Origin of the sequence: Corynebacterium sp. CNCTC7651, assembly GCF_021496665.1 — a bacterium.
Lineage (GTDB): Bacteria > Actinomycetota > Actinomycetes > Mycobacteriales > Mycobacteriaceae > Corynebacterium.
In genome coordinates this window covers 171,711-282,444 of record NZ_CP071246.1, presented here as the reverse complement: position 1 = coordinate 282,444, position 110,734 = coordinate 171,711, and the positions used below count along the sequence as shown (strand labels likewise).

Sequence of the window (110,734 nt, the reverse complement as noted above, 5' to 3'; positions counted from 1 at the left end):
CCGGGCAAAACCGCCTGCGCGATATTGAGTGCCGGGATGGGGTCCAACCCAGCTGCCTCTCCGAAAAGCGCAATGCCTGCGTGGTACGCGGACGGGTACAACAACTGCGTGTGGGTCTCAATGTTCTGCAGCTCGCCCATCCGTGTTGGGGATGCGACACCAGTATCCATGATGAAGCGCACCAGGTTCGCATGCCACTGCACATCCCAGCCTTGGACGATGTTGTATGTGCCGTGCGGGGCACGCACAAGCCAGCCAAGCCTGTCCGCAACGAGCATCCACGAACCCGCCACCACTCCCAGTGCCGGCAGGATCCAAGAAAGCTCTGGAGTGAAGCCACGACGCCACCAAGGCTTCGCGACGTACTCCTCTAGCTCCGCCCCACTAACCTTCGGCGGCGCGGTCCACGCTGGTCGTTTTACCAGCAGGTAGCGCCAAAGAACCGCCGCGCCGATCGCAAGCGCCACGCTCACCCCGTATGTCCACAGGTTGAACGGCGCGGACGTGAGACCCCACATCCACGCGCTCATGCCGATGACACCAAACGTCACCGGCAGCGCCGCCGCAGCAGCAGCCGGCACTCTCAACCCAGACACCAAGGCGACAAGGAATCCGGGGATGAGGAAGAACGCGACCGCGAAGCAGGCAGCTGCCGCTGTTGTCATCCGTTCCTCCTTTTGCAACCCGGCTGGGTCATCCATCGCATTCTATTCCCCCGCCGCGCCACCTCGCGGTTGGCACTGCGTGCCGACGCCATTTTTCCGCCGCGCGGAAAGTTCTGCCGCGCGGAAACTCCGGCGCACCCTCCATCGAACACATGTTCCCATGCCGAAATTTTGAGGTGGGCCGCCTGTCCTAATGTTCCATCCAAGCGCCGACTACCGAGAGGAAAGCCCATGTACACAACCGAATTGGAACAATTTGGCCGGCTACCAGCTGATGTCCCAGCCGCGTTTTTTCGCGCCGCGATGGTGTCCAACGCCAACGAGATCGTGTACTCGATTCGCCTCCATCACGAATCCACCAATAGCGCGAAGGCGATGCTGCTACTGGACATCGCGCGTTTCGACGAGTTGGAGCTCGCCGGCCATTTCGGCGCCCGCAGTACCGCGCGCTGGCTTGAGCGCGAGCTGGGCTACCCCACTTCCACTGCATACGAGTACGTTTCCGTCGCACGCAGGCTGAAGAACTTTCCCCTGCTTATCGACATTTTCCGCGAGGGTGCTATCGAATACACCGTTGTCCGCTTCCTAGTGCGGTTCATGACGCCCGAGAACGAACGTGAGCTGGTGGACCTCGCCCGCCGCCTTCCCTTCCCTGAACTTCAGAAGGCCCTGGCGGGACTAGAGGACCAGGATCAAAAGGATAAGGACCCGGACGAACCGTATTTCAAACTCAATGAGCGCCGCGACGGCATGCTGCACGGGGAGTTTCTCTTGCCTGCTGTTTCCGGCGAGTTTCTGCGGGCAGCCTTGAAGATTGCGGAACTGATCGGCAACGGCCAAGGGGGCCTTAGCGCCGACAACATGGCCAAGCTGCTCAAACAGATGGGCGGGGACGAGGAAGATGAGGAGTCCAGCGACGAAAACGTCACGGATCCAGTGGAGCCAATCGCCCCTGACCTGGGAGAAGAACTCACCTTAGAGGAGCTCGAGGCTACCGACGATTGGGGCAGCTTTGGCGACGAGGCCGATTTCGCGCTGCTGGAACCGTTCGGTGACCCGGTGGAGGAGGTCTATCCCGCTGAGCAGACCCGCGAGCCGCGGAAGGACACCAAGCTCACCGCAGACAAGGTTCTGCGGGTGCCCAGCCGCTTCGGCCCGCCGGTAAAAGAGAACCTCTACCCCGCATTTCTCACCATGATTAGCATGGTCCGGTCTCTGCCCATCAGCGCCGTACGCGCCCCGGGGGCTCAGGTGACCTTCATGATTACGGAGGACGGCCGGTCCTGGATGCCCGAGAATCCCCAAATCCCGTCCCGCGCTCTGGCAACCTACGTCAACGACGCGATTGCGCGCTGCCACTTGCTGAGCAAGTCGGGTTTGACCATGCACTACGGAAGGGAGCGTCGATTAGCATCAGACGCCCAGGTCAACGCATTGCTGGACGTGTGGGGGCGGCAGTGCGCGATGCCGGGGTGCACGCACTCCCGCTATATCGAGATTCACCACCTGCGCGAATGGGCCGACGGCGGTGCGACCGACATCGAAAATCTCATCCCGCTCTGCTCGAGCTGCCACTCACTGGTCAGTCACGGGAGCGCGACGATCGATGTCAACGGCCCGATGCTTGAATTCAGTTTCTCCAACGGATCCCGCTTCCGCTCGCTGAACCGCAGCCTCCCGGAGGTGGTGTTCACGCCCCAGGTATGACACCAGATTTTCCGCCGCGCAGCACTTTCCGCCGCGCAGAACTTTCCACCCGCCTACAGAGTGCGCCGGTCGCGAGTGATATCCACTCGGGCGGCAAGGTCTTCGTCGCGGGGGTAGGAAACGTCGGTAAGCGTCAAGCCCTTCGCGGGAGCGAGCCGGACCTCAGGGTCCCGCGCGTCCTTCCCCAGCAGGCCCGTGACCCAATCCAGGTCGCGGCTGCCCTCCCCCACTGTCAAACAGGCGGCGGTCAGGGCGCGGACCATGTTCCAGCAGAAGGCGTCGGCGGTAATGCGCGCCTCGTACAGCGACAGCTCATGCGCGGTGGAGACATCGTGCCAGGTAAACGCTTGCACGTCCCGGATCGTGGTCGCGTGCTCCCGCGGTTTGCAGAAGGCTGCGAAGTCCTTCAATCCGACAAGGATGTCCGCCGCCGCCTGCGCTCGGTCCAACTCGATCGGCTTGCCCCACACTGCGGTGTCCCGCGAGCGCGTCGGCAGTGCGCCAGCCGGGTTGGTGGTCACCCGATAGGTGTAGGAGCGAGTGAGGGCGGCAAAGCGGGCGTCGAAAAGCGGGTGTGCCTCCCGCACGGCGAAGACCCGCACGTCTTCGGGGAGGAGCTTTGCTAATCGACGCTCAAGTTGCGCCGGATCGCCGCCGAGCGAGCGCTGATCCAGGCTCTCAGCTGGGATGTCGGCGTGGGCTACTTGGCGGGAGGCGTGAACACCGGCGTCGGTACGCCCGGCGACGGTGAGCGTGATGGGCGTGCGTAACACGAGGGTGAGCGCGTCCTCGATCGTGGCCTGGACGGTACGCACGTCGCCTTTTTGGCGGGCCCAGCCGTGGAAGTCGGTGCCGTCGTAGGCGATGTCCAGGCGGATGCGCATGGGTTCACGCTAGCACCGCAAACGCGAAAACCGGCACCCGGATTGCTCCGGGTGCCGGCCTAGCGTCAAGGCAAGCAGTGAACTACTTCTGCTGCTCCTGCTCCGGGGTCTCCGGCTCAGCAGCCTGAGCCTCGACAGCGGCCTCGTCGGAAGCCTGGGCAGCCTCGGCCTCAGCGGACTGCTTGGCCTCAGCGACCTCCTCCGCTACAGCCTCGTTCTGCTCCACAGCCGGCTCGTCGGTTGCCGGCTCCTCAGCAGCCGGTGCCTCAGCAGCCGGGGCAGCCTGAGCTGCCTGAGCCTCGCGGGATGCGGCAGCGCGTGCGGTGCGGGTAGCGGCCGTGGAGACGAGCTCCTCGGTCACCAGGGAAATGTGCACCATCGGTGCGTTGTCGCCGGCGCGGTTCTCCAGCTTGATGGAGCGGGTGTAGCCACCCTCGCGGCCCTCGAACTTCGGAGCAAGTTCGTTGAACAGGTATGCAACAACGTCCTTGTTCGGCAGCTCAGCGGCGACAGCGCGACGGTCAGCCAGCGTGCCGCGCTTTGCCTTGGTGATCAGCTTCTCGGCGTACGGGCGAAGCATCTTCGCCTTAGCCTCGGTGGTCTTGATAGCGCCGTGCTCGAAGAGGGACTGCGCCTGGTTAGCCAGGATGTGCTCCTGGTGCTTGGCGGACCCTCCGAGACGGGCACCCTTCTTAGGGGTAGGCATTTAAGTACTCCTCGTGTGCAATTAGTGAGCGCGAGCTCGAAGATGAAATTTCTACTCGGTGTCTTCCGCGCTGGTGTCGAGGTAGTCGCCGGTCTCGGCATCGTAGCCCTCGATCTGGGTCGGGTCGAAATCTTCCGGTGCGTCCTTCAGCGTCAGTCCGAGGCTGGCAAGCTTGATCTTGACCTCGTTGATGGACTTCTGGCCGAAGTTGCGGATGTCCAGCAGGTCAGACTCGGTGTACTCAGCGAGCTCACCGACAGTGCTGATCTCCTGGCGCTTCAGGCAGTTGTAGGAGCGCACAGAGAAGTTCAGGTCCTCGATGGGCAGGTTGTAGGCAGCGATGTACTCCGTCTCCTGCGGGGACGGGCCAATCTCAATGCCCTCGGCTGCGGTGTTGAGCTCGCGTGCCAGTCCGAACAGCTCCACCAGGGTGGAACCTGCGGAAGCCAGTGCATCGCGGGCGCTCATGGAGTTCTTGGTCTCCACGTCGATGATCAGCTTGTCAAAGTCGGTGCGCTGCTCAACACGAGTTGCCTCAACCTTGTAGGCAACACGGGTTACCGGGGAGTAAATCTGGTCGACCGGGATGCGGCCAACCTCGCCACCGGAGTTGGGCATGGCCGGGACGTAGCCGCGGCCGCGCTCGACAACAAGCTCCATCTCGAGGCGAGCCTGCTCGTTCAGAGACGCGATGTGCAGATCCGGGTTGTGAATCTCCACACCAGCCGGCGGCTCAATGTCGCCAGCGGTCACGTCGCCCGGGCCCTCAACGGACAGGTACATGACAACCGGCTCGTCAGAGTCGGAGGACAGCACCAGGTCCTTCACGTTGAGCACGATCTCAGAGACGTTCTCCTTGATGCCGTTGATCGTAGTGAACTCGTGGAGCACACCGTCGATCTTGATGGAGGTCACAGCTGCGCCCGGAATGGAGGACAGCAGCGTGCGGCGCAGGGAGTTGCCGAGGGTGTAGCCGAAACCAGGCTCGAGCGGCTCGATGACGAACTTCGAACGGTTGGTATCGATGTATTCCTCAGTCAGTTGCGGACGCTGAGAGATGAGCATGGAACTTCTCCTTCATCGGCACCCACTATTTGATGCCGGTAGGAACGGGTATGTGGAAGATAACGCGCAGAGACCCACGCGCGGGTGAAGTAAGGGAAAAGCTTACTTCGAGTAGAGCTCGACGATGAGCTGCTCCTGCAGCGGAACGTCGATCTGAGCGCGCTCGGGCAGCTGGTGCACGAGGATGCGCAGGGTGTCCGGGACGACCTGGAGCCAAGCCGGCACGACAGCGTCGAGCAGGTTGTCCTGAGCCTCTTCGAACCACAGCATCGAGCGGGACTTGTCGCGCACGTCGATGATGTCGTACTGGGAGACCTTGAAGGACGGCACGTCGATCGCCTTGCCGTTCACGGTGAAGTGGCCGTGGGAAACCAGCTGGCGTGCCTGGCGGCGGGTGCGAGCCAGACCAGCGCGGTACACCACGTTGTCCAGGCGGGACTCAAGCAGCACGAGCAGGTTGTCGCCGGTCTTGCCCGGGAGGCGGTTAGCCTCCTCGTAGTAGCGGCGGAACTGCTTCTCCATCACGCCGTAGGTGAAGCGAGCCTTCTGCTTCTCCTGCAGCTGGAGCAGGTACTCAGACTCCTTGATGCGAGCGCGGCCAGCCTGCCCCGGGGGGTACGGGCGGCGCTCGAAGGACATGTCGCCGCCGACAAGGTCGACGCGGAGGCGACGGGACTTACGGGTAGCAGGGCCGGTGTAACGAGCCATGTGAAGTTACCTCTTTTCCTTTCTGCCTTAAACGCGACGACGCTTCGGCGGACGGCAACCGTTGAACGGCTGCGGCGTCACGTCGGAGATCGAGGACACCTCCAGGCCAGCAGCCTGGAGAGAACGGATAGCGGTCTCGCGGCCGGAGCCCGGACCCTTGACAAAAACGTCAACCTTCTTCATGCCGTGCTCCATTGCCTTGCGGGCAGCGTTCTCAGCAGCCATCTGCGCAGCGAACGGAGTGGACTTGCGGGAGCCCTTGAAGCCGACGTGGCCGGAGGACGCCCAGGAGATCACAGCACCGGACGGGTCCGTGATGGACACGATGGTGTTGTTGAAGGTGGACTTGATGTATGCGTGGCCGGCGGCCACATTCTTCTTTACGACGCGACGTCCACGACGCGCGCCAGCACGAGTCTTAGGAGGCATGTGTTACTTCTTCTTTCCTGCGATGGTCTTCTTCGGGCCCTTGCGGGTACGCGCGTTGGTCTTCGTGCGCTGGCCGCGAACCGGCAGGCCGCGGCGGTGGCGCAGACCCTGGTAGGAGCCGATCTCAATCTTGCGGCGGATGTCAGCCTGAACCTCGCGGCGCAGGTCGCCCTCCACGGTGTAGGAGGACTCGATGGCATCACGCAGTGCGGCGAGCTGGTCGTCGCTCAAGTTGTCCGTGCGCAGGTCAGGAGAAATGCCCGTCTTCTCGAGCAGTTCCTTGGCTCGGGTCGGGCCGATGCCGTAGATGTAGGTCAGTGCGATCTCCATGCGCTTGTTGCGCGGCAGATCAACACCAGCAAGACGTGCCATGTGGCTACGTTCCTTTCGGGTTGTTACGGTGGTTTTCTCCCCACCCGTCCACGCCAAGCAACACTTTGTCCGGGCCGTGCCGGAGGATGGGTTGTGGTTTCGCGCGGCTCTGGCCACCGTGGCCGGAGGTAAACGACGTTTGCCGGTGCCATGCACGGCGCACGTCTGGGTAAGGAGGCGAAAAACTCTTACTTGTAGCGGTAAGTAATACGCCCGCGGTCCAGGTCATACGGGGAAAGCTCCACGATGACGCGGTCCTCCGGGAGGATGCGGATGTAGTGCTGGCGCATCTTGCCACTGATGTGGGCCAGAACCTCGTGCCCGTTGTCCAACTCGACACGGAACATCGCGTTCTTCAAGGGCTCGACGATTCGGCCCTCAACCTCGATTGCGCCTTCTTTTGCCATACACTCCACTTCCTACAGCACCCACACGTTTGCGCAGGTACTTTCGTGATTTCCTTGCTTGCTACCAGGTGTTTTCGCGGCACCAAGCGGTACCGGTTTCACACCAAAGAGCGACTATAGCCATCCACCTGCGAAAAAACAACCCAGCACATGTTCTGTGCTGGGCTGATGGGGCTTGACGCTTATCGACGTTAGTAGACAACCACCTTGTCGCCGATCTGCAGATCCGCAAAGTACTTCTGTGCGTCCGCGCGGTACATGCGGATGCAACCGTGGGACTTGTACGCTGGGTCGCCCTGGTGGAACGCGATGCCGTTGTTGGTGAAGTACACCGCGTACGGCATCGGTGCGTTGTTGAACTCCCAGGAGATCTCGTCCTTCACCTTGCGGTTGACGTAGTACGTGCCACGCGGGGTCTCATACCCCGGCATGCCGGTGGAGATGCGCACCGAGCCGTAGTAGACTTGGCCGTCCTTCTGCAGCCAGGAACGCTGCCCGGCGATGTCCACGCAAGCCTTTGCGCTCTTCGGGCAGGCGCCGTAGTCGAAGGCGGGAGCCGGTGCCGGAGCAGGCACAGCTTCCGGCGCGGGGGCCGGAGCCGGCGCAGGTGCCGGAGCCGGCGGCGCGGTGCGCTCCGCGATCAGGCCAGGGAAGAAGGTCTCCACAGCCTGATCGATCGAGCCCTTGACCTGAGCCGGCAGGTTCGGGTCAAGGCGGCCCAGGCCGTCCGCCTGCGCGTGCAGGGAGTTTCGGGTGTTCCACGCGGAATCACGCGCAGCCTGGGAGGTGTTGGAGCTCAGTGCGGCGAACTGGGAGTTGGCCTGCGACAGCAGCGGGTTGGCGCTGCTCAGCGAGGAGAGCGAGGACGTATCCGCAATCGACTGTGCCGAGGCGGTTACCGGGCTAGCAGCAAGCGTGGCCGCGAGCGTGGTGCCGGCAGCAATCGCTGCGGCGCGGCGCTTGAACGCGGACGGCTTGGCGTGGCGGGGTGTGTACGACATGCGGTGAAGTATAGACCAGCTCCCCAACCTCCAGGAGAACTTATCCCTCGCGCGGAGTGAGAATGCGCGGCCCCTTTGCCGTCGCGGCGACTGTGTGCTCCCAGTGCGCCGCTGGTGAGCCATCCGCCGTGACAACCGTCCATTCGTCCGCAAGTACCTCGGAATCTGTCTCCCCGCCGAGGATCAGCATGGGCTCGATCGCCAGCACAGACCCCTCCTGGATCAGCGGGCCGCGGTTTGGACGGCCCTCGTTGGCCAGGTACGGCTCCTCGTGCATCGTCCGGCCGATACCGTGGCCGCCGTAGCCGTCCAAGATGCCCAGCTGCACGCCAAAGCGCTCCTCCGCCGCGCGGGTAGCCACCTCGAGCGCGTGGGACACATCGGTGAGCTTGTTGCCCGGCACCATCGCCTTGAGCCCCTCAGCGAGCACCCACTCGGTCGCGCGGTTCAGCTTTTCCACGTCGGGCGCGAGCTCCCCCACGCCAAAAGACCACGCGGAGTCGCCCACCCATCCATCCAGGGTGGCACCGCAATCCACCGACACTAGGTCGCCCTCCTTGAGCACAATGCTTGCCGACGGTATCCCGTGCACCACCACCTCGTTTACCGACGCGCAGATGGAGCCGGGAAACCCGTTGTAGCCCAGGAACGTGGGCACGGCCCCGTGGTCGCGGATCACGGTTTCTGCGACGTTGTCCAGGTCCAGCGTGGTAGCACCTGGGCGAGCTGCGGCGCGGACCTCCTGGAGGGCGAGGCCTACCACGCGGCCGGCAGCCTCCATGGCGTCGAGCTCCGCGGGTGTTTTGGCAGCGATTTTGCGTTTCCGGAACGCCATTGGTGTGCTCCAATCGTCGATAAGCGAATGCGAAAGGCCGGTGCAAGCACCGGCCTAGCAGGAACGCGGAGGGCTACTTGCCCAGCTGCTCCATGGTGCGGGCGTTGATCTCGTCCACGTCGCCGACAGCGTCGATGGAGATGATCTCGTCGCCGTAGTGGTCGATCAGCGGGGCGGTCTCGTCGCGGTAGACGGCGAGGCGGGTGCGGATGGTGTCCTCGTTGTCGTCTGCGCGGCCGCGGGCGAGCATGCGCTCCACCACCACGTCCTCGTCCACCACAAAGTTCAGCACGCCGTCGAGGGAGTGGCCGGACTTGCTCAGCAGATCGGTGAGGATCTCCGCCTGCTCCACGGTGCGCGGGAAGCCGTCGAGGAGGAAGCCGTCTGCGGCATCCGGCTCGTTCAGGCGGGCCTCAACCATGCGGGCGGTGACGTCGGTGGGAACCAGCTTGCCGGCATCGATGTAGCTCTTCGCCTCAACGCCCAGCGGGGTGCCCTCACCGATGTTGGCGCGGAAGAGGTCGCCGGTGGAGATGTGGGGGATGCCCAGCTTTTCGGAGAGGATGGCTGCCTGGGTGCCCTTGCCGGCGCCGGGAGGGCCAAGGAGAACGAGACGCATTATCGCAAAAGTCCTTCGTAGTTGGATTGGAGAAGTTGGGATTCAATTTGCTTCACCGTGGTCAGGGCCACGGAGACCATAATCAGGATGGCGGTACCACCGAACGCGCTCATGCCACCGCCGCCGGAGCCGGAGATACCGGCATCCATGGCCAGGTTCGGCAGCACCGCGATTGCGGCGAGGTAGATGGAGCCTACGAACAGGAGCCTGTTCATAACAAAGGCGAGGTACTCAGCCGTTGCGCGGCCCGGGCGGATACCCGGAATGAAGCCGCCGTACTTCTTCATGTTGTCCGCCTGCTCAACCGGGTCGTACTGGATGGAGACGTAGAAGTAGGAGAAGAAGATGATCAGGACAACGTAGGTCAGGATGTACTGCCAGGAGCCCGGGTTCTGCAGCCACGCCATGACGTGGTTCATCCACCAGTTATCCGGCGGGGCGGGCTGGTTCATGGTGACAATCTGGGTGATCAGCACCGGGACGTACATCAGGGAGGAAGCGAAGATCACCGGAATCACGCCGGCCTGGTTGACCTTGAGCGGCAGGTAGGTGGAGGAACCGCCGTACTGGCGGCGGCCCACCATGCGCTTCGCGTACTGCACCGGAATGCGGCGCTGGCCCTGCTCGATGAAGATGATGCCGACCACAAGGAGGATCACCGCGCCAAGCACCAGGAAGAAGGTGACCGGGCCGGAGTTGTTCCAAATGAACACGCCCTCTTGCGGGATGCGAGTGGCAATACCGGCGAAGATGAGCAGGGACATACCGTTGCCCACGCCCTTCTCGGTGATGATCTCGCCCAGCCACATGATCAGCACCGCGCCCGATGTCATCACAATGATCATCATCAGCAGCGTCCACACATTGCGGTCTTCCACCAGCACCGGCATGCCGCGGCCCAAGAGCTGCTCGCGGTCCGCCAACGCGACAATGCCTGCGGACTGCAAGAGCGCCAGTGCGACGGTGAGGTAACGCGTGTACTGCGTCATCTTCGTCTGGCCGGCTTGGCCTTCCTTCTTCAGTTCTTCGAATTTAGGAATGACCACCGTGAGCAGCTGCACGATGATGGACGCCGTGATGTACGGCATGATGCCGATGGCGAAGATTGAGAGCTGCAGCAGCGCGCCGCCGGAGAAGAGGCTGATGACCGAGAACATCGTGGCCTGCTCGCCCTGCGAGATGTCTTGCAGACGCTGGTTGATCAGCGCGTAATCCACGCCAGGCGTGGGGATCTGCGCGCCAATGCGGTACAGAATCATGAGTGCAAGGGTGATCAGAACCTTCTTGCGGAGATCAGGATCCTTAAACACCTGAGCAATTGCGGACACAAAGCCTCCTGGCCCCCGACGCGGTACCGCGCGGGAGATAGCGGACAGTTCGACGCCATAGACGCGGCACGCTACCTGGGGATAGGCATGCGGAAGCCGGCCGAGCCGTCTTTGACCCCACTACCCTAGCAGTCGCGGCCTGCGAAACGTTATTTGCTCGCGCTGAAACGTCGAAACCCCCGCCTCCTGCGCCAGTTTGAACTGGCCGGAGCGGGGGTTTGACGGTGTACGCGATTTTCGCGAAAGCGAGGCTTAAGCCTCAGTGGTCTCCTCGGTGTTCACCACGGTGGATCCGCCCTGCAGCGGGTCGGACTCCAGCACGCCGCGTGCACCCTCTGCGGCCTCTGCAGCCGGGGTTGCCTCGCCTGCAGCGGAAGCGACCGGGCCATCAACGTTCTTCGCAGCGCGTGCGGAGAATGCCTCGGTGGTCACGGAGCCGCCAGCAGCCTCGATCTTCTCAACTGCGGACTTGGAGAACTTGGTGGCGGTGACGTCGATCTTCACATCGATGTCGCCGTTTGCCCAGCACCTTCACCGGCTCCTTAGCGCGGACCAGGCCCGCGGAGACGATGTCGGCGATGGCGATGGTGCCACCCTCCGGGAACGCCTTTGCCAGGTCGGACACGTTGACCACCTGGTACTCGACGCGGTTCGGGTTCTTGAAGCCCTTGAGCTTCGGCAGACGCATGTGCAGCGGCATCTGGCCACCCTCGAAAGCAGCGGAAACCTGCTTACGAGCCTTGGTGCCCTTGGTACCGCGACCAGCGGTCTTACCCTTGGAGGCCTCACCGCGACCAACGCGGGTCTTGGCCTTGTTTGCGCCCGGTGCCGGGCGCAGGTCGTGGAGCTTGATGATGTCAGCCATGTGCTATCTACTCCCCTGCAACTTCTTCAACGGTGACCAGGTGGCGCACCTTGAGGATCTGGCCGCGGGTAGCGGCGTTGTCCTTCTTGATAACGGACTGGCCAATCTTGCGCAGGCCCAGAGCTTCCAGGTTTGCGCGGGTGACCGGCTTCTCGCCCACCTTGCCGTGGTGCAGCGTAATCTTCAGTGCCATTGTGCTTACGCCTCCTGACCTGCGCGGGCGCGCAGCATACGAGCCGGAGCGACGTCCTCGATAGCCTTGCCGCGCTTTGCAGCCACCTCTTCGGGGCGCACAAGCTGCTTCAGGCCGGCGACGGTCGCCTGGACCACGTTGAGGGCGTTGTCGGAACCCAGGGACTTCGCAAGGATGTCCTGGACACCGGCGCACTCCAGCACCGGACGGACAGCGCCGCCGGCGATGACACCGGTACCCGGTGCAGCCGGGCGCAGCATCACGATGCCGGCAGCGGCCTCAGCCTGGACCGGGTGCGGGATGGTGCCGCCGATCATCGGGACGCGGAAGAAGTTCTTGCGAGCCTCCTCAGCACCCTTCTGGATTGCGGCCGGGACTTCCTTCGCCTTGCCGTAGCCGACGCCGACCATGCCCTGGCCGTCGCCCACAACCACGAGCGCGGTGAAGGACATGTTGCGGCCACCCTTGACGGTCTTGGCAACGCGGTTGATGGTGACAACGCGCTCGATGTACTTATCGCGCTCGTCGTTCTGGTTGCGGCGGTCGTCGCGGTCGCGGCGGTTACCGCCGCGGCCACCGCGCTCGCCGCGGTTGTTGTTGTTCTCGTTGTCGGCGGAGCGTCCGCCGTCACGCCGTTCACGTTCGGCCATTACGCGATCCTTCCGTTAGTGGTGTTGATTGCGGTGATCATTAGAACTTCAGACCACCTTCACGAGCTGCATCGGCCAGAGCCGCAACGCGGCCGTGGTACTTGTAGCCGCCGCGGTCGAAGACGATGGCGTCGATGCCAGCCTCCTTGGCGCGCTCTGCAACGAGGGCGCCAACCTTTGCGGCCTTGTCCTTCTTGTCGCCTTCCATGTTGCGGATCTCCGGCTCCATGGAGGAAGCGGAAACCAGCGTGTGGCCTGCAAGGTCGTCGATGACCTGCACGTGGATGTGGCGAGAAGAGCGGTGCACAACGAGACGCGGGGTCTCCGGAGTACCGCGCAGGGTCTTGCGGATGCGGTAGTGGCGGCGTGCGCGAGCCTCGCGGCGGCGGGACGAGATGTCCTTGCCCACCGGGGTGCGCTTGGTGTTCTCTGCGGTGTTGCTCATGATTACTTACCCGTCTTTCCGACCTTGCGGCGGACCTGCTCACCCTCGTAGCGGATGCCCTTACCCTTGTACGGGTCATCCTTGCGAAGGCGGCGGATGTTCGCTGCGATCTGGCCAACCTGCTGCTTGTCAATGCCCTCGATCGAGAACTTGGTGTTGCCGTCCACGGCAAACGTGATGCCCTCCGGGGCCTCAATCAGGATCGGGTGGGAGTAGCCAAGGGCGAACTCGAGGTCCTTGCCCTTCTGCTGCACACGGTAACCAACACCAAAGATTTCCATCTTGATCTTGTAGCCCTCGGTCACGCCAACAACCAGGTTGTTGACCAGCGAGCGGGACAGGCCGTGCAGAGCGCGGTTCTGGCGGTGGTCGTCCGGACGGGACACCACAATCTGGTTGTCCTCAACGGAAGCGGTGATCGGCGTCGGCAGGTCGAGGGACAGGGTGCCCTTCGGGCCCTTTACCTCGACGTGCTGGCCGTCGATCTTGGTCTCCACGTTGTTCGGGATTGCGATGGGTGCTTTACCTACACGCGACATGTTCTAACAACCTCCCTTTACCAGACGTAAGCGAGGACTTCCCCGCCTACGCCCTTCTCCTGAGCCTGACGGTCCGTCAGCAGGCCGTGGGACGTGGAGATGATAGCCACGCCCAGGCCACCGAGAACCTGAGGCAGGTCGTTGGACTTCGCGTACACGCGCAGGCCCGGCTTGGACACGCGGCGCAGACCAGCGATGGAAGCCTCGCGGGTCGGGCCGTACTTGAGGTCCAGGGTCAGCTTCTTGCCAACCTTGTCATCCTCAACCTTGTAGTCGTTGATGTAGCCCTCCTGCTTCAAGATCTCGGCGATGTTCGCCTTGATCTTGGAGGACGGCATGGTCACGCTGTCGTGCTGTGCGTTACTTGCGTTACGCACGCGGGACAGCATGTCCGCGATCGGATCAGTCATGGTCATAGCGAGTGACCGTTTCCCTTTCTCGTTGCGGTTCCCTAAACCCACCTGACCCATCAGTGATGCTTCACAGCAAGGTCGCGTTCTCCGTGTGATCTGTCGGGGGCTACTTCACGCTCCCCACGCTCAGTAACGTGGGGCGCTCGCCGCCTCCCTTGCACGCGGTCCGCATTTCGGCGGGGGGCCTGCAACAAAGTTGGTGTTCTTACGTACTCATCGGAACGGGCGTGCCAAAACACCGGCACGCAAGTCCGACGGTCTAAGCTACCTCCCCCGCCTGCTCAGAAGCAAATTGCTTGCCGACGGATGCAAGGAGCAACGTCCAGGCTAAAACGGCAGCGCCGGCCGCGCCTGCACTCGGGTTTGCCCTAAATCCGTCATGTCGCCGGCGCGCTGCCCGTCGTGGTAGGCATCCATATCGAACATCCGCTGGCTGCGCTTGCCCGCGCCGAAGACCAAGCCCCACTCCGCTGCAAGGATGTCGCGGAGCTCTTCGGCTGCTAAGCGATCGTCGATAAGCGCGAGTGCGTAACCGCCGTCACCTGCGGCGACGGTCTCTTCAGCGGAAGCGAGGCGGGCGCCGACGGTGCTGGCAAACCCCATCATGAAGGAGCGGCGCGTGACCACCACGGAGTCCACCCAGGACTCCGCGCGGAGGGTCTGCGCCCCCGCGGCCATGACTGGGGAGAGTAAGGAGTAAAGCATCTCCACGCGCTCCATGTGCCGGCGCAGACCGAAGATGGTTGCGCTTTCCGCGCGGGTGGAGTTGTACACGCGTTGGTAATAGCCGGTGCAGTGCAGCGCCTCGGCGATGGAAAGCAGGAGGCGCGCCTGCATGTCGGTGTAAGCGCCGCTAAAACGGTAGGTCTTGTAGGTGACGTCGTCCCCGTCGTCGGGGTGTTCGAGGTCGCGCTCGTCGAACCCGTAGGTGGCCATGAGAGAAAATGCCTTGGTGTAAAACGAGTCCCCCTCCGGGGTGCCCTCGCGGTCCGCGGCCTGGTTCAGGAGCTTCTGCACCTTGCCTTTGATCTTGTCGATGTCGCGCACGGCGGCACCTTCCTTTCGATTGTTTCATTTTGGTCGGTGCCCTAGTTATAACCCGCTGTGCGCAGTCTGCCGAGCCGGTAGCGCCCCAACCTGTGGAATTCGCGCAACCGCCGCTGTGGAGAACGTGCGTTTACGCACATCGCGGCGCTAATGTTGGCCGCATGGCTGAAACCCTGCATTCCACCCACGAATGGCTTGATGCCGTGGCACAGCACCTCGACGCGGACCCCGCGTTGGTCCGCGAGCTGGTCGGGGACATCCTCGACCTCACCGCGGCGGTGGCGCACAACGGCCCGTCCCGCCCCGCCGCCCCCACCACGGCGTTCGTTGTCGGCCTCGCGGCCGGGCAGCGTTTCGGCGCGCTCGGCGGCAGCGCAGACGAGGTCCGCGAGATGATCACGCAGGTGGAGCACCTGTTGGACACGTACGAGCCGGAAAGCGGGACCGAGGCGTAGTGAGCCGCATCAACCGCCGCTTTGCCGTCACCAAAGTCACCCGCGGCCAGGGGGCGAACGAGGGGAGATTCCTCACTGACACCCGCGCGGACACGGTCACGGTGGAGGAGCCGCTGGAGATCCGCACCGGCGGCGAGACGCTGACGACCACCATGCGTACTCCGGGCCACGACATCGAGCTTGCGCACGGCTGGCTCTACGCCGAGGGGCTGATCACGTCGGTGGAAGACGTGACTACCGCGCGCTACTGCGCCGGCTCCCAAAACCCCGAGGGGACCAACACCTACAACTTGCTGGACATCGAGCTCGCGGCGAGTGCGAAGCCGATCGCGCCTGAATTCATCCGCCTCACCCCCACCACCAGCGCCTGCGGCGTGTGCGGCAGCCAATCTATCAGCGAGCTGCTGCACCGAACCCACGCGCCGATTACCCCGATCGCGCTGGATCCGGAGCTCGTGATGTCTTTGCCGGAGCGGCTCGCAGCGGAGCAGCAGCAGTTCCGCAAAACCGGGGGCATCCACGCGGCAGGCGCGTTCGACCTCGAGGGCAACCCCATCGTGGTGCGCGAGGACATTGGCCGCCACAACGCCGCGGACAAGGTCATTGGGCACTTGCTTCTCGACGGACGCTTACCAGCCGCCGACATGATCCTGGTCATGAGCTCGCGCGCGTCCTTCGAGCTGGTGCAAAAGGCGGCCATGGCAGGCTTCCCTGCGCTGGTGGCGGTATCCGCCGCGTCCTCCCTTGCGGTCGAACTTGCCCGCGAAGCTGGGATGGCGCTTGCCGGGTTTACCAGGGCCGACAGGTTCAACCTCTACGCGGGCGAGCTGAAGTAGCTACCGTGGGGACTATGACTACTCGAGAGTTGAACAATGATTTCCAAGCCCCGTTCTTCCCGGCGGTCAAGTACCTGTCCCAGAACGTGGACCCAGAGACCTCTGAGCTCGTGTGCCTGCGCGCTTCCGCGCTGAACGGCTGCAAAATCTGCACCGCCACCCACCGCCGCAACTCCCGCCAGATCGGCTTCTCCGAGGAGAAGATCTTGGCAGTAGAGAGCTGGCCGGAGCACAAGGACCAGTTCACCGACAAGGAGCTGGCTGTGCTCGAGCTGACCGACGCGGTGACTAAGCTGCCGGAGCGCGAGAACTCCGTCTCGGACGAGCTGTGGAACCGCGTGGTGGAGCACTACGGCGAGGACGGCACCCGCAACATCCTGGTTGGCATCAACACCATCAACGTGTTCAACCGTTTCGGCATTGCAGCGCAGTTGGACCCGACCACCGTTGAGGGCGCAACCGACTTCGACCTCGGCCGCGCCTAAGCGGACTATGCCCCTAGAGCGGGCTTAGTCCTTGTACACCGTCTGCGTCTTGTTCAACCAGGCGTAAACGGCACCGATCCCAAGACCGCCGCCGACGAAGTTGCCCAGCAGCACCATCGCCCAGTTGAGAGCGACTGCGCCGGCGGTGAAGTTATCCGGCAGCGGGTCAGCGAACATCGTGATGGTCATCAGCGAGAAGTTCGCGATGATGTGTTCCAGGCCCAGGCCCACGAAGATCGCGATGATGGGCACGATGGCGACGAACTTGGACACTACTTCCTTCGCCTGCAGGCCCATCAAAATGGCCATGTTGACCACGAAGTTCGCCAGCACGGCCTCGATGAACGCGCCCCATGCGCTCTTGTCCAGCTTGCCCTCGCTGAGGGTGGCAATGAGGTGGGTGTTGTCCATCGACCCCAGCTTCGCGGACTGGCTCAGAATCGCCGCGACGATGAATGCGCCGACGAGGTTGAAGATGGTGGCGGCTACCACAAACCAGATGGTCTTGCCCCAGCTCAGGTTGCCTTTGGTGGATGCCCAGGAGCCGAACATCATGTTGCCGGTAGCCAGCTCGGTGTTCAGCACCACGATGGCAAAAAGGCCGAAGCCGAAGAGTAGCGCGAAGACCACCGCGCCCAACCCGGGAGCCAGCTTCTCCACCGCATTGCCGGCTACGCCCGCAAAGGCGGTGGCCACGGTGAGGTAGACACCGGCGAGGACGGCGCGGACGGCGAAGCGCCCGAAATCGTTGTCAAGGAGGTCGACCTTTTTGGCGGCGGCCTTATCTAGGGTTTCTGCGAGAGACATGTGGGTGACATTACACCTGCCGTCGAAAAGCGAAAAGCCCCTCCGAAGAGGGGCTGAAAGCTTGGCGGCAAATCGCCGTGCAGAGGCTTATGCCTGCTGCATCTTGCCGTCCTTGTCCGCGAACGGGAAGCCGAGGTGGCGCAGGAGTGCGCGGCCCTCGTCGTCGTTCGTGGCGGTGGTGACAAGGGTGATGTCCATGCCGCGGACACGATCGATCTTGTCGATGTCGATCTCGTAGAACATGGTCTGCTCGGACAGGCCGAAGGTGTAGTTGCCGTTGCCGTCGAACTGCTTGTCGTTCAGGCCGCGGAAGTCACGAATACGCGGCAGCGCGACGGTGAGCAGGCGGTCAAGGAACTCCCACATGCGGTCGCCGCGCAGGGTCACCTTTGCGCCGATCGGCATGCCCTCGCGCAGCTTGAAGTTCGCGATGGACTTCTTGGCGCGGCGCAGCTGCGGCTTCTGGCCGGTGATGGCGGTCAGGTCCTCGAGCGCACCGTTGATCACCTTGGAGTCGCGGGCGGCGTCGCCCACACCCATGTTCACAACGATCTTGGTCAGGCCCGGGATCTGCATGACGTTGTCGTACTTGAACTCGTCGTTGAGCTTGGTACGGATCTCGTCCTGGTAGCGGGTCTTCAGACGCGGGGTGTAGTTGGTCGAAGCGGTCGTCTCAGTCATGGTTAGATGTCCTTCCCGTTCGACTTGGCCACGCGGACCTTCTTGCCGTCCTCATCGAAGCGGTAGCCCACGCGGGTCGGCTTGCCGTCGGAGTCCAGGATCATCACGTTGGACACGTGGATCGGAGCCTCCTGGGTCACAATGCCGCCGGACTCGGCGCCGCGCTCGTTGTAAGAGTTTGCAACGTGCTTCTTGATGCGGTTCACGCCCTCGACCAGGACCTTCTCACGCTTCGGGTAGGCCTCGATGACCTTGCCCTGCGCGCCCTTGTCCTTGCCGGCGATGACCTGAACCATGTCGCCCTTCTTGATCTTCATGGGTTAGATCACCTCCGGTGCGAGAGAAACAATCTTCATGAACTTCTTGTCGCGCAGCTCACGCGCAACCGGACCGAAGATACGGGTACCGCGCGGCTCGGTGTCGTTCTTGATCAGAACAGCTGCGTTCTCATCGAACGCGATGTAGGAACCGTCCGGACGACGGGTCTCCTTCTTGGCGCGCACGACAACAGCGCGCACAACCTCGCCCTCCTTGACGTTGCCGCCCGGGGCAGCTTCCTTCACGGTGGCGACAATCGTGTCGCCGATACCGGCGAAGCGTCGAACAGAACCGCCGAGAACGCGGATGCACAGCAGCTCGCGTGCACCAGTGTTGTCGGCGACCTTCAGACGCGATTCTTGCTGAATCACAGTTGGTCTCCTGACCTGGATCGATGTGCGCCAGATTCCCGTCCTGCACGCACGTGGTCAATGTTTGCTCGGAGCCTTGTGCTTATCGACGAACGGTTGAGAACTCTCTAGGTTCGTTCCCGTCGAAGGGTCTCGGGTGTTTCACTCGGAAACGCGCGTCGCACCCGACCAGCGCAAGACAACTCCGGTATTGAACCACGACCAGCGCCGATTCCCCAAATCCGGCGGCGCGCGAGGGGCCAGCGGGCGGCGGCTATGCACTTCCACTAGTTTCACTTCTGTGATCTTCCAGGAGTCTGCCGACAGGGCCATCAGGAACAAACTCGACCTTTTCACCCAGGAGCCGGCGCGTTTCGCGGTGAGGGCGATGCTTGCGGGCCTGTTCCTGGGCATCATGACGGCGTTCGCGGCCAACACTGCCACGACGGTGGAGGCTGTTGCCCCCGGCATGGGCAGGTACGCGTTCGCCTCGCTCTTTGCCGCCACCCTCTACATCATCGTGGTGCTGCAAGGTGAGCTGGCCACGGGCGACATGATGTTTATGACGTACGGGGCCATCCACCGGAAGAACACCGTGAGCAAGGGCTTCGCCATCGTGTGCTTCGTTACCCTGTTCAACCTCATCGGCGGCGTGCTGGTGACGGCGCTGATCGCCAACACCACGATTGGGGAGGCGGTGACGACGGACAGCTTCATCTACAACTTGATGGTTGCCAAGCTCGAAAAACCCAGCGGCACGCTGTTCATCGAAGCCGTGTTGGCCAACATCGTGGTCAACATCGCGTTCATGCTTTCCACCCAAGCAGGAAAGGACTTCACTGCAAAACTGCTGGGCGTGATCATCATTATCCCGGCCTTCGCCGCGATGAGCTACGAGCACTCGATTGCCAACTTCGTCCTTACGGCGTTGACCGGTTTCGAGTTCGGGCCGGACGCTATCCCCGGCTACACAGTCGGCAACATCGCGCGCCACTGGACCATCGTGTGGGTGGGCAACTTCGTCGGCGGCGGCTTGATCATGGGCGGCATCTACGGCTGGCTGAACCTCACCAAGACCAACTACAGGGACTAACCATCTGCCACAATGGGCAGGGTGAACACCCCCGTGCCCGATGCCGCCCGCGAGTCCCACGAGGACCCGACCCTCGCCGTCAAGGACCTGCGCGACGCGCTTGCCACCACCACGCTGCCGGCTGATGCCCAAGCGGAAGCGCAGGCCGTGGTCAACCAGTTCGACGATTACATCATCCCCCGCCTGGCCAACCTGGATGCGCCGCTGCTCGCCGTCATCGGCGGCTCCACTGGTTCAGGCAAGTCCACCCTGGTCAACGCCATGCTGCGGGAGCGCGTGTCCAATCCCGGCGTCATCCGCCCCACCACCCGCCAGCCGGTCCTAGTGGCCAACCCGGCGGACGCCGACTGGTTCAACTCACCGCAGGTGCTGCCCGGACTCGCACGCTCCCACGGCGCGGGCAACGAGCAATCCACCACGCTGCGCATTGTGGAGACCACCAGCATTCCCGCCGGGCTTTCGCTTCTCGACGCCCCGGATTTCGACTCCATCGACGACCGCAACCGCGCTCTCGCCTCCCAGCTGCTGGCTGCCGCCGACCTGTGGATTTTTGTCACCACCCCGGCCCGCTACGCGGACCAGCTGGTGTGGAACTTCCTGCATGACGCGGCCTCGCGCGGCATTGAGGTTGTGGTCGTGCTCAACCGCCTGGACGAGGTGTCCGCGCAGACCGTGCCTTCTGATCTGCGCCGCATGATGGGTGAGGCGGGCCTCGGGGGCGCAACGGTGTTCACGGTGCCGTTCGTGCCGGGGCTGGGCAAAGACGGACAGGGCAAAGACGCGCAGGATGAATTCCTCGCGGCTGAATTGGTGCAGCCGCTGCGTGATTACCTGGGCCAACTCGCGGATGATTCCGCCGCCCGGCGCGCCGTGGCCGGCAAGACGGTCGCGGGTGCGGTGGAAGGCGCGCTGGAGCGTGTGGACGGTCTGATTGAGACCCGCCAGCGCCGCGAGGACTTCGCCAACCAGCTCGACGCCTCGATCTTCGAGCAGTACAAGACGGCGCACGCCAGCATCATCGACGCCACCTCGGACGGCAAGATGCTGCGCACCGAGGTGATGGACCGCTGGCAGGACGTGGTGGGCACCTCGGACGTGTTCCGCGGCTTCGAGCGCTGGTTCTCCCAGGCCGTGGACAAGGTGGGCAGCTTCTTCAGCGGTGAGCCGGCACCGCTGCGCGAGGTGGAGACGGAGCTGGAATCCGGCCTTCACGCAGTGATTGTGGATGCCGCGGATACCGCGGCGGCCAGGTCCTGGTCCCACGTCGGTGCCGTTGCACCGCAGCTGCGCGAGGGTGCAGATCCGTCGCTCGCACGCGCGAGCGCGGACATTGACGCGCGGGCCGCTCAGCTGGTGCGCGAGTGGCAGGGCTCCATCCTCGATCGCATCCAAGACACCGCAGGCGAGAAGCGTCAGCGCGCACGCATCATGTCGCTCGGCCTCAACGTGGTCACCGTCGCGCTGATGCTCATGGTCTTCTCCACCACCGCCGGTATCACGGGCGGCGAGGTTGCCATTGCGGGTGGTTCCGCTGTGGTTGGCCAGAAGCTTTTGGAGACCATCTTCGGCGAGGACACCGTGCGCCGCATGGCCACGGATGCACGAAATGACTTGAACCAGCGCCTGGATGGGCTGCTGCGCGAGGAGCGCGAGAGGTACTACGCGCTCACCGACCCGCTGCTCTCTGGCACTTCGGCCGAGAACCTGCGCACGGCGGCGAAGGAGGCGCGCACGAGTGTGGACGAGCGCTTCCCCGGTATCCTCTCCCCCGCACAACCGGCCGCTGCGCTGCCGGCTGTGCGCGAAGACGTGCAGGAGAGCTTCGACCACGGTACGCTGCGCGGCCTCTTCGACCAACTGCGCGGCACGTTTGGCGCCCAGGGGGGCAAGTAGATGGCGATGTTCAAACGCACCGCGCCTTTGGGCGACCGTCTCACTGCGCTCGATGAGGCCGCTCAGCTCGCCCAGCCGTACCTCCCGCAGGGTCAGCTCGCCCGCATTCAGCAAGTGGCTACAGCCGGCGCTGAGCGCCGCGCGCTATCCGGCGACCACACCGTTGTCGGCTTCTTCGGCGCCACCGGTTCCGGCAAGACGAGCCTGTTCAACGCCGTCGTAGGCGAGGACCTGGGCAAGGCCGCGGCGCGCCGCCCCACCACGTCCTCCCCGCTCGCCGCGATCTGGCAACCGGAAGGCTCAGAGCAGCTGCTGGACTGGCTGGGCGTGGAGGACCGCCGCACCCGCCCCGGCGAATTCGCGCCCGGCGCGGGACCGCTGATTCTCTTGGACCTGCCGGACTTCGACTCAGTTGAGGCATCGAACCGCGCCATCGCCGAGCGCCTCGCCGGCCAAGTGGATGTCCTGGTGTGGGTATCCGATCCGGAGAAGTACGCGGATAGCGTGATCCACGACGAGTTCATCCGCCCCCACGCCTCCCACTCCGCCGTCACCCTCGCGGTGCTGAACAAGGCGGACCTGCTCCACGCGAGCGACGTGCCCACCGTCGCGCGCTCCTTCGAGGAGCTTTTGCGTAACGACGGTCTCTCGAAAGTGCGCGTCATCCCCACCTCCACCGTCACCGGGTACGGCATCGAGGACATCCGCGCGGCGATTGCGAAGGTGGCGAAGGCCCACACGGCGCAGTCCGCGCGCATCGAGGCCGATATTCACGCCGTGACGCGGGATTTCTCGGCTTTGGGCAAGGCAGGGAGCGTCGATAAGCAAGCCAAGCGCTCCATGGACGCGACGCTTGCGCAGGCGGCTGGCGCGGAGCGCATCGCCGAGACGACGGCGGCGGCGTACCGCAAGCGCCTGCACGAGCGGACGGGGTGGTTGCTCACCTCCTGGATCACGCGGTTCAGGCCAGACCCGCTCAAGCGCCTGGGGCTGCGGGAAGAGGCCGACACGGTCGGTGTGCACCGCACGTCCATGCCCGAACTGGACGCTGCTTCGAAGGCCGTGGCGAACCGAGGCCTGCGTGAGTACTCCGCCGCGGCGGCCGCGGGACTGCCGCACGCGTGGGGCACGGCGGTGGCAGATAGGACGGAGCAGATTTCGCAGGCGCTGCCAGCCGAATTGGACCGCGCTGTAGCCCGCACTCGTCTGCCGGCGGAGCCGTCGAAGGGCTGGAGCGTGCTCACTGTGCTGCAGTGGCTGGCGCTGCTCGCCGCGCTGGTGGGCGTGATCTGGTACCTGCTGGTTGCGATGGTGCCCGGGGTGCTCACCCCGCTGCTCGGCGCGGATCTCGTGCCCGAGGTGGAAGGGTGGCCCATCCCGACGCTGCTGATCATGGCCGGGTTGCTCACTGGCCTAGTCATCGGGTTGATCACAGCGATATTCGGCGGGGCCATCGGCTCCGGGGTGAAACGGCGCACGCGCCAGGCCGTGCAGAGAGAAGTGGCCGCGATTTCGCAGACGGCGGTAGTGGAGCCGCTGGAGGCGATCCGCGCGGATTATGACCGCTTCGCGGAGAAAATCGCCGTCGCGGCCCGGTAGCTGCCTTTCGGTACGCTTGGGCAAATGGCACACGTCGCTGTAACAATCCCCAACGTCCTCTCCATTGCCGGCACTGACCCAACGGGTGGCGCCGGCATCCAGGCAGACCTGAAATCCATCGCCGCCGCCGGCGGGTACGGCATGTGCGTGGTTACCTCGCTGGTCGCACAGAACACACAGGGCGTGCGTGAGATCCACACCCCGCCGCAGGCCTTCCTCCGGGCGCAGCTCGCGGCGGTGTTCGACGATGTTGCGGTGGACGCAGTGAAGATCGGCATGCTCGGCGACGCTGAAACGACCGCGACCGTGTCCGAATTCCTTGCCGGGCAGGACGTGCCCGTGGTGGTTGTGGACCCGGTCATGGTTGCCACCTCGGGCGACCGGCTGCTCACCGCGGACGCTGAGGAAGCGCTTCGCCAGTTCGTGCGCGACCACGCGACGGTGGTCACTCCGAACATCCCTGAGCTAGCGGTGCTGACGGGAAACGCGGAAGCGGCGGACTTCGATGCCGCGATTGAGCAGGGCCGCGCATTCGCCGCCGAATCCGGCGTGGCCGTTGTGGTCAAGGGCGGCCACCTCGACTCCGGCATGGCCTCAAACGCGCTGGTCGGGCCCGACGGCTCGGTCGAGATCGCGGAGGTTCCCCGCGTGGACACGAAGAACACCCACGGCACCGGCTGCTCGCTATCGTCCGCACTCGCGGCGCGCCTGGCGGTTGACGGCGATGCCGGCGCCGCCCTGCGCTGGACCTCCGCCTGGCTGCACGAGGCAATTGCCCACGCCGACGAGCTCAACGTGGGCAAAGGCCACGGCCCGGTGCACCACTTCCACCGCCTGTACCGCCTGGCGGGCGAAGGGGCCTAAATCCCGTTCCCGCCCTTGAGCAGGTAAAATTCATTTCATGACTGACCCGCGCAACGAAGACCAGAAAGTCGCCGCCGTGAACGCTTCCATGGTCATGGCGGGCCAAGCCATGTCTGCTGAGGACGAGGCTCTTCTCCGCCAGCAGCTTCGGGGCGAGATCTCCGTAGATGAGGCCATCCTCTCGGTGCTCGAGAGCGAGGGCCTCGGTGACTCGTCGCAGGCGATGGAGCTCCGCCGCCGTATCGCAGGAGCGGTCTCTGCTTAATGGCCCGGCAGGATAAGAGGCCACCGGAAAACTTTTTCGGCCTCGCTAATTCCCACGATCTCGAAAGAGTCGCCGGCCGTCTGGCCCTCCAACGTCTGGGCGAACTCGAAAACTCTACGCCATTGACGGAGTTCACCCGCGAGACACTGCTCGACGTCCATCGCTACCTCATGCAGGACATCTATCCCTGGGCCGGGGAGGTGCGCACGACTGAGGTCGGCGCGATGGGTATGGCAATGTGCCGCGCGCAGTACGTGGAGGCGGAACTGGACCGGGTGATGAAACGCATCGCAAAAATGCCTGTCTCTGCTACTGACAAGGAGGCCGCCGTGCGCACGGTGGCGGACCATTGGAGCGAGCTCACCATCGTCCACCCGTTCCGCGACGGAAACTCCCGCACCCAGCGCTTCTACTTTGACCAGATGCTGCGCGCTGCCGGCTGGTCTGTCGACTGGACCCGGATCGACGCATCCCAGGCGCATGCGGCGCGCTACGTCGGCGCCGCCACAGCAGACCCGTCGTTCCTCGCCCAGGTGCTCATACCAGGTGTGTTCGCTCCCGATGAGCTTCCCGCGGACGCGGCAAACTCACTTGCGGCTACCCAGGGCAACCGCAACAACGCCAGCTCCGCGGAGATTTTCCACCGCATAATGGCGTTTAGGCGTGAGCACCCGGCTCAACCGTGGGACCCGTCTATTGCAGAGGAACCCGCCCGATAACTTTGCCCTCCGGCCCCTCCACATCTGCCCACGCGGTGCCCTCGCGCACTGCCAGATACGGGTCGAGGAAGCGCAGCTCTTCCCGGAGCCCCTCGGGCACCCCTCCGTCAGGGGCCACCTCGTCAGATTCGGCGCGAACGCTGTGCACGCCGTCGCGCCAGAGAATCTCGGTCACCGATGAATCCACAGTCTCGCTGTACAACGCGGCTAGGCGGTCCGGGTCGTATCCCGACTCGACCCGAATGGACGGCCGCGGCCCGATGGCAACTTCTTCGAACTGCTCTGCTGCCTCCGCAGCTTCATGCAAGACCTCGGCGGTGATCGCGCCCTCGATCAGCAGTGACCTGCCGGCGGCCCAAACGTCGGTTTCTGGCAGCCGGGCATCGAGCTCGGGGAGGTGGAATGCCGGGCGGAGGTACTCGCGGCGGACGTTGCTGGCGGTTCGACCGTTCGGTTGGGTGACGTTGATGAACATGAGTCTTTGACCGTCGAGAAGCGTAAGGAGCCCCTCGATATCCTCCACCCCGGTGAGGTCCACATAAGCCCGCACCTCGTTGTTCGGCAGGCCCGCGGAAAACGCCTCGTAGGTAACGACGTCAGCGAAACCGGCCGCCTCCGCATCGCGCGCGTACTGCTCGCTTTCCGACGACCCCGGGGACACCAGCCCGCACGCCACCAGCGTCGCAGCGGCGACCCCTCCAGCAAGTGCCCTGAATAGTCCGCGCATCATCTTCTCCCCTACTCGTACCGGAGCGCCTCGATCGGGTTCATTCTCGCCGCGCGGTTCGCGGGATACCAGCCGAAAAACAGGCCGATCGCCAGCGAAAACACCAGGGCAATGACCACCGCGCTAAGTGGCGGGAAAACCATCATCCCCATCGCGGAGGTGCCGGCGATGCCGACTGCGGTGCCCAGCAGCACGCCGATCACGCCGCCGAGCAGGCAAATCATCATCGCCTCGGTGACAAACTGCATTCGCACCGCTTTCCGCGTCGCCCCCAGCGCCATGCGCACGCCGATTTCGCGCGTGCGCTCGGTGACGGAAACGAGCATGATGTTCATCACGCCGATGCCGCCCACCAGCAAGGAGATGCCGCCGATGGCGGAAATCACCAGGCTCATCATCGCCATCGTCTGGTTGACCTGGTCGATCTCGGATTTCGTGTCCAGGACCTGGGCCACGAAGTCCGGGTCGTCCGCGTAGGCGCGCTCTGCCCATGCTCTGACATCGGACGCCAGCTGGTCGGTCCCGTCCTGGGACGCGGCCCGCACCTGCAGGTAGCTGAACCCCTGCACCGGATCCGCGCTCAAACGCTCCTGCAGGGTGTACGGCACGTACACCAGCGCCTCTTCGGGCGAGTACACCAGAGGCGACGCGCTTTCCCGCTCAAAGGTGCCGACAACCTGCACGGTGGCAAAACGCCCGCCTACCTCCATGTCGATGCTCGCGCCCACGGCAGAAGCGGGGTCCCCGTTGAAAAACTTGTCCACAACCTCCGGAGAGAGGACTCCAACAGCCCGGTTCTCCGCCACCTCGTCTTCGGTGAAGATGCGCCCCGCAGCCATGTTCAGCCGCTGCATCTCTAAAAAGTCGCCGTTGACGTAGCTCAGGGCGGCGCGACCCTGGTTCAGGCCGCGGGTGAGCTGCGCGGTGTCGCGGGAGGCGTCGATGGCGACGCCGGATGCGCTGGGGCCGACGAAAGCCCGCAAGTCATCCACCATCGCGGGCGTAATCAGAGACGCGTCCGGCACTTCCTCGTAAGCGAACGTCTCGTTTCCGCCTTCCACCTGCTCCCGCGATTTCACCTGGACGTTGACATCCTTCAGCCCGAACTGCTCCAAGTCGCTGAGTAACTGCTGCTGCATGCCCTTGCCCAGGGACATGATGGCGACCACCGCGGAGATACCGATGATCACGCCGAGCAGTGTCAGGATGGAGCGCAGCTTGTTCGCCCGCAGACTCGTGCCCGCGAGCCGGATGGCGTCTCTACGGTCCACTACTGGCTTCCGACCGTGGTGCTTGCGCTCGGGCTTGGGCTCGCGCTTGCCGACGGTTCCTCCGACGACGTGCCTGCAACCGGAGCTTGCCCATCCTGTCCGAGCCGGACGACTTGGCCCACCTTCTCGCGGTAATCACCCGGGCTGCGGAGCACACGCGCGCCCTGCTCCACGCCGTGCACCTCGGCCTCAAGGTCCGTCACCAACCCCAGCGACACCGGAACTTCAGCAACTTCAAACTGGTCCCCCGCCTCGCCGGTCGGTCGCAGGACCAGCACCGAGTACTTCCCGTTGCTGTCAATCACCGCTTCGCGCGGCACTGTCAGCGCATCCTTGGACGTGCTGGTGGTGATTTGCACCTTCGCCGAGCTGCCGATTCGCAAGCCCTCCTTGTCCCCGACCACCTCAATCGTCACCGGGAACTCCGGCCGCGGCGGGGCCTGGCCAGCCCCAGCCGCCCCAGCCGGGATGGGAACCGCTACCGGGGAAACCTCGGACACGCGGCCCCGGAACTGCTTGGTGCCGGTGCCCGGGGTGGTGAAGGTGACCTCGTTGCCCACCTGAACCCTGCCGGAATCCGTCTCGTTGACGTTGGCGGTGAGCTTCAGCTGCTCGGGGTTTGCCACCGTCAGCAGGTGGCCCGCGGCGGGCTGGCCACGCTGCGCCACAATATTCGTCACCACACCGTTGATCGGCGAGCGAACCTCACCGGACGCAATATCCACGATTAGTTGGCCCTGCCCCACCGACGCGGCGTTATCCGCTGCCTCGGCACTGCGCCGCGCCTGCTCTACGCCCGCCGCGCTGGACTGCACCTGGTGCTGCGCGGCGAGCCTGGCTACCTCGAGGGCAACGTCGGCATTGTTCTTTGCCTGGAATGCGGCCGCAACCTCGCGCTGCTTCGCCTCCAAATCCGCATCCACGCCGTGGAGCGCGATCTCGTACGCCCGCTGCGCCGAGTCGAGGTTGTGCTGCGCAGCCTTGTAGCTTTCGTCAGCCTCCAGGATTCCCAGCACCGGCGTGATTTGATCAATCTGCGCGGTCAGCGCACTGATGAAGTTCGTCGCATTCGCGCGCACCGAGGCGAAACCCGCAGCGGAGACGTTGCCGCGGGCCTGCTCAACCGCCGCCTCCTGCTGTGCGAGCTGCGGGTCAAGACCGGCATCGACCTCGCGGCGGCGTTGCTCGAAGGCGGCATTCGCCGCCTCAAGCTGCACGTTCGCATCCCGCTGCGCCGCTTCGGCCGCCGTCACCTGCGGGTTCAGCCCCAGCCCCAGCGCCTCTTGCTGCTGGTTCAGCTGTTGCTGGGCTCGCTCGATCTCGTTACTCGACGCCACCTGGGCTGACGCTTGCTGCGCGCGTTGCGACGCAAGTTCTCGCTCCGCCCCCGAAGTATCCAGCCGGGCCACAATTTGCCCTTCCTGGACGGGCTGGCCGAGCGTAACGTCCAGCTGGGTGACTGCACTGGTCAGGGTGGTAGTCAGGGCGACAACTTCCCTAGAATCAATGTTTGCGCTAGCGGCCACCTTGGAAACCACGTCCTTGGGCTGCAGCTCAACCGTGTCTGCCAGGGGCACCTGCTCCACCTTCGAGCCACAGGCGCCGAGACCGACGGCGCACGCCAATGCCACTACGGCGGCGGAAAACCTTCGCAATTTCACCGCCTTAGACTATCAAGTTCGCGCGCCGCGGCCCCGGCGTCGCGGACCCGGAGTACAGTGCGCCGGCGCCCCGAGCGTTATTCCACGGTGACGGACTTGGCCAGGTTGCGCGGCTGATCCACGTTCAGCCCGCGGGCCTCCGCCACGGAGCAGGCGAACAGCTGCAGCGGGATGGTGGACAACAGCGGCTGCATGAGACCAGCAGACTCCGGGATGCGGATGATGTGGTTTGCGTACGCTTCCACATCGTGGTCGCCCTCCTCCGCGATGACCACGGTCACCGCACCGCGGGCGCGCACCTCTTGGATGTTGGAGACAACCTTGGCGTGCAGGTTGTAGCGGGAGCGCTTGGACGGGACGATGACAAAGACGGGCTGGCCGTCCTCCACAAGCGCGATCGGACCGTGCTTGAGCTCGCCTGCCGCGAATCCCTCGGAGTGCAGGTACGCGACCTCCTTGAGCTTCAGCGCGCCCTCGAGCGCAACCGGAAAGCCCACGTGGCGGCCCAGGAAGAGCACCGACTTGGAATCCGCCAGCTCGCGGCCGAGGTCCTGGATCTGACCTGCGTTGTCCAGCAGTTGCTGGATCTTGTCCGGCATTTCCTGCAGCTCTTCGATGATGGTGCGGATCTCGTCCGCGTACTTGTTGCCACGCACCTGCGCCAGGTACAGCGCCAGCAGGTAGGCGGCGACAATCTGGGAGATGAAGGCCTTGGTGGACGCGACGGCGATCTCCGGGCCGGCGTAGGTGTACAGCACAGCATCTGCCTCACGCGGGATGGAGGCACCCACGGTGTTGCAGATGGCGATCACCTTGGCGCCCTGCTCGCGGGCGTGGCGCACCGCCATGAGGGTGTCCATCGTCTCGCCGGACTGGGACACCGCCACAACCAGGGTCTGCTCCGTGACAATCGGGTCGCGGTAGCGGAACTCGTGCGCCAGCTCCACTTCCGTAGGGATGCGGCACCAGTGCTCGATGGCGTAACGCGCAACCTGGCCCGCGTAGGCGGCGGTACCGCACGCCACGATGATGATCTTGTTAATGGAGCGCAAAAGCGACGGGTCGATGCGCAGCTCATCCAAAACCAACGCGCCATCCTCGTCGAAGCGGCCGTACAGCGTGTCGCGCACCGCGGCCGGCTGGTCGAAGATCTCCTTCTCCATGAAGGAGTTGAAGCCGCCCTTCTCCGCGGCGGTGATGTCCCACTCCACGCGGAACGGCTTGCCTTCCGCAGCTTCGCCGTCGAACGTGGTCACGTCGTACCCGTCCGCGGTGAGGGTGACCACCTGGCCGTTGTCCAGTTCAACCGCGTCGCGCGTGAACTCGATGAAGCCGCTCACGTCGGAGCTGAGGAAGTTCTCCCCCTCACCTGCGCCGATGACCAGCGGGGAGTTCCACCGCGCCGCGACAATCCGGTCCGGGTGATCCGCGTGGATGGCCAGCAGGGTAAATGCGCCCTCGAGGCGCTGGGCGGTGAGCTGCATTGCGCGAGTGAGATCGCCGCTGTCCGCTGAGCCGTCGAGCGACTTGTACGTGTCCAGCAGGAGGGCACCGGCCACCTCGGTGTCGGTGTCCGACTTGAAGGCGTAACCCTTCTCCGTCAGCTCTGCCTTCAGCTGCGCAAAGTTCTCGATGATGCCGTTGTGCACCACAGCAAGCTTGCCCACTACGTGCGGGTGCGCGTTCGCATCCGTCGGCCCGCCGTGCGTTGCCCAGCGGGTGTGCCCGATGCCCAGGTTGGAGGGGTCCAGCGGGTTGGCCGCGATTTCCGCCTCCAGGTCCGCGACCTTGCCCGCCTTCTTGCGGCACTCAATGCCGCCCCGGGCCACCACGGCCACACCGGCTGAGTCGTAGCCGCGGTACTCCAGCCGGCGAAGGCCCTCAATGATCACTGCCTTGGCGTCGCGTTCCCCCTGCTCAGGACCGACATATCCAACGATTCCGCACATGGGAAAAAATTTTACGCCGAGCACAGGCGCAGAAAAAGGCGAAACCCGCCGCCACCCAGGATTTTCCTGGATGGGGCGGGTTGCTTGCCAACGATCGTCGTAAAGCGAGAAGCTCCTAGCGGGCCTTCTCGATGATCTCGACGAGGCGGAAGTGCTTGTCCTTGGACAGCGGGCGGGTCTCCTCGATGCGGACGAGATCGCCGATGCCAGCGGAGTTCGTCTCATCGTGAGCCTTCACACGCTTGGTGGTGCGCACGATCTTGCCGTACAGCGGGTGGGACTTGCGGTCCTCCACCTCGACCACGATGGTCTTGTCCATCTTGTCGGACACGACGTAGCCGCGGCGGCGCTTCTGCAGGCCCTTTTCCTTCGGCTGCTTCGGGGTGTTCTTCGGACCCTTGCCAGCAGCAGTGGTCTCAGTCTGGTTCTCAGTCACGTTTGCCTCAGTCATGGTTATGCCTCAGCTCCCGGGACGACAGACAGGCCGAGCTCGCGCTCGCGCAGCACGGTGTAGATGCGAGCAATGTCGCGCTTCACGGTGGAGATGCGGCGGTTGTTGGTCAGCTGACCGGTGGCGAGCTGGAAGCGCAGGTTGAACAGCTCTTCCTTCGCCTCGGTCAGGCGGGTGCGCAGCTCATCGTCGGTGAGCTCGCGGAATTCAGATGCGGGGGTACCGGCAGCCATTAGAACTGGTCCTCCTTCTTGATCACGCGGGTCTTGCACGGCAGCTTCGCGCCAGCGCGGCGCAGAGCCTCCATAGCGGTCTCCTCGTTCGGGTAGGACATCTCGAAGAGGATGCGGCCAGGCTTCACGTTAGCCACCCACTTCTCAACCGGGCCCTTACCGGAACCCATACGCACACCGAGCGGCTTCTGGGTCAGCGGGCGGTCCGGGAAGATGTTGATCCAGACCTTGCGGCCACGCTTGACGTGGCGGTTGATCGCAATACGAGCGGACTCGATCTGGCGGTTGGTGATGTAGGCCGGCTCAAGAGCCTGCAGGCCGTAATCACCGAAGTTGATCTTGTTGCCACCCTTGGACACGCCGGAACGGGTCGGACGGTGCTGGCGGCGGTACTTCACGCGCTTAGGAATCAGCATGGATTAGCCCTCCTGCTTCTGCTCTGCACGCTGGCGGCGCTGGCCACCGCGGCGCGGGCGGCGGTCGCGGTCACCGCGGCCACGGCGGTCTGCAGCCGGAGCGTTGAGCTCGGACTCGCGGACACCGCCGACGACATCGCCCTTGTAGATCCACACCTTGACGCCGATGACGCCGAAGGTGGTGTGTGCTTCAGCCGTGCCGTAGTCGATCTCAGCGCGGAGCGTGTGCAGCGGCACACGGCCCTCGTGGTAACGCTCAACACGGGACATCTCAGCGCCACCCAGACGGCCAGAGCACATCACCTTGATGCCCTTGACCTGCGGGTTGCGCATCGCGGACTGGATAGCCTTACGCATCGCGCGGCGGAATGCCACACGGTTGACCAGCTGCTCAGCCACAGACTGTGCGACGAGTGCCGCGTTAGCGTCGACGTTCTTGACCTCGAGGATGTTGAGGGCGACCATCTTGCCGGTGAGCTTCTCCAGCTCGCGGCGGATACGGTCAGCCTCAGCACCGCGGCGGCCAATCACGATGCCCGGGCGGGCGGTGTGAATGTCAACGCGGACGCGATCGCGGGTGCGCTCGATGACAACGTCGGCGATGCCGGCGCGCTCGAGGTTCTTCGCCAGGTACTCGCGGATCTTGATGTCCTCGGCGACGTAGTCGGCGTAGTTCTTGTCGGCGTACCAGTGGGACTTCCAGTCAGCCGTAATACCCAGGCGAAGGCCGTGGGGGTGGATTTTCTGACCCATTACTTTGCCCCTTCCTTGGACTCGACAACAACAGTGATGTGGGAGGTGCGCTTCCGGATCTGGAAGGCACGGCCCTGAGCGCGCGGCTGGTAGCGGCGCATGGTCGGGCCCTCGTTTGCGTAGCACTCGGCGATGACGAGCGTGCGCGGGTCAAGGCCGAAGTTGTTCTCGGCGTTGGCCGCCGCGGAAGCGATGACCTTGGCAACCGGCTTAGCAGCTGCCTGCGGTGCGTACTTCAGAATGGCGAGGGCCTCAGCAACGGACTTGCCGCGGACGAGGGCCAGCACGCGGCGGGCCTTCATCGGGGAAGTGCGCACGAACTTGGCCGTCGCGGATGCAGTGGTGATCGTGTCAGCCATTGCTTATCGACGTCCCTTCGTTTCCTTAACGTGACCCTTAAAGGTCTTGGTTGGTGCAAACTCGCCGAGCTTGTGGCCGACCATGGACTCGTCGACGAACACCGGCACGTGCTTACGACCGTCGTGGACGGCGAAGGTGTGGCCGATGAAGTCGGGGAGAATGGTCGAGCGGCGAGACCAGGTCTTGATGACCTGCTTGGTGCCGGCCTCGTTCTGAGCGTCCACCTTGTTGAGGAGGTGCTCATCGACGAACGGGCCCTTCTTCAGGCTGCGTGGCATGTTGACTTACCTCCTCTTAGCGCTTCTTCGTGCGGCGGCGGCGCACAATCATGTTGTTGGAGTAACGGTTTGGGTTGCGGGTGCGGCCTTCCTTCTGGCCCCACGGCGACACTGGGTGGCGACCACCCGAGGTCTTACCCTCACCACCACCGTGCGGGTGGTCGACCGGGTTCATAACCACACCACGAACGGTCGGGCGCCAGCCCTTCCAACGCATGCGGCCGGCCTTACCCCAGCGGATGTTGATCTGGTCTGCGTTGCCCACCTCACCGACGGTCGCGCGGCAGCGGATGTCCACGCGGCGGATTTCGGAGGACGGCATACGCAGCACTGCGTAGGAACCTTCCTTACCCAGAAGCTGGATGGAGGTACCTGCGGAACGTGCCAGCTTTGCACCAGCGCCCGGCTTCAGCTCCACGCAGTGGATGGTGGTACCGGTCGGGATGTTGCGCAGCGGCAGGTTGTTGCCCACCTTGATGTCGGCGTTCGGGCCGGACTCAACGATCGTGCCCTGGGTCAGGCCCTTCGGCGCGATGATGTAGCGCTTCTCGCCATCGAAGTAGTGCAGCAGTGCAATGTTCGCGGTGCGGTTCGGGTCGTACTCAATGTGAGCGACCTTTGCCAGCACGCCGTCCTTGTCGGAACGACGGAAGTCAATCACGCGGTAGCGACGCTTGTGGCCGCCGCCGCGGTGGCGGGTGGTGATGTGACCGTGGGTGTTACGGCCACCCTTCTTCGGGAGCGGGCGCAGCAGGGTCTTCTCCGGCTCGGAGCGAGTGATCTCCTCGAACTGGGAAACAGAGCTGTTGCGGCGACCCGGGGTTGTCGGCTTGTACTTACGAATAGCCATAGTGTGTCCTTTTCTATCGGTATCTTCCGAGCGAATGGCCGTTAAGCCGTCGCGCCGCCGAAGATGTCGATGGAGTCGCTGCCCTCGCGGAGAGTGACGTAGGCGCGCTTGGTGTCCTTGCGCTTACCAAAGCCGGTGCGGGAACGCTTGCGCTTACCCTCGCGGTTGGTGGTGTTCACCGAAGCAACGTCGACGCCGAAGATCTCTTCCACGGCAATCTTGATCTGGGTCTTGTTAGCAGACGGGTCCACGAAGAACGTGTACGTGTTCTGCTCCATCAGCGCGTAGGTCTTCTCGGAGAGGACCGGAGCGATGATGATGTCACGCGGGTTGGCGATCTTAGCCATTTACTTCTCCTCCTCCGCGTTTGCAGCTGCAGCGACGGTGTCGCTGCCGCGGTTGATGAAGGTGTGCAGCGCCTCCACGGAGAACACAACATCGTCCGCGTTGAGCACGTCGTAGGTGTTCAGCTGGGTCGGCTCAAGAATGACGACACCCGGCAGGTTCCGTGCGGAAAGACGGGCGTTGTTATCCTCACGGCCAATCACCAGGAGGACGGACTTGCGGTCGGTCAGGCGCTCGATGAAGGCGCGAGCGGACTTGGTGGACGGGGTCTGGCCCGGCACCAGGTCCTCAACGACGTGGATGCGCTCGTTGCGTGCGCGGTCGGTGAGAGCACCGGCCAGCGCGGCCTTGATCATCTTCTTCGGGGTCCGCTGCGCGTAGGAACGCGGCTGCGGGCCGTGAACGGTGCCACCGCCGGTGAAGTGCGGCGCGCGGGTGGAACCCTGACGTGCGCGGCCGGTGCCCTTCTGGCGGAACGGCTTCTTACCACCGCCGCGGACCATGCCGCGGGTCTTGGTGGCGTGGGTGCCCTGACGTGCAGCAGCAAGCTGTGCGGTGACAACCTGGTGCATCAGGGGGATGGATGCCTCGCGGTCAAAAAATTCTGCCGGAAGCTCGACGGTACCGTTCGTCTTACCGTCTGCGGTGTGGACGTCAAGCGTCAGGTTCGTCATGCGTGAGCACCGCCCTTCACTGCGGTCTTGACGGTAACAAGGCTGCCCTTAGCGCCCGGGATGGCGCCCTTGATCAGGATCAGGTTGTTGTCGCCGTCGATGCGTTGGATCTTCAGGTTCTGGGTGGTAACGCGGTTGCCGCCCATACGGCCGGCCATGCGCTTGCCCTTGAACACACGGGCCGGGGTAGCGCAGGCACCGATGCCGCCGACGCGGCGGTGGGAAGCCTGGTTACCGTGGGCAGCGCCCTGGCCAGCGAAGCCGTGACGCTTCATGGCACCTGCGTAGCCCTTGCCCTTGGTGGTGCCCACGACGTCGACGAACACGTCGCCGTCGAAGATGGTGGCGTTGAACTCCTGGCCAACCTCGTACTCAGAGGTGTCCGCCATGCGGATCTCTGCAACGTGGCGACGCGGGTTCACACCGGCCTTCTTGAAGTGGCCAGCCTGCGGCTTCTTGGTCTTACGGGGATCGATATCGCCGTATGCGATCTGGATGGCGGAGTAGCCATCAGTCTCCGGGGTACGAATCTGGGTGACCACGCACGGACCAGCTTCGACGACGGTAACCGGGATAACACGGTTCTCCTCGTCGAAGATCTGCGTCATGCCGATCTTCTTGCCCAGAATGCCCTTGATCTGGTTCTCAGACATGGTGTAGTTCTCCACTAACGTTGGGGATCTCTGGTGCTTACTGGATGTTCACGTCAACGCTCGCCGGCAGGTCAATGCGCATAAGTGCATCGACGGTCTTCGGCGTCGGATCGAGAATATCGATGAGGCGCTTGTGCGTGCGCATCTCGAAGTGCTCGCGAGAATCCTTGTACTTGTGCGGAGAACGGATAACGGCGTACACGTTCTTTTCAGTGGGCAACGGCACCGGCCCGACGACACGGGCACCCGTGCGGGTGACCGTCTCAACGATCTTCTTCGCAGATGCGTCGATCGCTTCGTGGTCGTAGGCCTTGAGCCTGATGCGGATCTTCTGTCCCGCCACGCTTACCTCTTCCTCGCATCCCCACGTTCAATCGTCCACTCCGTTTTCCGATTGAACGGAAAGGAGCAAACCAATTCGAAGCGGTGGGGTTGTAGCTTCTAGTTTCTCTATAACGTTGTCCGGGCTGGGCCCTTGGCTCAACGCCAGTGTCGTTAAATTGACTGCCATGGCACTTGCGGAAAGGTGAGACGGGCGGCGCATAAACTGCGCGCAATCGTGTCAGTGCTTTCCCAGTCCGTATATATACGGACGAGTGCCAGACTCGGAAGGGTGCGTGACCCTTGCGTACTGCCGCTGTTTATTTGCCATGGCCCCCTCTCCGGGTGTCATGGTCGCCCCGCATCGGCCACACTGCGTGCAACCCATGTCAAGGCAACCCGGCTAGTTAAGCACAAAGGGTCATACGATTGCAAGCTGCTGCTTTTCGACGATTTGATTGCCAACCGATCGTCGTCAAGCATGAGCCCCAAAAACGGGTACGCTGGGGCGAGTCACATTGTGTAAAACTTGAAAGGATTGTCATGGCTGACAACACCACCAACACCCCGGCAACCGCCAACACCACCTCCTCCTCCACCACCTCCTCCGCTGTGGAGCCGGAGCAGCTGCGCCCGCGCAACGAGAACCTTGAGACCGAGCACGGCACCACCGTGATCGACGACAACGTAGTGGGCAAGATCGCCGGCATCGCTGCGCGCGAGGTTTCCGGTGTGCACAACCTGGGCGGCGGCGCTGCCCGCATGTGGGGCGCTGTGCGCGAGTCCTTCACCTCCTCCACCAACGTGCAGCAGGGCGTGAACGTTGCTGTGCAGGACGGCCACGTCAACGTTGCCGTTGCCATCATCGCCGAGTACGGCGTTGCCATCCACGAGCTGGCGAACGCTATCCGCGAGAACATCACCGTGGCCATCACCCGCATGACCGGTCTGATCGTCGACCGCGTTGACGTCACCGTGCACGACGTGAACCTGCCGGAGCAGGAGACCGAGATCCAGCAGACCCAGCAGTACGACGAGCCGGTGAACTACCAGGCCGCTAACCCGTCCCTGGGCCAGTAGTCATGGCGCAGACCTCCGTAACCCGTGAGGCTGGGGAGGCGGCCCGCGACGCGGCGCTTGCCGTCCCCGGTGTGGCGGGGCTGCACGGCGGTCGTGTTGGCGAAGTCGCGCTCCTCCTCCCCGGTGCCCGCATCGAGGGCCTGCGTCCCGCACGTCGGGGCGAGACCCTCGGGCTGGAAATCCACGTTGTCTATGACGTGGACTCTGACCGCGAGATCATGGCGGTCGCCGAGGATGTCCGCAGCGCAGTAGCCGCCGCGGGCGAGTTCGCGTTCGTCGACGTTGTCGTCGCGGATGCCGTGCGCTCCTCCGCAGCCTCCACCGAGCAGTAAGACCCGGACTTCCGGAAATTTGGTGTAAACATGAACATTTTTGCAAACAAGATGGTCGCCGGCGTGATCATCGGTGTCGTCGTGGCCTTCTTTGTCACGTTCGGCGGTGCCCTCGGCCTGCTGTGGCTGCTGCTTTTCAGCGTCATCGGCGGCGTGATCGGCGCCCAGCTGGATGGCCGCCTTGATCTGGCCCGCGTCATGAGCGCGTCCTCCGGCAGGGGCCGCGGCTAATGGATACGTCGTTCTACCACATCAGTGAAAAGGCGGTAGAGCGCGTCGCAACTGAGGCAGTGTTGACCGTCCCCGGCGTGCGCGCGCTTGACGCGAAGCTCGCCGGTCTTGCCGGGCGCAGCTTCCCGCGCATTGATGTCCACCTGGACCGCGGGTCCGCCATCGCCGCCATTGAGGCGGAGATTGCTACGTCCTACCCCTCCCCCATTGCTGCGATCACGGACGCAGTGCGCGCCACCATCATCGCCCACGTTCGCCAGCTCTGCGGTTTGGACGTGTCGCGCGTAAAGGTGACGGTATCCAACGTGGAGGCGGAGCCCGGTGCGCAGCGCGTGACGTGGGACGATGTGGCCAGCCACACCGCTACGGCGGAACCAACCCCGATCCGCGTGAAGCCCTCCGAGGTGACGCAGCCGGTGACCAAGAAGCGGAAGCCACTGGTGGCCATCACCGCACGCTCCCTCGTGGACGATTTGCGCGATGTTGCCGTCCCAGCGCCTCCACACGTCGAACACGTTGAGGTGCCCGCGCCGGCGGACGTGCAGGTTTCCGGTTTTGTGGGCGAACCGCGGCCGCTGGAAGACATCGCGGTCGCCGAGCCCGTCGAGGTCCGTGTGCCCATGGTGCCGGAAGCCCCGGTACTGACGGCGGTGCATGTGCACCCCACCGCGGTACGCGGCATCAGCGCCCCGGAACCGCGCCGTATTGCCCCGGTGACAGTAGCTCCGCGCCGAGCCCTCGCACCCATCGCGGTAGAGAACGTCACCAGGGTCGAACCGGTGTCGCTCCCACCCCGCAAGCCGCTCGCGCAGATCCTGGTGGACAGGCCGCCGCTCGTGCCCGTTGCCGTGCCGGCTCCGGAGCCTCTGCGACCAGTCGGCCCGCTGCGGCCGGTGCGCGTTGTCCGCCCCGTTGCCCCCCGCCCCGCTCCCCTGAAGCAGATCACGATTCGACCCGTGGAGAAGTACTATGACCGCACCCGTTAGCACCCAAGAGCAAGGCGCAGCTCCGCGCCCGCTCGGGCCGCACCCGGGCAGCGAACCGCGGGCCAACCCGTCAGTGCGTTGGAAGACCATTCTGATCGGCGCACTCCTGTTGGCGCTGTCCGCGGTCCTCGCCCGCGAGGTGTGGTACCTCCGCCAAGGCGAGGCCTACACATCGTGGGTTGAGCCGGTCCTGACGTCCCTGGGCACCGGCGCTGTGACGGCAACGGCCGTCACCATCGGGATCGTTATCTCGCTGGTGGGCCTCTGGCTGATCATTGCTTCCTTCATGCCGCGCCCCCACACCCACGTGCGCATCGAGTCCCCGGCGTCTATCTGGATCCGCCCGGTGGACATCGCGCGCAAGTCCACGGCGGCGACCCGCGCCGAGACCGGCGGCGAAAACATCCGCTCCAAGGCCAACCGCAAGTCCGTCACCGTCCAGCTGGACGACGACGGCACCGGTATGCAGCAGGAGCAGGTCACCACTGCGCTGAACCGTGAGTTCCGCCGCTTGGCGGCACCCCCGGCTGTGTCGGTGAAACTGACCCCGCAGGTCAATAATGCTGCGGCACCGCAGGCACAGCCGCAACCGCAGCCAGTGGCCGCAGCCGACACCCAGGAGGTGCAACGATGACCAAAGGACTGGCCGCGTTTGACCGCGTAATCGTCTTTATCTTGGGACTGCTGCTCCTGTTGGGCGGGCTTATCCCCGCCGCGCTGTACTGGGACATTCCGTACGTCAGCGAGTTTCTCAATGACAACTTCAACCGCGGCGAGATCGCGGAGTTCTCCGCCTACAGCGGGTATGAGACGGGCCTGATTATCACCGCGATCATCGCGTTCCTGCTTGGGCTTTGGTTCATTGTGGCCAACATCCGCAGCAGGGCGTTCTCCAACCGCGAGATCACGGCTGCAGATCCGGCTCACGGGGAGACGATCATCAACGTCCAGCGTGTTGCCGAGGCTGCGTGCGACGCCATGCGCGCCTACGGCCCGATCGCGCGCGCCGAGAGCAAGATCGCCATGGTTGGTGACCGGCCAACGGCCACCTTTACCGTGACCGCGGATCAGGCCTACACCCTCGACGAGGTGATTGAGGCCGTCGAAGCAGCGAACGAGGACTTCCGCATCGCCAACCACACCATGGAGATTGACACTGTGTGGAAGCTGCAGCTTGACAGGATTGCCGCCTAAAGCTCCAGCAGCAGCACTTCGCGCACCGACCCCAGCCTCAGCGGTTTCCCGCCGCCGGCTGGGGTTATTTGCATCTCCGCCCCGGGCTCGAGCTTATCGACGCTCACCCAAGCCAACGTGTCCACTTCTGTTTCCCTCCCCACCGTTGTCCAGATGCGGAGGCGGTGGCTAAGAATCGCGCGCCGGCCGTCCTCGAAAAGAATCAGCCACTGCGCGGACCCTACGTCGCCTGAGTGAAGCCCTTCTATCGCAGGGGCGGCATCGCTATCGAGCCGGGTGGCAAGCTCCACAACGCCCAGCCGGTGCTCCACTCCCTCGGCGTCGGTGACCACAAGGGGGCGGCCCGGCCCCGCCGGGCCAAGGCCTGAGTAACTCCACGCGCTCGGCGGCCGCTGTGGGTCGGCTGCGCTTCGTACCACCGCCGTGCCACCCGTCAGCGTGACGGCGAGCCGGGGATTGAGGGTGGTGATGTGGACGGGGTGGTTCAAAGTGCCGTCGATAAGCGAAGGGTGCTCCGAGCTGATCTGCGCGAGGAGCGCCAGGAGTTCTTCCTCGGACGATGCCCAGCTGATCCCACGCGCCTGCAACATGCCAAGGAACGCCGGCAGGGTGAGGTCGGGTTGGCCCTCCCATGCGTCCTGCAGCGCGGCCATGAGGCGGGGGATGCGGGTCGGGTCATGCACACACCTACGGTACATCCGGCCCGTTGGTCGGAGGCGCAGGGAACGCAAAAGCCGCACCCCGGCAAGCGGGATGCGGCTTCAAGCTAGATGGTGGAGCTAGCAGCTACCGACCAGCGACGAACTAGTCGATGATCTTGGTAACGCGGCCAGCGCCGACGGTGCGGGAGCCCTCGCGGATAGCGAAGCGCAGGCCCTCGTCCATAGCAACCGGCTGGATGAGCTCAACGGTCATCTCGACGTTGTCGCCCGGCATAACCATCTCGGTGCCCTCCGGCAGCTTCACAACACCGGTCACGTCGGTGGTGCGGAAGTAGAACTGCGGACGGTAGTTGTCGAAGAACGGGGTGTGGCGGCCGCCCTCGTCCTTGGACAGGACGTAGACGGAACCCTCGAACTTGGTGTGCGGGGTGTAAGCGCCCGGCTTGATGACGACCTGGCCGCGCTCGACGTCCTCGCGCTTCAGACCACGGAGCAGCAGAGCTGCGTTGTCGCCGGCCTCAGCGGTATCGAGAAGCTTGTTGAACATCTCGATGGAGGTAACGGTGGTCTTCTGAGCCTTGTCCTTGATACCAATGATCTCGACCTCGTCGTTGAGGTTCAGGACACCGCGCTCCACACGACCGGTAACCACGGTACCGCGGCCGGAAATGGTGAAGATGTCCTCGATCGGCATCAGGAAGTCACGGTCGGTCTCGCGGACCGGGTCCGGAATCGAGTCATCGCAAGCCTGCATGAGGTCGAGCACGGTCTGGACCCACTTCTCGTCGCCCTCAAGGGCCTTCAGAGCGGAGATGTGAACGATCGGAGCTTCCTCGTCGTAGTCCTGCTCAGCCAGCAGCTCGCGGACCTCCATCTCGACGAGCTCGATGATCTCCTCATCGTCAACCATGTCGCACTTGTTCAGCGCAACGAGGATGTACGGAACGCCCACCTGGCGAGCGAGCAGCACGTGCTCGCGGGTCTGCGGCATCGGGCCATCGGTAGCAGCAACCACGAGGATAGCGCCGTCCATCTGAGCCGCACCGGTGATCATGTTCTTGATGTAGTCGGCGTGGCCCGGAGCGTCAACGTGTGCGTAGTGGCGCTTCGGGGTGTTGTACTCCACGTGGGAGATGTTGATGGTAATGCCGCGCTCGCGCTCCTCCGGAGCCTTATCGATCGCGTCGAAGGCGAAAGCCTTGTTCTCCTCCGGGTACGCGTCAGCGAGCACCTTGGTGATGGCAGCCGTCGTGGTGGTCTTGCCGTGGTCGACGTGACCGATGGTGCCGATGTTGACGTGCGGCTTCGTACGCTCGAACTTTGCCTTTGCCACTTGTTGTCCTCCTGGACTTCATGGTGGCTACGACCTTCGCAGCCACGTGGTTTACATTTGCCTTGCCTCACGGCCCACTCGCGCGGGACATAAGGGCACGACCATTTCACAATGTGCCAGTTACATAATCCTAGATAGCCGATGACCGTTTTTCAAACCGGTCGATCCGAAGCAACCCGGATCCACCTAGTGGGTAACGGCCGGCTCAAACCGCACGTCACACGCAGTTTGTGCGAACGTTTCGGTCTCAGCGAGCCGGTACCCGCAAGGTGTATGTCTCTCCGTCCATCAGCCGGGCCCGCTGCGCTGGCTACCGCAGCGGGCACCGTCAGGCGCGGAGAGCTTTAGCGGCTTACTTGCCGGTGCGCTCGTCGATGATCTCCTGAGCGACGTTGGACGGAACCTCACCGTAGGAGTCGAACACCATGGTGTAGTTCGCGCGACCCTGAGTGCGGGAACGCAGGTCACCCACGTAGCCGAACATCTGGGACAGCGGCACGATTGCCTTGACAACCTTGGCGCCGGAACGGTCATCCATGGAGTTGACCTGGCCACGGCGGGAGTTCAGGTCGCCGATCACGTCACCCATGTACTCCTCCGGAGTCACAACCTCAACGGCCATGAGCGGCTCGAGCAGCACCGGCTTCGCCTTTGCCACTGCCTCCTTGAGCACCTGGGAACCAGCCATCTTGAAGGCCATTTCAGAGGAGTCAACCTCGTGGTACGCGCCGTCCTCAAGGGTGGCCTTGATGTTCACCAGCGGGAAGCCAGCAAGGTAGCCGTACTGCATTGCATCCTGGATACCAGCGTCCACGGACGGGATGTACTCCTTGGGCACGCGACCACCGGTGACGGCGTTCTCGAACGCGTAGGTTGCGGACTCGCCCTCCTCCAGGGTCTCCGGGTCCGGGTTGTACGGCTCGATGGTGACGATGACCTTCGCGAACTGACCGGAACCACCGGTCTGCTTCTTGTGGGTGTAGTCCAGGGACTCGACCTTCTTGCGGATGGTCTCGCGGTACGCAACCTGCGGGGAACCGATGTTCGCCTCAACCTTGAACTCGCGCTTCATGCGGTCCACCAGAACGTCGAGGTGCAGCTCGCCCATACCGCCGATGACGGTCTGGCCGGTCTCATCATCCAGCTTCACGGTGAAGGTCGGGTCCTCCTCGGCGAGCTTCTGAATAGCTACACCGAGCTTCTCCTGGTCAGCCTTGGTCTTCGGCTCAATTGCCACCTGGATAACCGGGTCCGGGAAGTCCATGGACTCGAGGATGATCGGGTTCGCCGGGTCACACAGGGTGTCACCTGTGGTGGTGTTCTTCAGGCCGATGAACGCGTAGATGTTGCCGGCGAGTGCTTCCTCGACCGGGTTCTCCTTGTTCGCGTGCATCTGGAAGAGCTTGCCCACGCGCTCCTTGGACTCCTTGGTGGAGTTGAGCATCTGCTCGCCCGGCTCGGTGCGGCCGGAGTAGACGCGGACGTAGGTGAGCTTGCCGAAGAACGGGTGCACAGCAATCTTGAACGCAAGCGCTGCGAACGGCTCGTCCACGGACGGCTTACGGCTCATGTCCTCTTCGCCGTTCACGGAGGTGCCGTGCACCTCGCCGATGTCCAGCGGGTTCGGCAGGTAATCCACAACAGCATCAAGGATCGGCTCAATGCCCTTGTTGCGGTATGCGGAACCACAGAAGACCGGGTAGATCTCGGAGTTCACGGTCATCTTGCGGATGGCAGCCTTGATCTCCTCGATGGAGAGCTCCTCGCCACCGAAGTACTTCTCCATGAGCTCCTCGTCGGACTCAGCGACGGTCTCGAGCAGCTTCTCGCGGTACTCCTCTGCCTTGTCCTGCAGGTCAGCCGGGATCTCCTGGATCTGCGGCGGGGTGCCGGTCTCAACCTTGCCCGGCCACAGGTATGCCTTCATCTCGATGAGGTCAACAACACCGTCGAAGTCATCCTCAGCGCCGATCGGGATCTGCATAACCAACGGCTTAGCGCCGAGGCGGTCCACGATGGTGCCAACGGTGAAGAAGAAGTCAGCGCCCAGCTTGTCCATCTTGTTGACAAAGCAGATACGCGGCACGTCGTACTTCGCAGCCTGACGCCACACCTGCTCAGACTGCGGCTCAACGCCTTCCTTACCGTCGAACACGGCGACAGCGCCGTCAAGAACACGCAGGGAGCGCTCCACCTCGACGGTGAAGTCCACGTGGCCCGGGGTATCAATGATGTTGATCTGGTTACCGTTCCAGAAACAGGTCACAGCAGCGGACGTAATGGTGATGCCGCGCTCCTTCTCCTGCTCCATCCAGTCGGTGGTTGCGCCACCATCGTGGGTCTCGCCGACCTTGCGGTTGATACCCGTGTAGAACAGGATGCGCTCGGTGGTGGTCGTCTTACCAGCATCGATGTGGGCCATGATGCCGATGTTGCGGACCTTGTTCAGATCCTTAAGCACTTCTTGTGCCACGTTTATTACCCCAACTTGTACGTTGTCGACGCGTTCCGGTTCAGAAAGTTCCCGAACCTTGGGCGCCTTATTCGGATATGTTCGTTTGTCAATTTTGCCACTACTTGGTCCAGGCAGCAGCGTGAAGCCCAGTTAACGGGGCCGAAGCGACAGCAATGGCCCGGCAACAATCAGCTGCTTCCCCTCGTGAGGAGCGGTATAACACCCACCCCACATGAGGCGGGCTGATTGTCGGCCGGGCCGCTTTCGCTGCATCGCGCGGAGGATTACCAGCGGTAGTGGGCGAAGGCGCGGTTAGCCTCAGCCATCTTGTGGGTGTCCTCGCGGCGCTTCACGGATGCGCCGAGACCGTTGGAAGCATCCAGGATCTCGTTGGCGAGACGCTCCATCATGGAGTTCTCGCGGCGCTGACGGGTGAAGGTGACCATCCAACGCAGAGCCAGCGTGTTGGAACGGCCCGGCTCAACCTTGACCGGGACCTGGTAGGTCGCGCCACCCACGCGGCGGGAACGAACCTCGAGGTCCGGGCGGATGTTGCCCAGAGCCTTCTCGAGGGTGCCAACCGGATCGGTGCCGGTCTTCTCGCGGCAGATCTCAAGCGCGCCGTACACGATGCGCTCTGCGGTGGACTTCTTGCCGTCCTGCAGGATCTTGTTCACCAGCTGGGTAACCAGCTCAGAGTTGTAAACCGGATCCTTAACTACGGGACGCTCGGGGGCCTTTTGCTTACGCATTGTTCTTTACTGTCCCTTCTTCGCACCGTAACGGGAGCGAGCCTGCTTGCGGTCCTTCACGCCCTGGGTATCCAGTGCGCCGCGGATGATCTTGTAACGCACACCCGGCAGGTCCTTCACACGACCACCGCGCACGAGCACCATGGAGTGCTCCTGCAGGTTGTGGCCCTCGCCCGGGATGTAGGCGGAAACCTCAATGCCGGAGGTCAGGCGAACACGTGCGACCTTGCGCAGTGCAGAGTTCGGCTTCTTCGGAGTGGTGGTGTACACGCGGGTGCACACACCACGGCGCTGCGGCGAGCCCTTCAGGGCGGCCGTAGCGACCTTGGTCTTCTTATCGTGGCGGCCCTTGCGGACCAGCTGCTGAATAGTAGGCATTCACGCTCTTTCTTGTCTTGCGGCCGAGACAAAACGTGGCCATACATGCAAAAATGGGGGCTCTTTTCCTTCCGGGGCCCTACCGTGCATGAACAACCGCGCGAGCCTTAAGGCCGCATGGGTTCGAAAACTTCGCACCGCGCGCTGGCACGCGGACGAAACCTCGGACAATGTACTACGGACGAACGTCGTAAAGCAAACTGCTCCTTTAGACTGCAGCCATGAGCTCTCCCGCGGGCACCCAGCCGACTCCCCTGCGCCTGCTCGCGTCGGAATCCCTGAGCATTCCGGGCCGCGCTGCGACGTTGCTGGTGCGCCATTTCCCCCAGCTTGTCACCGTAATCTGCCTCGGCCTCGCCGGCCGCCAGGCCGTGATCTGGCTGGCCGTCTGGCTCTCCAATTTCTCCGGCTTCGCAGCGAGCTTGGTCATGCCGCTCGCGCCGCTGAGCGTGATGGTGTCGCTCATCTTCTGCCTGTGGCTCCTGCGCCCGTCCCTACCCTTCCTGGCCGCGACATTCCCGGATCCGCGCGAGACATCCGCGCGGGTGCGGCTGCTATCCGCGGGCGGCATGCTGATCTCATTCCTCACCGTGTATTCCACGCACGGGATGCTGAAGGAGGATCTCGCCTCGTTCCGACACGCCGCGACGGTGGATGAACTGCAGAACCGGGGGTTCGACGCCGACTTCTCCCGCGCCTTCGTAGACAGCACTGCGGGGTTGATCGGGCTGATTGTGGGCACCGTAGTCCTGCGCAAAATCGTGGGCTACTTCGCGCTGGCGGAAAAGGGCCTCGGCTTTACGTATCTCTCCGCTTACCTCGAGGTGCTGTGGATGTCCACGGTGTCGGTGTTTCTAACGAACAAGCTTGCCGACGTTGAAGATTGGGCCTTGAGCCGCCAGAGCATCGCGCCCGCCTACCACCGCCTCGAAGAGACCAGAACCGGGCTGGAAGATTCTGCCGGCTTCCTGGCGGACGCGTGGGGCTGGCTGGCGGGAGCGCTGCCGCCGCTGAACCAGCTGATCACGATCCCGATCGCGTGGCTGACGCTCGGCGCGGTGGTGTTCGGTACGTCGCTCGCCGCGAAGCAAGCCGAGGAGGCGGTGCAGGAGGCGGCGCAGGATGAGGCGGCGGCGCCTGCGGCACCTGCGACCCTTGGAGCGCGCGCCCGGAAACGCGTGAGAACCGCAGCGGAACACGAGGCGAAACACGCGGTGGACGAGGCCCTCAAACCTGTGGCAGGGCCGATCAAGACCACACTGAACGGGCTGCGCACACTCGCGCGCGCCGGGCTTTTGCCCATGACCATCTTCTGCGTGATCTTCATGTTGGCCACCGGTGTTGAGCTTGGGGTGGTGCAGTTAGGCCGCGCCATCGCCGGGCCGCAGGACATCATCATGAGCGAAGTGGCCGCCCAATACATCTTGGTGGCGGCGCGCGCGGTCTACCTGCTCGCGGTGGTGTGCCTCATCGCCTCCGGGCTGGATTACTTCCTGCGCAACTCCTACAGCGCCGAGGAAGGCACGGCAGCCGCGGCCGGCACGGCCGCTCAGGAGGCCGCCGGCGCGTCTACGAAGTCGGCCGGCGCCGGGAGCACCAAGGTCACGTAGTGGGGCTCCTGCCAGCCGAACCGCAAATGCGTCGGCTGAATGCCCTCCGGCATCGCCACCGGGGTGATCTTCCGCCACTTCTCGGGGCGGGGATCTCCCGGCGCGACCGAGCCATCCGCGGGATCGATCCTCGGCCCGCCCTCCCGCGGCGGGGTGCACGCAGAGGCCTGGCTCAAATCCTCAACCAGCGCCGAATCGGCAAACACGCCGTCCGTCAGGTTGTAGGTGCGCCCGTCCGAACCGGTGGCCCACATGCGGCACCCCACCAAGACAGCGTCCGCAGGCGCGCTCCACTGCGTCATAACCAGCCACGCATCGAATCCGTCGGGTGCGTGGACGCCAATGCGCTGCTCCGTGGCGTCGTCAAGCAGCTGAAAGCCCACGACCTCAACGGAGGCGGCGTGCGCCGCACCCTCCCCCGCGTCCGGCAGCGGGAGGCTGAAGCTCCCGGCTGAGTCCGCGCGCACAACGTGCTCCTGGGTCCAAGCCCACGGCCGGTACAGGCTGAAGTAGGGCTGCGCCGACGCCGCCAGCATCGCCGCGACCGCGACGGGGGCTGCAACCCACCACGCTTTCCTCATAGCGAAACCCCCTCTAGGACTACGTCGCCCGCTTGCGCCGCATCCGGCAGCGGCACCGCAGCTTCAGGCGCCATCTGGGTGCTCGGCGGGCGGATGAGCAGCGTCGCACCCGCAAGCTTGTCCGCCGGCATCTCGAACACCAGGGTGCATTGGGTCTCCAAGCCGGGGTAGCGCGGCCCGCACGCCATCAGCATCTGGTTGCTCGACCCGTAGAGGGTGCCGTCCGCGGCCTCAACCTCGCCCTGCAGGGAAATCAGCTCATCCGGCTGGTACGCGAATTCCACCACCAGCCACGCCGCGTGGGTTGGAATCCCGTTGACGGTTTCCGCCACGGTGGCGCGCACGTCGCCGATCTTGCCGATCTTGGGCGCCTCGCCGCCGTAGCTGAACGGCGCGAACACTAGGTCGTTCGCTTTCGGGAGCTGGTCGCGCACGAACACGCCCAGGCTCAGCAACGCCAGGGATGCGGCAACCGCGGCCATCCGCCGATCAATCTTCACCGCAGCGTCACCTCCGCGACCGGGTCTGAGAGGAGCCATGATTTGGAGCCGTCCAGGATGGACGTGCGGTACTCCAGGGACCAGATGACCAGGGTGTCCGCCTCCGCCGCGCTACCTGCGCCACCGTCGAGCGGGTCGGTGAAAATCACCGCCAGATCCAGCGGCACCCCCGGGTTCGCGGCGACGAGGCCGGCGAACGGCACCTCCGTGAGCCGCTCCAGGCTGGTCAGCCTGTGGTTGATTTTGCCGAACTTGGGCTGCGCAGCCTCCGGCAGGCCGGAATCCTGCAGCTTGAAGGCCGTAAGTAGCCGGGGCGCGGAGATCGGGCGGTCCGCCGTATTCTCCAGCCGCATCTCCACCACCCGGGCACCGTCCACGACGTAGGAACGCCTCACCTCTATCTCCAGCGGCGTAGCCCCCACCGCAACCGGTTCCGCGGGGGCACGCCCGTCCGCCGGCAGGTCCGCGGTGACAAGCCCCTGCGGTTCAGCCTCGTTGAATCCCCCGGCCAGCCCTAGAAGCCCCACAACTGCAAGCAGCGCAGCAAGCGTCACATTTGTCCGGGTAGCCAGGTCCCCGGCGACCGACTGCACGAACCCTCGTGCCACCCCCTGCTCAGCGCCGTGCTCAGCGGCGTGCTTCGGCGATGTTGCGCTCACATGTGAATTCTAAGCAGAGTTTGCGTCCTGGCACGGGGAGCTTTTGCTTCTCGACGCTCGATTGAATTCCGTACGCTTAACGGTATGAGCGAGAGCCCCGCCCCCCGCAAGCGCGCCGGCAACGCCGATCGCGACAACACAGCCGCAATCCTCCATGCCGCGTTCACGGACGGCCAGCTGTCCGTCACCGAATTCGACGAGCGTACGCGCCAGCTTTGGGCGGCCACGTACGTCGACGAGCTCCCGCCGCTGACGGCGGACCTCTCCCCCAGCGCCGAGCTGCAGCGGGTGCAACCGGCCGCACCGGTGAACCGGATTGTGGACCAGCCGGGAGGCTCCACCTCCTCCTTCTCAATCATGGGCGGGACAGAGAAGGCCGGCTCTTGGCACATCGCCCCCAACCACACCTCAATTACGGTGATGGGCGGGAACTCGCTTGACCTGCGAAATGCCTACCTGTCGTCTCACGAAACCGTCATCAACGCGTTTGCAGTGATGGGCGGCATCGAGATCATCGTCCCGCCCGGGGTGCGGGTGATCGACGAAGGCGTTGGCATCATGGGCGGGTTCGGCTTCTCCAGCAAGGCGAACGAGGAACCGCTGCCGCCAAACGCCCCGGTGATCCGCGTTCGCGGGGTCGCGCTGATGGGCGGTGTGGAAATCCGCCGTGCTCCCGAACAGGAGTACCCGCAGTACCGCGGTTAGCTAATGCTTGGCTGGCCAAGCGAACGTCGGCAAGCAAAACGCCCGGCCCCACAGTGGTGTGGGAGCCGGGCGTTAGTGCAGACCAAGCGGTGCCAGAAGTGCCGGGGCTGCCTTAGAGGTCGAAACCGTACTCATCCAGCGGGACGGAGGCGCCGGTGAATTCGCCGTAGCCCTCGTCGCCGTAGATGGAGTCGCCGAAGCTCGGGATCGAGTAGGCCGCGGAGCGGGCCGCCTCAGTCGGCTTGACCTGGATGTTGCGGTAGCGGGAAATGCCGGTACCAGCCGGGATCAACTTACCGATGATCACGTTCTCCTTCAGGCCGATCAGCTTGTCGGAGCGCTTGTTAATTGCGCCATCGGTGAGCACGCGGGTGGTCTCCTGGAAGGAGGCCGCGGACAGCCAGGACTCCGTAGCCAGGGAGGCCTTGGTGATACCCATGATCTCGGAGCGCATCTCGGCCGGCTCGCCGCCGTCCGCGACAGCCGCCGCGTTGACCTGGCGGGCCTCCGCCAGATCCACCAGGGTGCCCGGCAGGAACTCGGTGGTGCCCGAGTCGATGACGGTACCGCGGCGCAGCATCTGGCGGATGATGATCTCGATGTGCTTGTCGTGGATGGACACACCCTGGGTGCGGTACACGGCCTGCACCTCGTTGATCAGGTGCTTCTCCACGCCGCGGCGGCCGAGGACCTCGAGCACGTCGTGCGGGTCAGCGGCGCCGCGCAGCAGGCGCTCGCCCACCTCGACGTGGTCGCCCTCGCGCAGGGAGCGCTCAATCATGGCGTCCGGGTTGGACTCCATCGGGCGGCGCACCTGGGCGACACCCTGGCGCTTGGACAGCTTCTCGTAAACAACAACGTCGGAGCCGTCATCCGGGTGGATGGTCAGCGTCCAGAAGTTGCCCTCGTCCTCGAGGGTGATGGTGCCGGCCACGGATGCGATTGGGGCGCGGTTCTTCGGCACACGGGCCTCGAACAGCTCCTGCACACGCGGCAGACCGCCGGTGATGTCGCCACCAACACCACCCTGGTGGAAGGTACGCATGGTCAGCTGGGTACCCGGCTCACCAATGGACTGCGCGGCGACAATGCCCACGGCCTCGCCGATGTCCACCAGCTGGCCGGAGGCCATGGACTTGCCGTAGCACTTTGCGCACACGCCGGTCGGGGTCTGGCAGGTGAGCACGGAGCGCACCTTGACCTCGGTCACGCCGGCGGCCACGAGAGCGTCGATACGCTCCTCGGAAAGCTCCGTGCCGGCCTCCAGCACAACCTCGCCGTCCGTGCCCTTGGCGTCGGATGCCAGGACGCGGCCGGACACGGAGGTCTCTACCAGGTCGTGGCGGCGGAAGGTGTCGCCGGAGCCAGCGACGGCAACCGGCACCTTGACGCCCTGGTGGGTGCCGCAGTCGTCCTCGCGGACGATGACATCCTGCGCCACGTCCACGAGACGACGGGTGAGGTAGCCCGAGTCCGCGGTACGCAGCGCGGTATCGGCCAGACCCTTACGGGAACCGTGGGAGTTGTTGAAGTACTCCATCACGGTCAGGCCCTCGCGGAAGGAGGTCTTGATCGGGCGGGTGATGTACTCACCGCGGGAGTTCACAACCATGCCCTTCATGCCGGCCAGGGTCCAGATCTGGCGCATGTTACCGGCAGCACCGGACTTCACGATCATCGGAATCGGGTTGTCGTCCGGGTAGAGGTCCTCCACAGCCTGACCCACCTTGTTGGTGGCGTCCTGCCACAGCTCGACCAGGCGGTCGTAGCGGTTCTCCTCCGTCAGCGCACCCTTCTCCCAGAACTTGCGCTCGATCTCCTCTGCCTCGCGCTCGTACTCCTCCAAAACCTCGGTCTTGTTCGGGAGCACCAGCACGTCAGACATGGAGATGGTCACGCCGGAGCGGGTTGCCCAGTAGAAGCCGGCATCCTTCATCTTGTCCAGCACCTGAGCCACGGTGATCATGGGGTACTTCTCCACCATCGACTGGATGATGTCGCCCAACAGCACCTTGCCGGAGCCGCCGCCCTTACGCACCATCGCGCCTTCCTGGTACGGGAAGTTGAACGGCAGCAGCTCATTGAACATGATGCGGCCGAGCGTGGTGGTGGTCAGCCACGGCTGACCCTTGGTCCAGCCGTCCGGGAACTGCTCCTGCTCAATCTCCGGGGTCGGGCGCAGGTGGTCAATGCGCACCTGGATCGGAGCCTGGAGGCCAAGCACACCGCGGTCGTACGCCATGATGGCCTCGCGGTAAGAGGAGTACACGCCGCGTGCCGGACCGTTCTCGTCGGCCGGAGCGTACGCGCCCTCGCCGCCGATCTCGTTCTCACCCTTCAGCATGGTGAGGAAGTACAGGCCGGTCACCATGTCCAGACGCGGCATAGCCAGCGGCTTGCCGGATGCCGGGGACAGGATGTTGTTGGAGGAGAGCATGAGGATGCGGGCCTCTGCCTGCGCCTCGGCGGACAGCGGCAGGTGGACTGCCATCTGGTCGCCGTCGAAGTCGGCGTTGAACGCTTCACATGCCAGCGGGTGCAGCTGGATAGCCTTACCCTCAACCAGCTTCGGCTCGAAGGCCTGGATGCCCAGGCGGTGCAGCGTCGGCGCACGGTTGAGCAGCACCGGGTGCTCCGAAATTGCCTCTTCCAGCACGTCCCACACCTCGGGGCGCTGGCGCTCCACCATGCGCTTCGCGCTCTTGATGTTCTGCGCATAGTCGTTGTCCACCAGGCGCTTCATCACGAACGGCTTGAACAGCTCGAGCGCCATCAGCTTCGGCAGACCGCACTCGTGCAGCTTGAGCTGCGGGCCGACGATAATCACGGAACGACCGGAGTAGTCCACGCGCTTACCCAGCAGGTTCTGGCGGAAGCGGCCCTGCTTACCCTTCAGCAGGTCAGAGAGGGACTTCAGCGGGCGGTTACCCGGGCCAGTGACCGGGCGGCCGCGGCGGCCGTTGTCGAACAGCGCGTCCACAGACTCCTGCAGCATGCGCTTCTCGTTGTTCACGATGATCTCGGGCGCGCCGAGGTCAATCATGCGCTTGAGGCGGTTGTTGCGGTTGATCACGCGACGGTACAGGTCGTTCAGGTCGGAGGTGGCAAAGCGGCCACCGTCCAGCTGCACCATCGGGCGCAGCTCCGGCGGGATCACCGGAATCGCGTCCAGGATCATGCCGGCCGGGTCGTTGCCGGAGCGCTGGAACGCGGCGACAACCTTCAGGCGCTTCAGTGCACGGACCTTCTTCTGGCCCTTGCCCTCGGCGATAATGCCGCGCAGTTCCTCGGCCTCAGCATCGAGGTCGAAGTTGCGGATCAGGGTCTGAATCGCCTCGGCGCCCATGCCGCCGGTGAAGTAGTCCTCGTAGCGGTCGACCAGTTCCTCGTAGAGGTTCTCGTCGATGATCATCTGCTTCGGGGCAAGCTTCTGGAAGGTGGTCCAGATCTCGTCCAGGCGCTCCACCTCGCGCTCGCCCGCCTCACGGATGTGGGTCATCTCCTTGTCCGCGGCCTGCTGCACCTTCTTGCGTGCAGCCGCAGTGGCGCCGGCGGCCTCGAGCTCAGCGAGGTCCTCCTCCAGCTTCTGCGCGCGCTCCGCGATCTCGGAGTTGGCGTCCGCCTCAACTTCCTTCTTCTCAAGGATCATCTCCGCCTCGAGGGTGGACATGTCGTTGTGGCGAGCCTCCTCATCAACCGAGGTGATGATGTTGGCGGCGAAGTAAATAATGCGCTCCAGGTCCTTCGGAGCGAGGTCCAGCAGGTAGCCCAGGCGGCTCGGCACACCCTTGAAGTACCAGATGTGGGTCACCGGAGCGGCCAGCTCGATGTGGCCCATGCGCTCGCGGCGCACCTTGGACTTGGTCACCTCGACACCGCAGCGCTCACAGATGATGCCCTTGTAGCGCACGCGCTTGTACTTGCCGCAGGCGCACTCCCAGTCACGGGTCGGGCCGAAGATGCGCTCGCAGAAGAGGCCGTCCTTCTCCGGCTTGAGGGTGCGGTAGTTAATGGTCTCCGGCTTCTTTACCTCGCCGTGGGACCAACGACGGATGTCGTCGGCGGTGGCCAGGCCGATGCGAAGCTCGTCGAAGAGGTTTACGTCAAACACGTAAAAATCCCTTTCAGGTTTGTTTTTGAGATCAAGTTCGTGTCAGGGCAAACGTCGAAAAGCATGATGCTTATCGACGCCCGCCTGTACCTGGCGCTAAGCCGTATCCGCCGCGGACCCCTCGTCGCGCGAGAGGTTGATACCCAGCGAGGAGCCGGCCTGGTCAAATTCGTCGTCGTCGCCGTCGAGCTCCATCGGCGTGCCGTCGGTGGAGAGCACCTCCACGTTCAGGCAGAGCGACTGCAGCTCCTTGAGCAACACCTTGAAGGACTCCGGAATGCCCGGATCCGGGATGTTGTCGCCCTTCACAATGGCCTCGTAGACCTTCACGCGGCCCACCACGTCATCCGACTTGATGGTGAGAAGTTCCTGCAGGGTGTAGGCGGCGCCGTATGCCTGCATCGCCCACACCTCCATCTCGCCGAAGCGCTGGCCGCCGAACTGGGCCTTACCACCCAGCGGCTGCTGCGTAATCATGGAGTACGGGCCGGTGGAGCGGGCGTGGATCTTCTCGTCCACCAGGTGGTGCAGCTTGAGCATGTACATGTAACCGATGGAGATCGGGTACTTGTACGGCTCGCCGGAACGGCCGTCGAACAGTGTGGTCTTGCCGTTCTCATCCACCATCACGTCGCCGTCGCGGTTCGGCTTGGAGTTTGCCAGCAGGCCAGCGATCTCGTCGTTGGTAGCGCCGTCGAACACCGGGGTTGCGGTGAGGGAATCCGCCGGCACGTCGTAGAGGTGCTCCGGCAGGGTCTCCAGCAGCTTGGCGTTCTTCGGGTCGTCCGGGTTCACGGTCCAGCCGGCCTTGGCCAGCCAGCCGAGGTGCACCTCGAGGACCTGGCCGATGTTCATACGACGCGGCACACCGTGGGTGTTCAGGATGATGTCCACCGGGGTACCGTCCGCCATGAACGGCATGTCCTCCTGCGGCAGGATCTTGCCCACGACACCCTTGTTGCCGTGGCGGCCGGCCATCTTGTCGCCGTCCTGGATCTTGCGCTTCTGGGCGACGTAGACGCGGATCATCTCGTTCACGCCCGGGCTCAGATCATCGTCGTCCTCGCGGGAGAAGCGGCGCACTGCAATCACCTTGCCGGTCTCGCCGTGCGGCACCTTCAGGGAGGTATCGCGCACCTCGCGGGCCTTCTCGCCGAAAATGGCGCGCAGCAGGCGCTCCTCCGGAGTCAGCTCGGTCTCACCCTTCGGGGTGACCTTGCCGACGAGGATGTCGCCGTCACGCACGTCCGCACCGATGCGGATAATGCCGCGCTCATCCAGGTCCTTCAGTACGTCCTCAGAGACGTTCGGGATCTCGCGGGTGATCTCCTCGGCACCGAGCTTGGTGTCGCGGGCGTCAATCTCGTGCTCCTCAATGTGCACGGAGGTGAGGATGTCCTCCTCCACCACGCGCTGGTTAAGGATGATCGCGTCCTCATAGTTGTGGCCTTCCCACGGCATGAACGCCACGAGCAGGTTGCGGCCAAGAGCCATCTCACCGTTCTTGGTGCCCGGGCCGTCCGCGATAACCTGGCCAGCCTCAACACGCTCGCCTGCGGAGACAATCGGGGTCTGGTTGTAGCAGGTGCCCTGGTTGGTGCGCTCGAAGGTGCGCAGCATGTAGGTGTCGCGAATGCCCTCATCATCCATGATGGTGATGAAGTCACCCGTCACGTTTTCCACCACACCGGACTTCGCGGTGATCACGGTATCGCCTGCGTCATACGCAGCGCGCTGCTCCATACCGGTGGCCACGTACGCAGCCTCGGAGCGCAGCAGCGGCACAGCCTGCTTCTGCATGTTCGCACCCATGAGGGCACGGTTTGCATCGTCGTGCTCCAGGAACGGAATCATTGCGGTAGCAACAGACACCATCTGGCGCGGGGAGATGTCGAGGTAGTCCACGCCCTTCGGGCCGACGACACCGATGTCGCCGTCCTTGAGGCGGACCTCGATGCGGTCACCGGTGAGCTTGCCGTCCTTGTCCATTGGGGTGGCCGCCTGCGCAATGGCGTAGCGGTCCTCCTCGTCGGCGGTGAGGTAATCAACCTGGTCGGAGAGGACACCGTCAACCACCTTCTGGTACGGCGTCTCAATAAAGCCGAACGGGTTCACGCGGGCGTAGGACGCCAGCGCACCGATCAGACCAATGCTCGGGCCTTCCGGCGTCTCAATCGGGCACATGCGGCCGTAGTGAGACGGGTGCACATCTCGCACCTCGATGCCGGCGCGCTCACGTGACAGACCACCCGGGCCGAGGGCGGACAGACGACGCTTGTGGGTCAGGCCGGACAGGGAGTTGTTCTGGTCCATGAACTGGGACAGCTGGGACGTACCGAAGAACTCGCGGATGGCCGCAGACACCGGACGCACGTTGATCAGGGACGTCGGCGTGATGGACTCCGCGTCCTGCGTGGTCATGCGCTCGCGCACAACGCGCTCCATGCGGGAAAGGCCGACGCGGACCTGGTTCTGGATCAGCTCGCCCACCGTGCGCAGGCGGCGGTTACCGAAGTGGTCAATGTCGTCGGTGTTGATCGGGATGATCTCACCCGTCGGGGAGGTCATCTCGGTCTCGCCGGCGTGCAGACGCACGAGGTACTCGAGGGTGGTGGCGATGTCTTCCTCGGTGAGGATCATCAGACCATCGTGGTCACCGCCCAGGCCCAGCTTGCGGTTGACCTTGTAACGGCCCACGCGAGCGAGGTCGTAGCGCTTCGGGCGGAAGAAGGAGTTCTCCAGCAGGGACTGCGCGAGGTCACGCGTCGGCTGCTCGCCCGGGCGCTGCTTACGGTAAATCTCCAGCAGTGCCTCATCCGTGTTAGCAACACCGTCGGATTCCAGGGTGGCCATCATGATCTCGGAGAAGCCGAAGCGCTCCGTGATCTGCTCCGTGGTCCAGCCGAGTGCCTTCAGCAGCACGGTGACCGGCTGGCGGCGCTTGCGGTCAATGCGCACACCAACGGTGTCGCGCTTATCCACGTCAAACTCCAGCCACGCACCGCGGGACGGGATCACCTTGACGGAGTGCAGCGGACGCTCGGTGGACTTATCGATGGTCTCATCGAAGTACACGCCCGGGGAGCGCACGAGCTGGGAGACGACGACACGCTCGGTGCCGTTGACAATGAAAGTGCCCTTATCCGTCATCAGCGGGAAATCGCCGATGAAGACGGTCTGGGACTTGATCTCCTGCGTGTCGTTATTAATGAACTCAGCCGTGACGTACAGCGGGGCCGAGTAGTTGATGTCCTTGTCTTTCGCCTCCTCGATGGAGTACTTCACGTCCTCGAAGCGCGGCTCAGACAACGTCAGGCTCATGTTGCCCGAGTAGTCCTGGATCGGGGAGATTTCCTCCAAGATATCCTCGAGGCCGCTGGTCACGCGGGCTGCGTCCCCGCGGAGCTGCTGTTCGCGCTCACGCCACTCCGACGTGCCAACAAGCCACGCGAAGGATTCAAGCTGCACATCGAGAAGCCCCGGGACGGTAATCGGCTCAGCGATTTTGGCGAACGAGTAACGCTCGGGCGCCCCGGGGATTTCAGCCATTGACATGGTCTGGTTTGAGACTGCCAAGTTTGGGTCCTTCCAGCACCTAGGGCGAAAACGTATGAAGAAGATCCGCTCTGGCATGCGAACCCGCGACGTTTCCGCTGGTAATTTAGCATTTGGTCTGCTTCAGAAGACCCGCCCCCAGAGACAACAAAATCACCTTGTCAAATCGGTTTTTACCAACCGTTTCGAGCAAGGTTTGCGCGCACACTGGAGACGGCTTCCAGCGCAAAGACTTAGCCTATATCAGACGGAAGCAAATGTAAAGGGCACGCCACGCCACCCCCGCGCTACACCCCGATCACCGAACCCGACCCGCTTTAGCCGTCACGCGGGCGCGGTGCTCGATGTAGCGGGAAGCCTACCACCAGACATTGCCCGCCGGACAAACTCTAGGGGCAAAACGCCGGGAACGGCCAGGAAAATACCTGCGCCGGTTAGCGATTCCGCCTCTGCAAAGCGCCGCGCTGCGACGTGCGCAGGGCCCCGATCAGGCCCGCGAGCGCCATGAGCGCCCCCAGCCCGATGACAATCCAAGTCACCTGCGCGGAGCGCTCCTGCGATGCCACACCAGCGAGGGCTTCGACGTTGGCTTCGATGTCTGCGGGCTGCATGGAGCCGTCGTAAAGCACAATGTTCCTTAGGCCCCGGCCAGTCGCGTCGGCGTAGTAGTCGTCGACCTGCTCGGCGATGCCCACCACAAGCCCCGTTACTTGGTCCACCTTGAGCTCGCGGGAAGCTTTGTGGGTGAGGAAGGTGCGGATGGGCTCGCCCTGCGGACCCTCCACCACCAGCGTGTTGCGCATGTCTGCGTAACGCTGTGCGACGTTCGTCGGCGCGATCTCCTGGCGGAACGTGTACACGGTGCGGCCGGCGATTTCCTCCTCGCCCACGAACTGGGCCGGGGCGGCGCCGCGGAGGACTGGGTCGAACACGTCGTAGGTGTCCTGCCGCACGTTCGCCGGGAATTTCAGCCAGTGGCCCTCGACGGGAACCTGCGTCGCCGGCATGGCCATCACCAGTTGCACATCCGCCGGCTCGGCCACCTCACCCGTGCGACGATCCATCTGGAACGCCCAGGTGGAGGCAGAGACCAGGTTCTCAAAATCCGTTTCCGCGGTGCCGGCGCGCACCGTGTCCCCCACGCGCACACTCGCCGTGTCCGCGTCCGAGGGATTCCGGATCTCCATGTGCAACTGGTGCACCACCGGGGCCGGCTGGCCGTCGCGCAAACCGTCCGGGTCCGAGATCGTCCAGGTTACATCGTTGATGGAGAGGGGCAGTCGGCCGTCGCCAAGCAAGAAGCGCGGAGCCACCAGCCCGCCGACCACCAGCGCAATGCCGAGGCCGAGCAGCAGAGTGGATAAGGCCCGCGACTTCTCAAGCATGGTGGAAAAGTTTACCGGAGGATATCGCGGCCAAATTTCAGCGCGGCGGCCATCGTGTCCGCGAACCTGTCGCGCGGCAGGCCGTTCGCCATGATGTTCATGCCCCTCGTCTGGGTCACATTGCGCGGCTCCGTGAACTTGGTAATGCCGTGCTCACCGTGGCGGCGGCCCGCGCCGGAGCGTTTCCAGCCACCCATCGGCGCGTCCAGCGCGCTCCACGCCGGGGCGTAGCCTTCGTTGATGTTCACGGTGCCGGCCTCGAGCTGCTTCGCCAGGTGGCGACCCGTGGCAGGCGCCGCCCACACGGAGGCGTTGAGGCCGTAGTCCGAATCGTTCGCCTTGCGGACCGCCTCCTCCAGCGAGTCCACCACCTCGATGTACACCACGGGGCCGAACACCTCCTCGCGGTACAGCTTGGCCGCCGCAGGGACGTTGGTGAGCACGGTGGGCTGGAACATCGCGGGGCCGAGCCGGTTGCCGCCGGTGAGCACGGTCGCGCCGTGCGCCTTTGCGTCCTCCACGAACGCCTCAATCTTGTCCGTGTGCTCCGGCGAGATCTGCGCGCCCATGTCCAGCTCCCACTCCCGGCCTGCGCCGACGTTCATCGCCTCGACGCTGTCCACGAAGCCGCGGATAAACTCCCCCGCCACGTCCGCGTGAACGTAAATCCGCTCAATCGAGATGCAGAGCTGGCCCGAATTGCCGAAGCACGCGGCCCACGCGCCGTCGATCGCGCGCTTCAGCGGCGCGTCCGGCGCGACGATCATCGCGTTCTTGCCGCCCAGCTCCATCGAGTAATCAATCAGGCGCGCCGCCGCTTGCTGCGCCAGCCTCTCCCCCGTCGCGGAACTACCCGTGAACATGAGGAAATCGCAGCGCTGGATGATCGCCTGCCCCACCTCCTCGCCGCTGCCGGTGACAATCTGAAACAGATCCGCCGGCAGTCCCGCCCGCACCAGCAGGTCACGGCCCTTGAACGCGGAAAACGGTGTCTGCGAATCCGGCTTCAGCACCACGGCGTTACCCGCCATCAGCGCGGGAATCGCATCCGACACCGCCAGCGACAGCGGATAATTGAACGGCGCAATCACACCCACCACCCCCTTCGGCGGCCGCTGCTCCCAGGTCGCGGTGATGAGGGGCATTGGCGCTTTACGACGCTTCCCTTTCACATACCCCGGCCCCCGATACGCGTAATAGCGGCTGGTCAGCGCCACGTCCAACACCTCTTCCAGCGCAGAGAGACGATTCTTGCCGTTCTCATCCTGGATCTGATCCATCAGATCTTCCCTGTGGTCCAGCACCAGGTTGTGGAACTTGAGCAAGATGCGGCGGCGGTGGCGCAAGCTCGTTGTGGCCCACTGCGTTTGGGCGCGGCGGGCTTTGGCGAACGCGGCCTCCACGTCATCTTCCGTGCCTTTGGGGACGTGGCCGATGACCTCGCCCGTGGCTGGGTTGGTCACGGCGATCTGGTCGCGGGTGGTGGTGTGGTTGATGCTGTTATCGCTCATAGCCCCGAGCCTAGGTGCCCCTGTTGCTACCGCGCGCGTCGGCGCTCCACGCCGGTTCTCCGCGCGATTACCCGTTGTGCGCGATTACCCGTTGTGCGCTATCACCCGTTGTGCGCTATCACGGTGAGTTAATAGCGCACAACAGGTGCCCACACCCCCGTATTGCGGCCATAGCGGAGCCGTTACGCGCTATTACGATGGGCTAATAGCGCATAACGCGTCAAACCAGCCAAGAATGTGTCCGGACATGGCCCACAAGCTGTGGATAACTCGGTCAAAAAGAGTCCGGGGCATGGGGTTATCCACAGCTCAGCCTTGTGCTCTTCTATCCGCCCGCCAACCCTGCAAGTATCGGGAGCATGGAAATGGGGAGGCAGAAAGAGCTCAGCAGGGCTCTGATCAAAATGAAGCGCGAGACTAAGTCATCGCGCCAAACACCGGCGGACGGAACGCAATCGGCCGAGACGCAATCAGGCGAGACGCAAGCGGACGGAACGCAATCGGCCGGGACGCAAAGCGCGAACATAGTGATGCTGTCGAAGCGGTACGCATACAGGAAGGACGCATTCGACCAATTGCAGCTCCACGAGCAGCACTGGCTGCGCGCGGTGGCGGTGGGGAAGACAATGCGCAAGGCTGCATTAGCCGGCAGGTCCGCAGCCAGAATCCACGGGATGTGGGTCATTGGCCCGCCGAAGCAACAGGTGGAATTGATGCCGGTTGGTTTGAGGGTGCCGTCGAAAAGCCAATGGCCCGAAGGCTGCGTGTATCTCAACCCCCGCTCTCGGCGGGCCGAGATTGTCGAGCATAAAACGCTGAGTGTGACCGATCCGCTGTCGGCGGCGTTTGAAATCGCGCTGCGGCACGGATTCCGCGAGGGGCTGGTCGCGATGGATTGGATTCTGCGCAACCACGCAGCGCGCGAAGTGGTAGCGGCTGAAGTGGAGAAACTCGGGCCGGTGCACGGCATTGCCACGCTGCGGAGTGTGCTCCAACATGCGGTGGGCAACTCGCTCTCGCCGTACGAGACATATGCGCGGGCGATCCTGATCGAGCAGGGTTACGACGATTGGATAGTCAACGGAGAGTTCGGCGGCTACCTGCTTGACCTGCGGCGCGGCAGGTTCGGGCTGGAGATCGACGGCGACGTGAAATACGACGGCATAACTTATCTGCCCGTCGACGAAACTATTCTGCGGGAGCGAAAGCGCGAGAAGAGGATCCAGCGGAAAGGCATGATTATCGGACGCGTGACCCCGTGGGAGCTTCTCCATGAAGAAAAAGAGTTTGTGGCGGAAGTTCTCGAGCTGATCGAGTTGGCGGAGCGGCTCGGACCATTGGAGGAACCGTCAGGGGGCGATAACTCGGCGTAGGTTCGGCGGGATTTGGGAGGCGTACGGGCGCCGGTCGGTTCGAGTTGTGCGCTATCGCGGCGTTGTGCGCCATCACGGCGTTGCGCGCTATCGCGGCGTTGCGCGCTATCACGGCGTTGCGCGCTATCACAGCGTTGCGCGCTATCACAGCGTTGCGCGCTATCACGGCGTTGCGCGCTATCGCGGCGTTGTGCGCTATCACGGATAGCTAATAGCGCGTAACTAGTCTCTCGGGCCCTCAAAACGACCCGTTTTCGATGTGTTGTGCGCTATCACGGTGAGTTGATAGCGCACAACGCCGGGCTGGTGGGCCGCGCCGATAGCCAGGCCGCCAGCCCGAGGAGCAGTGGGCCGCGCAACCGCGCAACCGCGCAACCGTACCACCGCACCACCGCAACCACGCCACCCCACCACCGCGCCCACCCTCCACCCACAAATGGCGAAACCCCGCCGGCGCACCACTCACGTGGTGCAGCGACGGGGTTGAAAGTAGTGGTGGCGCCAAACGCGCCGAGCGGCAGGCCGTAGCGCCGAGCGACAGGCCACAGGGCCGGTCGCCAGCGCCGAACGCGCCGACGGGACTACTTGAGGGTGACGGTAGCGCCAGCCTCTTCCAGCTTGGCCTTAGCAGCCTCAGCGTCGTCCTTGTTTGCGCCCTCGAGGATGGCCTTCGGTGCGCCCTCAACCATCTCCTTGGCGTCCTTCAGGCCGAGGCCCGGAACGAGCTCGCGGACAGCCTTAATAACGCCGATCTTCTTGTCGCCGGCAGCCTCGAGAACGACGTCGAACTCGTCCTTCTCCTCCTCAGCCGGAGCGTCGCCGCCAGCAGCGCCCGGAGCAGCAGCAACTGCAACCGGAGCAGCAGCGGTCACGTCGAAGACCTCCTCGAACTCCTTCAGGAACTCGGAGAGCTCGATGAGGGTCATTTCCTTGAACTGCTCGATGAGCTCGTCCTTGGTGAGCTTAGCCATGGTGGCTTCCTTTCTATGGTCCAACCGCATCTACGGCTGGCACGGGTTTGGGGTGTGTAGTTGTGGTTGGGCGTGAAGCGCTTTACGCAGCTTCGCCCTGCTTGTCCTGCAGCGCGGCAACGAGTCGTGCCGTCTTGGATGCCGGAGCCTGGAACAGGCCGGCAGCCTTCGCCAGAGAGCCCTGGAACGCGCCAGCGAGCTTTGCAAGGGTGGTCTCGCGGTTGTCCATCTCTGCGATCGCGGCCGCCTGGGCTGCGTCGAGAGCGTTACCGTCCATGTAGCCGCCCTTGACAATGAACTTGTCATTGTCCTTGGCGAACTTCTTCATCACCTTCGCGGCGTCCACGGTTGCGTCGCCCTTAACAAAGGCGACGGCGGTGGGGCCGACGAGGATGTCATCGAGACCCTCAATGCCCTGCTCGGAAGCAGCGATCTTGACGAGGGTGTTCTTGGCGACGTGCAGTTCAACGTCAAAACCGAGCTCACCGCGCAGCTGCTGCAGCTGGCTCACGGTCAGGCCGCGGTACTCGGTGAGGAACACAGCGCTGGAACCGGCGAACTTCTCCTTGAGTTCAGCCAGATCCGCAACGTTCTTCGGGTTTGCCATGACACACGCCTCCTTCCAATAACTTCATGTTCTTGTATCCGCCCGGAGCATTAAAAAATGCCCCGTGCAGAAGCACGAGGCATCCTGAAAGGCGTGCCACGTTTCTCCTGCGTGGGCCGATCCCTGGGATGGGATACCTTCGACTCCTTTAGGGGAGTGACCGACGGTCTTCGGTGAAACTTGAGCTCGGGGTATAACCCCGTTCAAACTTCGGTGAGCAACATTAGCCTGCGTCTACCCGCAGCTCCAAATCGCGTCGCATTGCTACCACACACGCTGTGGCCGAACCGCGCCAAGTCACGCATTGCAAACCCCCATAGGCGTACCCCCATAGTGCCGGGTTTCACGGCCACTATTGGGGCATCACTATGGGGGCATAGGTGAATGGGAGCACAGGACAGCGGGTACACGCACGTGGGCCGGCAAACGCATGAGAGACAACCACGCCCGCAAACACAAAACCCCGGCCGAACTCCGAAATGGAGACCGAACCGGGGCTAGCGGCATCACCGAAGCGATGCCTGCCTACAGGAACTTACGCCTCAGATGCGTAGTTCTTCTGCACAGTCGGGTCGACCGGGACGCCCGGGCCCTGGGTAGCGGACACGGTGATCTTCTTCAGGTAGATACCCTTAGCGGATGCCGGCTTCAGACGCAGCACCTCATCCAGCAGAGCGCCGTAGTTCTCAGCGAGCTGCTCCGGGGTGAAGGATGCCTTGCCGATCAGGGCGTGCAGGTTGGAAGCCTTGTCCACGCGGAAGGCGATCTTGCCGCCCTTGGACTCCTGCACAGCCTTCGCCACGTCCGGGGTCACGGTGCCGGTCTTCGGGTTCGGCATCAGACCACGCGGGCCGAGCACACGGGCAACGCGGCCGACCTTCGCCATCTGGTCCGGGGTAGCGATAGCCACGTCGAAGTTGATCTGGCCAGCGTTGATCTGCTCGATCAGCTCATCGGTACCGACGATGTCGGCGCCTGCCTCCTGCGCCTTGGTAGCGTTCTCGCCCTCAGCGAAGACAGCGACGCGGACGGTCTTACCGGTGCCGTGCGGCAGGTTCACGGTGCCGCGGACCAGCTGGTCAGCCTTGCGCGGGTCGACGGAGAGGCGCATTGCAACGTCGATGGTGGAGTCGTACTTCTCGGAGGAGGTCTCCTTGGCCAGCTTCACGGCCTCGAGCGGGTGGTACAGGTTGTCGCGGTCAACCTTTGCCAGCTGCTCTTTGTAGTGCTTGGATGGAGCGCGCGGTGCCGGCGATGATAGCGGCGCCTGCCTCGTCACGGGCGTTGAGGTCGTTCTTCTTGGTCTCCGCGATCTCCTTGCACTGATCCCAGGTCACGGAACCGACCTTCTGGGTGTGCGGCACGCCGGAACCCTTCTGCAGGCCAGCAGCCTTCAGCAACAGGGACGCAGCCGGCGGGGACTTCAGCACGAAGTCGAAGGAGCGGTCTTCGTAGACCGTGATCTCAACCGGGATGATGTTGCCGCGCATGGACTCGGTCGCAGCGTTGTATGCCTTGGTGAACTCAACGATGTTCACACCGTGCGCACCCAGAGCCGGGCCAACCGGCGGGGCCGGGTTCGCCATACCAGCTTCGATCTGCAGCTTGATCAGACCGGTGACTTTCTTCTTTGCCATGTGAAAACCTCCTGGGTGCGTCGAAGGGGTTCTTCTCCAGGTCTGCCTTGGCCATGGTGCGCAAGTCTACTTCGTCCCCCGCAAACGGGGGTCGTACGACAAGACAACACTTGAAAGTTCCGCCAGACGAACTTTATTATTCGCCGGTATGGGACCTGATGCGGCTGCTCGCCGTCTACCTGCGCGACGAATCCCGGCAGAAGCTCGACCGATTCATTGCCGCGTCCCACCGCGTCGGCCCGCCGCCGCTTCTCTAACCGCACGGAAAGTGCCCAGAAAGAACACAGAAAGAAAAGGACCAACATGTTGAAATCCAAGGTGCTCGCGCTCGCCGCCACGGCTGCGCTTGCTGCCGGCCTGGCAGGCTGTTCGCAGGACAGCGCAGACACCGCAGGCGGCAAAGACACCCCCGTCGTGCTCACCACGTTCACGGTGATCCAGGACATCGCCTCGAACGTCGCCGGCGACCACCTACGGGTGGAGTCCATCACCAAACCCGGCGCGGAGATCCACGGCTACGAGCCCACCCCGGGCGACATTTCCCGCGCCGCCGATGCGGACCTGATTTTGGATAACGGCATGAACCTGGAGAACTGGTTCGCCCAGTTCGTCGCCGACCTGGACGTGCCCCACGCCGTGGTCAGCGAAGGTGTCGACCCGATCGACATCGCCGAGGACGCCTACGCCGGCAAGCCCAACCCGCACGCCTGGATGAGTCCGGTGAACGTGCAGAAGTACGTGGACAACATCGTCGACGCGTTCAGCGAACTCGACCCGGAGCACGCCGATGATTTCAAGGCCAACGGCGAAACATACAAGCAGGAACTGCAGGCTGTGCAAGACGAGCTGGAAACCAAGCTCGCCGCTGTCCCCGACAAGCAGCGCGCCTTGGTCACCTGCGAGGGCGCGTTTTCCTATCTGGCTCGCGACGCGAAGTTGACCGAGCGCTACATCTGGCCGGTCAACGCTGAGCAGGAAGCCACCCCGCAGCAGATCGCCGGCGCGATCGAGTTTGTGAAGGAAAACAACGTCCCGTCTGTGTTCTGTGAATCCACGGTCTCTAACGCGCCGATGATGCAGGTCGTGAAGGCCACCGGCGCGGAGTACGGCGGCACCCTCTACGTCGATTCGCTTTCTGAGGAAAACGGCCCGGTGCCGACCTACCTGGATCTGATTCGCCACGACACGAAGGTGATCATCGACGGTTTGAACGGGGGCAAGCAGTGATCCCCGCAATCGCGGTTGACGATGTTGCGGTGCGCTACGGCGACGTCGTCGCGCTCGACGGCGCAACTTTGAGCGTCCAACCAGGCCGTATCTGTGGGCTGATCGGGATGAACGGCGCGGGCAAATCCACGCTACTCAAGGCGATCATGGGGTTGGTCAAGCCGGATCGCGGCACGGTTCGTATCAACGGCATCGACCCCACGCGCGCCCGCAAGACGCAGGTGCTGGGCTACGTCCCGCAGAGCGAGGACGTGGACTGGCAGTTCCCGGTCACAGTGCGTGATGTGGTCATGATGGGCCGCTACGGCCACATGGGCTTTACCCGCCACGCGCGTGCGGAGGACATTGCGGCTGTGGATCGCGCGCTTGAGCGCACCCACCTTGAGTCGTTCGCAGACCGCCAGATCGGTCAGCTTTCGGGTGGCCAGAAGAAGCGTGCCTTCATCGCCCGCGGTATCGCTCAGGGTGCGAGCATCATGCTTCTCGACGAACCCTTCGCCGGCGTGGACAAACATTCCGAGGCCACCATCACTGAGCTGCTGCGTGACCTCGCGGCAGAAGGCACCACTATTTTTGTGGTGACGCACGACCTGGTTGCCTTGCCCCAGCTCGCGCCGGAGACAGTGCTGTTGAACCGCCGGGTGTTGATGCACGCCCCGACTGAAGTGGTGTTAGAGCCGGACAATTTGGTACAGGGCTTCGGTATGGGGGTGTCAGCATGATTGCGCTGCTTACGGAGCCGTTTGGGTACGAGTTCATGATGCGTGCGCTTGCGACCTCGCTGGTGGCGTCGATTGTCTGCGCGCTGTTGTCGTGCTGGCTGGTGTTGGTTGGCTGGTCGCTGATGGGCGATGCGGTAAGCCACGCTGTCCTGCCCGGCGTGGTGCTGGCCTACATTCTGGGCGTGCCGTTTGCCGTCGGCGCGGTGGTGTTCGGGTTCCTTGCGGTGGCACTGATCGGGCTGGTGCGCGATACGTCCCGGGTGAAGGAGGATGCGGCCATTGGCATTGTGTTCACCACCATGTTCGCGCTGGGGCTCGTGCTCATTTCGGTAACCCCTTCGCACACGGATCTGAACCACATCATCTTCGGCAATCTGCTTGGTGTGTCCCGTGGGGACCTGCTGCAGGTGGCCATCCTGGGAGCGATCGTGTTGAGCGTGCTGGTGCTCAAGCGGCGCGACTTCACCCTCTACGCGTTCGATCCCACCCATGCACACGCGATTGGGTTGAATCCGCGCCTGCTCGGTGCGGCCCTGCTGGCACTGCTGGCGCTGACGTCAGTGGTGGCACTCCAGGCCGTTGGCGTGATCCTGGTGGTGGCGATGCTGATCATCCCGGGTGCGACCGCCTACCTGCTCACCAACAAGTTCGGCACGATGCTGGTCATCGCCCCGACCATGTCGGCAGCGTGTGCAATCGTGGGGTTGTACTGCTCCTACTACCTGGACACAGCCTCTGGCGGCATGATTGTGCTCGCCCAAGGTGTGGTGTTTGGTGTGGTGTACCTGTTCGGCCCGCATGGGGTGCTGCGGGGTCGTCGTTACGCATCCACGCGCACGAAGACGGAATCCGTGGCTTCCTCGCCGAGCGGCACCGCCTCCGCCGCGCCGGCAAGCCGGACCGCGACCGCGCCGGAGTAAGGGGCACCCTCTCCCACCTCGAGGGTTGCGCCGACGACGAGCCCATGGCTGTCAAGGAACTTCAGCAGCTTCGGGTCGTCGTCCGCGATGCGCTCGATCGTGGCCGTGTGCCCGGGTTGCACACCGGTCAGCGGCACCGCCGCGGGGGTGTCGACACGGCCGCTGGCTGAGGGGATGGGGTCGCCGTGGGGGTCGCGGCTGGGGTAGTCCAAAAACGCGTCGATACGGTCGACCATGAAGTCGCTCACCGAGTGTTCGAGGTTTTCGGCCTCGTCGTGCACCTGGTCCCAGGTGTAGCCCAACGCCTCCACCAAAAACGTTTCAATCAGGCGGTGGCGGCGGATCATCGCCACCGCGTACGTGCGGCCTGTGTCGGTCAGCTCGACGGCGCCGTAAGGCTTGTGCTCCACCAGGCCCTGCTCGCCGAGCTTGCGCACCCCGTCGGAGACGGTGGATTTCCGCAGTCCGAGGTGCTTGGCCACAGACGACGTTGTCACCGGCGTATCTGACCATTCCGAAAGCGCCCAGATGCCTTTGAGGTAGTTCTGGGTGCTGGTGGACAGGTCGCCGACAGACATGCTCGCCACTCTACTTGGCGGCGCGCATGCGCCTACGCGGTGCGAGACCGCAGTACCGAGCGCGGCTGCGAAATGCGCGCCGGCACCCAGTGCGGCACCGCTACTTCCCGGCCCATGAGCTGGTTGACGTTGCGCTGGTAGTTGCGCAGCACCTCTTCGTAGTAGCCCAACAGCTGGCCCCCCAGTGCTGCCCAGGTTTTATCGGCTACGGACTCGCGTGCGGTGAGTTGGAGTTGGGGGTGGCGGGCGGCGTCGAGAAGCCAGGCGGCCGCATCGGGTAGCTCGTCTTCGAAGGTGTCCACCTCGAGCAGTAGCCATTTTCGCCGTGTTCGATGAGGTCGATGGGGCCGCCGGCCTTCGGGCCGATGGTGGGCACGCCGGAGGCCTGCGCTTCTTGGATGGCCTGGCAGAATGTTTCGAACTCGCCGGTGTGCACGAACAGGTCCAGCGAGGCGTAGGCGCGGGCGAGTTCCTCGCCGGACAGGGCGCCGGTGAACACGGCGTCCGGCATGAGCGACTCAAGCGCATCGCGCTCCGGACCACCGCCAACAATCACGAGCTGGATCGACAGGTCCCCGTGCAGCGCGGCGAGTCGGTGCACTGACTTTTTCGCGGCGAGGCGGCCGACGAATCCGACGACCTTCTTCTCCCCTGTCGGATCCCAGGCGCGCCGCAGCACGTCGGAGCGCTTCGTGGGATTGAACAGCTCCGTGTCCACGCCGCGGCCCCAGTGCCGGACGTTTTTGATGCCGTGGGATTCCAGCTCGCGGATGTACACCGAGGAGGGTGCGAGCGTCATCTCGCACATGTTGTGCACCGTGCGCGTCCAGTCCCAGGCGATGTTGGCAATCATGGCGGCGTGGTACTTCGTGGCAAACCCAGCCACATCGGTCTGGTACAGCCCCACCGCCGGCACGCCCAGTTGGCGCGCCGCGAAGGCACCGGCGCCGCCGAGGACGAACGGGCAGGCCAGGTGGATGATGTCCGGGTTGAATTCCGCAAGCGCCGCCGCGACGGTGGTGGTGGGCACGCCGATCGGCAGCGAATCAATCAGCGGCACCATCACCGTTGGCACGCGCACGATGGGAAAACCGAGGTAGTCCGGAATTTCGTCCTGGAAGTCGCGGGCGCCGGGGGCGACGACCATGGCTTCGTGCCCCTCCCGCTTCAAATGCTCCAGCACGCGGAGCACCGAGTTTGTGACCCCGTTGACGTTTGGCAAAAACGACTCAGCAACGATTCCCACACGGATAATGGCCCTCACCTTGGCACCCCAATGCGAACTGCATGTCAACCCAAGTTAAACGTCGCGTGAATTTTTATGGCACCCATCGATTCACCGCGAACCATCCAGCCATCGCGATGGCGCTTGCAACCGCGAGCACCGAAAGCGCCGGGATGAGGGAGAGCGTCCAGGCGCGGCCCTCCACTTTGACGGCTCTTCGGGTTTTAGAGTGCGTTGATTTTGGGTTGGAGGCCTCCGGAGTGGATGAGGCAGCGCAAGATGTAGTGGTTGATGTTGCGGAAGCCTAGTGCGATGCCGCGGAGGTGTTCGAGGCGTCCGTTGATGGCTTCGACTGGCCCGTTGGAGGCGCCGATGTCGAAGAAGGCGAGGACGTCTGTGCGGCGTTTGTGGATTGTGCGTCCGAGTTGGGCGAGTTCGGCAAGGCCTGCGTTGCGCAGGCCCCGTAACCGGTCGATCAGGCGGCTCATTTTCTTTTTCGCCCGGGTCTTGTTGGCGTCTTCGTAGCTGTCGATGATTTCTTGGTAGACCAGCCAGGTCTCCTGTAGCACGGCGTAGTCGTCGTCGTAGTTGAATAAGTTGTCCAGCCGCTGTTGTTGCGACCCGCTGAGCAGCCCAATCCTGGTCAGCAGTGTTCTGCGGTTTTGGAACAGTGGGTCGCCTTTGCGGCCGCGTCTGCCGGTGGTTTCACGCTGCAGGCGTTGCCGGCACAAGGTCAGCTTGTCGCCAGCTAGGCGAACCACGTGGAAGGGGTCCATCACCCGTGTGGCGTGCGGGATCGCCTCGTCAGCGGCCGTGGCATAGCCTTGGAACCCGTCCATGGTGATCACCTCTAACCCTTCACGAAACGCCTTGGGGTGTTGGTTGAGCCACCTAGTGAGCACGTCAGCACTTCTGCCTGGGATGACGTCGAGGAGCCTGGCGGGCTTACCGGTGTGCTGATGTGTCATGTCCACGATCACTGTGACGAACCCGCCGCCGGCGGCGCGGAAGTTATGCGCCCATTTGTGCTCGTCCACACCGATGACGCGCACCCCGGCGAGGTGATCAGGATCGCTGATGAGCTCACGTGTCATCGACAAGGCCAGATCGCACGTGAGCTGCCAGCTGATACCGAGCGCATTCGCGGTTGCCTGGATACTCATCCGGTCAACGGCAAGGCGCTGCAGAATCCAGCGCACCACCCGGTGGGTGACCTTGGAGCGGTCATCGGCGCAGTCCAGCCCGGCCCGAAAGCTCTTCTGCCCGCACGCATGGTTGCCGCAGAGGTAGCGCGGCACCCGCACCCGAAGCTTGGTGGCAAACCCCACAATAGGAAGATCAACCAGCTCACGGTAGGTGTGATCCCGCAGCAGACCGGGCTGGGAACATGAGGGGCACTCGTTGATCGGGGCGAGCGCTTCGCATTCGATGAGTGTCATCGCAGCGTCGTGGGCGGCGTTAGTGATCGTCAAACCCAGCTCCGCGGTGCGGCAAATGGTATCGGCGACGACATTGGAAGTAGGCTGCACGGTAAGGGTCCTTCGTTGCGTATGGGTTGGCTTGAACACCTACATCCTTACGCAGCAAGGACCCCCTACATCTTGTGCCACACCCCAAACCCCACAAACCGACCCCGCAACCCCCTACGCACTCCCAAACACGAAGAGCCACTTTGACCAGGTCAGGATTGTCTTTGGCGTAGGTCACCCACACATGCTGCTCCGCCCCGAGACCAGAAGGATAGAGCAACCCGCCGCGCGGGGTGATCAGCTGGCCGTCTTCGTCAACGTATTTGACGGAGGTTTGCAGCCGTCCCGCTTCCGTCACGGTGCCCATGCCACGGCCGGGGTTGTTGGCAATCTGGGCGTCGTTGAGCCAGGGGCCCACGACCATTGCCACGCAGCCCAGCACCGCGCACGCGTAGAGCGCGAGCACGAACTGGTGCGCGCGGCGGCGCCACCTCACCGGTTGAGCCTTTGCGTAAGCTCCCGGCGCGTCGCGCGGGTGGTCACCGCCTCCACCGCGGTGATGCCGTCCGGTTCCGCCTCGCACGCCAACAGCGCTTCGTGCAGCTCTGCAAGTGTTTCCGCCCAGCGGTAGCGGGCGCCGTAGCCTACGACGATGTCCTCCAACTGCGCGCCGTGGGGAGTGCCGAAGGCGCGCTCGAATGCGCCGCGCACGGTCTCGGCGCCGGGCTCGAGGGATTCGAAGATGCCGCCACCGTCATCGTTGGCCACCACGATGGTGAGGTTGCCGGGGCGCGGCTCGTCGGGGCCGATGAGCAGGCCGTTGACATCGTGCAGGAACGTCAGATCACCCATGAGCGCGACGGTGCGCGGGGCGCGGATCTCGTCCGGGCGCAACGCTTGGACCGCCAAGGCGATGCCGACGGCTTGGGACACCGTCCCATCGATGCCAGCAGCGCCGCGGGCGGAATAGGTGTCAACCCCATCAAACGGCATGCCCGCAAAGCTGACGTCGCGCACAGGGTTGGAGCTGCCCACCACAAAGGTGTCGCCGACGGCCAAGGTGTCGCACACCGCGGCGGCGACGTGCAGGCCGGTGAACCCGAACTCGACGTCCGCGAGCGCTTGGCGCACAGTGTCCGCGCCGACCTCGCCTGCGGCCTCGCAGATCTTCAGCCACGTATCCGTGGGCTGGCCGGTGACATTCACGCGTGTTGCGCGCTCGTCCGGTTGGCCCGTGAAGGTGTCGGTGCGGCTTAGCCCAATCACATGGATGTCCGGGTCCACCAGCAACGCCATCACGTCGCGGTGCAGCGTGGGGTGTCCCACCACCACAACCTGCGCAGGCTTTGTGGTGGCAGCGAAGTCGCCCCCGTCGTGGGAAATGGCCACCTCGCGCTGGGCGAAAACCGGGCCGCCAACGGGTGCACCTGATGGAACGGCGTCGGCGCGGTCGGTTCCGCGATGGTGGGCACGTGCTCCAGCCCGGGCACCTCCCACGCCTCATCGCCCGCAATCACCAAGGTGTCGCGGGTGAGGTCGATGTCCACCACCCCGTGGTCCACAAACGCAGCCGAACCCGACAACACCCCAGGGCCCACTCGGCGTGGCGCGCCTGTGCGTCCCGGCAATGCCTGCGGCACGAGCGGGGTATCCAGGGCCACGTTGATGTGTATTTGGGGGGAGGTGAAGTGCAGCGACGTGGCGTCGATAAGCGAATGCACTTGCTGCGTGGTTGCGTAGCGCGCGAAGATGCCCTCTTGCCAGATGGTTTGGCTCGCGCCGGTGCCGATGAGGCGCGCGGGGCGGTCCGCGCTGATGACGGCGAGGGGGGTGTGCGTCATGTGCGCCTCGATGAGCGCCGGGTACGCGTTGGCCACGGCGGTGCCAGACGTCATCACCACCGCCACATGGCGCCGTTGAACGCGGGTGATGCCGAGGGCGGTGAAGGCGGCGGAGCGTTCATCAATACGCATGTGCACTGTGATGTCGTCCCGGGCGATAAGCGCGTAGGCCAGCGCTGAGTTGCGGCTGCCCGGGCTCATCACCACATCGGTGCAATGCCTGGCCGTGGCTTCGGCGACAGCCTGGGCGATCTCAAGCGACTCGATCACTGCTGCTCCTGGAAGAACTGGTCCGCGCCGTCGCGGAGCTGGTCCAAAATGTCGCGGGCGTCCTCGCGGAACTCGCGCGGCACCTCCGGTACCGGCATCGGCTCCTCCGGCGGGAGCGTCGCCGTCGGGTTATCGCGCTCACCGAAGATGGAGGGGAACTTCGTGGTGGTCTGAAAAGTGGTCTGCGTCTCCGTGGTGGTGACGGTCTGGGTCTCCGTCACCGGTGGCTTATCTGCCTCCGCGGCCGCGCCACGCCACAGAAAGAACAGGGACACCGCCGCGACAAAGTGTTGCGCGGGTTTATCTAGTAACACCGTGGTGGGTTTCGAGTAACGCGATGGTGAGTATCCAGTAACGCCTTGGGGGACGATGCTGGTGACCGCGCGACTACAGGGCGCGCGGCATTGCCAGAGGAGTCCAGTTGTGACTGACTACCGGGCGGTGATGGACCTTGTGCTCAAAGGTTGGTCCGTCCGCCAAATCCGTACCACCGTGGGGTGTTCGCACACCACAGTTCAAAAAGCCCGCGAGGCGCTCGAAGCTTCAGGGATCACTACCGAAGCCCAACTCGCGGGATTGAGCAGTGAATCATTAGCCGGGCTGTTTCATGATGGGCGCAGCACCGGCCAGGGCGATTTCGTCCCGATTGATTACGATGCCGTGGCCAAGGCCAGGACCGGCAGGCACAAAGTAACGCTGCAGGTTTTGTGGGGCCGCTACACTGCCACCCCGGCTGCTGATGGGCAGCGCTATTACAGCTACGAGCGTTTCCGCCAGCTCGTGGCGCAGCACGTTGATGCTACGGGGCTGGCAGCCAGGATCACGCACGCCCCGGGACACACGATGCAGGTCGATTGGGCGGGCACTAAGATGCGCCTGTTCGACCCCACCGCAGGTCAGGGCCCGAAAGTCAGCGTGTTCGTCGCCTCGCTGCCGTATTCGGGGATGATCTTCGCCTGCGCCTGCCCAGATGAGCGCCAACAGTCCTGGCTTTCAGCTCATGTGCAGGCGTTTTCCTACTTCGGCGGGGTGGCAGAGGTTATCGTGCCGGATAATGCGTCGACGGCGTCGAATTCGATCAGTGCTGCTGATCGCAACCGGCGGGTCAATTCCACCTATGAGGAGTTTCTGGAGCACTACAACACCGCCGCTTTGCCGGCGCGGGCGAAAAGACCCAAAGACAAAGCCAGTGTGGAAGCCGCGGTGAAGATCGTCACCCAGAAGGTCATTCACGCACTCGATGGTCACCAGTGCGTTGACATTGATGAGCTCAACACCCGGATCCGTGCACTGGTCGATGCGATCAACACCGCCACTCCGTTTCGCAACCAGGACACAAGTCGCCGTGAGGTGTTCAACGAGTTCGAACGCGACCAACTCGCCGCACTACCTGCAAGCACGTGGCAGCGCACGGTGTGGAAACGGGCCAAAGTCGCACCGAACTTCCACATCACCGTCAACACCGCCCGGTATTCGGTTCCGTACCAGCTGGTAGGTCGCACTGTGGATGTGCGCATCACCGGTGACGTCCTCACCGTCTTCGACGCCGGCGAGCATGTCGCAACCCACCAGGTCGCGCGTCAACGCGCAGTGTATGTCACCGACACCGACCACGTGCCCGCGAACATGGTTGACACCCGGGGGTTGTGGACGAGTGAGTACTTCCTGCGCGAAGCCTCACGCATAGGCCCTGCCACCAAAGAGGTCATCGCGGAGATGATCGCCCAGAAAGCGATCCCGGCACAGGCGTACCAGTCGTGCCGCAACGTGCTGACCATGGGCAAGCGCGACAAGCTCGTCCTGGAAGAAGCCTGTCGTCGCCTCATAGATGCGGGCGGTGCTCGCCGGGCAGTGAGCTACACCGCAGTGAAGAACATGATGGCCGCGGTCCGCAAAGACCACACCACCCGCCCCACCGGCACGACAACCCCCGCCAGGGACACCACACCAGTACAAAGCACTACTCCGGCGCCGGCTCGTGACACGCGCGGCGCCTACCTCGGCGGTGCCGCCCAGTTCAGCTTGGAAAACCTCACGAAGAAAGGCCCCACCCAATGATCCCGCCACAACCAGCATCAGCCAACGCACGCTTCCTGGATGAATCCGTCCTGCCGGTCTTCACCAGCCTGCGCATGACCGCATTCGGCCAAAGCGTCATCGACATCGCCGCCGACCCCGAATTCGACGACTGGTCATTTTCCGACAAAGTGCTCTACGCACTCGATAAAGAGGTCGCGGCCAAGCGCGAACGGCGAGTCAACAAACTGCTCAAAGCATCCCGATCGCCAAATCCCGATGCTTGTATTGAAGAAATCACCTACGCGCCCAGCCGCACCATCAACAAAGAGCAAATCACCCGACTCGCTCACTGCCAATGGTGCCAAAGCGCGCAAAACATTGTCATCTAAGGCCAAATCCTCCGTCGGCAAAACCTACCTCGCACTCGCACTGCTCAACGCCGCCTGCCGAAAGGACTACACAGCCAAGTTCTTCCGCACCGACACCCTGGCCAACCACCTAGCAGTGCTCAAACACGGTGACATTGAGCGGATGAAGTTCCTCGAGGAACTCCACACCGCGGATGTGCTCGTGCTTGATGATTTCCTCACCACTCCCATCGATGCCGCAACCGCCCACCAACTGCTGACCATCCTTGCCGAGCGAGAGCACCGAGGATCCACAATCGTGACATCCCAGTTCACACCAGATGAGTGGTACAAATCCATCCCCGACGCCGTCATCGCCGAATCCATCCTCAACCGCCTCGTCGCCGGCGCCGAAATCATCCCACTCGAAGGAGACAACATGCGACTGACAACCTAACCCCCAACCCCCACAGCACCCGGGTGTTACCCGAAACCCACCCGGGTGTTACCCGATACCCACCACACCGTTACTAAACACGTGGTCTAAACAACAAAGCTGACGGCGGCGAGAATGCCCAACAGAATCGTGCCGATGTTGCTGCGTTGCTCTGGCTCTTGGTAGCTCGGCTCGTAATACGGCTGCTCGTAGTGCGGCTGCTGGTACTGCGGCTGCTGGTACTGCGGCTGCTGATACTGAGCTTGCTGGTACTGGGCTTGCTGGTACTGGGCTTGCTGGTATTGGGGTTGGGACTGTTCCGGGAAGTACTGCTTGGGGCGCTGGCGCCCCTCATCGCGGGGCTCGCGCCGCGTACCGCTGCGCCACGTTCGTCGGCGGGATTTCCTGCCGGAAGCGGTACAGCTCGCGCCCATTGAGCTCTTTCTTATCGACGAAGTGTGCCGGCGCCGACACCCTGAGCACCGGGTCGAAGACTTCGTGCGCCTGCTCCGCCGCCACCCCCGCCGGAAACTTGAGCCAGAACCCCTCCACCGGCACCTGCACTGCCGGCATCCCCATCACCAGCTGCACGTCCGCCGGCTCCTCCACGCGGCCGGTCTTCCGGTTCATCTCGAACGACCACGTCGACGCCGTAACCAAGTTGTCGAAGTCGGTCGCCGCTTCCCCCGCGCGCAAGGTGTCCCCCACCCGCACCGCCGCCACCCCAGCGTTCGACGGCTCGCGGATCTCCATGTGCAACTGCCTTGTCACCGGCGCCGGCTGGCCGTCGCGCACCCCGTCCGGGTCGTGCATTGTCCACGTGGTCTGCTTCAGGGAGAGGGGCAGCCGCCCGTCATCAAGAATGAAGCTCGGAGCAACCCAACCCCCCACCAACAAGGCAACGCCGAGGCCGACGAGCAGCACAGAGAAAACGCGGGACTTCGGCATGGTTGGCACATTACCCCACCCAAAGCGAAACCCCCGCCGCCCGGTTGAAAAACCGGAGGCAGGGGGAACGTCGCTAAGAATGAAGTTCTTACTTCAGGGTGACGGTAGCGCCAGCCTCTTCCAGCTTGGCCTTAGCAGCCTCAGCGTCGTCCTTGTTAGCGCCCTCGAGGATGGCCTTCGGTGCGCCCTCAACCATCTCCTTGGCGTCCTTCAGGCCGAGGCCCGGAACGAGCTCGCGGACAGCCTTAATAACGCCGATCTTCTTGTCGCCGGCAGCCTCGAGAACGACGTCGAACTCGTCCTTCTCCTCCTCAGCCGGAGCGTCGCCGCCAGCAGCGCCCGGAGCAGCAGCAACTGCAACCGGAGCAGCAGCGGTCACGTCGAAGACCTCCTCGAACTCCTTCAGGAACTCGGAGAGCTCGATGAGGGTCATTTCCTTGAACTGCTCGATGAGCTCGTCCTTGGTGAGCTTAGCCATGGTGGCTTCCTTTCTATGGTCCAACCGCATCCCGCGGCCGGCACGTAATTGGGGTGTGTAGTTGGTGTTGGGCGTGAAGCGCTTTACGCAGCTTCGCCCTGCTTGTCCTGCAGCGCGGCAACGAGTCGTGCCGTCTTGGATGCCGGAGCCTGGAACAGGCCGGCAGCCTTCGCCAGAGAGCCCTGGAACGCGCCAGCGAGCTTTGCAAGGGTGGTCTCGCGGTTGTCCATCTCTGCGATCGCGGCCGCCTGGGCTGCGTCGAGAGCGTTACCGTCCATGTAGCCGCCCTTGACAATGAACTTGTCATTGTCCTTGGCGAACTTCTTCATCACCTTCGCGGCGTCCACGGTTGCGTCGCCCTTAACAAAGGCGACGGCGGTGGGGCCGACGAGGATGTCATCGAGACCCTCAATGCCCTGCTCGGAAGCAGCGATCTTGACGAGGGTGTTCTTGGCGACGTGCAGTTCAACGTCAAAACCGAGCTCACCGCGCAGCTGCTGCAGCTGGCTCACGGTCAGACCGCGGTACTCGGTGAGGAACACAGCGCTGGAGTCAGCGAACTTCTCCTTGAGTTCAGCCAGCTCCGCAACGTTCTTCGGGTTTGCCATGACACACGCCTCCTTCCAATAACTTCATGTTCTTGTATCCGCCCGGAGCATTAAAAAATGCCCCGTGCAGAAGCACGAGGCATCCTGAAAGGCGTGCCACGTTTCTCCTGCGTGGGCCGATCCCTGGGATGGGATACCTTCGACTCCGCGAGGGAGTAGCCGACGGTCTTCGGTGAAACTTGAGCCTGGGACTAAGTCCCGTTCAAACTTCGGGTAGCAACCTTAGGCCAGGGGCGCGGCAAACTCCAAATCGCGGCTTTGTCGCGGCCCCGGAGACGCAAAAGCCCCGGCCGGACGCGGGGTCCAGACCGGGGCTGAAAGCGCAGGGAAGCTTACGCCTGGGTTGCGTAGTTCTTCTGCACGGACGGGTCAACCGGGATGCCCGGGCCCTGGGTTGCGGAAACCGTGATCTTCTTCAGGTAGATACCCTTGGCGGAAGCCGGCTTCAGGCGGATGACCTCGTCCAGGAGCGCGCCGTAGTTCTCAGCGAGCTGCTCCGGGGTGAAGGATGCCTTGCCGATCAGGGCGTGCAGGTTGGAAGCCTTGTCCACACGGAAGGCGATCTTGCCGCCCTTGGACTCCTGGACAGCCTTCGCCACGTCCGGGGTCACGGTGCCGGTCTTCGGGTTCGGCATCAGACCACGCGGGCCGAGCACACGGGCAACGCGGCCGACCTTGGCCATCTGGTCCGGGGTAGCGATAGCCACGTCGAAGTTGATCTGGCCAGCGTTGATCTGCTCGATCAGCTCGTCGGTGCCAACGATGTCGGCGCCAGCCTCCTGGGCCTTGGTAGCGTTCTCGCCCTCGGCGAAGACGGCCACGCGGACGGTCTTACCGGTGCCGTGCGGCAGGTTCACGGTGCCACGAACCAGCTGGTCAGCCTTGCGCGGGTCCACGGAAAGGCGCATTGCAACGTCGATCGTGGAGTCGTACTTCTCGGAGGAGGTGTCCTTTGCAAGGGTGACTGCCTCGAGCGGGTGGTAGAGCTGCTCGCGGTTAACCTTCGCGGCCTGCTCCTCGTAGTGCTTGGACTTGTTTGCCATGTTGAATCCTTATGTGTCGTGCGGGCACCAGCACGGGTGTCCGCAAGGGTTGTGGTGGGTGCGGGCCTGGCTGGCCCTACCACTCGCGGTACCGGGCGGCACCGCGCGGGGCGCGCTATCGCGCTTGAAGTAAGCGGGAAGCCTGCTTACTTCTCAACCTCGATGCCCATGGAACGGGCGGTGCCAGCGATGATCGCTGCGCCAGCCTCGATGTCGCGGGCGTTGAGGTCGTTCTTCTTGGTCTCAGCGATCTCCTTGCACTGCTCCCAGGTGACCTTGCCAACCTTCTGGGTGTGCGGCACGCCGGAGCCCTTCTGCAGGCCAGCGGCCTTGAGCAGCAGGGACGCAGCCGGCGGGGACTTCAGCACGAAGTCGAAGGAGCGGTCTTCGTACACGGTGATCTCAACCGGGACGATGTCGCCGCGCATGGACTCAGTAGCAGCGTTGTACGCCTTGGTGAACTCAACAATGTTCACACCGTGCGCACCAAGCGCCGGACCAACCGGCGGAGCCGGGTTAGCCATACCTGCCTGGATCTGCAGCTTGATCAGGCCAGTGACCTTCTTCTTAGCCATCGAATTACCTCAATTCCTTGGTACGGCCACGCAGTCACGATGTTCACTGCGCAGCCTCCGGATGCCCGCTTCATGCGAGCCACCGGGGATGAACGAACAAAACCGTCGTCCTGCCCTGCGCGTAAAACGCATTGTGGGCAGGCGCGACGGTTGAGTGTACGCGGGGCAAACGTCGAAAAGCAAAATGCTTCTCGACGCCCGCTTAAATAATCCGCTCGATCTGATCCGCGGTGAGCTCCACCGGGGTCTCGCGGCCGAAGATGGACACGAGCGCCTGGATCTTGCCCGTCTCCGGGTCGATCGCGTTGATGGTGGCGGACACGGATGCGAGGGCACCGGAGAGGATGGTGACGGCCTCGCCCACCTGGTAGTCGTGCGCCAGCTTTGGCTTGACCTCTTCCTCCGGCATGGCGATGACGGTCTCGCCGTCCTCGTTCGCCTTCGCCTTCTCGCCGGCGACCGGCTCGGTCTTCGGCATGAGGAACTTGGCCACGTCGCGGTGCTTCACCGGGGTCGCGTTGCCCTCGTTGCCCACGAAGGAGGTCACGCCCGGGGTTTCGCGGACGACGGACCACGCGGCGTCATTCATCTCCATGCGGACCAGGACGTAGCCCGGCAGCAGCTTGCGCTTGACCAGCTTGCGCTTGCCGTCCTTCAGCTCGACGGCCTGCTCGATGGGCACCACGACGTCGAAGATGGAGTCCTCCACCTCGAGGGTCTGGATGCGCATGTCCAGGTTCGTCTTCACCTTGTTCTCGTAGCCCGAGTAGGATTGGATGATGTACCACTCGCCCGGCAGCTTCTTCAGCTCGCGGGTGTACTCGCGCAGGCGGCGCTTGTACTCGGAGTCCGCATCCTCGGCCGGCTCGCCGCCAAGCGCGGCCTCCGCCGCCGCGAGGTCGCCTTCCTGGATCGGCTCTTCCTCCACCTCGAGGCCGGTCTCCGGGTCGACCTCCGGCGCCGCGGCCTGGTTGTCCCCGGCCTGGTCGCCCGCGTCCTGGTCACCCGCGTCCGGCTCGTCCGCGAGCGGCTCCACCTCGGAGGCGCCCAGCAGCGGCTCGGTCTCGGGCTCCACCGGGGCGCCCTCATCGATCATGACCTGGTTGTCCTCGATCTCCTCGACGACCTCCGCAAGGTCTTCCACCTCGCCGGTCGCTTCCGCCCCGGCAGCCTCAGCGCCAGTCGCCTCAACGGCTTCAGCTTCCGTCGGGTCTACGTAGCCAGCCTCGGCGGCGGCCTGAAGTTCGGACGTGTTCTCGTTGTCCATAATCACTTCCTTCTAGTTGGAGGAAGTCTCCTCCTCGTCGCGCTCAGATTCCTTGGCCTCCGGATCGGTGCTCGGCTGCACCGGCGCGCCCTCGTCGATCATTTCCTGCTCGTTGTTCTCGACGGTGTTCTTCGCGTCCTTGTTTGCCTCAGTCATCGCTGCGGGTCTCCTTACACTTTCCGTTCCTTGACGTTTTCAGCCCAGCGTACCGACGAAGCAGCACATGCGGGCCAAAAATTATCCCGCCTCCTCTGCGTTGGCGAGGTGGCGGGAGAAACGTACTGTGCTGTGAGTATACCTACCGGATCAGGATCCACTGAATCAGCTTCGAGGCGAGGATGTCGGTGCCCCACACAAGCGCGGTGATCACGATCAGGAAGGCGAACACGATCAGCGTGTAGTTGAGCATCTGGCGGCCGGTGGGCCAGATGACTTTCTTCATCTCGGAGGCGACTTCACCCGGGAATGCGGCCACGCCGCCGCCGGTGCGGTCTTCCGGCTCACGATCCTGGGTGGCCGGTGTGCGCTTCTCAGCGTACGTAGCGCCGGAAACAGGAGAAGCTCCGTGCAGCTGACGCTTACCGGTCGGCTGCGCGGGGGTCTGACCGTTCGGATTAGTCAAAAGAACTCCTCCAACTTCATGTTCTGGCAGGGGCGACAGGACTCGAACCTGCAACCTACGGTTTTGGAGACCGTTGCGCTACCAATTGCGCCACGCCCCTAGGGCAGACGTGCCGTAGGCCGAATGCACCTAGACCCTATCACGGGAACGAATGTCCCCGATCGAGGTGAGTAGCGATGGAGAGAATTGAACTCTCGACACAGCGATTATGAGTCGCTTGCTCTACCACTGAGCTACACCGCCATGTGTTTGCCTAGGCAAACAACAGAGCCCCCTATCAGAATCGAACTGATGACCTTTTCCTTACCATGGAAACGCTCTGCCGACTGAGCTAAGGGGGCACAGCCTCTAAGTTGTGGATCTTGCTTTTCGTTTGACCCGCTCCGTTGAAGCCTTGGAAAGATTAACCCGCTTCCGTTTCTTTACACAAATCGCCTGCACACAACGCCTTTTCGGGCACTTTTGCTTTACGACGAAAGCTTCCCCGCAATCCCCACGCCACCCGCCACGACCCGTGACAACCGCGAAGTAATACACTAGCATTCTTGTTGATACGTCACCACCGGGAGGGTTTTCATGAAAGCGTTCGGATTTCTAAGCTTCGGGCACTACGCCTTCGGGGGCCAGCGCGGGCCGTCTGCGGAAAAGATCGCCAAGATCCACCTGGAGATCGCCCAGGCAGCTGACGAGATCGGCGTGAACAACGCCTCCTTCCGCGTCCACCACTTCGTGCCGCAGGCCTCCGCCCCGATGCCGCTGCTCGGTGCTGTCGCCGCCACCACCAAACACATCGAGGTGGGCACCGGCGTGATCGACATGCGCTACGAAAACCCGCTCTACCTCGCCGAAGAGGCTGCGTCCCTCTACCAGCTCTCCGGTGGCCGCGTGGCCTTGGGCGTCTCGCGCGGCGCCCCCGAGGTTGCTGACCGCGGCTGGGAAGCCTTCGGCTACAAGGGCGATGCCTCCAACGGGGCGGACGTGGCACGCCGCCACCTCGAGGCGTTCATGGCCGCCGTCGACGGCAACGGGTTTGCCACCGCCGCACCCCTGGACCGCCAGTACCCCAACATGTTCCAGCCCGGCTCAGCTCTCCCGGTCTTCCCGCTTGCGCGCGAACTGCGCAAGCACATTTTCTACGGCTCCGGCACCCACGCTTCTGCCGAACAGACCGCCAAGGACGGCCTCAACTTGATGTCCTCCACCCTGGTCTCCGAGACCACCTCGGAGACCCTGGGCGAGATCCAGGCGGACCAAATCAACCGCTACCGCGCCGCGTGGAAAGAAGCTGGCCACGATTGGACGCCACGCGTGTCCGTCTCCCGATCCATCTTCCCCATCGTGGACGGCGCGGACATGCAGCGCTTTGGCATGCAGGCCTCCGGCTCCGACCAGGTCGGGATACTTCCTGACGTGGGCGCTTCCACCTTCGGACGCACCTACGCCGCCGAGCCGGACAAGCTCATCGAGCAGCTCAAGGCAGACCCCGCCGTCATGGCAGCCGATACCCTGCTCCTCACCATCCCCACCGGCATGGGCGTGGACGTCAACGTGAAGATTCTGGAGAACTTCGCCACCCACGTCGCCCCCGCGCTGGGCTGGCAGCCCAACACCGAAGACCCCGTCACCGGCTACCCAATCGACAAGTGATGTAACGCGCGAAACCCCGCACCTTGGGGGGTACGGGGTTTAAGCGTTCTGGGTGCCAGGTAGAAGATTCGAACTTCTGAAGGCAATGCCGGCGGATTTACAGTCCGCTCCCTTTGGCCGCTCGGGCAACCTGGCGAGCACCTTTAAAGTGCGTGGATTACTCTACAACACCGCCCACATGCCAGCGCAAACCGGCAGGTGAAACGCGGTGTTTGGAAACTAGCCCACGCGGCTGACGGTGAGCTCGACGAGGGAACGCAGGGCGTGGTTCGCGGGACCGTCCTCAAGCAAATCAAGCTCCCGCTCAGCGGCGGCGAGGTACTCGCGCACGGTCTCCAGCGCCCGCTCGCGCCCGTTGGACTCGCGCAGGAGGGCAAGGGCGCGCTCCACGTCCGCGTCTTCGGTCAGCGGGCCGGTGAGCATGCGGCGAAGCTCCTCGCCGGCCGGCGAATCCTCCTCAAGCGCGTAGAGCACCGGGAGGGTGAACACGCCCTCGCGCAGGTCCGTGCCCGGGGTCTTGCCGGACTCTGCGGGGTCGGAGAAGATGTCGATGATGTCGTCCACAATCTGGAAGACCACGCCCACCGCGGCGCCCATGCGTTCGCAGCTGGCTACCGTCGCCGCGTCCGCTCCGGAGAGCTTCGCCCCAAGGTAGGAGGCACCGGCGATAAGCACGCCCGTCTTTTCCTCCACCACCTTGAGGTAGTGCTGCACCTCGTCAGCCCCGCGCGCGCCCTCAGTCTCGCGCATCTGGCCGGTGACTAGCGTCTGGAACGTGTCGGCGAAGTACGCCACCGTCCCCGTGTCAATCTCGGACATGAGGCGGGAGGTGTGCGCCAGGAGGATGTCGCCGGCCAGGATGGCCACCGAGTTGTTCCAGCGCGCGTTCGCGGAGGCCACGCCGCGGCGGCGGTCCGCCTCATCCATCACATCGTCGTGATAGAGCGTGGCTAGGTGCACCATCTCCGTGAGCACGGCGCCCTTGATCACGTTCTCCGCCCCCGGGTTCGGGCCGAACTCGCTGCACAGCAGCGCCATCACCGGGCGGAAGCGCTTCCCGCCGGCAAAAGCCAGATGGTTCACCTTCTCGGTGATGAAATCCTCGCCGTAGTTCAGCCGCTCGCGCAACAGCGTCTCCACCGCAGCCATCCCGTCGGTGACGCGCTGCGTCAACCCTGCATCACCAAGGTCGAGGGTGAACCCGTTGCGCGGTGACGGTTTGGGGCCGTTTGTCATCGTCAGACGTCCTTGCAGTCGAGGCTTGAAGTAAGGGCAGACAGTTCAAACTTAGTCGAACGCCCACGCCACACACAGCAGCAGGGCTAACGGGTGGGCTCTGGCACAATGAGGCCCGTGAATTCACAGGCGTTCGATTGCATCGTTGTGGGCGCAGGCCCGTCCGGCTCAACCGCCGCCATCGCGGCGCAGCGCGCGGGCTTGAGCACCCTGCTTATCGACGCCCAGTCCCCCAACCGCGACAAGACCTGCGGCGACGGCCTCACACCACGCGCCGTGCACACGCTGCACCGATTGGGTCTGACCCACATCCTGCCCGCCTACCGCAACCACGGCCTGAAGCTGCACGGGTTCGGGGGCGACGTCACCGCCGCGTGGCCCGACGGGTGCTACGGCACGGAGGGTTCCGCCAGCCCCCGCGCTACGTTCGATGCCGCGCTTGTCGACGAAGCCCGCCGCGCCGGCGCCGAAGTCTGGCAGAACTGCGCGGCGACGGGTGTGGATTTCAGCGGGGGGTTGATTTCTGCCGTCGATACGCAAAAGGGGCCTGTGCGGGCGCGGTGGGTGATCGTGGCGGACGGGGTGCGCTCCCCCTTCGGGAAGCTCCTGGGCCGCGAGTGGCACCGCGGCGAGGTGTACGGGATCGCCGCGCGCAGTTACTGCGAGTCGCCCTTCGCGGAGGAGCCGTGGATGCACTCGCACGTGGAGCTGCGCGACGGCGCGGGCGAGGTGCAGCCCGGGTACGGCTGGATCTTCCCGCTCGGCGACGGCACAGTGAACCTGGGCTGCGGCGCGCTGTCCACCGACGCCCGGCCGGCGAAAGTGAACACCAAGAAGCTGCTGGCCACCTACGCGGAGCAGCAGCGCGCTAACTGGCAGCTGGGGCCCGAGCGCTCGGTGATGTCCGCGCTGCTGCCGATGGGCGGCGCGGTGTCCGGCGTTGGGGGGCCGAACTGGGCGCTGATCGGGGACGCCGCCGCGTGCGTGAACCCGCTCAACGGCGAGGGCATCGACTACGGCATGGAGACCGCGCTGATGGCCGTGGAGCTGCTCGCGGAGGGCAAGGACCTGACGCTGACCTGGCCGCTCGCGCTGCGCGAGGCATACGGCGACGCGTTCGCCCTGGCCCGCACCGCCGCGCGCCTGCTCACCTACCCGCAGTTCCTCCCCGCGGCTGGGCCCGTGGCCATGCGCGGGGTGGGCGGGCGCTACCTCATGCCCGCCGCCGCGCGCCTGATGGGCAATCTGATCACGGAAGGAGACCGCGACCTCATCGCCCGCGCTTGGCGTGCGGCAGGCAGGCTCGCGCCGCGTTCCGCCCCGCTCTGGGGCTAGGGTGCTTTACGACGGTGGGCTTTACGACGGCTTTACCGCGCCATGAATCGCCACAACCCCACCCGTGAGGTCGAGCCAGCCGGCATCTTCCCAGCCGTTGCGGTTGATCGCGTTTGCCAGCTGCTCCTGGTCCGGCCACGCGCGGATTGATTCCGCCAGGTACTCGTAGGCCTCCGGGTTGGAGGAAAACACCTTGGCCACGCGCGGCAGCGCGATGGGCAGGTATTCCTTGTACAGCTTGCGGAACCCCGGGATGACGGGGGTGGAAAATTCGTTGACCGCCAGGCGCCCGCCGGGCTTGGTCACTCGGGCCATCTCGCGCAGGCCGGCTTCGAAGTCGTGGATGTTGCGCAGGCCGTAGGAGATGGTGACGGCGTCGAAGGTCTCATCCGCGAACGGCAGGTGCATTGCGTCGCCGGCCACCTTGGGCACGTCGCGGTGCGCGCCGGCGGCCAGCATGCCCTGCGAGAAGTCGCACGCCACCACCCACGCGCCGGACTTCGCCAGCTCCACGGTGGACACTGCGGTGCCGGCAGCGAGGTCCAGCACGCGCTCGCCCGGTTTCAGGTCCAGGTGCTTCCGGGTGCGGCGGCGCCACGTCTTATCCAGGCCGAAGGACAGGACGGTGTTGGTGATGTCGTACTTCGCCCCCACGTCGTCGAACATCCCCGCAACGTCGAAGGGCTTCTTCTCTAGGTCTGCCTTGGCCATGGTTGGCAAGTCTAGCGGGGGCTGTGGTGCTTACAGCCCTGCGCGCTTGGTTAGCACCAGAGCGACGGGGCCGGCGGGACGGGTGCCGCGGCTCGCGCAAGTGGCGCCGCTGGCTTTCGCGGCGATGCAGGAGTCGCAGCTGCCGCCGGCGCAGGCGGAGCCGAGCTCCTCCAGTGTGAGGCGGCCCGTGCGCTCAAGGTGGTGAATGATGGCGTCCACGGTGGAGCCGCTGAGGCCCGTGGTGTCGCGGATCTCCGCGCGGCTGCGTGCGCCGTCGCGGATCGCGGTGGTGACGGCTTCCATCGGCCGCATTAGAAGAACACCTTCAGCAGCTGGAACGCGCCGACTGCCAGGGCCCACGCCAGCGCGAGCTGCCCCACGAGGCCGATCATGGTCCACTTCCAGCCGATCTCCCTGCGCTGGGCAGCAAGCGTTGCGACGCACGGAGTGTACGCCATCAAGAAGATCATGTACGCCCACACCGCGGCGATGCCGTGGCCGCCGGAGGCCTGGTCGAAGTCCGCGCGCACCGCGGTTGCCAGGTCGGAGGAGCCCTGGGCCTCCGGGGTGTCTTCTAGCGGGTCCTCGACGGCGTAGGTCTGCGCCCAGGTTGAGATCAGGGCTTCCTTGGCCAAGAAGCCGGTGATCAGCGGGCCGGTGAGGGACCAGGAGCCGAAGCCGGCGGGTTCGAAGACGGGGGCGATGGTGTCGGAGACCACGCCGTAGACCGAGTCCTGCGGGGCGAGTTCCTCGTCGCCCCAGCTGTGGCCCGCGACGGCGGGGGTGGACAGCAGGAACCAGATGGCAACAACGGCGGCGACGATGATGCCGCCCGCCGTCTGCAGGAAACCCTTCAGGCGCGTCCACGTCACCGAGGCCGCGAGTCGCGCGGTGGGCCACTGGTACACAGGCAGGTCGATGACCAGCGGGTCCGCACCCATCGTGCGCCACACCAGGTTCTTCAGCAGCAGGCCGGAGAGCACCACGAGACCGATGGAGACCAGGTACATCACGAACACAACCAAGCCGGCGTGATCCGGGAAGAACGTGTGCGCCAGCATCACGTACACCGTCAGGCGCGCGGAACAGGAGGTGAACGGCACGAGCAGCGCCGTCATGCGGCGCTGCGCCGGGGAGCTGAGCACCCGCGTGGCGGAGATCGCCGGCACGTTGCAGCCGAAGCCCACAATCAGCGGGATGAACGCCTTGCCCGGCAGGCCGATGGCGCGCATCAGCCGGTCCGCCACCACGGCGGCGCGGGCCATGTAGCCGGAATCCTCCAGCACCGCCAAGCACAGGAACATCAGCGCCATGAGCGGCACGAAGGTGAGCACCATGCCGACGCCGTTGATCAGTCCATCGACAACCAGTCCGTGCACGAACGGGTAATCCAGACCGACCGCCGCCAGTCCAGCCGTCGCCCAGGCAGACAGCGGGCCAGTGAAAAAGCTCTCCAGCCAGCCCTGCAGCGGCGCGGCCACCGTGGTGGTGATTTGGAACACCAAGAACATCGCCGCGAGGAAGATGATCGGCCCCAGCACCGGGTGGAGCACGAAGCGGTCGATTTTCTCGGTGGTGGATGCCTGGTGTTCGTCGCGAAGCGTGGCGGCGGCAACGGCCTCGTCGATCCACTCGAAGCGGGCGTCGGCGGCGGCGAACTCGAGGTCGTTGCCCTCGAGGTGCGCGAACTCGGAGAGGTCCATCGGCCTGACGGTGCGCACCGGGGTGCGCAGCTCCGCGTGCACGGTCTCGGCAAGCGTGGCGACGTCGCGGCGGCGCGGATCAATCTCCACCACCGGAATGCCAAGCTTCGCGGCCAGGACATCCGCGTCCACCTCTAGGCCCTGGCGCCGGGCCACGTCCCCCTTGGTCAGCACGATAACCATGCGGTACGGGTGCTCCGCAACCTGCGCGGCGAGATAGAGCCCGCGGGAAATGTTGGAGGTATCCACCGCCACCATCACCAGGTCGGGGCGGTCCTTGCCCAGGCGGGCGGGGTTGTCCAGCAGCAGGTCGCGGGTCAGCGCCTCGTCCGGGCTCACCGGGTCCAGCGAGTACGCGCCCGGGAAGTCGATGACGTTGAAGCTGCGCGGCGCTGCCCCAGCCGGCACTGCCCCAACCGGCGCTGCCCGCCACACGCCGCGGGACACCTCGACGGTGGTGCCGGGGTAGTTGCCCATCGTGGCGCGCGCCCCCGTCAATGCGTTGAACAGGGTGGACTTGCCGGCGTTCGGCGCACCCACCAGCGCAATCGTCGGAGAGCCGACGGCAACCTCATCCGCCGCCGGGCCGCAGTGGGAACATGCGCCCGCAGGTGCGATTACCGCGAGCTGCTCAACCGCGTCCGCCGCCTCGGCGGAGAGCTGGCCGGTTCCGGGGGTGATGGGGGTGCTCATCGCGCGGGCTCCTTCACGTCCACAAGGATGTGCTTGAGCGCGTACTTGTCCAGCGCGTAGTGGGTGTCGCGCACCTTGACCACGCGCCCGCCGCCGGCGGTCTTCTGCATGACCGTGACTTCGGCTCCGCTGCGCAGGCCCAACTCACGCAGGCGACGGTCCAGCTTCGCGTCCACCATGGCGGCGGTGATGACGGCGTGGTCGCCGATGGGAACGTCGAAAAGCGTGCGCTCCGTCGCGGCGGCCATCCAGCACTCCTTGAAGTTAGGGTTACTTAATACAAGCAAGCCTACGGTAAGAAGTGCGCCAAAAGGAAGGCAATCCTATGTGATGTGCTGCACCCTAACGGCGGTGCGCTCTTCAAGCGCCGCGGAGGCGCGGCACGCGGGCCCAGCCGGGCAGAGCGACGTCGCGGCCGAAGAGGTTGACCACGTTGCGGTTGTAGTCGCGGATCACCTCGTCGTAGTAGCCCACCAGCTGCGTACACAGCGCGTCCCAGGTCTTGTCGGACACGGACTCGCGGGCAATGAGTTTCATGTCCTCCAGGCGGGCATCGTCCAAGATCCACGCCGCCGCGTCCGGCAGCTCCTCCTCGAAGGTGTCCACCTCCAGCAGCAGGCCGTTCACGCCGTGGTTGATCAGGTCGATCGGGCCGCCGGCGCGGGGCCCGATCGTGGGCACGCCGGAGGCCTGCGCCTCCTGGATGGCCTGACAGAACGTCTCGAACTCGCCGGTGTGCACGAACAGGTCCAGCGACGCGTACGCACGCGCCAGCTGCTCGCCGGACAGCGCGCCGGTGAACACCGCACCCGGCAGCGCCGCCTCGAGCGGCTGGCGCTCCGGGCCATCGCCGACGACGACAAGTTGGATCGAAGGATCGTCGTGAAGCGGGGCAAGGCGCTGGACGCTCTTCTCCGCGGCGAGGCGCCCCACAAAGCCCACAATCTTCTTCTCCCCCGACGGGTCCCACTGGCGGCGCAGCATGTCGGAGCGGCGGGTGGGGTGGAACAGCTCCGCGTCCACGCCGCGGCCCCAGTGGCGGACGTTCTTGATGCCGTGGCTCTCCAGCTCGCGGATCGCCTCCGAGGACGGCGCGAGCGTGATCTCGCACATGTTGTGGATGGTGCGGGTCCAATCCCACGCGATCGACGCCACCATCGCCGCGTGGTACTTGGTGGCAAAACCGGCGACGTCCGTCTGGTACAGGCCCACCGCCGGCACGTCCAGCTGGCGGGCGGAGAACGCACCCGCGCCGCCGAGCACAAACGGGCTGGCCAGGTGAATCACGTCCGGGCGGAACTCAGCCAGGGCCGCCGTCACGGTAGTGGTGGGGACACCGACGGGCAGGGAATCCACCAGCGGGATGCGCACCGTGGGCACGCGCACGATGGGAAAGCCGAGGTAATCCGCCACTTCCTCCTGGAACTCGCGCGCGCCCGGCGCGATCACAATCGCGTCGTGCCCCTCACGCTTCAGGTGCTCCAGCACGCGAAGCACGGAGTTGGTCACGCCGTTGATGTTGGGCAGAAAGGACTCAGCAACAATTCCCACACGCATAATGCGTCCCACCCTTGCAGCCGTGCGGAAACTCCGCCTCAACCGTTGGTGAATGTCGCGTGAATTTTTACTTCCGCAGCCGCTCCGCCAAGGCCCGGCGCGTCGCGCGCGTGGTGGGCACCTCCACCACCGTGATCGGCTCCGGTTCCGCCTCGAGCTCCACCAGGGTTTGCGTCAGCTCAGGCAGGGTTTCCGCCCTGCGGTACGCCGCGCCATGGGCTTCTGCAAGCTTTTCGACGCTCACCCCATGCGGCGTACCAAACACCCGCTCAAACTGCCCCCGCAGCGCCTCGGCTCCGGGTTCGAGTGCCTCGAAGATCCCGCCGCCGTTGTCGTTGGCCACCACGATGGTGAGGTTGCCGGGCCGCGGCTCGTCCGGGCCGATGATGAGGCCGTTCGCGTCGTGGAGGAAGGTGAGGTCCCCCATGAGGGCGATGGTGCGGGGTGCGCGGATTTCGTCGGCACGCAACGCCTGCGTGGCCAGCGCGATGCCGACGGCCTGGGAGACGGTGCCGTCGATGCCGGCGGCACCGCGCGGGCTGTAGGTGTCCACGCCGTCGAACGGCATGCCGACCAGGCTGGCGTCGCGCACCGGGTTCGAGGAGCCGAGCACCAGCGTGTCGCCGACGGCGAGGGTGTCGCACACCGCGGCGGCGACGTGCAGGCCGGTGAGGCCGAAGGCGTCGTCCTCCAGCGCGGTGCGCACCGTCTCGGCGCCGACGTCGCCGGCGGCCTCGCAGATTTTCAGCCACGTGTCGGTCGGCTGGCCGGTGGCTTTCACGCGCGAGCCCACGCGGTCCGGCTTGCCGGTGACGGTGGCGGTGCGGGTGATGCCGATGACCTCGATCTCCGGGTCCGCGAGCAGCGCCATCACGTCGCGGTGCAGCGTCGGGTGGCCCACCACAATCACCTGCTCCGGCTTCGTCGACGCCGCGAAATCTCCGCCGTCGTGCGAAATGCTTACCGACGATTGCGCGAAGAACCGCGCCGCCAGCGGGTGCACCTGGTGGAAGGGGGTCGGGGCGGTGGGTTCCGCGATCGTCGGCACGTGCTCGAGCCCGGGGACGTCCCAGGCCTCGTCCCCGGCGATGACCAGCGTATCCTGGCTCAGGTCCACCTCCACCTCGCCGTGGTCCACCCACGCCGGCGCAGAGTCCAGCCGGCCGGGGCCCACGCGCCTGTGCTTGCCGACGCTTCCCAGCAACCCCTCCGGCACCAGCGGCGTATCCAGCGCGACGTTGATGTGCACCTGGTCCGCGGCGAAGCTGATCGCGTCGGCCGCTTCGAGGTCCGCCACCTGCTGCGTTGCGGCGTAGCGGCCGAAGATGCCCTGCTGCCAGATGGTCTGGCTCGCGCCGGTGCCCACCAGACGCTCCGGGCGGTCCGCGCTGACCACCGCAAGCGGGGTGTGGGACATGTGCGCCTCAATCACCGCCGGGTAGGCGTTCGCCACCGCGGTCCCCGACGTCATCACCACCGCGACGTGGCGTTTTTGCACCCGGGCGAGGCCGAGGGCGGTGAAGGCGGCGGAGCGTTCGTCGATACGCACGTGCACCGCCAAGTCCTCGTGCGCGAGGAGTGCGTACGCGAGCGGCGAGTTGCGCGAACCCGGGCTGAGCACGACGTCGGTGACGTTGCGGGCGAGGACCTCCGCGACGCGGGCGGCCAGTGCGATCGAATCCATTCGCCCTACCCTACTGGGTCTGGAAAATGGACTCGGCTTCGTTGCGCAGGTCCTCCAGCGCGTCGCGCACCTCCTGCGGCAGCTCGAAAGACGGCATCTGCGGCGGGTCCTGCGGGGCGGGCTCGCGGCCGGGGGCGCTGGTGGAGTTGGGGGCGGTGCCGTCGCGGCCGAAGAGCGGCGGGCGCTTGGTGGTGGTCTCCGTGGTGGTGACAATCTGGGTTTGCGTCTGCGTGACGGTCACCGGGGGTTTGTTCGCCTCCGCGGCGGCGCCGCGCCAGAGGAAGTAGAGCACGATCGCCGCGACCGCCGCGATGGCGAACAGCACGCCGAACACAATCGCGGGGACGTTGTCCCGCTCCTCCGGCTCCTGCGCGGGCGGGGTGTAGGGCGCGTAGTAGGGCTCCTCGTACTGCGGTGCCTGGTACTGCGGCTGCTGGTACTGCGGCTGCGCGGGCTGCTGCTCGTACTGCTGCTCCGGGAAGACCTGCTTGGGGCGCGGCCGGTCCTGAGAACCGAACTGGCGCGTCTCGTTATCCATGCGGATAGCGTAACGCGCCAAGCGGGGTAGGTAGCAGTGCTACAGCACGAGGCCGAAGACCGGGACGGCGATGAAGTACGTCGCCAGGGAGATCAGGACGCTGCCGATGATGTTCAGCCAGATGCCGGCCTTGATCATCTCGTTCATCTTGACGTAGCCGGAGGAGTACGCGATCGCGTTCGGCGGGGTGGCCACCGGCAGCATGAACGCGCACGTTGCGGCGAGCGCGACCGGGATGCAGAGCAGCATCACGTTCATCTCGGTGGAGGCGGTCAGGCCGATACCCACGGCCACACCACCCATGATCGGGAGGAACGTCGCGGCGGTTGCGGTGTTGGAGGTCAGCTCGGTGAGGAAGATGATCAGCACGGCGACGGCGAAGATCAGGAGGAACATCGGCAGGACGGACAGGCCCTTTGCAGCCTCACCGATCCACAGGGACAGGCCGGTGGAGGTGAACATGGCGGACAGGGACAGGCCGCCGCCGAAGAGGAGCAGGACGTCCCACGGCATCTCGTTCGCGCTCTCCCAGTCCAGGAGGCGCTTGCCGTCCTTGGACGCCGGAATGATGAACATCAAAAGGCCGGCGATGATGCCCACGATGGCGTCGTCGTACGGGAACTTCAAGCCGAGGTTGGTGCGCAGCAGCGGAATGATGATCCAGGACAGCGCGGCCAGCAGGAAGATGATGCCGACCATGACCTGCGGGAAGGTCCAGGGGCCGAGCTTCTTGATCTCGTTGTCGATGAGCTCCTTGCCGCCCGGGATCTGGTCCACCTCAGGCTTGAAGATGGTGATCAGCAGCCACCACGCGATGAAGGTGAAGATGATGGCCACCGGCAAGCCGACCAGCATCCACTGGCCGAAGCCGATGGTGATGTCGTGCGCTTCCTTCATGTAGCCGGCCATCAGCGCGTTCGGCGGGGTACCGATCAGGGTGCCCAGGGAGCCGATGGAGGCGGAGTACGCAATCGCCAGCATCAGCGCGGTGGCGAAGCGCTTCTGGTTCTCCATGCCGCCCACGGACTCGGCGGTGAGCATGAGCACGGACATGCCGATCGGCAGCATCACCACGGCGGTCGCGGTGTTGGACACCCACATGGACATGAAGCCGGTGGCCAGCATGAAGCCCAGGATGATGCGCTTCGGGCTGGTGCCCACGATCTTCACCACAACCAGCGCCAGGCGGCGGTGCAGGTTCCAGCGCTGCAGACCGAGGGCGATCAGGAAGCCGCCCATGAACAGGAAGATGGTGGAGGCGGCGTACGGGGACGCGACCTCCTTGAACGGCGCCACGCCCATGACGGGGAAGATCGCGATCGGCAGCAGGGCGGTGGCGGCGAGCGGAATCGCCTCCGTCATCCACCACACGCCCATGAGCACGGTCGCGGCGGCGACGATGCGCATGGCCTGGGACGTGTACTCCACGCCCTCCTTGGCGCCCGGGGAGTTTGCGACGGTGTCGCCCGCGCCCGTCGGGAAGATGTAGTACACAAGAATGGCCAGCGCCACGCCAAGGATGAGGCCGATGAGTTGGCGGCGCCACTCGCCCGGTTCCGGGCTCTTAGCCAGGTCGCCGTCCGAGAGGGCGGACGACTGGTGGGTCACGGGAGTAGACACGTCAGTCCCCTTACGTCGTACAGGTTTTGCGGATCAAACCTTAACCCCGTTCTCTAACCGCACATAGCAAAATCACAGATTTGTGCGCGGGTTAATATCCACCTTCCCCCGAATCAGGGGGTAGCACGCCCGGACGCGCTCGAACCACCAGTCCCGCCGCTCCCCCGGAGCCTTCAGGCCGTGCAGCCGTTCCGGGTCGGGGATGGTACGGGTGATGGGTAAGCAGCCGTCGATAAGCGGGCGCTCCGGCGCGACGTCCTCCACAAACAGCCGCTGCGTGGCCAGCCCCGCCGCGCGCGACCCGGCAAGCTTCGCCGCGACCAGCCCCGCGTCAATCCCCACCGCGGTATCCAGGGCGCTGGCCACCGTCAGCTCCAGCCCCAGCTCGCGCCCGATCCCCAGCAGGGTACGTACCCCACCAAGGGGCGCTTGCTTGACGACGCCAACCTGAGCCGCCCCCAACTCCACCACCCGTGGTGACACCTCGGCGAGCTCCTCGACGGTGGCGCAAGGCTGCTCGATGTACTCGAGCGGGCCAGTCTCGGTCAGCGCACGTTCGGCGGCGACGGCCTCCTCGACGGTCCACCCGCGGTTGGCGTCCACGCGGAGGGCGGCATCAGGGCGGAGTTGGCGGACGCGGTTGATGCGCAAGCGATCGTCGTCAAGCGAGTGCCCTTTTTCGGCGACCTTGATTTTGAACGTGCGGACGCCAGGGAAGCGCGCGAGCACGGCCTCGACCTCGGCGGGGGGCACGGCGGGGACGGTGCCGTTGACCTCCACCGAGCCTTCCGCGGCGGGGAGCCCGAGGTAGGCGGCCTCGATGCCGGAGGCGAGCCAGGCGGCGGCCTCCGCGGGCGCGTACTCCAGGAAGGGGGAGAATTCGCCCCAGCCGGCGGGGCCGTCGATGAGCAGTGCTTCGCGCGTGGTCACGCCGCGGAAGCGCACCGCCATCGGGAGGGCGACCACGTGGGCGCGGGCGAGGATGTCGTCGACGGTGGGCAGCTCCATGCCGGCCAGCGTAGCGTTGGCTGACATGAGCACCCAGCGCGACGACAGGTCCTGGTTCGCCCGGCGCGTCTTCCCCGACGGCGAAGAGCCGGACCCGCGCTTCACCCTGGCCAACGAGCGCACGTACCTGGCGTGGACGCGCACGGCGCTGGCGTTTCTGGCCGGCGGGATCGCGCTCGGGGCGTTTGATATCCACGGCGTGCACCCGCAGCACCAGAAAGCGGTGGCGGTGCTGGTGATCCTGGGCGGGCTGTGCATCGCGGGCGGCGCGGCCGTGCGGTGGGTGCACGTGGAGCGCGCGATGCGCCACGGCCGCCCGCTGCCGGTGCCCGCGATCGTGCCCGTGCTGTCCCTGATCGTGGCGGTGGCGCTGGCCGTGACCGCCGTGATGATCCTGGTGTAGGCCGTGCACGCGGATCCTGGGCTGCAGCCGGAGCGCACCTCCATGTCCTGGTCGCGCACGGCGATCTCGATGCTGGTGGTGTCTTCGATCCTGCTGCGTTGGGGGGACGTGTACGGCGCGGGCGTGCTGGCGCTGATCGCGGGGCTGGTGGCGTGCAGCGCGTTCGTGGTGCTGTCCAACCGCGCCGACTACCTGCGCGAGGTGCGCGGCATCCGGGACGAGCGGGTAGCGCCGGCACTGTGGCGGGTGGTGGTGCTGTCGTGCGCGGTGCTGGCGCTGGGTGTGGGGGCGATCGCGCTGGTTTTGGCCACGTAGCATCGCGCGGTGCTGGCGCTGGGTGTGGGGGCGATCGCGCTGGTTTTGGCCACGTAGCATCGGGGCCATGAGCTACTCCACCGAGCAGCCTTTCGACGCCAGCCAGTGGCGCGCCGTCGAGGGGTTCGATTTCACCGACATCACCTACCACCGCCACGTGGGCACCACGCGCGCGGACGGCATCGTGCGCATCGCGTTCAACCGGCCCGAGGTGCGCAACGCATTCCGGCCCCACACGGTGGATGAGCTGTACGCAGCGCTTGACGACGCTCGAAGGGATCCGTCGATAGGCACCGTGCTCTTAACCGGCAACGGGCCGAGCGCGAAGGACGGGGGCTGGGCGTTCTGCTCGGGCGGCGACCAGCGGATACGCGGGCGCTCCGGGTACCAGTACGCGACGACGCACGACAGCGACGACGCGGCCGCGACCGCGGAGGGTGTGGATGAGGCGCGCGTGAAGGCCGAGGGCGGCCGGCTGCATATTTTGGAGGTGCAGCGGCTGATTCGCACCATGCCGAAGGTAGTGATCGCGGTGGTGAACGGGTGGGCGGCCGGCGGCGGGCACTCGTTGCACGTGGTGTGTGACCTCACTATCGCCTCGCGGCAGGAGGCGCGGTTCAAGCAGACCGACGCGGACGTCGGGTCCTTCGACGCCGGCTACGGCTCCGCCTACCTGGCCAAGATGGTGGGGCAGAAATTCGCGCGCGAGATCTTCTTCCTCGGCCGGACGTACGGCGCCGAGGAGATGCAGCGCATGGGTGCGGTGAACATCGTCGCCGACCACGGCGAGCTGGAGGCGGAGGCGATCCGGGCCGCGCGGGAAATCAACACCAAGTCCCCCACCGCCCAGCGCATGCTCAAGTTCGCGTTCAACCTCACCGACGACGGGCTCATGGGCCAGCAGGTCTTCGCCGGCGAGGCGACCCGCCTGGCGTACATGACCGACGAGGCCGTCGAAGGCCGCGACTCCTTCCTGGAGAAACGCCCGCCGAACTGGGAGCAGTTCCCCTATTACTACTAGCGTGGGGTTCCTACCAGGGCGCAGGATCCCTTTATACATCTTTATAAATCGCCGAATTATAAAAAGTTACTCGGACCCCGTTTCGTTTCGGATGAACTCCGCGAATCCGGGAGCAGTGAAGGCCAAGAAGCCGTGACTCGTGGCATCTATTAACCCCTTATCCAGCAAAGCCCTTCGGGCCATGCTGATATCGGTACTGCCTTTCCCCATCGCCTCGGCGACAAGACCGCGCTTAACAGGTCCCTCCCCCAACGAAGCCATAGCCGTTAAAAGCCGCGCTTCTGCTTCGGTTGCTTTCTGCCAACGAGCGCGGAAAAAGGTACTCCGCATTTGCTCGAAGCGCTGGAGTGCACCCTGTACTTGGGCAACATCGATAGTCGAACCCGCACCGGGATACCCCGCTGCCTCCCAGGCGCAGTCTCCAATCACCTGAAGAAAGTAGGGATACCCCTGAGCCAGCGATAGTGCCTGCTCCAGCGCCGCCGCAGACCAGCTGACACCCTTGGCCTTGGCAGGAGCCACGAGAGCACTAGTCGAATCCTGCTCATCCAGTCCTTGCAGATACTCGTAGTAAAAGCGTTCCGCGAAACTCACCGCGTCTGTGATTACGTCTTGCGAATGGCTAAGTCCCGCGGCATACAACGCCATTGGAAGCTCGGGATTCTCTGCCTGCATATGCTGCCAGGCATACGCCATTGCGCGCAGCCCATCCGCATCTGAGCTTTGGATTTCATCGATGAAGACCACCAAACCTGATGATCGTTCCGCAGCGGCCTTGCCAGCTGCCACGAGTAGCTGCTGGAGTTGCGCAGCTCCACCGCTTACCACGCGAGATTTACCCAACTCTCCTGCAAACGTGACGGGCCCTAACTCAACGCTTACCGAGGAGAGCAGCGCATGGAGGGTGTCTGCAAGAGCACCTCGCCAGCTCCCGGAGATTCGCTCCAGCTCGGAGACTAACGACTCTATGAGGGGAGCATCACCTGCGGTGACAAATACCGTCTCAAAGTCCTTGTCGTGCGCGAAAGCCTGTGCGGCCCGCAGCAAACTGGTCTTTCCAACACCGCGAGGACCAGTGAACACGCTGATCCTCCCCACGAAATGGGGCTCCACTATGACGAAGGAGAGATCTCGCCGGATGCCCTCAAGTACCCGGTCCCTGCCGTAAATTTCCCCCGCTATTTGGCCCGGGGTGTAGGGACTGCGCTGCATACCACCTTTATACATCTTTATAAATCGCCGATTTATAAAGATGTTCCTCACCCCGCACCGGCTACGCTCAAACCCCGTGACTAACCTCCTCGAGCTCGCCTATGTCGACCCGGCAGACCCACTGGCGCTCATGCCCGTGCTCGAGGAGGCGCTGACCGGACGGCGCACCATCCTCCCCGTCCCCGCGAACGACCCCGTGCGCGTCAACCTGCTGCGCAACACCCTCGCGCCGGGGGAGGCGGTGGAGGCGGATGCTGCGATCGTCGTCAGTACTTCGGGCTCAACCGGGACCCCGAAGGGAGCGCTGCTGAGCACGGCGAACCTTGTTGCCAGCGCGGATGCGACGCACCAGGCGCTCGGCGGCGAGGGGCAGTGGCTGCTCGCGATGCCCGCCGCCTACATCGCCGGGATCCAGGTGCTGGTGCGCTCGATGGTCGCGGGGGTGCAGCCGGCCGCGCTCGACCTTTCGCACGGCTTCAACGTCGCGGAGTTCGCCGCGCGCGCCGCCGAGCTGGCCCGCACCGGCGAGCGCTGCTACACCGCGCTCACCCCGATGCAGCTGGACAAGGCCATGTCCACCCTCCAGGGCATCGATGCTTTACGACGCTTCACCGCCGTCCTCATCGGCGGAGCCGCCGCAAACCCGCAGCTCCTTGACGCGGCCCGCCGCCTGCGTATCAACCCCGTGACCACCTACGGCGCCTCCGAAACCTCCGGCGGCTGCGTCTACGACGGCGTCCCCATCCCCGGCGCCCAAGTCCGCATCCGCGACGGCCGCATCCACCTCGGCGGGCCCATGGTCGCGCGCGGCTACCGCAGACTCGAGTCCCCCGACCTCGCTGGAGGCTGGTTCCGCACCTCCGACGCAGGCATGCTTATCGACGGTCATTTGCACATCTCCGGCCGCATCGACCACGTCATCGATTCCGGGGGCTTGAAGCTCCACCCCGAGGTGCTCGAGCGTGTGCTGTTGCTTATCGACGGCGTTTCAGACGCCTGCGTCGTCGGGGTCCCTGATACTCGCCTCGGCGAGCGCATCTGCGCCGCGTACGAGGGGTCGGCGGCGGTGCCGGACGTGCTGGACGCGCTGGACGATTTGGTTGACGCCGGCGAGCTCGCCCGCTGGCAGGTGCCGAAAGAGCTCAAGCGCGTCGCCGCCCTGCCCCTGCTCGGCCCCGGCAAGCTGGACCGCGCCGCCGCCCGCGAGCTCTTCTAGCCCCGCGGCGGGCTTAGGCGCTGCTCCCGGACCCGCCGGCCTTGGCTGCGGCGACGATCCCGCCGATCGCCGCGGCAACCAACGCGGCCCCGCCGACCAAGCGCGCAAGCACCCACGGGTAGATCGCGAAACCGCCGAAGTAGAACAGCGGCTGCTGGCGGTAGCGCGCCTCGTCGGCCGCGCTGCTCAGCCGATCCGCAGAACCGGGGGACGACGCGTGGGCCACCGGCACCGGACCCGCCACCGCAACCACCGGTACCACCAGGCTCAATGCCGCAGCCGCCACACCAAGTTTGTTTTGCCTCATGAAGCAAATGGTATTCACCGAATGTTCATCGCGTCGCCACCCTAGGCGGACTCACACCCTTGTAATTTGCGCGATAATCAGGGGGTGTGAGGACCGAGACGCTCCACAGGAAAACTCAGACCACGAATCCAAAGTACGTCAGCTCCCATTACGCCAGCGCCCGCAACGCCAAGTCCTTTGCGGCCAGGCTCCACAAGCCAGCCAACGCCGCGCTCCACCAGCCAGCCCGGTACCGCCACAAGCAACGCCGCCCCTTCATCCGCCCCCTCTAGACCCGCAAGGGGGCATGATGGTGGGCATGACGCAACCGCAGCCCGGCCCCGCTGACTCGACAGGTTCCACCGCACCCACCGCACCCACCGCGCCCACCGCGCCCACCGCGCCCACCGCACCCACCGCACCCACCGCGCCCCGCAACGCCGCGACGCTCGCCGACTGGTGGCAGGCCGCGCGCCCGCACACCTGGCCAAACGCGTTCGCGCCCGTCATCGCAGGTACGGGAGCCGCCGCCTTCTGGGGATCCCCGCACCTGGGCAAAGCGCTGCTAGCGCTCGGCGTGGCGTGGGCACTGATCGTGGGCGTGAACTTCGCCAACGACTACTCGGACGGCATCCGCGGCACCGACGACGACCGCTCCGGCCCCACCCGCCTCACCGCCTCCGGCCTCGCGCGCCCGGAAGACGTGAAGCTCGCCGCCTTCGCCGCCTTCGCCGCGGCCGCGATCCTGGGCATCATCCTGGCGGCGATGAGTTCGTGGTGGCTGGTGCTCGTCGGCGCAGTCTGCATCCTCGCGGCGTGGTTCTACACCGGCGGCTCGCGCCCCTACGGCTACTCGGGCTTCGGCGAGGTCGCGGTCTTCATCTTCTTCGGCCTCGTCGCCGTCATGGGCACCGAATTCACGCAGTCCGGCATGGTGAGCTGGGAGGGCACCCTCTGCGCGGTCGCGATCGGCGCGATCTCGGCGTCGGTGAACTTGGCCAACAATATTCGGGATATTGAGACTGATGCGGGCGTCGGCAAGCAAACGCTCGCTGTAAAGCTCGGGGACGGCGCAGCGCGCACCCTGTTCACGGTGCTTACCCTGGTGCCCTTCGCCGTCTCCCTGGTCCTAGCTTGGGGCTTCTTTCCGACGCTCGCAGCATTCGCCGCCCTCCCCTTCACCGTGGCCTCCATCTTGACGGTGCGTCGCGGCGCGAGCGGCAAGGCGCTGATCCCGGTGCTGGGCATGAATGGGCGCGCGATGCTGATCTGGGCGGTGATCACCGCGATCGCGCTCGCGTGGGGCGGCTACCTGTGGGGGCAGCCGGTGCAGTACTCGACGGTGCCGGTCCCGCCGACGCTGCCGTTCCTGACGGTGAGGTAGGGCGTGACGGCAGGCTTAGGTTGGGCGCATCGCGCCGTACGGGTGGTAGGGGTTAGGCACGGGGAAGCCGCGGGGTGACACCCAGACTCCCTCCCCGTTCCTAATCTCGATGCGGCCGCGTTTTCGCCTGCCGACGTCATCGTCATTCACGTGGTTGTGATAGCGACACACCATTACCAGGTTGTTCAAGTTGGTCTGGCCGCCGTGCTTCCACGGCGTGACGTGGTGGGCCTGGTTGTGCACCGCCGGGCTGGTGCAGTCCGGCCAGGGACACACGGGGTTGACCATGCTGGCTAGGTCGCGCTGCTTGGCGTTGGCGAAACGGTCCATGCGGTAGAGGTTCACCGCGCCCTCGCCGGGCTTGAACAGGGCAGCCTCGAGGTGGTTGGCCTTTGTGGCGACGAACCGCTGCAGGAACTCGGCGCCCGTCATGGTGGTGCCGTCGGTGAGGCCGAGGATCACCTCGTCGCCGCGGCCTTCCAAGATGCTCACCCAGTCCGGCAGCTGAACGTTGATGATCGGGCGGGGCACCGAGAACGGCACCGGCATGGTGCCGGCCGCGCTGGCGGTGGCGTTCGCGCCGGCCACGGCATCGAAACCGGCCGGGTGGGATGCGCCGGGAGCGTCGCCCGCGCGAGCCGGGTCTCCGGCGCCGGCGGTAGCTCCCACGTTGGCGCGGAAAATCCGCAACAGGTTCTGGAGCATCTGCGGGCCGGCGGGCTTCGTCGTATCGATGTTGTGGCGGGCGGCGTGCTGCAGGTCGGCAGCGTCGTGCTCGTCCATCCACATGTTGACCGGGGTCTTACCCATCCGGTTACGCCCGAAGGACGCGGTATCCTGCGGCGGCTTCTGCTCCAGCGGCACCGCGGCCTTCACGGTGCGGGTGAACGCGTTGTAGTTCTTGGGTGGCTTAGCTGCGGCTTCAGTGAGCGCAACGAGACGCTTCGCGCCCCGCTCACGGGCAGGCACACGCTTCAGGTGATTCTCTAAGTACATCAGGTGATGCAACGACAACCCGGCCTGCTGCACCAATCCGACGGCCCTCGCCTGCTGCTTGTGGGCGTTGGAGGGGGCGAGGTAGGCGGAGTGGACGTCGTCAAGCAAGCGTGCCCTGGTGGGCTCGATGCCGAGCGCGACGGCGGTGTCCATGTCGAACCCGGCCAGTGTGCTCAGCGGATCGCCGGCAGTGGCCTCGAGGAACGACATCAGATTCATGCCCCCGACGCTAACCGCGGCCGGCCGGCGCCGGAACCCCCTGCGCGTTCACTATGGTGCGCAAATCGAGGGAACCGCCAGCGGGGGCTAGGATCATGCGGGTCAGAGTCGCGAAAGAGGGTGGGGAAACGTGCTGGATGTGCTCACCGGGTTCTCGATCATCTTTGTGGTGATCGGGGCGGGGTACCTGCTCGCGCAGCGGGGCGTGATCAAGCAAAGCAACCGGCTGATGCTCAACCAGATCGCGTTTTACGTGGCCACGCCGTCGCTGATCTTCCACCGCGTGGCCACGTCCGACACCGCCGCCTTCTACTCCCCCGTCGTGCTGGTGATCGCCATCGCGTCCGTGGCCACGATGGCCGCGTACTGGGTGCTCAGCACGGTGTTTTTCCGCCGCAGCATCCCCGAGACCATGGCGGGCGCGGCGAGCTCGAGCTACTACAACTCGGTGAACATCGGGCTGCCGATCGCGATCTACGTCATCGGCGACCCGACATACGTCGTCCCGGCGCTGGTGCTGCAGGTGGCGGTGCTGACGCCGATCATCATCACTGGCCTGAACTGGGGCGGGGCCGAGAAGGGCTCCACGCGCAAGGCGATCATCTCCGGGCTGACCGCGCCGATGGTCATCGCGGCGGCGGTGGGATTTGTCATCTCCGCCGCGAACTGGACGGTGCCGGAGCCGGTGATGGCGCCGCTGGAGATCCTCGGCGGGGCATCGATCCCCATGATCCTGATGAGCTTCGGTGCCTCCCTGAAGGGCGACAAGGTGCTGCAGGAGGACCCGCTGCCTACCGTCACGGCGTCGGCGCTGAAGCTGGTGGGCATGCCGGCCATCGCGTGGGCATGCGGCGCAGCGCTGGGGCTCACCGGCGGGGAGCTGTACGCGGCGATCATCCTCGCCGCCCTGCCCACCGCGCAGAACGTGTACAACTACACCGCCACCTACCGCACGGGCGAGACGGTGGCGCGGGACACGGTGTTCATCACGACATTCCTGTCGCTGCCGGCGATGCTGGTGATCGCGTTCCTGTTCGGCGGGTAGCCGCGCGGCGGCTAGCGCTCGGCGAGCTCCGACTGGATCCAGTCCTTGCGCGCGGCGCGCTGCTGCTTCCAGGTCGCCAGGGCCTCGGTGGCGGCGACGCGCTGATCGGTGAAAACCAGCATGGACAGTGGGAACGCCACCAAAAGCGCCAGGAGCGCGGACATCACCAGTGGCACCGGGGCACCGATCAACAGCGCGAGCCCCTGGATCACCACCGTGAGCACCACAAACAGCAGCAGCCGGTACAGGCCGTATACGGCGGCGGCGCGCCTGGCCCGCTGCCGCGCGCGGGGGTCCACCTCCGGCGGGCCGGCGGGGGTTGGGCGCGGTGCGGTCTGCTCAGTCACGTCTTCCAACCTTAACGGCGCACCAAGTAATGTTGGTAGTCATGGGCAGAGTCCTCCTCGTCGTTCTTGTCATCCTCGCGGTCTACCTCATGTGGCGCGCGTTCGGCCCCGGGTCGAACGAGCGCTACGGCAGCGTCCAGCAGGAGCAGCGCCCGGCCATCAAGGGCCCGGACGATGATGAGGAGTTTCTCTGGAACATCGAGAAAAACCGTTTCAAAGAGCGCCGCGCCAAGGAAGAGGCGGAGCGCAAGCGCCGCGAGGAGGAGGAGCGCCGCCGGCGCCGTGAGGGCGGTTCCGGAGCCGCGCCGGAGGCCTAAACCCGCCTAAGCCCGGCCCCTACCCCTCCACGAACCGCAGCTCGAGCCCCAGCGCCCCCGCCACGGCCACAACTTTCTCCCACCGCACGCCCGCCCCGCCGTGCTCGATGGTGTGTAGCGTCGACCGCGACACCCCGGCCGCGTCCGCCACGTCCTGTTGCAGCCGCCCCTGGGCTCGCCGCCGCTCGGCGATCTGCTCCCCGAACGCGATCAGCGTCGGGTCCTCGCTCGCCGCTTTCCCCTGCTTAGCGCGGGGCGGCACTAGCTTTCGCTTTCCGACGCTCGCAGCTTCTCCTCTTCCTCCAACACCCCTGCCAGCTTCTCCGCCCACGCGAGGGAGTCGCGCACGCCGTCTGCAATGGAACGCTCGGCGGTCCAGCCGAGGAGGTGGGCGGCCTTGTCGGTGCGGGACGCGCAGCCGACCACGTCGCCGTCGCGCGGCGGGGCGGTAGTCACGTCGAGCGGGGTGCCGGTGGCCTCGCCGAACGCGTCGGCCAGCTCGAACACGGTGGTGCCTTGGCCGGTGCCCAGGTTGATGACGTTGTAGGTGCCGGTCTCGGAACCGTCGATAAGCGAAAGTGCCTTGACGTGTGCGCGCGCGAGGTCCCAGACGTGGATGTAGTCGCGCAGACCCGAGCCGTCGCGGGTGGGCCAGTCCACGCCCGTGACGGTGAACTGCTTGCCGGTGGTGTGCGCCTCAATCATCTTGCCCAGCGCGTGGGTGGGGTGGGGGTTCTGCAGGCCCGTGCGCAGCTGCGGGTCCGCGCCGATGGGGTTGAAGTAGCGCAAGCTCAGCGCAGTGAGGCGGCCGGTGGCGCAGGCGTCCTCGAGCACGCGCTCCACCATGCGCTTGGACGCGGCGTAGGGGCTCAGCGGGTTGACCGCGCTGCCCTCGTCCACCATGTAGTCCGGCCCCGGCTCATACATCGACGCGGTGGAGCTCAGGAGGAAGCGGGTGATGCCGGCGGCCTCGAGCGCTTGGAGGAGCGTGACGGTCTTGCCCACGTTGTTGTCGTAATACGCCAGCGGGTGGGAGACGGACTCCGGCACCACGATCTTGGCGGCGCAGTGGATCACCGCGTCAATGTCCGGGTGCTCCTCGGTGATGCGGGCGAGCAGCTCGGTGTCCGCGATGTCGCCCTCGTAGTGGTCGAAGCGCTCGGCGAAGACGCGTAGGCCGGTGGAGTAGTCGTCGAGGATCACGGGGGTGATGCCGTTGTCGGCGCAGCAGGAGGCGATGTTGGAGCCGATGTAGCCGGCGCCGCCGGTGATGAGAACCTTCATGTGGGAGTTTCCTTAGTTCAGGCCAGCGTAGGAGTGGAGGGAAGCGGAGACAAAGTTAACGTACGTCATATTGAACACCGTCATGGCGAGCGCGAAGACGTTAATCCACGCCGCCTTGGAGTTCTTCCACCCGGCGGTGGCGCGGGCGTGGAGGTAGGCGGCGTAGAGCACCCACGTGATCATGGAGACGGTTTCCTTGGCGTCCCAGTTCCAGAACCGGCCCCAGGCAACCTCGGCCCAGATCGCGCCGAACACGATGCCGATGCCGAACAGCGGCAAAGTGATAATCGCGGTCTTGTACGTGATCTGGTCCAGCGTCTTCGCGCTCGGCAACGGCTTGGCCAGGACGCCGAAGACACCGTGCTCCTCCCCCTTCGGCTGCCACATGCGCAGCAGGTACAGCAGCGCGAAGATGCCGGACACCACGCCAATCGACGCGCCGATGGACACCGTGGACACGTGCACCGGCATCCAGTAAGACTGCAGCGCCGGCACCACGGGCGCGGCCTTCAGGTGGAACACGGTGGAGTTCAGGAACATGGCAATGACCATGGGGAACAGCAGCCACGGCCACACGGAGTGCCAGTTCTTGCGCTGGATCACCACGGCGGCGGCGACCATGATCACGGCCGTCATGAACAGGATGTACTCGTACAGGTTGCCCAGCGGGAAGCGCCCCGCCGCGATTCCGCGGGTGACAAAGGCGGCCAGGTGCAGCGCGATGCCGAACCACACCAGGCCCTGCGTCATGCCCGCCCACTTCCGCGCGGAGTCCACGCGCTTTGCGTACTCCGCGTCGAGCGCTTGCGTATCGACGGCTCGCGTGTCGACGCTCGCCGAATAATCGTCGACAAGCTCGGAGCCCCCGCCAGCACCGACCGCGACCTTCTGCGGGGCGCGCGCGGCGGACGCGGCCTCGCGCTCGCGGCGCAGGTCGATCACGCTGACCAGGCGCCCGTAATAGATGCAGGACATGACGAGCGCGACGATGTAGACCACGAACGCGGTGCGGAACGTGAGATCCGACAACGCCGCCATTGAAGAATCCACCAGCATGTGGCTTAACCTACCCCACCGGCGGGGGTCATCCAAGGTCATCGGCAGGGTCGGCCGCCACCGGCCCGCCCAGGATTTCCTCCACGATGTCCTCGAACTCGGTGCCCCACCCGGCGCGGTCGGTGCGCGCCAGGCCGGCGATTTCCACGCGCGTCGCGCCGTCGCCCGCCGGGGTAAGGCGCACCCACACGCGGCGGCGCTTGATGGTCAGCGACATGGCCAGCGTGGCCAGCATCACCACGGTGGCAACCAGCGCCCACCCCTGGAAGGGGTCGCGGGAGATTTGGTAGTTGGCGTACTCGGCGGCGCCGTCGAAACGCACGGTCACCGCGTCCCCGCCGGCATCCAGCGTGACTTCCTCCCCCGGCCCGAGGTGGACGCGGTCCACCTTCTGCAGGCGCCCTTCCGCGATGAGGGACTGGTCCAGCACGAAGATGTTCTGCGGACGGCCGGTGTCCAAGCCCGCGTCGCCCACGTAGACCTCCACCGCCATCGCCGGGTCCTGCATGGACGGGAAGGCGGACTGCAGCATGTCCCCGTTCGGCCCGGTCCAGCGCGCGGTGGGCGCGAAGATGCCCTCGACGGCGATCTGGTGCTCGCGGCGCTCCGCCAGGTCCGGGTACATGCCGGCGGGCGGGTCGAAGCGCATCACGCCGGAGGACAGGAACGAGTTCACGTCCGTGGGCCGAAACTGCACCATCTGGGTGCGGGTCTCACCATTCGGCCAGGTCACGGTGACCTGCGGCGCGAAGCCGTGGCCCTGCAGGTACACGCGGTCCCCGCCCACGCGCAGCGGGTGGTTCACCTGCAGGGTCGTCGGCTCCCACTCGCTCACCGGCACCGCCAGGTCGTCGGTGTACGTGATGTCGGACCAGAACCCGCTGGCCTGCCCGTTGGGCAAGTACTCCGCGCGGAAGTTCTGGCTTTCGAAGCAGAAGGGGGTCAGCCCGGTGCCGTCGAAAAGCGAGCCTGCCCGGAACACGTCGAAGTTCGCGGGCGAGGTGTTGCAGAACTCGCGCGAGCGCTCCACCGGCACGGCGTACTCGGATTCGGAGTTGGTGACAACGATGACCTGGCCCTCGTAAAACACCATGCGCCCAGCGGCGAAGAACACGATCATGCCCACCAGCCCGATGTGGAACAGCAGGTTCATCAGCTCGCGCGCGTACCCGCGTTCGGCGGAGATGGAGTACGCGCCGGCGCGGTCCTCCTCGGGGGTGTAGGTGGCCACGTTCCACCGCCGCAGCACGGCCTTCGCGTGCGCGTCCACCTCGGGCAATTGCTTATCGACGCTCCCTTCCGCATGCATCGGCATCCGGGACAAGAACTTCGGCGCGCGCGTGGGCTTCGCGCGGTAGGCGCGCCAGTGGTCGATGGAGCGCGGGATGATGCAGCCGACCAGGGAGATCATGAGCAGCATGACGATGGCGACGAACCACGTCGAGCTGAACACGTCGAAGAACTGCAGACGGTCGTAGATTGGCCCCATTGTGGGGTTGGCTTTTAAGTAATCGTCGACAAGCGTGGCGCTGACCTGGCGCTGGGGAAGGAGTGCCCCGGGGATCGCGGCGAGGGCGAGGATGAACAGCAGGATGAGCGCGGTACTCATGCTGGTGAGCCAGTGCCACGCGCGGCGGGCCCAGGTGGTGAGGGTGCGCATTTAGATCACCGTGCCGCCGAAGCCGAAGACGAGCTGGCGCGTCCAGCCGATGAAGCCGTTCCACGCGCCCGTGAGCAGCAGGAGGCCGACGATGACCATGGCGATACCGCCGATCATTTGGATGGTGCGGGAGTGGCGGCGCAGAAAGTCGATGCTGCGCACGGCCTTCGCGGAGCCGAGCGCGATGAGCAGGAACGGCAGGCCGAGGCCTAGGCAGTACGCGATGACCAGCAGCACCCCGCGCGCCGCGGTGAGCCCTTGCGTGCCGACGGACACCGAGATAATCGCCGCCAAGGTCGGGCCGAGGCAGGGGGTCCAGCCGAGCGCGAACACGCCGCCAAGCAACGGGGCGCCGAGCCAGGTGGCCCAGCGTTTGGGCTGCATGCGGGTATCGCGCTGCAGGGCTGGGACGGCGCCCATGAAGACGATGCCCATGAGGATGGTCACAATCCCGCCGATGCGCATCAGCGTGTCCGCGTTCAGCTGGATCAGGCTGATGGCGCCGAAGACGGAGACGGTGGCCAGCAGGAACACCACCGTGAAGCCGAGGATGAAGAGTGCGGCGGCGCCCGTGACGGCCCACTGCTTCTTGGTCACGCGCGGGCCGGTCTCGTCGAACTCCATCTCGCCGCCGACCACGCCGGTGAGGTAGGACATGTAGCCCGGCACCAGCGGGACCACGCAGGGGGAGGCGAAAGAGACCAGGCCGGCGAGCGCCGCGGCGAAGAGGCCGAGCAGCAGCGGGCCTTCGGCGGCCAGGTTGGAGAACAGTTCGCCCATTTACGCGTTGCCCTCCTCGCGCAGCCGGTCGACCACCTCGAGGATGTCGTCCGCCGTGATCTCGCGGAGGAACACCGCGGCGGGGCGGTGCTGGTTGTCCAGCACCACGGTTGTGGGGATCACCGAGCTGGGCACGCCGCCCAGGTAGGCGGCGGTTTTGAAAGGCGGGTCATAAAGCGAGGGGTAGGTTGCGCCGCTGTCGGCGAGGAAGTCCCGCGAGATGTCAGGGTTGTAATCGCGCACGTTGATGCCCAGCACGGTGCCGGTGCCGCCGGCCTGCAGCTCCACCACGACCTGGCCGGCGAAGTCGCTCAGCGAGATCTCCGCGCCCGGCTCGGTGAGGGACTCGCCGCTGAAATCCGGGAGCGGGCGGCGCTCCGCCTCGTCGTAGAAGATCTCGACCTGGCCGCCCGGGGAGTGGAAGGCGAAGGTGCCGGCATCGTCTCCCCCGCCGCCGCACGCGGCCAGCGAGCCGGCGAGCGGCCCAGCGATGATCGCCGCGCACGCGAGCGCTGCGGTTCTCCGGTGCATGAATGGGCTCCCTTGACGTTGACGGTGCCCGCTAGATGTGCGCGGCGGGCGTTGCGTATGACCAGTCAATAACACGGTCGCCGTCAAACACAAGTGAGGTCACGCTGGCGAGGTCGCACTCGCGCTTCACGTGCGGCAGCTTCTTGCCCTGTACGTGGCGCTGCACCATCACAATTGGCAGCTGGTGGCTCACCAGCACCGCCTCGTGGCCCTCGGCCTTCTGCCGCGCCGCCTCCACCCCGGCGAGCATGCGCTCCAGGATTTCGTCGTAAGGCTCGCCCCAGCTCGGCTCTAGCGGGTTTGTCATGTGCCGCCACCGGATGGGGTTAATCAGCTGGCTGCGCCATCCCTTGGTGCGAAGCCCCTCGAAGGTGTTGCGGGACTCGATGACGTCCGCCACCGTGTCCACCTCCAACCCGGTCACCGCGGCGATCGGCTGCGCGGTCTCCTGCGCGCGCTCCAGCGGGCTCGCTGCTAGGTACACCACGTCGCGGCCGTCGAAGAACTGCGCCGTCGCCGCCGCCATCGAGCGGCCGCGGGAGCTTAGGTGGTAGCCCGGCATGCGGCCGTAGAGGACCTTCTTGGGGTTGTATACCTCGCCGTGGCGGACAAGGTGGACGGTGGTTGTTACAGCTTCCGTCGTCACGCGGGAGCCCCTGCCTGCGCCGCGGCCTTCGCTGCGGGGACCAGTGCCTCCTCGATCCTGCCGAAGTCCTCCGCGGTGAGTGCGGTGGAGATGAACCAGGTCTCGAAGGCGCTCGGCGGGGCGTAGACGCCGTTGTCCAGCAGCGCGTGGAAGAACGGGGCGTAGCGGAAGGTGTCCGCGGCCTTCATGTCGTCGAAGTTGCGGCCCTCGCCCTCCCCGAAACGCACGGAAAGCATCGTGGAGGCGCGCTGGATGTGGTGCGCCACGCCCTCGCGGGTAAGCGCGTCGGAGATCAGGCCCTCCAGGGTGTCCGCGTTGCGCAGCAGCACCGGGTAAATGTCCTCGGAGGCGAGGCGCAGCGACGCCATGCCCGCCGCCATCGCCACCGGGTTACCGGAGAGGGTGCCCGCCTGGTAGACGGGGCCCTGGGGGGCGAGCTTCTCCATGATCTCGCGGCGCCCGCCGAACGCCGCCGCCGGCAGACCACCCGAAATCACCTTGCCGAAGGTGGTTAGGTCACCCGCCACGCCGTCCACGCCGTACCAGCCGGAGTAGGAGGTGCGGAAGCCCGTCATCACCTCGTCCAGGATCAGCAGCGCGCCGTTTTCGTGGCAGAGCTCCTTCAGCTTCGCGTTGAAGCCGTCCTGCGGGGCGACGGTGCCCATGTTGCCCGCGGCGGCCTCCGCGATCACGCAGGCGATCTCGCCCGGGTTTTCCTCGAACGCTTGGCGCACCGCCTCAATGTCGTTGTACGGCACCACGATCGTGTCCGCGGCCTGCGCGCCGGTCACGCCCGGCGAGTCCGGCAGCGAGAACGTGGCCAGGCCGGAGCCGGCGGAGGCCAGCAGCGCGTCCACGTGACCGTGGTAGCACCCGTCGAACTTCACAATCTTCGG

121 protein-coding genes, 4 tRNA genes and 5 pseudogenes (2 of these 130 only partly in view) are annotated in these 110,734 nt (G+C 64.8%); 35 read left to right on the top strand and 95 right to left on the bottom strand.

Features of this window, described 5'->3' with window-relative positions; all coding sequences use genetic code 11:
• On the bottom strand, positions 1-665 hold the 5' end (the start) of the coding sequence (locus JZY91_RS01445; RefSeq protein ID WP_234948223.1) for a DUF6541 family protein. The gene continues 1,498 nt to the left of window position 1, outside the view; 665 of the gene's 2,163 nt are visible here — the first part of the coding sequence; the start codon lies at positions 663-665; its stop codon lies off the left edge, out of view.
• A gap of 231 nt (positions 666-896) precedes the next feature.
• Between JZY91_RS01445 and JZY91_RS01440 the strand changes: the two genes are divergently transcribed.
• Positions 897-2,372 (top strand): HNH endonuclease signature motif containing protein, encoded by a 1,476-nt coding sequence (locus JZY91_RS01440; RefSeq protein ID WP_234948222.1) that lies wholly within the window; start codon positions 897-899, stop codon positions 2,370-2,372.
• 53 nt (positions 2,373-2,425) lie between these two features.
• Here the strand turns inward: JZY91_RS01440 and truA are convergent, their stop codons facing one another.
• From truA to JZY91_RS01350, 18 genes and pseudogenes are all read right to left on the bottom strand, one after another.
• Positions 2,426-3,256 (bottom strand): tRNA pseudouridine(38-40) synthase TruA, encoded by an 831-nt coding sequence (gene truA / locus JZY91_RS01435; RefSeq protein ID WP_234948221.1) that lies wholly within the window; start codon positions 3,254-3,256, stop codon positions 2,426-2,428.
• An 82-nt stretch (positions 3,257-3,338) separates the two neighbouring features.
• Positions 3,339-3,962, bottom strand: coding sequence for a 50S ribosomal protein L17 (gene rplQ / locus JZY91_RS01430; protein ID WP_234948220.1), 624 nt, complete (start codon positions 3,960-3,962; stop codon positions 3,339-3,341).
• Between the two features lie 51 nt (positions 3,963-4,013).
• A complete protein-coding gene (locus JZY91_RS01425; protein ID WP_234948219.1) occupies positions 4,014-5,027 on the bottom strand; it encodes a DNA-directed RNA polymerase subunit alpha in 1,014 nt (337 codons plus the stop codon).
• Positions 5,028-5,129: 102 nt separating this feature from the next.
• Positions 5,130-5,735 carry a 30S ribosomal protein S4 gene (rpsD, locus tag JZY91_RS01420; RefSeq protein ID WP_234948218.1) on the bottom strand — a complete coding sequence of 202 codons (606 nt, stop codon included), beginning with the start codon at positions 5,733-5,735 and terminating at the stop codon, positions 5,130-5,132.
• Positions 5,736-5,762: 27 nt separating this feature from the next.
• On the bottom strand, positions 5,763-6,164 hold the full coding sequence (rpsK, locus tag JZY91_RS01415; protein WP_234948217.1) for a 30S ribosomal protein S11: 402 nt from the start codon (positions 6,162-6,164) through the stop codon (positions 5,763-5,765).
• Between the two features lie 3 nt (positions 6,165-6,167).
• Positions 6,168-6,536 carry a 30S ribosomal protein S13 gene (gene rpsM / locus JZY91_RS01410; RefSeq protein WP_234948216.1) on the bottom strand — a complete coding sequence of 123 codons (369 nt, stop codon included), beginning with the start codon at positions 6,534-6,536 and terminating at the stop codon, positions 6,168-6,170.
• A 188-nt stretch (positions 6,537-6,724) separates the two neighbouring features.
• Positions 6,725-6,943: a translation initiation factor IF-1 gene (gene infA, locus JZY91_RS01405; RefSeq protein ID WP_018017508.1), complete on the bottom strand. Its 219-nt coding sequence runs from the start codon at positions 6,941-6,943 to the stop codon at positions 6,725-6,727.
• Between the two features lie 191 nt (positions 6,944-7,134).
• On the bottom strand, positions 7,135-7,944 hold the full coding sequence (locus JZY91_RS01400; RefSeq protein ID WP_234948215.1) for a L,D-transpeptidase: 810 nt from the start codon (positions 7,942-7,944) through the stop codon (positions 7,135-7,137).
• A 40-nt stretch (positions 7,945-7,984) separates the two neighbouring features.
• Positions 7,985-8,779, bottom strand: a complete 795-nt coding sequence (map, locus tag JZY91_RS01395; RefSeq protein ID WP_234948214.1) for a type I methionyl aminopeptidase — start codon at positions 8,777-8,779, stop codon at positions 7,985-7,987.
• A 73-nt stretch (positions 8,780-8,852) separates the two neighbouring features.
• Complete coding sequence (locus tag JZY91_RS01390) at positions 8,853-9,398, bottom strand: adenylate kinase (protein WP_234948213.1); 546 nt, start codon at positions 9,396-9,398, stop codon at positions 8,853-8,855.
• A complete protein-coding gene (gene secY / locus JZY91_RS01385; RefSeq protein WP_234948212.1) occupies positions 9,398-10,726 on the bottom strand; it encodes a preprotein translocase subunit SecY in 1,329 nt (442 codons plus the stop codon). Before secY ends, JZY91_RS01390 begins: the two co-directional genes overlap by 1 nt.
• 426 nt (positions 10,727-11,152) lie before the next feature.
• Positions 11,153-11,591 (bottom strand): annotated as a pseudogene (gene rplO / locus JZY91_RS01380) (50S ribosomal protein L15); the annotation flags it as partial.
• Between the two features lie 7 nt (positions 11,592-11,598).
• Positions 11,599-11,784, bottom strand: coding sequence for a 50S ribosomal protein L30 (rpmD, locus tag JZY91_RS01375; protein ID WP_234948211.1), 186 nt, complete (start codon positions 11,782-11,784; stop codon positions 11,599-11,601).
• A 5-nt stretch (positions 11,785-11,789) separates the two neighbouring features.
• Entirely contained in the window at positions 11,790-12,434 is a 645-nt protein-coding gene (gene rpsE, locus JZY91_RS01370; protein WP_234948210.1) for a 30S ribosomal protein S5, read from the bottom strand.
• 40 nt (positions 12,435-12,474) lie between these two features.
• Positions 12,475-12,879, bottom strand: a complete 405-nt coding sequence (gene rplR, locus JZY91_RS01365; protein WP_234948209.1) for a 50S ribosomal protein L18 — start codon at positions 12,877-12,879, stop codon at positions 12,475-12,477.
• A 2-nt stretch (positions 12,880-12,881) separates the two neighbouring features.
• A complete protein-coding gene (gene rplF, locus JZY91_RS01360) occupies positions 12,882-13,418 on the bottom strand; it encodes a 50S ribosomal protein L6 (protein ID WP_234948208.1) in 537 nt (178 codons plus the stop codon).
• A gap of 17 nt (positions 13,419-13,435) precedes the next feature.
• Entirely contained in the window at positions 13,436-13,834 is a 399-nt protein-coding gene (rpsH, locus tag JZY91_RS01355; protein ID WP_234948207.1) for a 30S ribosomal protein S8, read from the bottom strand.
• A gap of 324 nt (positions 13,835-14,158) precedes the next feature.
• A complete protein-coding gene (locus JZY91_RS01350; RefSeq protein WP_234948206.1) occupies positions 14,159-14,878 on the bottom strand; it encodes a DUF2786 domain-containing protein in 720 nt (239 codons plus the stop codon).
• Positions 14,879-15,039: 161 nt separating this feature from the next.
• On the opposite strand from JZY91_RS01350, the gene JZY91_RS01345 reads away from it, so the two are divergent.
• The 3 genes from JZY91_RS01345 to JZY91_RS01335 are packed head-to-tail and all read left to right on the top strand — an operon-like array spanning position 15,040 to position 16,654.
• The gene (locus tag JZY91_RS01345; RefSeq protein ID WP_234948205.1) at positions 15,040-15,333 is read left to right on the top strand and encodes a DUF6457 domain-containing protein; all 294 of its coding nucleotides are present in this window, start codon (positions 15,040-15,042) and stop codon (positions 15,331-15,333) included.
• Positions 15,333-16,169, top strand: coding sequence for a formate dehydrogenase accessory sulfurtransferase FdhD (gene fdhD, locus JZY91_RS01340; RefSeq protein ID WP_234948204.1), 837 nt, complete (start codon positions 15,333-15,335; stop codon positions 16,167-16,169). Before JZY91_RS01345 ends, fdhD begins: the two co-directional genes overlap by 1 nt.
• Before the next feature lie 14 nt (positions 16,170-16,183).
• A complete protein-coding gene (locus tag JZY91_RS01335) occupies positions 16,184-16,654 on the top strand; it encodes a carboxymuconolactone decarboxylase family protein (protein WP_234948203.1) in 471 nt (156 codons plus the stop codon).
• 24 nt (positions 16,655-16,678) lie between these two features.
• On the opposite strand, the gene JZY91_RS01330 is transcribed toward JZY91_RS01335, so the two are convergent.
• From JZY91_RS01330 to rplN, 4 genes are all read right to left on the bottom strand, one after another.
• Positions 16,679-17,461: a formate/nitrite transporter family protein gene (locus tag JZY91_RS01330; RefSeq protein ID WP_234948202.1), complete on the bottom strand. Its 783-nt coding sequence runs from the start codon at positions 17,459-17,461 to the stop codon at positions 16,679-16,681.
• Between the two features lie 87 nt (positions 17,462-17,548).
• A complete protein-coding gene (rplE, locus tag JZY91_RS01325) occupies positions 17,549-18,142 on the bottom strand; it encodes a 50S ribosomal protein L5 (RefSeq protein WP_234948201.1) in 594 nt (197 codons plus the stop codon).
• 2 nt (positions 18,143-18,144) lie between these two features.
• On the bottom strand, positions 18,145-18,459 hold the full coding sequence (gene rplX, locus JZY91_RS01320) for a 50S ribosomal protein L24 (protein ID WP_234948200.1): 315 nt from the start codon (positions 18,457-18,459) through the stop codon (positions 18,145-18,147).
• Positions 18,460-18,462: 3 nt separating this feature from the next.
• Positions 18,463-18,831 carry a 50S ribosomal protein L14 gene (rplN, locus tag JZY91_RS01315; protein WP_234948199.1) on the bottom strand — a complete coding sequence of 123 codons (369 nt, stop codon included), beginning with the start codon at positions 18,829-18,831 and terminating at the stop codon, positions 18,463-18,465.
• A 280-nt stretch (positions 18,832-19,111) separates the two neighbouring features.
• On the opposite strand from rplN, the gene JZY91_RS01310 reads away from it, so the two are divergent.
• The 6 genes and pseudogenes from JZY91_RS01310 (at position 19,112) to JZY91_RS01285 (ending at position 25,243) form a co-directional block, all read left to right on the top strand.
• Positions 19,112-19,903 (top strand): formate/nitrite transporter family protein, encoded by a 792-nt coding sequence (locus JZY91_RS01310; RefSeq protein ID WP_234948198.1) that lies wholly within the window; start codon positions 19,112-19,114, stop codon positions 19,901-19,903.
• A gap of 21 nt (positions 19,904-19,924) precedes the next feature.
• Complete coding sequence (locus JZY91_RS01305) at positions 19,925-21,796, top strand: ABC transporter (protein ID WP_234948197.1); 1,872 nt, start codon at positions 19,925-19,927, stop codon at positions 21,794-21,796.
• A 6-nt stretch (positions 21,797-21,802) separates the two neighbouring features.
• Positions 21,803-23,395 carry a GTPase family protein gene (locus tag JZY91_RS01300; protein WP_234948196.1) on the top strand — a complete coding sequence of 531 codons (1,593 nt, stop codon included), beginning with the start codon at positions 21,803-21,805 and terminating at the stop codon, positions 23,393-23,395.
• Positions 23,396-23,419: 24 nt separating this feature from the next.
• Positions 23,420-24,244, top strand: a pseudogene (gene thiD / locus JZY91_RS01295) (bifunctional hydroxymethylpyrimidine kinase/phosphomethylpyrimidine kinase); the annotation flags it as partial.
• A gap of 52 nt (positions 24,245-24,296) precedes the next feature.
• Positions 24,297-24,524 (top strand): antitoxin VbhA family protein, encoded by a 228-nt coding sequence (locus tag JZY91_RS01290; protein WP_234948195.1) that lies wholly within the window; start codon positions 24,297-24,299, stop codon positions 24,522-24,524.
• A 122-nt stretch (positions 24,525-24,646) separates the two neighbouring features.
• Positions 24,647-25,243: a Fic family protein gene (locus JZY91_RS01285; RefSeq protein WP_234948194.1), complete on the top strand. Its 597-nt coding sequence runs from the start codon at positions 24,647-24,649 to the stop codon at positions 25,241-25,243.
• Here the strand turns inward: JZY91_RS01285 and JZY91_RS01280 are convergent.
• The 15 genes from JZY91_RS01280 to rpsJ form a co-directional block, all read right to left on the bottom strand.
• The gene (locus JZY91_RS01280) at positions 25,218-25,970 is read right to left on the bottom strand and encodes a hypothetical protein (RefSeq protein ID WP_234948193.1); all 753 of its coding nucleotides are present in this window, start codon (positions 25,968-25,970) and stop codon (positions 25,218-25,220) included. The two genes, JZY91_RS01285 and JZY91_RS01280, sit on opposite strands and share 26 nt — an antisense overlap.
• 11 nt (positions 25,971-25,981) lie before the next feature.
• On the bottom strand, positions 25,982-27,241 hold the full coding sequence (locus tag JZY91_RS01275; protein ID WP_234948192.1) for an ABC transporter permease: 1,260 nt from the start codon (positions 27,239-27,241) through the stop codon (positions 25,982-25,984).
• Complete coding sequence (locus JZY91_RS01270) at positions 27,241-28,872, bottom strand: efflux RND transporter periplasmic adaptor subunit (protein ID WP_234948191.1); 1,632 nt, start codon at positions 28,870-28,872, stop codon at positions 27,241-27,243. Before JZY91_RS01270 ends, JZY91_RS01275 begins: the two co-directional genes overlap by 1 nt.
• 107 nt (positions 28,873-28,979) lie before the next feature.
• Positions 28,980-30,851 carry a glutamine--fructose-6-phosphate transaminase (isomerizing) gene (gene glmS / locus JZY91_RS01265; protein WP_234948190.1) on the bottom strand — a complete coding sequence of 624 codons (1,872 nt, stop codon included), beginning with the start codon at positions 30,849-30,851 and terminating at the stop codon, positions 28,980-28,982.
• Between the two features lie 115 nt (positions 30,852-30,966).
• Positions 30,967-31,302, bottom strand: a complete 336-nt coding sequence (gene rpsQ / locus JZY91_RS11685) for a 30S ribosomal protein S17 (RefSeq protein WP_255695746.1) — start codon at positions 31,300-31,302, stop codon at positions 30,967-30,969.
• Between the two features lie 2 nt (positions 31,303-31,304).
• A complete protein-coding gene (gene rpmC, locus JZY91_RS01255) occupies positions 31,305-31,535 on the bottom strand; it encodes a 50S ribosomal protein L29 (protein ID WP_234948189.1) in 231 nt (76 codons plus the stop codon).
• On the bottom strand, positions 31,535-31,951 hold the full coding sequence (gene rplP / locus JZY91_RS01250; protein WP_234948188.1) for a 50S ribosomal protein L16: 417 nt from the start codon (positions 31,949-31,951) through the stop codon (positions 31,535-31,537). Before rplP ends, rpmC begins: the two co-directional genes overlap by 1 nt.
• 3 nt (positions 31,952-31,954) lie before the next feature.
• The gene (gene rpsC, locus JZY91_RS01245) at positions 31,955-32,704 is read right to left on the bottom strand and encodes a 30S ribosomal protein S3 (protein ID WP_234948187.1); all 750 of its coding nucleotides are present in this window, start codon (positions 32,702-32,704) and stop codon (positions 31,955-31,957) included.
• Positions 32,704-33,063 carry a 50S ribosomal protein L22 gene (gene rplV / locus JZY91_RS01240; protein ID WP_234948186.1) on the bottom strand — a complete coding sequence of 120 codons (360 nt, stop codon included), beginning with the start codon at positions 33,061-33,063 and terminating at the stop codon, positions 32,704-32,706. Before rplV ends, rpsC begins: the two co-directional genes overlap by 1 nt.
• A gap of 3 nt (positions 33,064-33,066) precedes the next feature.
• Positions 33,067-33,342 (bottom strand): 30S ribosomal protein S19, encoded by a 276-nt coding sequence (gene rpsS / locus JZY91_RS01235; RefSeq protein WP_052205395.1) that lies wholly within the window; start codon positions 33,340-33,342, stop codon positions 33,067-33,069.
• Positions 33,343-33,358: 16 nt separating this feature from the next.
• A complete protein-coding gene (gene rplB, locus JZY91_RS01230; protein WP_234948185.1) occupies positions 33,359-34,192 on the bottom strand; it encodes a 50S ribosomal protein L2 in 834 nt (277 codons plus the stop codon).
• Positions 34,193-34,233: 41 nt separating this feature from the next.
• Positions 34,234-34,539 (bottom strand): 50S ribosomal protein L23, encoded by a 306-nt coding sequence (gene rplW, locus JZY91_RS01225; protein ID WP_234948184.1) that lies wholly within the window; start codon positions 34,537-34,539, stop codon positions 34,234-34,236.
• Positions 34,540-35,211 (bottom strand): 50S ribosomal protein L4, encoded by a 672-nt coding sequence (gene rplD / locus JZY91_RS01220; RefSeq protein WP_234948183.1) that lies wholly within the window; start codon positions 35,209-35,211, stop codon positions 34,540-34,542.
• On the bottom strand, positions 35,208-35,864 hold the full coding sequence (rplC, locus tag JZY91_RS01215) for a 50S ribosomal protein L3 (protein WP_234948182.1): 657 nt from the start codon (positions 35,862-35,864) through the stop codon (positions 35,208-35,210). The genes rplD and rplC overlap by 4 nt, the downstream gene beginning before the upstream one ends.
• Positions 35,865-35,901: 37 nt before the next feature.
• Positions 35,902-36,207, bottom strand: coding sequence for a 30S ribosomal protein S10 (gene rpsJ, locus JZY91_RS01210; protein ID WP_003848085.1), 306 nt, complete (start codon positions 36,205-36,207; stop codon positions 35,902-35,904).
• 521 nt (positions 36,208-36,728) lie between these two features.
• On the opposite strand from rpsJ, the gene JZY91_RS01205 reads away from it, so the two are divergent.
• Genes JZY91_RS01205 through JZY91_RS01180 form a run of 6 tightly spaced genes read left to right on the top strand, consistent with a single transcriptional unit; the run spans position 36,729 to position 40,008 of the window.
• Positions 36,729-37,265, top strand: coding sequence for an Asp23/Gls24 family envelope stress response protein (locus JZY91_RS01205; RefSeq protein WP_234948181.1), 537 nt, complete (start codon positions 36,729-36,731; stop codon positions 37,263-37,265).
• 2 nt (positions 37,266-37,267) lie between these two features.
• Positions 37,268-37,597, top strand: a complete 330-nt coding sequence (locus tag JZY91_RS01200) for a hypothetical protein (RefSeq protein WP_234948180.1) — start codon at positions 37,268-37,270, stop codon at positions 37,595-37,597.
• A 30-nt stretch (positions 37,598-37,627) separates the two neighbouring features.
• Complete coding sequence (locus JZY91_RS01195) at positions 37,628-37,828, top strand: hypothetical protein (protein ID WP_234948179.1); 201 nt, start codon at positions 37,628-37,630, stop codon at positions 37,826-37,828.
• Positions 37,828-38,814, top strand: a complete 987-nt coding sequence (locus JZY91_RS01190) for an Asp23/Gls24 family envelope stress response protein (protein WP_234948178.1) — start codon at positions 37,828-37,830, stop codon at positions 38,812-38,814. The genes JZY91_RS01195 and JZY91_RS01190 overlap by 1 nt, the downstream gene beginning before the upstream one ends.
• The gene (locus tag JZY91_RS01185; RefSeq protein ID WP_234948177.1) at positions 38,798-39,448 is read left to right on the top strand and encodes a hypothetical protein; all 651 of its coding nucleotides are present in this window, start codon (positions 38,798-38,800) and stop codon (positions 39,446-39,448) included. Before JZY91_RS01190 ends, JZY91_RS01185 begins: the two co-directional genes overlap by 17 nt.
• The gene (locus JZY91_RS01180; RefSeq protein WP_234948176.1) at positions 39,445-40,008 is read left to right on the top strand and encodes a hypothetical protein; all 564 of its coding nucleotides are present in this window, start codon (positions 39,445-39,447) and stop codon (positions 40,006-40,008) included. The genes JZY91_RS01185 and JZY91_RS01180 overlap by 4 nt, the downstream gene beginning before the upstream one ends.
• Here JZY91_RS01180 and JZY91_RS01175 read toward each other — a convergent pair.
• The 5 genes from JZY91_RS01175 to rpsL form a co-directional block, all read right to left on the bottom strand.
• Entirely contained in the window at positions 40,005-40,691 is a 687-nt protein-coding gene (locus JZY91_RS01175; RefSeq protein WP_234948175.1) for a hypothetical protein, read from the bottom strand. The genes JZY91_RS01180 and JZY91_RS01175 overlap by 4 nt on opposite strands.
• 121 nt (positions 40,692-40,812) lie before the next feature.
• Positions 40,813-42,003 (bottom strand): elongation factor Tu, encoded by a 1,191-nt coding sequence (gene tuf, locus JZY91_RS01170; RefSeq protein ID WP_234948174.1) that lies wholly within the window; start codon positions 42,001-42,003, stop codon positions 40,813-40,815.
• A gap of 352 nt (positions 42,004-42,355) precedes the next feature.
• The gene (fusA, locus tag JZY91_RS01165; RefSeq protein ID WP_234948173.1) at positions 42,356-44,476 is read right to left on the bottom strand and encodes an elongation factor G; all 2,121 of its coding nucleotides are present in this window, start codon (positions 44,474-44,476) and stop codon (positions 42,356-42,358) included.
• Between the two features lie 266 nt (positions 44,477-44,742).
• Positions 44,743-45,210, bottom strand: coding sequence for a 30S ribosomal protein S7 (rpsG, locus tag JZY91_RS01160; RefSeq protein WP_234948172.1), 468 nt, complete (start codon positions 45,208-45,210; stop codon positions 44,743-44,745).
• Between the two features lie 6 nt (positions 45,211-45,216).
• On the bottom strand, positions 45,217-45,588 hold the full coding sequence (rpsL, locus tag JZY91_RS01155; RefSeq protein WP_095659207.1) for a 30S ribosomal protein S12: 372 nt from the start codon (positions 45,586-45,588) through the stop codon (positions 45,217-45,219).
• Positions 45,589-45,809: 221 nt separating this feature from the next.
• On the opposite strand from rpsL, the gene JZY91_RS01150 reads away from it, so the two are divergent.
• Positions 45,810-47,198 (top strand): hypothetical protein, encoded by a 1,389-nt coding sequence (locus tag JZY91_RS01150; protein ID WP_234948171.1) that lies wholly within the window; start codon positions 45,810-45,812, stop codon positions 47,196-47,198.
• Here JZY91_RS01150 and JZY91_RS01145 read toward each other — a convergent pair.
• The 3 genes from JZY91_RS01145 to JZY91_RS01135 are packed head-to-tail and all read right to left on the bottom strand — an operon-like array spanning position 47,138 to position 48,938.
• Positions 47,138-47,779 carry a hypothetical protein gene (locus JZY91_RS01145; RefSeq protein WP_234948170.1) on the bottom strand — a complete coding sequence of 214 codons (642 nt, stop codon included), beginning with the start codon at positions 47,777-47,779 and terminating at the stop codon, positions 47,138-47,140. The two genes, JZY91_RS01150 and JZY91_RS01145, sit on opposite strands and share 61 nt — an antisense overlap.
• Complete coding sequence (locus JZY91_RS01140) at positions 47,776-48,279, bottom strand: hypothetical protein (RefSeq protein WP_234948169.1); 504 nt, start codon at positions 48,277-48,279, stop codon at positions 47,776-47,778. Before JZY91_RS01140 ends, JZY91_RS01145 begins: the two co-directional genes overlap by 4 nt.
• Entirely contained in the window at positions 48,276-48,938 is a 663-nt protein-coding gene (locus JZY91_RS01135) for a hypothetical protein (RefSeq protein WP_234948168.1), read from the bottom strand. Before JZY91_RS01135 ends, JZY91_RS01140 begins: the two co-directional genes overlap by 4 nt.
• A gap of 84 nt (positions 48,939-49,022) precedes the next feature.
• Between JZY91_RS01135 and JZY91_RS01130 the strand changes: the two genes are divergently transcribed.
• A complete protein-coding gene (locus JZY91_RS01130) occupies positions 49,023-49,643 on the top strand; it encodes a DUF1707 domain-containing protein (RefSeq protein ID WP_234948167.1) in 621 nt (206 codons plus the stop codon).
• 112 nt (positions 49,644-49,755) lie between these two features.
• Here JZY91_RS01130 and JZY91_RS01125 read toward each other — a convergent pair whose 3' ends face one another.
• The 4 genes from JZY91_RS01125 to JZY91_RS01110 form a co-directional block, all read right to left on the bottom strand.
• Positions 49,756-53,754, bottom strand: a complete 3,999-nt coding sequence (locus tag JZY91_RS01125) for a DNA-directed RNA polymerase subunit beta' (protein WP_234948166.1) — start codon at positions 53,752-53,754, stop codon at positions 49,756-49,758.
• Between the two features lie 96 nt (positions 53,755-53,850).
• Complete coding sequence (locus JZY91_RS01120; RefSeq protein WP_234948165.1) at positions 53,851-57,309, bottom strand: DNA-directed RNA polymerase subunit beta; 3,459 nt, start codon at positions 57,307-57,309, stop codon at positions 53,851-53,853.
• A 434-nt stretch (positions 57,310-57,743) separates the two neighbouring features.
• Positions 57,744-58,694, bottom strand: coding sequence for a DUF3068 domain-containing protein (locus tag JZY91_RS01115; protein ID WP_234948164.1), 951 nt, complete (start codon positions 58,692-58,694; stop codon positions 57,744-57,746).
• 11 nt (positions 58,695-58,705) lie between these two features.
• A complete protein-coding gene (locus JZY91_RS01110; RefSeq protein WP_234948163.1) occupies positions 58,706-60,205 on the bottom strand; it encodes a succinic semialdehyde dehydrogenase in 1,500 nt (499 codons plus the stop codon).
• A gap of 359 nt (positions 60,206-60,564) precedes the next feature.
• On the opposite strand from JZY91_RS01110, the gene JZY91_RS01105 reads away from it, so the two are divergent.
• Positions 60,565-61,578, top strand: a complete 1,014-nt coding sequence (locus tag JZY91_RS01105) for a hypothetical protein (protein WP_234948162.1) — start codon at positions 60,565-60,567, stop codon at positions 61,576-61,578.
• Between the two features lie 581 nt (positions 61,579-62,159).
• Here the strand turns inward: JZY91_RS01105 and rplL (JZY91_RS01100) are convergent.
• The 4 genes from rplL (JZY91_RS01100) to rplK (JZY91_RS01085) all read right to left on the bottom strand — a co-directional run bounded on the left by rplL (JZY91_RS01100) (position 62,160) and on the right by rplK (JZY91_RS01085) (position 64,793).
• Positions 62,160-62,549, bottom strand: coding sequence for a 50S ribosomal protein L7/L12 (gene rplL, locus JZY91_RS01100; RefSeq protein ID WP_234948150.1), 390 nt, complete (start codon positions 62,547-62,549; stop codon positions 62,160-62,162).
• A gap of 82 nt (positions 62,550-62,631) precedes the next feature.
• Positions 62,632-63,156: a 50S ribosomal protein L10 gene (gene rplJ, locus JZY91_RS01095; RefSeq protein ID WP_234948161.1), complete on the bottom strand. Its 525-nt coding sequence runs from the start codon at positions 63,154-63,156 to the stop codon at positions 62,632-62,634.
• 535 nt (positions 63,157-63,691) lie between these two features.
• Positions 63,692-64,369, bottom strand: coding sequence for a 50S ribosomal protein L1 (gene rplA / locus JZY91_RS01090; protein ID WP_234949008.1), 678 nt, complete (start codon positions 64,367-64,369; stop codon positions 63,692-63,694).
• Positions 64,356-64,793 (bottom strand): 50S ribosomal protein L11, encoded by a 438-nt coding sequence (rplK, locus tag JZY91_RS01085; protein WP_234948160.1) that lies wholly within the window; start codon positions 64,791-64,793, stop codon positions 64,356-64,358. Before rplK (JZY91_RS01085) ends, rplA (JZY91_RS01090) begins: the two co-directional genes overlap by 14 nt.
• Before the next feature lie 110 nt (positions 64,794-64,903).
• On the opposite strand from rplK (JZY91_RS01085), the gene JZY91_RS01080 reads away from it, so the two are divergent.
• The 4 genes from JZY91_RS01080 to JZY91_RS01065 are packed head-to-tail and all read left to right on the top strand — an operon-like array spanning position 64,904 to position 67,662.
• Entirely contained in the window at positions 64,904-65,050 is a 147-nt protein-coding gene (locus JZY91_RS01080) for a hypothetical protein (protein WP_234948159.1), read from the top strand.
• A 46-nt stretch (positions 65,051-65,096) separates the two neighbouring features.
• Positions 65,097-66,020, top strand: a complete 924-nt coding sequence (locus JZY91_RS01075; RefSeq protein ID WP_234948158.1) for a metal ABC transporter substrate-binding protein — start codon at positions 65,097-65,099, stop codon at positions 66,018-66,020.
• Positions 66,017-66,742, top strand: coding sequence for a metal ABC transporter ATP-binding protein (locus JZY91_RS01070; RefSeq protein WP_234948157.1), 726 nt, complete (start codon positions 66,017-66,019; stop codon positions 66,740-66,742). Before JZY91_RS01075 ends, JZY91_RS01070 begins: the two co-directional genes overlap by 4 nt.
• Positions 66,739-67,662 (top strand): metal ABC transporter permease, encoded by a 924-nt coding sequence (locus tag JZY91_RS01065; RefSeq protein WP_051106251.1) that lies wholly within the window; start codon positions 66,739-66,741, stop codon positions 67,660-67,662. Before JZY91_RS01070 ends, JZY91_RS01065 begins: the two co-directional genes overlap by 4 nt.
• On the opposite strand, the gene JZY91_RS01060 is transcribed toward JZY91_RS01065, so the two are convergent.
• The 6 genes and pseudogenes from JZY91_RS01060 to JZY91_RS01030 all read right to left on the bottom strand — a co-directional run bounded on the left by JZY91_RS01060 (position 67,563) and on the right by JZY91_RS01030 (position 73,320).
• Positions 67,563-68,240, bottom strand: coding sequence for a metal-dependent transcriptional regulator (locus JZY91_RS01060; RefSeq protein WP_234948156.1), 678 nt, complete (start codon positions 68,238-68,240; stop codon positions 67,563-67,565). The genes JZY91_RS01065 and JZY91_RS01060 overlap by 100 nt on opposite strands.
• A gap of 32 nt (positions 68,241-68,272) precedes the next feature.
• Positions 68,273-69,492: pseudogene (locus JZY91_RS01055) on the bottom strand (glycosyltransferase family 4 protein).
• Positions 69,493-69,559: 67 nt separating this feature from the next.
• Positions 69,560-69,676 (bottom strand): annotated as a pseudogene (locus JZY91_RS01050) (DUF3592 domain-containing protein); the annotation flags it as partial.
• Positions 69,677-69,689: 13 nt separating this feature from the next.
• A complete protein-coding gene (locus JZY91_RS01045; RefSeq protein ID WP_234948155.1) occupies positions 69,690-70,994 on the bottom strand; it encodes an ISL3 family transposase in 1,305 nt (434 codons plus the stop codon).
• A 432-nt stretch (positions 70,995-71,426) separates the two neighbouring features.
• A pseudogene (menD, locus tag JZY91_RS01035) lies at positions 71,427-73,045 on the bottom strand (2-succinyl-5-enolpyruvyl-6-hydroxy-3-cyclohexene-1-carboxylic-acid synthase).
• Positions 73,042-73,320: a hypothetical protein gene (locus tag JZY91_RS01030; protein WP_234948154.1), complete on the bottom strand. Its 279-nt coding sequence runs from the start codon at positions 73,318-73,320 to the stop codon at positions 73,042-73,044. Before JZY91_RS01030 ends, menD (JZY91_RS01035) begins: the two are co-directional and overlap by 4 nt.
• 169 nt (positions 73,321-73,489) lie before the next feature.
• On the opposite strand from JZY91_RS01030, the gene istA reads away from it, so the two are divergent.
• The 3 genes from istA to JZY91_RS11675 are packed head-to-tail and all read left to right on the top strand — an operon-like array spanning position 73,490 to position 75,868.
• Positions 73,490-75,103: an IS21 family transposase gene (istA, locus tag JZY91_RS01025; protein WP_234948153.1), complete on the top strand. Its 1,614-nt coding sequence runs from the start codon at positions 73,490-73,492 to the stop codon at positions 75,101-75,103.
• Entirely contained in the window at positions 75,100-75,453 is a 354-nt protein-coding gene (locus tag JZY91_RS11680; RefSeq protein WP_255695740.1) for an ATP-binding protein, read from the top strand. Before istA ends, JZY91_RS11680 begins: the two co-directional genes overlap by 4 nt.
• Positions 75,443-75,868, top strand: coding sequence for an ATP-binding protein (locus JZY91_RS11675; protein WP_255695745.1), 426 nt, complete (start codon positions 75,443-75,445; stop codon positions 75,866-75,868). The genes JZY91_RS11680 and JZY91_RS11675 overlap by 11 nt, the downstream gene beginning before the upstream one ends.
• 86 nt (positions 75,869-75,954) lie before the next feature.
• Here JZY91_RS11675 and JZY91_RS01015 read toward each other — a convergent pair whose 3' ends face one another.
• From JZY91_RS01015 to JZY91_RS00960, 12 genes are all read right to left on the bottom strand, one after another.
• Entirely contained in the window at positions 75,955-76,281 is a 327-nt protein-coding gene (locus tag JZY91_RS01015) for a hypothetical protein (protein ID WP_234948152.1), read from the bottom strand.
• A complete protein-coding gene (locus JZY91_RS01010) occupies positions 76,199-76,795 on the bottom strand; it encodes a porin PorA family protein (RefSeq protein ID WP_234948151.1) in 597 nt (198 codons plus the stop codon). Before JZY91_RS01010 ends, JZY91_RS01015 begins: the two co-directional genes overlap by 83 nt.
• An 88-nt stretch (positions 76,796-76,883) precedes the next feature.
• Positions 76,884-77,273, bottom strand: a complete 390-nt coding sequence (gene rplL, locus JZY91_RS01005) for a 50S ribosomal protein L7/L12 (RefSeq protein WP_234948150.1) — start codon at positions 77,271-77,273, stop codon at positions 76,884-76,886.
• A gap of 83 nt (positions 77,274-77,356) precedes the next feature.
• A complete protein-coding gene (gene rplJ / locus JZY91_RS01000) occupies positions 77,357-77,881 on the bottom strand; it encodes a 50S ribosomal protein L10 (RefSeq protein WP_234948149.1) in 525 nt (174 codons plus the stop codon).
• A gap of 332 nt (positions 77,882-78,213) precedes the next feature.
• Positions 78,214-78,924 carry a 50S ribosomal protein L1 gene (gene rplA, locus JZY91_RS00995; protein WP_234948148.1) on the bottom strand — a complete coding sequence of 237 codons (711 nt, stop codon included), beginning with the start codon at positions 78,922-78,924 and terminating at the stop codon, positions 78,214-78,216.
• 146 nt (positions 78,925-79,070) lie between these two features.
• Positions 79,071-79,499, bottom strand: a complete 429-nt coding sequence (gene rplK / locus JZY91_RS00990) for a 50S ribosomal protein L11 (RefSeq protein WP_234948147.1) — start codon at positions 79,497-79,499, stop codon at positions 79,071-79,073.
• A 202-nt stretch (positions 79,500-79,701) separates the two neighbouring features.
• Positions 79,702-80,595, bottom strand: coding sequence for a transcription termination/antitermination protein NusG (gene nusG, locus JZY91_RS00985; RefSeq protein ID WP_234949007.1), 894 nt, complete (start codon positions 80,593-80,595; stop codon positions 79,702-79,704).
• 183 nt (positions 80,596-80,778) lie between these two features.
• A complete protein-coding gene (locus tag JZY91_RS00980; protein ID WP_234948146.1) occupies positions 80,779-80,922 on the bottom strand; it encodes a hypothetical protein in 144 nt (47 codons plus the stop codon).
• A gap of 142 nt (positions 80,923-81,064) precedes the next feature.
• Positions 81,065-81,388 (bottom strand): preprotein translocase subunit SecE, encoded by a 324-nt coding sequence (gene secE / locus JZY91_RS00975; RefSeq protein WP_234948145.1) that lies wholly within the window; start codon positions 81,386-81,388, stop codon positions 81,065-81,067.
• A 24-nt stretch (positions 81,389-81,412) separates the two neighbouring features.
• A tRNA-Trp gene (locus JZY91_RS00970) sits at positions 81,413-81,488 on the bottom strand.
• Between the two features lie 71 nt (positions 81,489-81,559).
• A tRNA-Met gene (locus JZY91_RS00965) sits at positions 81,560-81,631 on the bottom strand.
• Between the two features lie 25 nt (positions 81,632-81,656).
• Positions 81,657-81,729: transfer RNA gene (locus JZY91_RS00960), tRNA-Thr, on the bottom strand.
• Between the two features lie 235 nt (positions 81,730-81,964).
• On the opposite strand from JZY91_RS00960, the gene JZY91_RS00955 reads away from it, so the two are divergent.
• Positions 81,965-83,035: an LLM class flavin-dependent oxidoreductase gene (locus tag JZY91_RS00955; RefSeq protein WP_234948144.1), complete on the top strand. Its 1,071-nt coding sequence runs from the start codon at positions 81,965-81,967 to the stop codon at positions 83,033-83,035.
• 53 nt (positions 83,036-83,088) lie between these two features.
• Here the strand turns inward: JZY91_RS00955 and JZY91_RS00950 are convergent.
• Both JZY91_RS00950 and JZY91_RS00945 read right to left on the bottom strand, forming a co-directional pair.
• Positions 83,089-83,170: transfer RNA gene (locus tag JZY91_RS00950), tRNA-Tyr, on the bottom strand.
• Positions 83,171-83,254: 84 nt separating this feature from the next.
• Positions 83,255-84,271 (bottom strand): polyprenyl synthetase family protein, encoded by a 1,017-nt coding sequence (locus tag JZY91_RS00945; RefSeq protein WP_234948143.1) that lies wholly within the window; start codon positions 84,269-84,271, stop codon positions 83,255-83,257.
• Between the two features lie 108 nt (positions 84,272-84,379).
• Here JZY91_RS00945 and JZY91_RS00940 point away from each other — a divergent pair, with 108 nt between their 5' ends.
• Positions 84,380-85,606 (top strand): geranylgeranyl reductase family protein, encoded by a 1,227-nt coding sequence (locus JZY91_RS00940; protein WP_370639232.1) that lies wholly within the window; start codon positions 84,380-84,382, stop codon positions 85,604-85,606.
• A gap of 21 nt (positions 85,607-85,627) precedes the next feature.
• Here JZY91_RS00940 and JZY91_RS00935 read toward each other — a convergent pair whose 3' ends face one another.
• The 9 genes from JZY91_RS00935 to JZY91_RS00895 all read right to left on the bottom strand — a co-directional run bounded on the left by JZY91_RS00935 (position 85,628) and on the right by JZY91_RS00895 (position 95,147).
• Positions 85,628-86,317: a demethylmenaquinone methyltransferase gene (locus JZY91_RS00935; RefSeq protein WP_234948141.1), complete on the bottom strand. Its 690-nt coding sequence runs from the start codon at positions 86,315-86,317 to the stop codon at positions 85,628-85,630.
• A 30-nt stretch (positions 86,318-86,347) separates the two neighbouring features.
• A complete protein-coding gene (locus JZY91_RS00930; RefSeq protein WP_234948140.1) occupies positions 86,348-86,629 on the bottom strand; it encodes a hypothetical protein in 282 nt (93 codons plus the stop codon).
• Positions 86,629-88,713, bottom strand: coding sequence for a ferrous iron transport protein B (gene feoB / locus JZY91_RS00925; RefSeq protein ID WP_234948139.1), 2,085 nt, complete (start codon positions 88,711-88,713; stop codon positions 86,629-86,631). Before feoB ends, JZY91_RS00930 begins: the two co-directional genes overlap by 1 nt.
• Positions 88,710-88,961, bottom strand: a complete 252-nt coding sequence (locus tag JZY91_RS00920; RefSeq protein WP_234948138.1) for a FeoA family protein — start codon at positions 88,959-88,961, stop codon at positions 88,710-88,712. The genes feoB and JZY91_RS00920 overlap by 4 nt, the downstream gene beginning before the upstream one ends.
• A gap of 112 nt (positions 88,962-89,073) precedes the next feature.
• A complete protein-coding gene (locus JZY91_RS00915) occupies positions 89,074-90,270 on the bottom strand; it encodes a glycosyltransferase family 1 protein (protein WP_234948137.1) in 1,197 nt (398 codons plus the stop codon).
• Between the two features lie 67 nt (positions 90,271-90,337).
• Positions 90,338-91,954, bottom strand: a complete 1,617-nt coding sequence (menD, locus tag JZY91_RS00910; protein WP_234948136.1) for a 2-succinyl-5-enolpyruvyl-6-hydroxy-3-cyclohexene-1-carboxylic-acid synthase — start codon at positions 91,952-91,954, stop codon at positions 90,338-90,340.
• A 10-nt stretch (positions 91,955-91,964) separates the two neighbouring features.
• Entirely contained in the window at positions 91,965-92,492 is a 528-nt protein-coding gene (locus tag JZY91_RS00905) for a hypothetical protein (protein ID WP_234948135.1), read from the bottom strand.
• Between the two features lie 39 nt (positions 92,493-92,531).
• The gene (locus JZY91_RS00900; RefSeq protein WP_234948134.1) at positions 92,532-94,112 is read right to left on the bottom strand and encodes a DASS family sodium-coupled anion symporter; all 1,581 of its coding nucleotides are present in this window, start codon (positions 94,110-94,112) and stop codon (positions 92,532-92,534) included.
• 72 nt (positions 94,113-94,184) lie between these two features.
• Positions 94,185-95,147, bottom strand: a complete 963-nt coding sequence (locus JZY91_RS00895; RefSeq protein ID WP_234948133.1) for an enolase C-terminal domain-like protein — start codon at positions 95,145-95,147, stop codon at positions 94,185-94,187.
• On the opposite strand from JZY91_RS00895, the gene JZY91_RS00890 reads away from it, so the two are divergent.
• From JZY91_RS00890 to JZY91_RS00880, 3 genes are all read left to right on the top strand, one after another.
• The gene (locus tag JZY91_RS00890) at positions 95,146-95,523 is read left to right on the top strand and encodes a YidH family protein (protein ID WP_234948132.1); all 378 of its coding nucleotides are present in this window, start codon (positions 95,146-95,148) and stop codon (positions 95,521-95,523) included. The two genes, JZY91_RS00895 and JZY91_RS00890, sit on opposite strands and share 2 nt — an antisense overlap.
• A gap of 3 nt (positions 95,524-95,526) precedes the next feature.
• Positions 95,527-95,838 (top strand): DUF202 domain-containing protein, encoded by a 312-nt coding sequence (locus tag JZY91_RS00885; protein WP_234948131.1) that lies wholly within the window; start codon positions 95,527-95,529, stop codon positions 95,836-95,838.
• A gap of 67 nt (positions 95,839-95,905) precedes the next feature.
• On the top strand, positions 95,906-96,859 hold the full coding sequence (locus tag JZY91_RS00880) for a 1,4-dihydroxy-2-naphthoyl-CoA synthase (protein ID WP_234948130.1): 954 nt from the start codon (positions 95,906-95,908) through the stop codon (positions 96,857-96,859).
• A gap of 66 nt (positions 96,860-96,925) precedes the next feature.
• Here the strand turns inward: JZY91_RS00880 and JZY91_RS00875 are convergent, their stop codons facing one another.
• Entirely contained in the window at positions 96,926-98,071 is a 1,146-nt protein-coding gene (locus JZY91_RS00875; protein ID WP_234948129.1) for an ATP-binding protein, read from the bottom strand.
• Between the two features lie 76 nt (positions 98,072-98,147).
• Between JZY91_RS00875 and menE the strand changes: the two genes are divergently transcribed.
• The gene (gene menE / locus JZY91_RS00870; protein ID WP_234948128.1) at positions 98,148-99,287 is read left to right on the top strand and encodes an o-succinylbenzoate--CoA ligase; all 1,140 of its coding nucleotides are present in this window, start codon (positions 98,148-98,150) and stop codon (positions 99,285-99,287) included.
• Positions 99,288-99,300: 13 nt separating this feature from the next.
• Here the strand turns inward: menE and JZY91_RS00865 are convergent, their stop codons facing one another.
• On the bottom strand, positions 99,301-99,594 hold the full coding sequence (locus JZY91_RS00865; RefSeq protein ID WP_234948127.1) for a hypothetical protein: 294 nt from the start codon (positions 99,592-99,594) through the stop codon (positions 99,301-99,303).
• 298 nt (positions 99,595-99,892) lie between these two features.
• On the opposite strand from JZY91_RS00865, the gene JZY91_RS00860 reads away from it, so the two are divergent.
• Positions 99,893-100,957: a 1,4-dihydroxy-2-naphthoate polyprenyltransferase gene (locus JZY91_RS00860; protein WP_234948126.1), complete on the top strand. Its 1,065-nt coding sequence runs from the start codon at positions 99,893-99,895 to the stop codon at positions 100,955-100,957.
• 15 nt (positions 100,958-100,972) lie between these two features.
• On the opposite strand, the gene JZY91_RS00855 is transcribed toward JZY91_RS00860, so the two are convergent.
• Positions 100,973-102,172, bottom strand: coding sequence for an HNH endonuclease signature motif containing protein (locus JZY91_RS00855; RefSeq protein ID WP_234948125.1), 1,200 nt, complete (start codon positions 102,170-102,172; stop codon positions 100,973-100,975).
• A 130-nt stretch (positions 102,173-102,302) separates the two neighbouring features.
• Between JZY91_RS00855 and JZY91_RS00850 the strand changes: the two genes are divergently transcribed.
• The gene (locus tag JZY91_RS00850; protein WP_234948124.1) at positions 102,303-103,217 is read left to right on the top strand and encodes an AEC family transporter; all 915 of its coding nucleotides are present in this window, start codon (positions 102,303-102,305) and stop codon (positions 103,215-103,217) included.
• Positions 103,218-103,228: 11 nt separating this feature from the next.
• On the opposite strand, the gene JZY91_RS00845 is transcribed toward JZY91_RS00850, so the two are convergent.
• Positions 103,229-103,564: a DUF4229 domain-containing protein gene (locus tag JZY91_RS00845; protein WP_234948123.1), complete on the bottom strand. Its 336-nt coding sequence runs from the start codon at positions 103,562-103,564 to the stop codon at positions 103,229-103,231.
• A gap of 41 nt (positions 103,565-103,605) precedes the next feature.
• Between JZY91_RS00845 and JZY91_RS00840 the strand changes: the two genes are divergently transcribed.
• On the top strand, positions 103,606-103,881 hold the full coding sequence (locus tag JZY91_RS00840; protein ID WP_234948122.1) for a hypothetical protein: 276 nt from the start codon (positions 103,606-103,608) through the stop codon (positions 103,879-103,881).
• A 19-nt stretch (positions 103,882-103,900) separates the two neighbouring features.
• Here JZY91_RS00840 and JZY91_RS00835 read toward each other — a convergent pair whose 3' ends face one another.
• The 8 genes in view from JZY91_RS00835 to hemL are tightly spaced (at most 31 nt apart) and all read right to left on the bottom strand, a layout consistent with a single transcriptional unit that may run on beyond the window.
• Entirely contained in the window at positions 103,901-104,143 is a 243-nt protein-coding gene (locus tag JZY91_RS00835) for a helix-turn-helix domain-containing protein (RefSeq protein ID WP_234948121.1), read from the bottom strand.
• Complete coding sequence (gene galE, locus JZY91_RS00830) at positions 104,143-105,165, bottom strand: UDP-glucose 4-epimerase GalE (protein ID WP_234948120.1); 1,023 nt, start codon at positions 105,163-105,165, stop codon at positions 104,143-104,145. The genes JZY91_RS00835 and galE overlap by 1 nt, the downstream gene beginning before the upstream one ends.
• Positions 105,166-105,177: 12 nt before the next feature.
• Complete coding sequence (ccsB, locus tag JZY91_RS00825) at positions 105,178-106,221, bottom strand: c-type cytochrome biogenesis protein CcsB (RefSeq protein WP_234948119.1); 1,044 nt, start codon at positions 106,219-106,221, stop codon at positions 105,178-105,180.
• Between the two features lie 28 nt (positions 106,222-106,249).
• Positions 106,250-107,881, bottom strand: a complete 1,632-nt coding sequence (locus JZY91_RS00820; protein ID WP_234948118.1) for a cytochrome c biogenesis protein ResB — start codon at positions 107,879-107,881, stop codon at positions 106,250-106,252.
• Positions 107,882-108,661 carry a cytochrome c biogenesis CcdA family protein gene (locus JZY91_RS00815; RefSeq protein WP_234948117.1) on the bottom strand — a complete coding sequence of 260 codons (780 nt, stop codon included), beginning with the start codon at positions 108,659-108,661 and terminating at the stop codon, positions 107,882-107,884.
• On the bottom strand, positions 108,662-109,192 hold the full coding sequence (locus tag JZY91_RS00810; protein ID WP_234948116.1) for a TlpA disulfide reductase family protein: 531 nt from the start codon (positions 109,190-109,192) through the stop codon (positions 108,662-108,664).
• A gap of 31 nt (positions 109,193-109,223) precedes the next feature.
• Positions 109,224-109,838, bottom strand: a complete 615-nt coding sequence (locus JZY91_RS00805; RefSeq protein WP_234948115.1) for a histidine phosphatase family protein — start codon at positions 109,836-109,838, stop codon at positions 109,224-109,226.
• Positions 109,835-110,734: the 3' portion of a glutamate-1-semialdehyde 2,1-aminomutase gene (gene hemL, locus JZY91_RS00800; protein ID WP_234948114.1), read on the bottom strand. It continues 423 nt past the right edge of the window; only the last 900 of its 1,323 coding nucleotides appear in the window; the start codon falls outside the window, past its right edge — the gene reads right to left on this strand; the stop codon is at positions 109,835-109,837. The genes JZY91_RS00805 and hemL overlap by 4 nt, the downstream gene beginning before the upstream one ends.

Bases quoted from the DNA above. Each gene is read 5' to 3' on its own strand.
- JZY91_RS01440 (WP_234948222.1), top strand. From the start codon at position 897: ATGTACACAACCGAATTGGAACAATTTGGCCGGCTACCAGCTGATGTC.
- truA (WP_234948221.1), bottom strand. From the start codon at position 3,256: ATGCGCATCCGCCTGGACATCGCCTACGACGGCACCGACTTCCACGGC.
- rplQ (WP_234948220.1), bottom strand. From the start codon at position 3,962: ATGCCTACCCCTAAGAAGGGTGCCCGTCTCGGAGGGTCCGCCAAGCAC.
- JZY91_RS01425 (WP_234948219.1), bottom strand. From the start codon at position 5,027: ATGCTCATCTCTCAGCGTCCGCAACTGACTGAGGAATACATCGATACC.
- rpsD (WP_234948218.1), bottom strand. From the start codon at position 5,735: ATGGCTCGTTACACCGGCCCTGCTACCCGTAAGTCCCGTCGCCTCCGC.
- rpsK (WP_234948217.1), bottom strand. From the start codon at position 6,164: ATGCCTCCTAAGACTCGTGCTGGCGCGCGTCGTGGACGTCGCGTCGTA.
- rpsM (WP_234948216.1), bottom strand. From the start codon at position 6,536: ATGGCACGTCTTGCTGGTGTTGATCTGCCGCGCAACAAGCGCATGGAG.
- infA (WP_018017508.1), bottom strand. From the start codon at position 6,943: ATGGCAAAAGAAGGCGCAATCGAGGTTGAGGGCCGAATCGTCGAGCCC.
- JZY91_RS01400 (WP_234948215.1), bottom strand. From the start codon at position 7,944: ATGTCGTACACACCCCGCCACGCCAAGCCGTCCGCGTTCAAGCGCCGC.
- map (WP_234948214.1), bottom strand. From the start codon at position 8,779: ATGGCGTTCCGGAAACGCAAAATCGCTGCCAAAACACCCGCGGAGCTC.
- JZY91_RS01390 (WP_234948213.1), bottom strand. From the start codon at position 9,398: ATGCGTCTCGTTCTCCTTGGCCCTCCCGGCGCCGGCAAGGGCACCCAG.
- rpmD (WP_234948211.1), bottom strand. From the start codon at position 11,784: ATGGCACTGAAGATTACGCTGCACCACGGCAAGGTGGGCGAGAAGCCG.
- rpsE (WP_234948210.1), bottom strand. From the start codon at position 12,434: ATGGCCGAACGTGAACGGCGTGACGGCGGACGCTCCGCCGACAACGAG.
- rplR (WP_234948209.1), bottom strand. From the start codon at position 12,879: ATGAGCAACACCGCAGAGAACACCAAGCGCACCCCGGTGGGCAAGGAC.
- rplF (WP_234948208.1), bottom strand. From the start codon at position 13,418: ATGTCGCGTGTAGGTAAAGCACCCATCGCAATCCCGAACAACGTGGAG.
- rpsH (WP_234948207.1), bottom strand. From the start codon at position 13,834: ATGACCATGACTGATCCGATCGCGGACATGCTGTCCCGCGTGCGTAAC.
- JZY91_RS01345 (WP_234948205.1), top strand. From the start codon at position 15,040: ATGGCTGAAACCCTGCATTCCACCCACGAATGGCTTGATGCCGTGGCA.
- JZY91_RS01335 (WP_234948203.1), top strand. From the start codon at position 16,184: ATGACTACTCGAGAGTTGAACAATGATTTCCAAGCCCCGTTCTTCCCG.
- JZY91_RS01330 (WP_234948202.1), bottom strand. From the start codon at position 17,461: ATGTCTCTCGCAGAAACCCTAGATAAGGCCGCCGCCAAAAAGGTCGAC.
- rplE (WP_234948201.1), bottom strand. From the start codon at position 18,142: ATGACTGAGACGACCGCTTCGACCAACTACACCCCGCGTCTGAAGACC.
- rplX (WP_234948200.1), bottom strand. From the start codon at position 18,459: ATGAAGATCAAGAAGGGCGACATGGTTCAGGTCATCGCCGGCAAGGAC.
- JZY91_RS01300 (WP_234948196.1), top strand. From the start codon at position 21,803: ATGTTCAAACGCACCGCGCCTTTGGGCGACCGTCTCACTGCGCTCGAT.
- JZY91_RS01290 (WP_234948195.1), top strand. From the start codon at position 24,297: ATGACTGACCCGCGCAACGAAGACCAGAAAGTCGCCGCCGTGAACGCT.
- JZY91_RS01280 (WP_234948193.1), bottom strand. From the start codon at position 25,970: ATGCGCGGACTATTCAGGGCACTTGCTGGAGGGGTCGCCGCTGCGACG.
- glmS (WP_234948190.1), bottom strand. From the start codon at position 30,851: ATGTGCGGAATCGTTGGATATGTCGGTCCTGAGCAGGGGGAACGCGAC.
- rpsQ (WP_255695746.1), bottom strand. From the start codon at position 31,302: ATGACTGAGGCAAACGTGACTGAGAACCAGACTGAGACCACTGCTGCT.
- rpmC (WP_234948189.1), bottom strand. From the start codon at position 31,535: ATGGCTGCCGGTACCCCCGCATCTGAATTCCGCGAGCTCACCGACGAT.
- rplP (WP_234948188.1), bottom strand. From the start codon at position 31,951: ATGCTGATTCCTAAGCGCGTGAAGTACCGCCGCCAGCACCGTCCGACC.
- rpsC (WP_234948187.1), bottom strand. From the start codon at position 32,704: ATGGGTCAGAAAATCCACCCCCACGGCCTTCGCCTGGGTATTACGGCT.
- rplV (WP_234948186.1), bottom strand. From the start codon at position 33,063: ATGGCTGACACGATCACCACTGCATCCGCGACGGCCAAGTTCGTGCGC.
- rpsS (WP_052205395.1), bottom strand. From the start codon at position 33,342: ATGCCACGCAGCCTGAAGAAGGGCCCGTTCGTCGATGAGCACCTCCTC.
- rplB (WP_234948185.1), bottom strand. From the start codon at position 34,192: ATGGCTATTCGTAAGTACAAGCCGACAACCCCGGGTCGCCGCAACAGC.
- rplW (WP_234948184.1), bottom strand. From the start codon at position 34,539: ATGGCTAAGATCGCCAACCCGCGTGACATCATCATCGCTCCGGTCCTC.
- rplD (WP_234948183.1), bottom strand. From the start codon at position 35,211: ATGACGAACCTGACGCTTGACGTCCACACCGCAGACGGTAAGACGAAC.
- rplC (WP_234948182.1), bottom strand. From the start codon at position 35,864: ATGTCTGAGAACCAGATCAAGGGCATTCTGGGCAAGAAGATCGGCATG.
- JZY91_RS01205 (WP_234948181.1), top strand. From the start codon at position 36,729: ATGGCTGACAACACCACCAACACCCCGGCAACCGCCAACACCACCTCC.
- JZY91_RS01200 (WP_234948180.1), top strand. From the start codon at position 37,268: ATGGCGCAGACCTCCGTAACCCGTGAGGCTGGGGAGGCGGCCCGCGAC.
- JZY91_RS01195 (WP_234948179.1), top strand. From the start codon at position 37,628: ATGAACATTTTTGCAAACAAGATGGTCGCCGGCGTGATCATCGGTGTC.
- JZY91_RS01190 (WP_234948178.1), top strand. From the start codon at position 37,828: ATGGATACGTCGTTCTACCACATCAGTGAAAAGGCGGTAGAGCGCGTC.
- JZY91_RS01185 (WP_234948177.1), top strand. From the start codon at position 38,798: ATGACCGCACCCGTTAGCACCCAAGAGCAAGGCGCAGCTCCGCGCCCG.
- JZY91_RS01180 (WP_234948176.1), top strand. From the start codon at position 39,445: ATGACCAAAGGACTGGCCGCGTTTGACCGCGTAATCGTCTTTATCTTG.
- rpsG (WP_234948172.1), bottom strand. From the start codon at position 45,210: ATGCGTAAGCAAAAGGCCCCCGAGCGTCCCGTAGTTAAGGATCCGGTT.
- rpsL (WP_095659207.1), bottom strand. From the start codon at position 45,588: ATGCCTACTATTCAGCAGCTGGTCCGCAAGGGCCGCCACGATAAGAAG.
- JZY91_RS01150 (WP_234948171.1), top strand. From the start codon at position 45,810: ATGAGCTCTCCCGCGGGCACCCAGCCGACTCCCCTGCGCCTGCTCGCG.
- JZY91_RS01145 (WP_234948170.1), bottom strand. From the start codon at position 47,779: ATGAGGAAAGCGTGGTGGGTTGCAGCCCCCGTCGCGGTCGCGGCGATG.
- JZY91_RS01130 (WP_234948167.1), top strand. From the start codon at position 49,023: ATGAGCGAGAGCCCCGCCCCCCGCAAGCGCGCCGGCAACGCCGATCGC.
- JZY91_RS01120 (WP_234948165.1), bottom strand. From the start codon at position 57,309: ATGTCAATGGCTGAAATCCCCGGGGCGCCCGAGCGTTACTCGTTCGCC.
- JZY91_RS01115 (WP_234948164.1), bottom strand. From the start codon at position 58,694: ATGCTTGAGAAGTCGCGGGCCTTATCCACTCTGCTGCTCGGCCTCGGC.
- JZY91_RS01110 (WP_234948163.1), bottom strand. From the start codon at position 60,205: ATGAGCGATAACAGCATCAACCACACCACCACCCGCGACCAGATCGCC.
- JZY91_RS01105 (WP_234948162.1), top strand. From the start codon at position 60,565: ATGGAAATGGGGAGGCAGAAAGAGCTCAGCAGGGCTCTGATCAAAATG.
- rplL (WP_234948150.1), bottom strand. From the start codon at position 62,549: ATGGCTAAGCTCACCAAGGACGAGCTCATCGAGCAGTTCAAGGAAATG.
- rplJ (WP_234948161.1), bottom strand. From the start codon at position 63,156: ATGGCAAACCCGAAGAACGTTGCGGATCTGGCTGAACTCAAGGAGAAG.
- rplK (WP_234948160.1), bottom strand. From the start codon at position 64,793: ATGGCAAAGAAGAAAGTCACCGGTCTGATCAAGCTGCAGATCGAAGCT.
- JZY91_RS01075 (WP_234948158.1), top strand. From the start codon at position 65,097: ATGTTGAAATCCAAGGTGCTCGCGCTCGCCGCCACGGCTGCGCTTGCT.
- JZY91_RS01065 (WP_051106251.1), top strand. From the start codon at position 66,739: ATGATTGCGCTGCTTACGGAGCCGTTTGGGTACGAGTTCATGATGCGT.
- JZY91_RS01060 (WP_234948156.1), bottom strand. From the start codon at position 68,240: ATGTCTGTCGGCGACCTGTCCACCAGCACCCAGAACTACCTCAAAGGC.
- istA (WP_234948153.1), top strand. From the start codon at position 73,490: ATGGACCTTGTGCTCAAAGGTTGGTCCGTCCGCCAAATCCGTACCACC.
- JZY91_RS11680 (WP_255695740.1), top strand. From the start codon at position 75,100: ATGATCCCGCCACAACCAGCATCAGCCAACGCACGCTTCCTGGATGAA.
- JZY91_RS01015 (WP_234948152.1), bottom strand. From the start codon at position 76,281: ATGGGCGCGAGCTGTACCGCTTCCGGCAGGAAATCCCGCCGACGAACG.
- JZY91_RS01010 (WP_234948151.1), bottom strand. From the start codon at position 76,795: ATGCCGAAGTCCCGCGTTTTCTCTGTGCTGCTCGTCGGCCTCGGCGTT.
- rplL (WP_234948150.1), bottom strand. From the start codon at position 77,273: ATGGCTAAGCTCACCAAGGACGAGCTCATCGAGCAGTTCAAGGAAATG.
- rplJ (WP_234948149.1), bottom strand. From the start codon at position 77,881: ATGGCAAACCCGAAGAACGTTGCGGAGCTGGCTGAACTCAAGGAGAAG.
- rplA (WP_234948148.1), bottom strand. From the start codon at position 78,924: ATGGCAAACAAGTCCAAGCACTACGAGGAGCAGGCCGCGAAGGTTAAC.
- rplK (WP_234948147.1), bottom strand. From the start codon at position 79,499: ATGGCTAAGAAGAAGGTCACTGGCCTGATCAAGCTGCAGATCCAGGCA.
- nusG (WP_234949007.1), bottom strand. From the start codon at position 80,595: ATGATCGATGAGGGCGCCCCGGTGGAGCCCGAGACCGAGCCGCTGCTG.
- JZY91_RS00980 (WP_234948146.1), bottom strand. From the start codon at position 80,922: ATGACTGAGGCAAACAAGGACGCGAAGAACACCGTCGAGAACAACGAG.
- JZY91_RS00955 (WP_234948144.1), top strand. From the start codon at position 81,965: ATGAAAGCGTTCGGATTTCTAAGCTTCGGGCACTACGCCTTCGGGGGC.
- JZY91_RS00945 (WP_234948143.1), bottom strand. From the start codon at position 84,271: ATGACAAACGGCCCCAAACCGTCACCGCGCAACGGGTTCACCCTCGAC.
- JZY91_RS00940 (WP_370639232.1), top strand. From the start codon at position 84,380: ATGAGGCCCGTGAATTCACAGGCGTTCGATTGCATCGTTGTGGGCGCA.
- JZY91_RS00935 (WP_234948141.1), bottom strand. From the start codon at position 86,317: ATGGCCAAGGCAGACCTAGAGAAGAAGCCCTTCGACGTTGCGGGGATG.
- JZY91_RS00930 (WP_234948140.1), bottom strand. From the start codon at position 86,629: ATGCGGCCGATGGAAGCCGTCACCACCGCGATCCGCGACGGCGCACGC.
- feoB (WP_234948139.1), bottom strand. From the start codon at position 88,713: ATGAGCACCCCCATCACCCCCGGAACCGGCCAGCTCTCCGCCGAGGCG.
- JZY91_RS00920 (WP_234948138.1), bottom strand. From the start codon at position 88,961: ATGGCCGCCGCGACGGAGCGCACGCTTTTCGACGTTCCCATCGGCGAC.
- JZY91_RS00915 (WP_234948137.1), bottom strand. From the start codon at position 90,270: ATGCGTGTGGGAATTGTTGCTGAGTCCTTTCTGCCCAACATCAACGGC.
- menD (WP_234948136.1), bottom strand. From the start codon at position 91,954: ATGGATTCGATCGCACTGGCCGCCCGCGTCGCGGAGGTCCTCGCCCGC.
- JZY91_RS00905 (WP_234948135.1), bottom strand. From the start codon at position 92,492: ATGGATAACGAGACGCGCCAGTTCGGTTCTCAGGACCGGCCGCGCCCC.
- JZY91_RS00890 (WP_234948132.1), top strand. From the start codon at position 95,146: ATGAGCACCCAGCGCGACGACAGGTCCTGGTTCGCCCGGCGCGTCTTC.
- JZY91_RS00895 (WP_234948133.1), bottom strand. From the start codon at position 95,147: ATGTCAGCCAACGCTACGCTGGCCGGCATGGAGCTGCCCACCGTCGAC.
- JZY91_RS00880 (WP_234948130.1), top strand. From the start codon at position 95,906: ATGAGCTACTCCACCGAGCAGCCTTTCGACGCCAGCCAGTGGCGCGCC.
- JZY91_RS00875 (WP_234948129.1), bottom strand. From the start codon at position 98,071: ATGCAGCGCAGTCCCTACACCCCGGGCCAAATAGCGGGGGAAATTTAC.
- JZY91_RS00865 (WP_234948127.1), bottom strand. From the start codon at position 99,594: ATGAGGCAAAACAAACTTGGTGTGGCGGCTGCGGCATTGAGCCTGGTG.
- JZY91_RS00860 (WP_234948126.1), top strand. From the start codon at position 99,893: ATGACGCAACCGCAGCCCGGCCCCGCTGACTCGACAGGTTCCACCGCA.
- JZY91_RS00855 (WP_234948125.1), bottom strand. From the start codon at position 102,172: ATGAATCTGATGTCGTTCCTCGAGGCCACTGCCGGCGATCCGCTGAGC.
- JZY91_RS00840 (WP_234948122.1), top strand. From the start codon at position 103,606: ATGGGCAGAGTCCTCCTCGTCGTTCTTGTCATCCTCGCGGTCTACCTC.
- galE (WP_234948120.1), bottom strand. From the start codon at position 105,165: ATGAAGGTTCTCATCACCGGCGGCGCCGGCTACATCGGCTCCAACATC.
- ccsB (WP_234948119.1), bottom strand. From the start codon at position 106,221: ATGCTGGTGGATTCTTCAATGGCGGCGTTGTCGGATCTCACGTTCCGC.
- JZY91_RS00820 (WP_234948118.1), bottom strand. From the start codon at position 107,881: ATGCGCACCCTCACCACCTGGGCCCGCCGCGCGTGGCACTGGCTCACC.
- JZY91_RS00815 (WP_234948117.1), bottom strand. From the start codon at position 108,661: ATGGGCGAACTGTTCTCCAACCTGGCCGCCGAAGGCCCGCTGCTGCTC.
- JZY91_RS00810 (WP_234948116.1), bottom strand. From the start codon at position 109,192: ATGCACCGGAGAACCGCAGCGCTCGCGTGCGCGGCGATCATCGCTGGG.